Source organism: Acinetobacter gyllenbergii CIP 110306 = MTCC 11365, from assembly GCF_000413855.1.
Taxonomy (GTDB): Bacteria; Pseudomonadota; Gammaproteobacteria; order Pseudomonadales; family Moraxellaceae; genus Acinetobacter; species Acinetobacter gyllenbergii.
The window spans coordinates 1-115,343 of the sequence record NZ_ATGG01000012.1 but is presented as its reverse complement, the minus strand read 5'-3'; the positions used below and the strand labels follow the sequence as shown (position 1 = coordinate 115,343).

The following is a 115,343-nucleotide window of genomic DNA, read 5'->3' as shown; positions in this document are numbered from 1 at the left end:
ATTATTACTTTTACAAAGTGCTGGCTTGATCAAGTTAAAAGCTGACTTCGATCCAGTGAAAGGTACACCTGCTGACATTATCGAAAACAGCAAGAAAATCGTAATCAAGCCGATTCAAATGGCAACAGCAGTTCGTGTTAAAGACGAAGTTGATGCGATTTTATTAGGTAATACGCTTGCGATGGAAGGCGGTTTAAACGTGCTCAAAGATGCGATTTTCTATGAGCCAGTTGATCAAAGCACCAAATTAAACGTAAACGTATTGGCAACTGCTGAATCTCGTAAAGATGATCCTGTGTTGCAAAAAGTTGGCGCGCTTTACCATACTGAAGCTGTGAAGAAATATGTTCAAGAACACTTTGCGGGTACTAAAGTTGACGTAAACAAACCAACAAGCTATCTCACCGAAGCAAATTCGTAATATAATACCCTCAAATAAAACAGGCAAAGTGATTTTGCCTGTTTTTTCTTTTCTGCCATAGTACTGACGAACATGATCCAATTTAAAAACATTTCGAAACACTATCAGTTGAAAGGTCAAACGATCAATGCGTTGGATCAGATCAATCTAGAGATCCCAGACGGTAGTATCTTTGGCATTATCGGCTATAGTGGTGCAGGTAAAAGTACGCTTATCCGTTTGATTAATTTGCTTGAGCGTCCGACTCAGGGACAAGTGATCATTCATCAAAAAGACTTTACCGCAATGGATGCACGGACACTTCGTCAAGAACGTGCAAATATCGGCATGATCTTTCAGCACTTCAATTTACTTCAAACCAAAACAGTGTCTGAAAATATTGAAATGCCACTTAAGCTATTAGGTCATAGCAAAGCTGAACGTGAAAAGCGTCTGGTTGAACTCTTAGATTTTATTGATCTTAAACACAAAAAAGATGCCTACCCTGATGAACTTTCTGGTGGGCAAAAACAACGCGTCGGAATTGCACGCGCGTTGGCAAATCATCCCAAGATCTTACTTTGCGATGAAGCCACCTCAGCACTTGATCCACAAACCACCAAATCGGTTTTGGCTTTATTAAAAAAGATTAACAAAGAACAAAATATCACCATTGTGATGGTAACGCATGAAATGGATGTGATTGAATCCGTATGTGATTATGTCGCAGTGATGGAAGCTGGTCATGTGATTGAAACGGGTCCGACTTTAGATATTTTTAGTCAACCACAACATCCTACCACCAAAACCTTTATTCAAACCGTATTGCAACAGCAGTTGCCGATCAATATTCTGAATAATCTTGAGCACAAACACCATAATAGTATTTATAGCCTGCAGTTTTTGGGTACATCGGCACAAGAAACCGTGATTCAGGCCGCGATTAAGCAGTTTGATATCAGTTTAAATATCCTATTTGCCAACATGACCGAAATTAACGGTACGGTGATTGGACAAATGTTTATTCAACTGCTGGGCGACCCGCTTATGATCCAAGAAACGGTAAAGTTCCTTGAGCTTCAAGGTGTGAAAGTTGAACAGTCTGGAGTGGTTAGCCAATGAGAGATTTAATTGTACAATGGCTGACTCAAGTCACTGCTCCGTTTTGGCATAGCTCGCTTTCAATTGACCAGTTTGTTACAGCGCTGCAAGAAACCTTTCAAATGGTGTTCTTCTCTTTGCTGTTTGGCTGTATTTGGGGCTTAATCCAAGGCATTACCTTAGTGGTTACCCGAACTGGTGGCATCTTACAAAATCGTGCGATTTATTATTTCCTCAACCCAATTGTCAATGCACTGCGTTCCCTACCCTTCATTATCTTACTGATTGCGGTGATTCCACTGACCAAAATGTTAGTTGGAACATCAATTGGGACATGGGCAGCGATTGTACCTTTAACCATTTATGTCGGCCCATATCTAGGTCGCTTAATTGAGACTTCATTACTTGAAGTGAATGAAGGCATTGTTGAATCCGCTCAGGCAATGGGTGCTTCACCTTGGCAAATTATCTTTAAGTTTATTATTCCTGAAGCACGTAGCTCTTTGATTCTGAATTTAACCACAGGTACGATCTCGCTCATTGGTGCAACAGCGATGGCAGGTGCTGTTGGTGCTGGTGGTATTGGTGACTTGGCGATTTCTTATGGTTACCAACGTTTCGACACCAGTGTGGTGATTTTAACCGTCATCGTGTTATTACTGTTGGTCCAAATGGTCCAAATGCTTGGTGATTGGTTAGCTAAATTACGCTAATTTTCATTCTATACTTGATTAAGGAATATATTGAAAACCCAATATATTCCTTTTATTTTTCTCAAAAACTGACCAAATGATATAAAATAATGCTCTATTAAAATAATAGTAAAAAATCCAGCAAGAGCACAATATGGCATCGCTTGAAATACTCACCACCTTTTTAATTACTACATTTATCTTTGCTTATATTCCTGGTCCAGCAATGCTATATACCGCCGCACAAGCTTTAGCAAAAGGGCAAAAATCTGGTTTCATGGCAACTTTAGGACTTTTTATAGGAGGATGTGCCCATATCATAGCCGCCGCAGTTGGGCTCACGACGCTATTTCACTTATTTCCAGTTTTATACACTGTCATTAAAGTCCTTGGTGCATGTTGGTTAATCTGGTTAGGTATTAAACTCATCAAAGACACTCCAACATCCAACACGCTAAACACTGCTCAAGAAGAAATCGCAGGAAAAACACTCAAAGAAAGTATCTTGGTCGAAGTATTAAATCCTAAAACTGCGATTTTTTATCTCGCATTTTTACCTCAATTTATCAATAGCGCTTCAGAATCACCAGTCTGGCTACAATTCATCCTTTTAGGTTTAATCGTTAATACGATTTTTATTTCTGCAGATCTTGTATGCGTTTTTCTGGCTGAATTCGTCATGAGAAAAATGAATAAATCCCAAAGTATCCAAAAAACTATGTCTATATTGGGTGGTTTAATCTTTATTTCTTTGGGCCTATTTCTGGTTTTGGGCCAACACTAAATCAACTTATGCAAAGTAAACTTCATTCGCCGCCTTAAAGGTATTTACATGCAATGGCACTAAATCATCCAGTGCCTGATACCCCCCCGCCAAAACGAACAGCATTGGAATTTTCATTTTCTTGGCCATCTCAAAGACAATTCGATCACGTTCGAATAATAACTCCGTCGTAAACCATTTAGAGCCATATTTATCATGTTGATGGCAGTCCATCCCCGCCTGATAAATCATCAGATCCGCCTCCCAACGGGAGGCATATTGAAAAGCCTCAAAAATCGCTTCACGATATAAATCAAAATTGCCTTGTTTGGGATGAATATAACGGGTCAGACTGCGATCACCAGCCTTACAACCGAAACGAATGCCAAAAATCCCAAAGTTCAGCAAATTAGTCATGCGATTGGTGAAAATCGCAGTCCCATCACCGCCATGCTGATCACAATCCAAAACAAAGATACGTTTTTCTGGATATTGCTTTGCCACTAAGGCCAAGCCATTGAACGTGCAATAGGCCGCACCAGATTCATAACTGGCATGATGAAAGCCTTGGGCAATATTGGCAGCAATACCCTCTTTAAATGCAATCTCCGCACCCACCAATTGCCCCGCCTGTACTGCCAGAATTGCATCGCGAAGCTGTTCATTCCAAGGCTTAAACCCTTGTATGGTCGCAAATGCAGACTGTCCCGATAAAAAAGCTTCAACATACTGTGGATTGTGCAGTTTCTTTAACAGTTCAACATCAATGCTACCAGGATCAACCAGTTCAACCATCTGCTGAGTCCGTAATACCTCAGCGACAGCAGTGAGTTTTTCCATACTATTGGTATGCGTTTGTGCATAATAGCGAGGCGAATAACAGGCTTTTAGCATGGATGTCCTACAAAAATTTGGTCTTGGGCAATCTCCACAAGTTGACTTAATTCGGTGCTATCAGGTCGAAACAGCCCATTATCCACCTGTTGTTTAAAATGATAGCCAAAGGCACGTGCACGATTGTCAGGTGACACGGCCAAGGTGGTTAAGCGTAAAAACCAAAAACCATTCATTGCTGTAATTGGAATTACATAGCCCTTATATTGCTTATTTTTATGCTTAGGCAGCTGTTCGATGTCATAACTGGCTGAAAACAAACTACCCGCAGGTAAGCGCACCCCATTCATCATTAAAGGCACCAGACTGATACAGGAATGATTATCCCCCATATTCAGTTTTTCCATCATGATCGGTTGCTGCTGTGCATCGACAAAAATATTGATTTCCCCCTGCCGTAATAAACGATGATGCGCAATACGTAAGAAGAATTTCTCTGCCATCGGACATGAACCAACTTTAGGTTTTTCTTCTAAGGACTGGCAATCAATCATGCCCAGCACTTGTGCATCCTGTGGTAAAAGAATATCACTCAGCAACTGGCAAATTAGTTTGCTTTCTTCGAGTTGGACCTTTTGATAAATATGTCTGAGTTTGGCTTGAAAATTGACTTCTTGTTGCAAGCTCTGTGCAAAGCTCTCTTCTGGGTTTAAGCGCTGCAAACACTGTTGAACCCCAGTATTAACATCCAGATTGCGCCATGTCTCCAACATCAGTCCATAGGAGGAAGCTTGATTGAGAATATTCCTCAATGCTTTAGTATCGTAATCTTCAAAAATTCGAAAATCCTGTAAGCCGATAGGATCGCGTGTTTGCGAAACAAATTCAGCAATCACACGTGTCGCTTGGGTATAACCACAACCTCGTCGCTCTGTTTGATGGCTAAAATGTTCATTCAACATTTCTGTAAGTTTGGCAGAGAGCGGGGATAAATATTTTTTAAAAATAACGACCACTTCATGGTCGACCATCTCAGACATGATTCCCTCTCTTGTTATTTTGATTTATCAACTTCCATCTATCGCAAATCACTTATACTGCTTATTTAATCTAATCATTCGCATTTATTAATTTAGCTTTAATTAAGTATTTTTATACGACTAAAGATGAATATAAATCATTAACTTATAAACCTTTTATCTCATCTTCATTGAAAATACAGCACTTGTCAACGATAAAGATATCGCCTGAACTTAGCTGTCAAAATATGCCCTAAAAAGTCATTCACCTCCCCATCTAAGCAACATCGATTTTGCACTGGAGCACATTTACATTTACACTAGAAATAGGCACTCAACTGAGTACCCAACTCGCAATAACCACATCAAACAAAGCTTTAGGATTCGGCTATGCATTATAAGATTCATGCCATTGACGTAAAAAATGCCTTAAAAAACTATATTTGGTTATTGGAAGATACACATACACAGGACGTTGTGGCGATCGACCCAACTGAAGCGGGTTTAGTGATTGATTTTTGCCAACAACATCAACTTCAACTGAAGCAAATTTGGTTGACGCACTGGCACAAAGACCATACCGGTGGGGTTGAAGGCTTACTCGCCGATCAAAATATTATGGTCTATGGTCCACGCGATGAACTCAGTAAGATTTCACTGATCTCCAACCCTTTACAAAATGACGATCATTTTCATTTTAACGACCTAAAAGTTGAAATCATTGCGACTCCCGGGCATACCCTTGGTCATATTACCTATTTTATTGAAAAAATAGAGACATTGTTTAGTGGTGATACCTTGTTTGCAATGGGCTGTGGCCGCCTATTTGAAGGTACTGCCGAACAAATGTATCACTCATTAAATCGACTGGCAGCCCTACCCATTCAAACTAAGGTCTACTGTACGCATGAATACACCCTAGCCAATGCAGAATTTGCCCTCACCGTTGAACCTAACAATGTGGCATTACAACAGCGGATGGAACAGGTCAAAGCCCTAAGAGCAGCAGATCAAATCACACTCCCAAGCACCATTGAATTAGAGCTTGAAACCAATCCCTTTTTACGTACCGAAAGTGCTGATGATTTTGCACGTATCCGTAGTTTGAAAGATCAGTTCTAAATAAATGCATTAAATTTAAACGATTCATTTTCCATTTTTCGTTAAAAGTGGAAAATGAAATTATTTTTTACATTTATCATGCTCAATTTAAAAAAAAATCGAGTGTAGTTAATTAAAAAATAAAATTAAATAATCAATAAAAATCAAAATGATAAATAAATATCAGATAAGTTTCTCTCTATAAAAATTACGCTAAATTTACATTAGTTACACGTGGAAAAATAAATCTATGCAATCCCCCTTTAAAAAAATTTAACTGACCCTTATTAATATTTACATGTTCACAAGGAGATCTGTCATGAAAAACAGAGTTGTTAAAGCAAAAAACGTATTGGCTTTCCGTATTTGGTTAGAAAAATTAGGCTATTCAGTTAAAAATCTGACAGATAACCGTGGTTTTACATTCAGCTTTAAAAAAGAATATGGTCTAGTCACCTGTGACTTATCTGGTAATGCTTTAGCAATGCAGCTTGGCGAAGAATTCGAAGATCATTTAAAAGCATAATGACAAATTTTCTGATCGTTCAGGGTTTCAAAGGGATTTGGAATCCTGATTCTAAGAATCAACAAATTTAAATATTTCTCCCTCTATTTAATCCCTCATTTTCTAACCATTTCATACAAAATTTTATTGGAACCAACGCAATTTCCAAGTATCATTATGCCCAGTCGAGGGATGCTGCGACAATTGATCGGCACTAAAGATCAATTTGCCAGGCTCGACGATCGGTTAAACACTCGTTTTAACCAACAACGGCATCCGCGAACAGAATGATCCATACTATTTTTTCTAGGAGATCCTGATGAACGCGGTGAATGCTTCATTTACAGATTATAAAGTTGCTGATATTTCCCTTGCTGACTACGGTCGTAAAGAGATCAAACTTGCTGAAGCAGAAATGCCAGCTTTGATCGGCTTACGTAAGCGTTATGCAGCAGCTAAACCACTTGCTGGCGCAAAAATTTTGGGTTGTATTCACATGACAATCCAAACAGCTGTTCTTATTGAAACATTGGTTGAGCTTGGCGCAGAAGTGCGTTGGACCTCTTGCAATATCTTCTCTACTCAAGACCATGCTGCTGCTGCCATTGCTGCAAGTGGTGTCCCAGTTTTCGCTTGGAAAGGCGAAACTGAAGAAGAATATGTTTGGTGTTTAGAACAACAGATCAATGTGAATGGCCAACCTTGGGATGCCAACATGATCTTGGACGATGGTGGTGACTTAACTGCACTTGTTCATGACAAATACCCTGCACTTTTAGAGCGTATCCACGGCATTACCGAAGAAACCACAACAGGCGTACAACGTCTGTTGGAAATGTGGAAAGACGGTTCCCTTAAAGTTCCTGCAATCAATGTCAACGATTCGATCACTAAATCGAAAAATGACAACAAATACGGTTGCCGCCATTCATTAAACGATGCGATCAAACGTGCGACTGACATGTTACTTTCTGGTCGTCGTGCACTTGTGATCGGTTACGGTGACGTAGGTAAAGGTTCTGCGCAATCTTTACGCCAAGAAGGCATGATCGTACGTGTAACTGAAGTTGATCCAATCTGTGCAATGCAAGCCTGCATGGATGGATACGAAGTTGTTTCTCCATATAAAAATGGCGTACAAACTGGCAAAAAAGAAGACATTAACCAAGACTTATTGGGCAATACTGACCTTGTTGTGACCACAACTGGTAACTACCATGTATGTGATTCTGCAATGTTAGATAGCTTAAAAGCGGGTGCTGTAGTATGTAACATTGGTCACTTCGATACAGAGATCGATACGGCATACTTACGTGGCTACAAGTGGGTTGAAGTGAAGCCACAAGTACACCAAGTGTATCGTTCAGAAGACGAAAACAACTACTTGATCCTTCTTTCTGAAGGTCGTTTAGTGAATCTTGGTAATGCAACAGGCCACCCATCACGCGTGATGGACGGTTCTTTCGCCAACCAAGTCCTAGGTCAAATGCATTTATTCGCTGAAAAATTTGCTGACTTACCTGCTGAGCAAAAACAAGCTGCGATTCGCGTAGAAGTCCTTCCTAAGAAATTAGATGAAGAAGTTGCTGCTGCAATGGTGCTTGGCTTTGGTGGTGTGTTAACACAATTGACTCAAGTACAAGCAGATTACTTAGGCGTTCCTGTTGAAGGGCCGTTCAAATCTGACGCTTATAAATACTAAGAAATTCAGGGCAGACGTTTTACGGACTGCCCTTTTTTCTAAAATTTCCAAGCGATTTTAAAAAGGATTTGAAATGACGAAACGTGTTCCTATTTCTTTTGAATTTTTTCCACCTAAAACAGATGCGGGTGCAGAAAAATTAAAAGGTGTTCATCAAGAATTACAGCTGTTAAATCCAGAGTTTTTCTCAATTACCTACGGTGCAGGTGGTTCAACCCGCGAACGTACATTAGCTGCGATTCATGACTTTAATGGCAAAGGTACGCCTGTTGCGCCTCACCTGTCTTGTATCGGTGATGACAAAGTCCGTATTGCCGAACTTTTAGATTTATATAAATCTCAAGGGATTGATCGTATTGTCGCTTTACGTGGTGACTTACCATCTGGTCAGGTCGGCTTGGGTGAACTCCCTTATGCCCAAGACTTAGTTCGCTTTATCCGCGAGCATTCAGGCGATCATTTCCACATTGAAGTGGCAGCCTATCCTGAAATGCACCCTCAAGCTGACACCTTTGATGGTGATATTCAACGTTTTGTCGAAAAAGTTAATGCGGGTGCCAATGCTGGTATTACTCAGTTTTTCTTCAATCCAGATGCTTATTTCTATTTTATCGAGCGTATTGCCAAAGCTGGCGTGAATATTCCGGTTGCGCCAGGTATTATGCCGATTACCAATGCAAGCAACCTGATCCGCTTTGCGGATGGTACCGGTGCGGAAATTCCACGTTGGATTCGTAAGCAACTGGCTGCATATGGTGATGACAGTGCAAGCATCAAAGCATTCGGTCATGAAGTGATTGTAAAACTTTGCGAACGCTTGATTGCCGGTGGCGCACCAACGCTACATTTTTACTCAATGAACCAAACAGAACCGACTCGACAACTGGTTGTCGATCTTGGTTTAAACTAATTTGTACGAGCACGACCCAAGCATGAATCGTTTTTATATCGAAACCGAATTAAACACTGGCAATACCATTGAATTAACCGAATCGGTATTTCACCATTGGGTCCGTGTACTGCGTGCGAAAGAGCAAGAACAAGCCATCTTTTTCAATGGAAAAGGTGGTGAATACGTTGTCACCCTGACTGAAATCAACAAAAAAAATGCCTTTGTTTCGGTTGATCAGTTTGATCCAACTGATCGTACCGCACCATTCAGTGTGGTATTGGGTCAGGTGATGAGTAAAGGTGATCGCATGGATTATGCGATTCAGAAAGCAACTGAATTGGGCGTAACCAGTATTCAATTACTCACCAGTGAACGTTGCGAAATGCGTTTAAAGTACGATCGTGATCAGAAAAAAATAGACCACTGGCAATCTGTAGCAATCGCCGCTTGTGAACAATGTGGCATGAACCGAGTTCCTCAAGTTTTAGCCCCGATTGCTTTGGCTGACTGGCTCAGCAGTGAGTTGCCGGCATCACGTTTTGTACTTGCACCCAATAAAGACCAAACCAATGTATTGCTCAACAGCAGCCCCGATCTCGCCTTATTGATTGGTCCAGAAGGTGGTTTAAGTGAAGCCGAGATTCACTTGGCTAATCAACATCAATTTAAAAACTGGTGCATTGGTGATCGAGTGTTAAGAACTGAAACCGCTCCTATCGTTGCCTTGTCGATTTTAAATTATCACTTCTCATTGAGCTAAGTACTTGGCATTGCTTTCTGTGGTCTTTAGCGCTAATTTAAAATAAGCTCCATATGTTTACAAAAAGACAAAGACTGTGAATATAGATAAAAAATTAAAAGGATTATTCTTTGTATGTTAGGGGTTCAGGACAAAAATTTGCCACAGTTTATCTATACGGACCAAATTGATTATCCAAATCACGTACGTTTATTCGTTTTAAGCGTGTTTTGTATTTGTCTGTTAGATTATGCCCTATTTGGGATTTTTTACTCTTTTGAATCCAACATTTTCACAACCTGGATGAGCATCACCCTCATTCTTTTGTTTAGCTTTAGCTGTGTTTGTCATTTCTTACTCAAACGCTATTCTTCGGTTCGCTATAGCAATCAAACCAATCTCATTTTTCAACTGATCTGTTTTTTTACAGGCTTACTGATTGGGGTCAACACCATTGTCATCAATCATTACTTGGCGGTCGATATCCCGCATTTGGTTGGGTCACATGTTTTAACCTTAACAGCTTTATTGCTCACAGCCTCTCATATCATCGCACTGACTTTTTTAACTCAACATATTCGCTATTTCTTCTTATTTTTTATCCCAAGTATTGTGCCATTAATCATCTCACAGTTTTTGCATCGAGATCATGATCACACCCTGTTCTATCTGGCCTATTATTCCTCCTTTTTTGCCACGGTACTCTGCGCTCAAGTCACCTATAAAATTCATAAACGCTTGGCCTTGGTGCTGGATAAAAATAAACAACTGATTGATGTGGCCGAGCAGCATAACCAATGGACCGAAGAGCTGTGCCAACAATTACAGCGTGAAGTGAATAAGTCCAAAGATATTGAAGCGCAACTGCAATTCAATAATCACCTGCTGGAACAAAAAGTTCGTGAGCGTACATTCGACTTGACGCAAATGAATGAAAGCTTAGAAGAACATCGTCAGAACTTAAGCTTTGCCCATGAAACTGCAGGCATTCGCCCTTGGGACTGGAATCTTGAAAGCCATACCGTTGGAGTCACCAATGCACATAGTCAAGCAGTCACGCGCAATTCTGAAAACCATTACACCCTACTGCATAAAATCATTCATCCTGATGATATCGAGCGGGTAAAAAACACCTTATATAATCATTTATGTGGCCAAACTAAGCGCTATGAAGAAACCTTCCGAATTAAACGTCATAATGGTGAATGGACTTGGATTCATGATGTTGGTCAGGTGATTTTACGGGATCCCAAAGACGACACCCCTTTGCGAATGGTGGGTATTCACCGCGATATTAATCAAGAAAAGAAAGATCAGGAACGTTTAAAGCTTGCTGCCAGCGTATTTGAGCAAGCATCAGAAGGTATTTTCATTTTAGATGAAAACTTTAACTATGTTGAAGTCAATCCAAAATACGAACAGCTAACTGGGATGGATAAACAGGCTATTATCGATAAGCAGTTATTTGAAATTACTAAGCAAAATAAGCAGCATCATCATAATTTTCATTTATCGATTCTTGATACATTACGTGAAGAACAGGAATATGAAGGTGAATTTCAAGAAACCTATATTTCTGAAAAATCTTGTTTTTTGTGGATTCATATCAATGCTGTGAAAGATGAACAAGAGCGTGTTATCAATTATATTGGGATTGTTTCAGATCAAACTGAACGTAAGCACCAAGAGCAACGTTTATCCTATTTAACCAATTACGATACGCTCACCGATCTACCGAACCGTTTTTATTACCAACAACAATTACATCAATATTTGGTCAATGAAGCTTCGATTCAGCATCTGGCTGTCATCCGTTTAAATATCGACCGCTTCCGTGCCTTGAATGAGATCATTAGCAATAAAGCTGGCAACGAACTCCTCAAACAGGTCGCACAACGCTTACGCATCAGTAATATTGATGCATTACTTGTCGCCCATTTAAGTGCAGATGACTTTGCGATTATTTATGAAATTTCGCCCGTACATCCGCCACTTCATCAGCTCTGTAATAATATTGTTGAAGCTTTTAGCAAACCTTTTTACCTTGCCGATCAAGAATACTTTGTCAGTATTTCAATCGGAGTTGCCATTTATCCAGAACATGGCCGTCAAGTCGATAATTTAAACACCCATGCAGAACAGGCATTGACCGAAGCCAAACGTTTAGGTGGTAATACCATTCGCTACTACTCCAATGAAAGAGCCAATTTTGTAGCCAAATATACAGATCTAGAACTCGACCTAAGAAAAGCTATTCAGAATAACGAATTGGTGGTGTATTACCAGCCTAAAATCAATGCGCATAACCATCAAATTAATGGCTTTGAAGCATTGATCCGTTGGAAACATCCAACCAAGGGCCTGATCATGCCAAGCATTTTCATTCCTTTGGCAGAAAGCACCAGTCTGATTTCGGATATTGGACAATTTGTTTTACATGAAGCCGCCAAACAGCTACAAACATGGCAACAACTTGGTTATAGCAATATCAATATTGCAGTCAATATAGTGGCACAGCAAATTTTACGTGGTCAGTTGCTGCATGATATTGATGCGGTATTAAATAGCTATGCAATTTCGGGTAAAAATCTTGAATTGGAAATTACTGAATCTGCCTTTATTGAAAACACCGACAGCGTCAAAACGGTATTGCATGCCATTAAAGAACGCCAGATTTCAATTGCATTGGATGACTTCGGTACGGGTTATTCATCACTAGCCTACCTCACCGAATATCCAATTGACATTTTGAAAATTGATCGTGCCTTTATCTCAAAAATTGGCAATGCCAAACAGGATGCGATCGTTAATGCCATGATCGCCATGGGCAAGACCATTGGCCTAAAAGTTGTGGCTGAAGGTGTTGAAACCGAGCAGCAATATGAGTATTTAAAACGACAAAATTGCGACATATTACAGGGTTACTTGTTTTCACAACCTCTCACTGCCGCTCATGCGACAGAATATCTGCAAAAACAAAAGCAGCAGTCAACCGCAAGATATTCCATTTAAACGTGAATTTTAACCTTTTTTACGCTGTATTTTTCACTGAATAGCAGCTGTCAATACGTATGCAGTTCAGTGAAAATAAGCTTTTTTGACTGTGCGAAAGCATGAACTAGTGCTATATTCTTGTGCACTTATCTTAATATCGTAATTAGACAGCTAGATGTCTGATTATTATCGGAACAAACGAGACTCAGATGGACGATCAATCTTTAAAACAAGCCGCTTTGTATTACCATGAATTTCCAACCCCAGGAAAAATCAGTGTGACACCTAGCAAGCAGCTCGTTAACCAACGAGATTTAGCGCTTGCCTACTCACCTGGTGTTGCTGCGCCATGTTTGGAAATCGAACGTGACCCTTCTACCGCTGCCAAATATACAGCGCGTGGTAATCTGGTTGCCGTCGTGAGTAATGGTACAGCCGTGCTTGGTTTGGGAAATATTGGCCCGCTCGCGTCTAAACCTGTAATGGAAGGTAAAGGCGTTCTGTTCAAAAAGTTCGCTGGTGTTGATGTCTTTGATATCGAAATTGATGAAAATGATCCAGACAAGATTGTAGATATCGTTGCTGCATTAGAGCCTACGTTTGGTGGTATCAACTTAGAAGATATCAAGGCACCAGAATGTTTCTACATCGAGAAGAAACTTCGCGAACGCATGAAAATTCCTGTATTCCATGATGACCAACATGGAACCAGTATTATTGTCGGTTCAGCATTGCTCAATGCCTTACAACTGGTCAATAAAAAAATTGATGAAATTAAAATTGTAGCGTCTGGCGCTGGTGCAGCTGCACTTTCGTGCTTAGACTTGCTTTGCGCATTAGGCGTGAATAAAGCCAACATCGTTGTTGCCGACTCTCGCGGCCTTCTCACGACATCACGTGAAGGCCTAGATGAATCGAAAAAACGTTATGTACAAGACATTCAAGCAACACAATTGCATGAAGTTATGGCTGGCGCAGACATGTTCCTCGGTCTTTCAGCAGCAGGTATCCTCACCAAAGAAATGGTGAAAGAAATGGCTGAAAATCCAATTATTTTTGCCCTTGCCAACCCTGACCCAGAAATTTTGCCTGAACATGCGCATGAAGTACGTCCAGATGCGATTATGGCAACAGGTCGTTCAGACTATCCAAACCAAGTGAATAACGCGCTTTGCTTCCCTTATATCTTCCGTGGCGCATTGGATGTAGGTGCAACAACCATTAATGAAGAAATGAAAATTGCTTGCGTACATGCAATTGCACGTATGGCACATGTGGAAGCAGATGCTGCCACCTATGGTGAAAAATCAGCTTCATTTGGTCGTGATTATTTAATCCCTCGCCCACTTGATCAACGTTTGATTTTAGAAATTGCACCTGCTGTTGCGAAAGCAGCAATGGACTCTGGTGTTGCTACACGCCCAATTGAAGATTTCTCTGCATATCGTCAACGTCTTTCTGAATTTGTTTATAACTCAGCATTCTTGATGAAGCCAATCTTCTCTCAAGCGAAAACTGATCCAAAGCGTATTGCTTATGCTGAAGGTGAAGATCAACGCGTATTACGTGCCGTTCAAATTGTTGTTGATGAAGGTTTGGCAAAACCAATTCTTGTTGGTCGCACTTCGGTTATTGAAGACAACATCAAAAAGTTGGGTTTACGTTTACAGCATGGCGTGAATATTGAAATCGTCGATCAGGAAAAAAATCCTCAATACGAAGATTTCTCTAAAGAATATCATCAAATCATGCAACGTAAGGGTGTAACGGTTGAATATGCGCAACGCGAAGCACGCCGTCGTTCTACTTTAATCGCAGCGATGCTGGTTAAATTTGGTAAAGCCGATGGTATGTTGTGTGGTACTTATTCAAGCTACGATATTCATTTAGATTTCGTGAAAAATGTGATTGGCCTTAAAGAAGGTCGCAGCACATTCTTTACTTTGAATGCCTTAATGCTTGAAGATCGCAATTTATTTATTGCCGACACCTATGTAAATACCAACCCAACGGCTGCACAACTTGCAGAAATGACCATTTTGGCTGCGGAAGAAGTTCGTCGTTTCGGTATTACACCACGTGTCGCACTACTTTCTCACTCAAGCTTTGGTAGCGACCAGAATGACCCAAGCGCACAAAAAATGCGTGAAGTCTATCGTCTGCTTTCAGAGCAGGCACCTGAGTTAGAAGTTGAAGGTGAAATGCATGGTGATGCAGCATTAGATGAAAATATTCGTCATTTTGCATTCCCAAATTCACGTTTCAAAGGTTCAGCAAACTTGTTGATTATGCCTAACCTAGATTCAGCCAATATTTCATTCAACTTGTTAAAAGCAACTTCTGGTAATAATGTGACCATTGGTCCTATTTTATTGGGTGCTGCAAAACCTGTTCATATTCTTACACCTACAGCAACGACTCGTCGTTTGGTGAATATGACAGCGTTAACGGTTGCCGAAATTCAGCAAAGCCAAAACTAAGTTCACTTAAGCCTCGCTTTTCTTGAAAAGCTTCGCTTAACCCTTGAGAAAACCTCTATTCTGTAGCATGATTGTGTGAAGAATAGAGGTTTTTTCATGCAAGTTTATTTAGTAGGCGGTGCTGTCCGAGATCATTTACTCGGCCATCCCTATCACGAAAAAGATTATGTGGTGGTTGGAGCAACGCCCGAGCAATTACTCGCCGAAGGCTATCAACCCGTGGGAAAAGATTTCCCGGTATTTCTGCATCCAATAACAAAAGAAGAATATGCTCTTGCGCGTACAGAACGTAAATCAGGCGTTGGCTATCATGGTTTCCAGTTTTTCACAGACACAACCGTTAAATTAGAAGAAGATCTGATTCGTCGTGATCTCACCATTAATGCCATGGCCATGAATGAAGCGGGCACAGTATATGATCCTTATGGCGGTCAACGCGATTTAGAGCAGAGAATCCTGCGTCATGTGTCTGATGCATTTACCGAAGATCCATTGCGTGTTCTTCGTGTGGCGCGTTTTGCTGCCCGTTATGCCGCCTATGGCTTTAAAATTGCAGATGAAACGCTGCAATTAATGCAGGATATTGCCCAATCAGGTGAATTAAATGCATTAACACCAGAACGGGTCTGGAAAGAAACCTCCCGTGCTTTACTAGAAGATCACGCGGATGTCTATTTCCAAACCTTAAGAGACTGCAACGCCTTAAAGATTCTATTTCCAGAAATCGATGCACTTTTTGGGGTACCTCAACGTCCAGAATACCATCCAGAAATCGATTGCGGTATTCATACGCTAATGGCACTTAAACAAGCCTGTTTAGCAGGATATGCATTGGACGTCCGTTTTGCGGTATTGGTTCATGATCTTGGTAAAGCGCTCACCCCTGTAGACGAACTACCCCGCCATATCATGCATGAAGAACGTGGCATACAGCCTGTAACCGACATTTGTGATCGTTTAAAAGTACCGACACATTTAAAAAATTTGGCGCTGATCGTCTGCAAAGAGCATTTAAAGTGCCATCAGATCATGAACCTGAAACCAGGGACACTATGGCGGTTATTACAACGTTTAGATGTGCTACGTCGTCCTGAGAAAGTCATTGCCTTTGTACAAGCCTGTGAATGTGATGCCAAAGGTCGCCTAGGTTTGGAACATCGCCCCTATCCACAAGCGCAATATGTTTTAGATGCAATGGAAATCGTACGTAATATACGTGCACAAGATTTACCTGAACATATTACGGGTCCTGAGATTGGTGAAATGCTGATTCAGTATCGAATTGAGGCCTTGGCAAAGTTTAAGGAAACATTCAATAACTGATTAATTTTTAAGTAAATTAAATCTTTTTTGTACAAATTTCCTTATTCGAGGACTAAAAAGATTATTAATCAAGCAAACGATTAATTTTATTTACTATTGTTGTTGACGCATCCGCTTTTCATGCCTAAAATGCGCATCAGATTCTCCAATAGCTCAGTCGGTAGAGCGACGGACTGTTAATCCGCAGGTCCCTGGTTCGAGCCCAGGTTGGAGAGCCAATCTACTATTCTCCCATAGCTCAGTCGGTAGAGCGACGGACTGTTAATCCGCAGGTCCCTGGTTCGAGCCCAGGTGGGAGAGCCAAGATTCTAAAAAGCCCTGATCATTGATCAGGGCTTTTTTTATTGTTGCTAAAACCGCATTTAATAAAAAAGACCTCTAAAAAGTAGAAGTCTTTATATTGAAAAATAGTCTAAATCAAGCAGCGACTTTTGCAGGTACACCACTATGAAAACGGAAGGTATCATCTGGGCTTAAAATCAGATTCTTTTCCACTTCACGGATACGTTCGATTCGCTGTTGAATATCTTCTTCGGGATCTTTGAGTTTCGCTGTTTTTGCAACATCCAATGCCAAGGCTAGATAGTCCTCAAAATGGCGAGATTCCGACTTAAGCAAATAGCGGTAGTACCGCCCCAGCTCATCGTCCACAATCGGTGCCAGCGCATAGAAACGCTCACAAGAGCGTGCTTCTACAAATGCACCAATAATCATGACATCAATCAATGCCTCAGGCTCATAAGTGCGAATTTCTTTACGCAATTCACCTGCATAACGTCCTGCACTCAAGCCCTTCCACTCTTGTCCACGTTTGGTCATGAATTCTAAAACCTGCTCATAATGCAGCATTTCTTCACGTACCAATTGTGCCAATTTCACTTGCAAGTCAGTAAAGAAGCTATAGCGGAACATGAGATTCATGGCCGTTCCAGCTGCTTTCTTTTCACAATTGGCATGGTCTTGCATTAAAGTGTCTAGATTATTCAGCGCTTCATCCAGCCAGGCCTGAGGAGTGCTGCAACCTAAAAAATCAATGACGGGTTGCATCAACTCATCATACTTTATACTACTCATTCAATTATCTCGCAGCAGCCTGAATCGCTGCTTTCATCTCTTTTACTGCTTGAGCCAAACCAACAAATACACTATCTGCAATGATTGAATGACCAATATTGAGTTCATGAATGTGTGGAATCGCAGCAATTGCAGCGACATTGTCCAAATTCAACCCATGCCCTGCATTCACGACCAAACCTTTTGCTGCTGCATATTCGGCACCTTTGATAATACGGGCCAACTCAGCTTGCTGTTGTTCATCCGTTTCTGCATCTGCGTAAGCACCAGTATGGATTTCAATGGTTGGTGCACCACATGCCACTGCTGCATCAATCTGTGCCAAATCAGCATCAATAAATAAAGATACATCACTGCCTATGGCTTTCAGTGCTTCAGTTGCAGCTTTGACCTTTTCAAAGTGACCCACCACATCCAAGCCACCTTCTGTGGTGACTTCTTGACGACGTTCAGGGACAAAACACACGTGTTGGGGTTGAATCTCTTTGGCAAACTCAACCATTTCATCCGTTACAGCCAACTCAAGATTCATACGTGTTTTTAATAATGGGCGCATACGACGCACATCATCATCTTGTATATGGCGGCGATCTTCACGCAAATGTAAAGTAATCCCTTCAGCACCCGCTTCTTCACAAACCAAAGCAGCCTGAACTGGATCAGGGTAAGTTGTACCACGTGCTTGTCTTAATGTCGCAACATGATCAATGTTTACACCTAAGATTGCAGCCATAAAAATATCCTATCGTTTATCCTTCTTTTTGCATCATCAATACATCAAGAAGATCAAGTTTGTGTACTTTGAATCCAAAGTTGACGGCTTTTCAGCGGTCGATCGCCCAACAAAGAGCTAATCATTTGCCGATATAGTTTACCCAATAATTGCAACTGTTCGGGAGAAAAATCCTGTCCCTCTTCATAACATTGCATTGAGCCAATCAACATGCCTGAGAGCGTAGAACGTGAGGCTTGTGCAACTGGTAAGAAACCATCATTCAATTGAAAAAGATAATGCTGGGCAGCATGCACCTCTTGTTGATTTGCATCAACTGAAAAGTCAATTGCGTAACCAAGCTCTTGCAGTAAAGCATGTTCAAATTGTCGTAAAATCTGTCGCAAAAATAATGCTGCTTGCTCATGTGAAGCGAGTTGTTGTAATTGTAATAATATCAATTGATATTGTTCAAAGGTTTGCGGCATGGCCTCTTCTAAAGGACATAAACGCAGCAAAATTTCATTTAAATAAAAACCAGCAAAAAATGCATCCCCGTGAAAAAACACAGGTTGATTTAAAATTTCCAGTTTGGTGAAATTTTTGAGTTCTGATTTGCCTGTGGCTTGTAAACGAATTGGCTGATATTGAGGTGGTGGGGTTTGTCTTAAAATCCCATCCACCCGACCATATTCTTGTGTATATAAATGCACAATATGGCTTTTTTCACGATATTTACGATGATGGATCAAATAGCCATGCAGGACTTCATTACGCATCATAAAGCGAGACTAGTCCTTCTTTTTCTCATCCTTTTCTTCATCATCGCCATCAGGAATAACTGCACCAACCACAGCAGCCGTCCCCTTAACAACACCTTTGGTGGTCTTATAAGCAACTTTAACAGGTACGGTCACAAGCTTATGAACACAGCCTTGCAGCATGAAGATGCATGTTACGATTGCGAGTACACGGATTGTTATTTTCATACCTGTTTCCATTGTCTTAAAACCTGTTAAATATCGCTATAACCCAAGCTTTTTAACGCACGTTCATCATCAGACCAACCACCTTTGACTTTCACCCAAAGTGTCAGCATGATTTTCTGTTCAAACATTTTTTCCATGTCTGCACGTGCATCCATGCCAATGCTTTTTAGCTTCGCACCTTTATCACCAATCACAATGGCTTTTTGACCTTGACGCTCTACGAAAATCGTTGCATCAATATACGTACAAGGTGGCTTTAAACGACCTGTTTTTTCATTTACAGTCGCTTCTTCAGTTTTAAACGATTCAATTTGTACGGTCAAATCATATGGAAGCTCTTCACCCAACTGACGCATAATTTTCTCACGAATGATTTCACTCGCAAGGAAACGTTCAGAACGATCGGTAATCTGATCTAATGAATACAAAGGTGGTTGATATGGCAGATACTTCTCAATGGTATCGCGTAAATGATCGAGATTTGCACCACGCAATGCCGAAACTGGAACAATTTCAGCAAAATTCATCAGCTTCGCACGCTCTCGAATCAGCGGTAAAGCTTCATTTTTATTTTCAAATGTATCTAGCTTATTGATCACGAGGATCACAGGCATATCTGCATTTTTAAGTTTTTCCAAAACCAATTCATCGTTTTGAGTCCACTTTTGTGCATCAACCACAAATAAAACCAAGTTCACATCACGCAATGCTGAGTGCGCAGCACGGTTCATCATCTTATTGATGGCGCGAACTTCTTTTTTATGCATCCCAGGGGTATCTACGAATACCGCCTGTGATTTCTCACGCGAATCAATCCCCACGATCTTGTGACGTGTGGTTTGTGGTTTACGCGAGGTAATGGATAGTTTCTGACCCAAGATATGGTTCATCAAAGTTGACTTACCCACGTTTGGACGGCCAACAATAGCAACAAAACCGCTTTTGAAATCTGAAGGAATTGTACTTCCTTGAGAACTAAAAAATTGATCAACTACATTATTGCCATCTTGCTGTTCAGTTGCTTCTGGCTTATTTTCTTCTGAATGAGACATCAGGTTATTGCTCCAATAATTTTAAAATCTCTGCCGCTGCCGTTTGTTCGGCAAAACGACGACTTGAGCCCTCGCCTATAATTTTTGGCAATCCCGCCACATCACATTCCACTTTGAAATGTTGATTCGGGGCATCACCTTGAATATCTACAACCTCGTAAACTGGGAGAGGTTTTTTACGTGCTTGTAAATACTCTTGCAAACGTGATTTCGGGTCTTTCAGTTGATCTGTCGGTTCGATATGATCAAGATATGGTTCATACCATTTTAGCACAATGCGTTCGAGCAAGTTGAGATCATTACTGTCTAAATAAATAGCACCAATAATGGCTTCAACGGTATCTGCAAGAATAGACTCTCGGTGATGACCACCAGATTTTAACTCGCCTGTGCTTAAAATTAATGACCGACTCAGCTGTAAATCGTTTGCGATTTTTCCCAACGCTTCCTGTCGAACTAAAGTCGCACGCATTCGCGTTAAACGGCCTTCATTTTCCAGTGGATAAGCATTGTATAAATAATTAGCGATGATCATCCCTAATAATGAATCGCCTAGAAATTCTAGGCGTTCATAATTATGTTTATGGCTGACCGAGCGATGGGTCAAAGCCAGTTTTAACAAGTCAAACTGTTTAAACTGGTGACCTATACGCCCTTGCAGCCGTGTATCATTGAGCTTGTTTTGCAGATTTTTGGTCAAAAGTCTTCTCAAAGGTCATAACTAAACTGATATTCAGCATGAAAGGCTTACGTATTTCATACTTCTTTATCACGACAAGGTCATCTTTATAAGTCACTTGCGCGATATCTTTAAAATGTAAATCACGAATCCCGTTCATATCAAAACGTTGATCCATCTGAGTGTTAAACTTACTCGGCGTAATATTTTCAGGGCTATCTTTAAGCAAGCCCTCAATCTGAGTATTAATCAGTTTGTCATCCCAGTATGCTGGCCAAATCGCAACTGCTGCTTTCACAGCAACTGCAAATAAAACCACCCCAAATAAAATTGCAATATACGAAGTCCCTTGTTGAGATTTACGCATCTGTCTATTTCCTATCTATTTTTATTAGTCAATCTTACCATTTCGGTTGAAACTTGGAAGATTTAAACCAGGTTCTTTATGCATCCATACATAAAAAGCTCGCCCAGTTAAATTCGCTTCAGGTACAAAGCCCCAAAAACGACTGTCTGCACTTTGATCACGGTTATCACCCATGGCGAAGTACTGTCCTTTTGGTACAGTCACTTCCCAATCTTGACCATTGCTTTGGATAAATACGTTATTCTCTTTGGCAACAAATGGGACTAATGCTTCAGCACCCCGCAATTGCGCAAATTGGAACTGTTCAGCCAAAGGATTACGTCCTTCTAAGTAACGAATCAAATGCTGATGTTCACCCAAAGTTTCTTTAAAATAAAGTGCTGTCGGCGTATCTTGCTGGTCTTTCTCACGTGAGAATTGTGTTGCTACCTTTGCAATCTGCTTTCCATTGATAATCAATTGACCCGCTTTAAACTGAATGTGGTCGCCAGGTATACCCACTACACGTTTAATATAGCTAATCGTAGGTTGTGGTGGATAACGAAACACAATCACTTCACCACGTTTTGGCTCACCCACATCAATGATTTTAGAATTTACGATTGGTAAACGCACACCATAATCAAACTTATTCACCAGAATAAAATCACCCGTTTCTAAGGTCGGGACCATAGAATCTGACGGAATATTAAATGGCTCATACAAGAAAGAACGCAGTACAAGTACAACCGCTAACACTGGCCAGAAATCATAGGCCCATGTAATGACAAAGTTCTCTTGATTACGCCCACGTGTTGCACGCTGTTTTAATACCAACTTATCCAGTAACCACACCAAAAAGAAAATCAGTGTCGCTGGTACCAGAATCAAGTTAAAATCAAAATCCACAAACCCTCTCTTGCAGTTTCACTGCTCGTCGTTCGACTGGGTAAAACAAACGTTTCCCCAGCCTCATCTTTCTTTATCGATCAACTTTTAATACAGCTAAGAACGCTTCTTGCGGAATCTCGACACTTCCCACTTGCTTCATACGTTTCTTACCTTCTTTTTGTTTCGAAAGAAGTTTCTTCTTACGCGAAACGTCACCACCATAACATTTAGCCAATACGTTCTTACGCATTGCTTTTACAGTAGAACGGGCAATGATTTGCGCACCAATCGCCGCCTGAATCGCAACATCATACATTTGACGTGGAATCAGATCTTTCATCTTTTCAACCAGTGCAATACCACGATGGCGAGCATCTTGACGGTGACAGATCATTGCCAAGGCATCAACCTTTTCGCTATTAATTAAAACATCAACCTTAACCAAAGCTGAACTTTCGAAACGGACGAAGTTGTAATCCAGCGAAGCAAAACCACGTGAACATGATTTTAATTTATCAAAGAAATCCATGACCACTTCAGCCATAGGAATTTCAAAAGTAATTGAGACTTGGTTACCTAAAAACTTCATGTCTTTTTGAATACCGCGACGCTCGATACACAAGGTCATCACATTACCCAAGTATTCTTGTGGCACAAGAATATGACATTCTGCAATCGGTTCGCGTAGATCTTCAACGGTCGAACCATCTGGCATTTTCGACGGGCTGTCGATATAAATGATGTCGCCTTTCTTGGTTAGCGCCTCATAAATTACCGTCGGCGCAGAGCTGATCAGATCAAGATCGTATTCACGTTCTAAACGCTCTTGAACGATTTCCATGTGTAGCATACCCAAGAAGCCACAACGGAAACCAAAACCTAGTGCATCCGAACTTTCAGGTTCAAAGAATAAAGCAGAGTCATTGATCTGCAATTTTTGTAATGCTTCACGGAAGGGTTCAAAGTCACTTGAATCAATCGGGAACAGACCCGCATAAACCTGTGGTTTAACCTTTTTAAAACCCGGTAAAGTCGCAACATCTGGTGTGTTAGACAGTGTAATGGTATCACCGACTGGCGCACCAAAAATATCTTTAATTCCGGCAATCACAAAGCCAACTTCACCCGCTTCAAGGATGTCAGTTTCGGTATGCTTCGGATTAAACACACCCACTGAAGTCACTGGATGGGTTTGGCCTGTTGATTTCACCAGCATCTTATCGCCCTTGCGGATACGACCTTGTTTAATACGAACAAGCGATACAACACCAAGATAGTTATCGAACCATGAGTCGATAATCAGTGCTTGTAAAGGCGCATCACGATCACCTTCCGGGGCCGGAATCACATCAACAAGACGCTCTAAAACCCCTTCAACACCCAAACCGGTTTTCGCTGAACAAGTCGGTGCATCAGTCGCTTCAATCCCGATAATTTCTTCAATTTCGTGAATCACACGCTCAGGCTCAGCTTGAGGTAAATCAATCTTGTTTAAGATTGGCAGAACTTCTAAGCCTTGCTCAATGGCGGTATAACAGTTAGCTACTGACTGTGCTTCTACACCTTGTGCAGCATCAACCACCAACAATGCACCTTCACACGCCGCCAAAGAACGAGAAACCTCATAAGAGAAGTCCACGTGTCCTGGGGTGTCAATGAAGTTTAATTGATATTCTTGACCATTTGGATGCGTGTAATACAACGTTACCGATGCAGCTTTAATGGTAATCCCACGCTCACGCTCAAGCTCCATAGAGTCTAATACTTGAGCTTGCATCTCACGATCTTGTAAACCGCCACACATTTGAATGAAACGGTCAGCCAAAGTCGACTTACCATGGTCAATATGAGCAATAATCGAGAAATTGCGTATATTTTTGATATCTATGGATTTTTTAGCTTGCGCCATGGGTTACCTTAATAATATGTACACAACAATGTACTCAATTAAAAAATTGCTTATTGCTGTGGAAAAAAATGTACGAAAAGTTCGGCACAGTATAAGCACAACAATATTAAAAATATAGTGCTAATAGCATGTGTAGTCTTTAGTGTATTGCTAGGGAGAACAACATGTGTGCTAACTATAAACCAATAGCCAGAAGCCGCGCTCAACTATTAAATTTATATGAGCCGACATTTCTTAATCGCTTAACGCATCTTGTTGAATACATAATTTGAAGAATATACCTGTGTAGATAGCAAACGAAATGCACCACAAGATGAGATAAATATTATGATCAAACTTAACTGTATTCACAATGAGTTGGTTTAAAGGGTCGCTATCGGTCATAAGTGCACAGAGAAACAAAAATACATAAGTAAAAAAACCAATTCTCAGAACATATATAACATTCTTCACAAAGTACATTATTGCGCCAAGCATAATGCTTATGATGCCGAAGAACCACAAGAGTACACTTTCATCCTCATTGGAACCTTCCATCTCCCTCAAGTAAACAAATTCACCACCATACGGCACATAGGTGACAAAACCTTTTGTAAGCGATTCAAAACAAATAGCAAAAATGCCTGAAAAAACGAGAACAAGCGCCAAGTAATGTTTTAATGTTAAATTTTTCATAGCCCTGAGTAGCCCTCTCTGGGTGTCCAATATTTATCTAATATACGCGGCGCGGCAGTACAAGCCGCACAACCATCTGATTTAGAGTAATAATTCCTCATAAAGCTTGTCTGATTGATTCTTGCCAATTTCTTGATCGGTTATAGACTTGTTTAGGGTTTTCCAAATTTGTCTTATCTTCAGACGAGTCCAAAAATGAATCCAGGCTACTCTCCCCCGAGGTATGCAAATAGCTGCACTCTCAATCAAAAGAAACTCATCCGCCTCATTCAAGTCATCAAATAGCGAACCATCTGAAGCGGATATAGGCAACCGTATAGATGTTTATACTGCATAGCATTAGGCCCCAATAGCGCAATATCAAAATAACGACAATCTAAACTGTAAGAAGATCTGCCCCATTTCCACTACAGGTTGAATTTGATGAAATTCTAATTTCTGTAAAAGTCGCTGTGATTTAAGGTTTTGCTGCATGACTTGTGCATCTACATAGCGAATTTTCTGGTCAAACAACAACTCGGTTCGAATCAAATTTAGCATCGCTGTAATCGCCTCAAGCATATAACCATTTCCCCAATAATCTGGATGCAGGTCATAACCGATAATCGCACGATGATCACCCTCCTCCTCAAGAATACGATTAACACCGCAACCACCTATCATTTGACCTGTCTTTAAACGTATCGCATAACGAAAACCAGAGGCTGAATGATAACGATGATGCATTCGATGAATCAGTGCTTCCGCCTGTTCAATCTCAGAAAAAGCATCTAAATCATAAAATTCGAGCACCTGAGCATTTGAAAATATCTCGAGAACGAATGCAGCATCTTCTAAATCTAGACTATTTAAAATCAAACGCTCGGTTTCTAGTCTCTTTAAGGGCTGCATCACATCCACTCTTCATCTCGCCTAAACTTAATCTTATCTATTCAAAATAGGTCACATTGAAATCCATTGGATCTAAGTCTACAGCAATCGGTTGATAAGCTTGAGTAAAGCTTGGTGACATCCGTTTTGGACGACCAGTCTCAATTTCAATACATGCCCATTTGGTATTGCCAACAAATAAAATGCTCTGATCTTTAGGGCGATAAAAAGCATACTGGCGGAATGAATAGAGTGCATTAATATCATCCAACCATGTCCGTAAAATGACGTCCTCACCTTCTAGTGCCGCCTTACGGTATTGCACATGATGTTCAACAGCCACCATGGCATGTTTCAATTCTAGATATTGAGCCAGACCTAAGCCCAATGCCTCGATATGCGCTGAAGCAACATCTTGCATCCACTGGATGTACATGACGTTATTCACATGACCCAATACATCGATATGCTTAGGCTCAACCTGTATTTTTAAATCAAAAATCGTACTCATAATTTTGCGTATTTCATCACGACTAACATTTCACTCGCTACCCTAGTCTAAACACAACTGGATTTCAAAATAAAAACCACCCTAATTCTAGAGTGGTTTTTATTTAAGCGGGATTTAAAAAATTTAAATCTTAAGGCAAACGTAATCCAAGAATTGCACGCTGACCTTGACGAATAATCGTTACACGCGCAACACTATTTTTTGGCAAGGCCGACACTGTTTTTGCAAATTGTTGGCTATTGGTAATCGCTGTACCATTCACTTGTACAATCACATCCCCCGCAACCAGATTTGATAAAGACGCAGTACCGCCACGCTTCACATCTTGAATCAAGATACCACCACGCACATCTAAACGCGCTTGCTCAGGTGCCGTTAGATCACGGATACTCATCCCTAAACCACTGGTTGGGTTATTTTTCTCTGCATCAGCAGCGGTGTCATCTGGTGCGGTACCCAATGTTGCAGAAATTGTACGTGTTTTATCATCACGTAGAATTTCCAGCTGAACGGTTTGATTCGGCGCGATACGATTTAGTGAATAAAGCAAATCACTGGTACGTGAAATTGATGCACCATTAGCCTTCAAAATCACATCACCTGATTTTAAGCCTGCTTTTTCAGCTGGAGACTTCGGTGCGACTTGGGTAATCAACGAACCTTCTGGTTTCGGCAACTTATAAGCTTCTGCCAAGTTACGATCAATATCTTGCATCATAATACCAAGATAAGAACGCGTTACTTTACCCGTGGTCTTCAATTGTTGTACGACATCCATCGCCACATCAATTGGGATCGAGAATGATAAGCCCATATACCCCCCAGTACCACTGAAGATACGTGAGTTCACCCCGACCACCTCACCACGCTGGTTAAACAATGGACCACCTGAGTTACCTGGGTTTAAAGCCGCATCTGTTTGAATAAACGGAACAGACGTCTCGCCACTCATATTCCGTGATTTCGCACTGACAATCCCTGCCGACGCTGAATAGTCAAAACCAAATGGTGAACCAATCGCCAAGACAGGTTCACCCACTCGAAGTTGATCGACATTACCCACTTTTAACTCTGGGAAATTATTGCCATTCACTTTCAGCAAGGCAATATCGGTACGCTCATCACTTCCAACGAGCGTGGCATCCAGTTCTCGGCGATCATTCAGGATAATACTGATACGAGAAGCATTTTCAACCACATGACGGTTCGTGAGCAAGTAGCCATCTTTCCCGATAAAGAAGGCACTACCATAGCCAGTTTTTTCCTGTGGCCCCTGCTGTTGAGGGATGATCACCTGATTACCAAAAAAACGACGTAAAATTTCAGGGACTTGTTGTTGCAATAACTCTTCCTGAGTCATTTTCTTGACAACATTGACACTCACAACAGCAGGGCTGACCTGCTCAACCAGATTTGAAAAATCTACTGGCGATGCAGCATTGACTTGAGATGCTGCTATCGTAAATACCGCAGCATACATTCCTTGTTGTAAATAGCGACTTTTCATGAAGCAAGAACCTACATACTGATGATTAAAATAAAATTCTGGTCTATGTTTTTAGCATAACCTCATCATTCTTTTCGTAAAAATATGTTTATATTTTCAATGCATACAACGATCTAGAATGATGAAATATGAATAAATTATGGAGAGATTCAGCATAATCCATCCGATAGAAATGGTTTTATCTTGGAGAGCTTAACGATAGATTAAAACAATGTACTGAAACGTAATCATTTTCTCATTCATACAGATTAGGCAAAAAATAATCGGCAAATAATCCGCATTCGCTAAAAATTCACTCAATTCTAGGCAGATTAGCCCTTGCCTTTTTGATAAAAAAGCGGTGTCATTAGCGAACGTTTAAAACTGAAGCAGATTGACATGCCTGATTTAAAAACAATTCACCATTTTGATGTGATTATTGTGGGCAGTGGCGGTGCAGGTTTAAGTCTTGCACTCTCTTTACCAAGTCATTACAACATTGCAATTTTAGCCAAGGCAGCGCTGACAGAAGCCAGTACCTTCTATGCGCAAGGCGGTGTTGCTGCAGTATTAGACGAAACAGATTCTATTCAACAACATATTAATGACACTATGATTGCAGGCGGTCATCTTTGTGAATTAGATGCTGTTAAACATACTGTCGAAGGTGGCAAACCTTCAGTAGACTTCCTACTCAAGCAAGGCGTGCAATTTACGCTAGATGATGATGAGCAACTACACCTGACCCGTGAAGGTGGTCACTCACAACGTCGTATCATTCACTCTGCCGATGCAACAGGCAAAGCCATTTCAACCACCTTGGTTGAACGTGCGAAAGAACGACAAAATATTACGATTTTTGAAAATTATATTGCGATAGATCTGATCACCTTACACAAGCTTGGACATCAAGACCAAGCCAATCGATCAATCGGTCTTTATGCTTTAGATGAAACCAACGAGCAGGTTCATACCTTTTTAGCACCTTTCACGGCACTGGCTTGTGGTGGTGCAATGAAAGCTTATCTCTACACATCTAATCCTGATATTGCGACAGGTGATGGAATTGCCATGGCCTATCGGGCAGGTTGTCGTGTCGCCAATATGGAATTTAACCAATTCCATCCAACTTGTTTGTATCATCCAAAAGCGCGTTCTTTCTTAATTACTGAAGCAATGCGTGGTGAAGGTGCTTATTTACGTTTACCGGATGGCGAACGTTTTATGCTGCGTTTTGATGAACGTGCTGAACTGGCACCTCGTGATATTGTGGCACGCACCATCGACCATGAAATCAAACGTTTAGGGATTCGTCATGTCTGGTTAGACATCACCCATAAATCACCCGAATTTATTACCGAACACTTCCCGACCCTATATGCACGTTTGCTTGAGCTTGGTATTGATATCACCAAAGATATGATCCCAGTTGTGCCTGCAGCGCATTACACCTGTGGCGGTGTGGTGGTGGATGAACATAGCCAGACTGATTTAGATGGCTTATATGCCATTGGTGAGACCTCTTATACAGGCCTACACGGCGCTAACCGTATGGCGAGTAATTCATTACTTGAATGTTTCGTTTATGGCATGAGTGCAGCAGAAGATATCGAACAGAAATTTGATGCTGAGTTTCAATTCCCAGATGTTCCAACATGGGATGAAACACAAGTCACCGATGCCGATGAAGATGTCGTCATCTTACAAAACTGGGATGAGCTACGTTCTACCATGTGGAACTATGTGGGTATTGTACGTACCACCAAACGTTTGCAACGTGCCTTACACCGTATTGAAATGCTGAAACGTGAAATTACTGAGTATTATCAAGATTATCGTGTCAGCAAAAACTTGATTGAATTACGTAACCTAGTTCTGGTTTCGGAAATGATTGTACGTTGCGCAATGGAACGTAAGGAATCACGTGGTTTGCATTACACACTGGATTATCCTGAACTCTCAAATGAGATTCGCAAAACGGTGCTCACGCCACCAAACTTTAAAGTAGAACAGCCGTTGGTGAATGAGTAATTCTCAATTTATTCACCAATTATTTTTTAATTATCACTGCCTCATATAGTCAGAATAATTAAATACTATTTTTATGGGCAATACATTACTTTGAAGGATCAAAGTAATCAAAATCCCTTGTTGGACAGAGGGTACATCCTTGTTACCCCTGCCCAACTTGGCGGCATCCATGCCGCCGATCTCGATAGTAAATAACAACTTGAATTCAAATACTAAAAATCAGGCTATTTTCGGACTGGATATTGCTTAAGGCCTATCTCAAATACTGCAAAGCATCTTCAAACACAACATCCGCATTCTGTGTCGCATCCAATCGCTTCATCCGTTCAGGCTCTGCTTGCCACAAGGTCTCATAACCCGCACGAACTTTGGCAAAGAAACTTAATTTCTCTTGCTCAAAACGATCTAAGGCACCACGCTCTCGCGCACGGGTCATGCCCAATTCAATTGGTGCATCTAACCAAAATGTAATATTCGGCATTTTCGCGACAAAAGTTTGATTTAACAGTTGCAACTTCTCCTGACTTAAACCGCGTCCAGAACATTGATATGCAAAGCTGGCATCGGTAAAACGATCGCTCAGTACAATTTTCCCAGCCGCTAATGCGGGTAAAATCACTTGCTGTAAATGCTGTGCACGTGCTGCATAAATCAATAACAGCTCGGTATCATGACTCATTTGCTCTTCATGATTCACCGCCAACAACAGTGAGCGAATCTGCTCAGCCAATGGTGTTCCACCCGGTTCACGGGTCAACACGACTTCTTTACCCTGCTGTTCAAAGTACTGATGAATTTTACGAATCAGCGTAGTCTTACCAACACCTTCCGTACCTTCAAAACTAATAAACATTATTCGCCCTGCTTTTTCTTTGAACGTAGCACAGTTAAATATTCTTGCACTGCACGATTATGGTCTTCTAAAGACGCTGTAAATTTATGCCCACCATTGCCCGTGGCAACAAAATAGATATTTTTAGCATCATCTGGATGCATCGCTGCCTCAATCGCTTTTTTACTTGGTAAAGCAATTGGTGTTGGCGGTAAACCATTGATGGTATAGGTGTTATACGCCGTTGGCGTGCGCAGATCATTACGGGTGATATTGCCTTTATAATTCTCCCCCATACCATAAATCACGGTTGGATCCGTTTGTAAGCGCATCCCCATTTTCAAACGACGGACGAAGACACCTGAAACCTGTTCTAACTCACTATCTAAACTGGTTTCTTTTTCAATAATCGAAGCCATGATCAAGGCTTCATACTTATCTTTGTAAGGTAAATTCGGTGCTTTCTTGGCCCAAGCATCATCCAACGATTTCATTTGACGGCGATACAAATCCGTTAAGATTTTTTTATCCGTTTCGCCTTTGGCAAAGAAATAAGTATCTGGCGCAAATAGACCTTCTGGGTGCGTATATGAAATATTTAATTGCTTTAATAATTCACTGTGCGGAAGATCAAGCAAAGTATTGGTGACATTCGGATCTTTTCTTAGACTCTGAATCAACTGTGAAAAAGTTGTTCCTTCAATCACCAGAATACGGTTCATCTGCGCATTATCTGCATCTGACAACATATCCATCACCTGACGAATACTCATGCCTTCTGTGATTTCATAGACACCCGCTTTCATGGTGTCATGAATCATGAACTTCTGATACAACTTTAAAACTATTGGAAAATTCACTTTATTTTCTTTGGCTAAACGGTCAATAAATCTTGAATAGGTATCGCCAGAAGAAATTACTAAAAGCTGTTTTTTACTGTCTACCTGATAATTTTTAAATAAACTCGACCATACAATGCCAAAGATCACCAAAACAAAAATAACAATGGCGATCAAAAAGGCTTTAAAAAAAGAAAATCTGGATTTCGGTTTAGCTTTTGGCTTTTTCTTACTTTTGCTGGAACTAGGCGGCTTTGGCATATTAATCAATCTGGCTAAGTTTTAAAGTTTCAAATAAATCAAGATAGGGTTGCTGCTCTAAGACCTGATCATTAAATCGAACAACCGCTTTCATTGGATGTAACGCATTGCAAAAAAATAAACTCTGGATATGGCCAATCTCATTCATATCGATACATCGCTGCTCACATTCAATCTGATATTGCTGCATTCTCGACAAGATTTTGGCTCTCATCACACCGTGGACGCCATTATAGCGAAGTTCAGGCGTAATCCACCGATCATTTATACGAATAAAACAATTACTGCTCACGCCTTCAACAATATAGCCTTGTACATCACTAACGAGTGCTTCTAGCCAACCACGCTGATCAGCTTCTTGTTTCAACAAGACCTGTTCTAATCTATTCAGGGTTTTTAAGCCCACTAAATGAGGCATATTCAAACCCAAAGCATGATTTAACATGCCACTTTCAATCCATTCAGGCTGAAAAGCCTGTGTCACTCTTGGGTAATACCACAGGTATACATCAGCCGCATGTAAAGGCAGACTATAGCCCCGATCTCCTTCACCACGGCTAATCACCACTTTTAAAGTGCCATTAAGACTGGAATATTGCTGCTGTAAATGCACAAGCGACTTTTCAATAAAAGATAGATCAGCATCCAGTTGCAAGGACTGGCAAGCCAGTTTTAAACGTGCAAAGTGCAGTTCTTTTAATTCAAAAATTCCGTGAAAAATGCGTGCTGTGGTAAAGCAACCATCACCATAATGGAACGCTCGATCCAATAAAGAGATGGAATCAATTAAATGTCCATTTTTATAACACTGCATCATTCAAATACCTTCCACTTTATAAATCAGCACTAAAACAATAAGCGATTGATTTAAAACAATTATAGCAATTACAGTCCAAAATTAAAAATCACTTGTATATCAACAATTCAGCAAAGTTTATCTATTTTATCTATTTCTATTTTTTTCATAACAAATTCGATTTTAATTATTTTTTTTGCAAAAAAACTGGCGTTATGCTGCCTACATATTCCAAACAGTGATTTAGTTTTTAAGGGGTTTTCCATGCGTTTTTCTCAAGTTAAAGTCGGCGTCATTGCCGCATTACTCTCAGTTTCTTCATTTGCGGCACAAGAATTTTTAAACGTTTCTTATGACCCAACGCGTGAACTGTATACCGATTTCAATAAACAATTTGGTGCGTTCTGGAAACAACGTACTGGTCAGGACATCGACTTTAAACAATCACACGGTGGCTCAGGTAAACAAGCCCGTGCCGTAATTGATGGCTTAAATGCAGATGTCGTTACACTTGCACTTGCAGCAGATATTGATGAGATTGCTGAAAATGCCAAATTACTGCCAGCGGACTGGCAAAAAAAATTACCGAACAACTCTACGCCATATACCTCAACAATTGTATTTCTTGTTCGTAAAGGCAACCCAAAACAAATTAAAGATTGGGGTGATCTGGTTAAGCCAGGTGTAGAAATCATTACACCAAATCCAAAAACATCGGGTGGTGCACGTTGGAACTACTTAGGTGCTTGGGCATGGGCGAAACATCAAAAAGGGGGTAACGACACCAAAGCTCAAGAGTTTGTGCGTCAAATTTATAAACAAACCAAAGTACTGGATTCAGGTGCACGTGGTGCAACTACAACCTTTGCTGAACGTGGTATCGGTGATGTATTGCTGGCTTGGGAAAATGAAGCTTATCTTGCCGTACGCGAGCAACCAGGCAAATTCGAAATCGTCACCCCTTCTCTATCAATTCTCGCAGAACCACCAGTGGCTGTCGTAGAAAAGAATGCTGAGAAAAAAGGCAATTTACAAATCGCTCGTGGTTACTTGAACTACTTGTATTCACCAGCAGGACAAGAGATTGCTGCACGCAACTTCTACCGCCCGCGTAATGCCGCAGTATTAAAGAAATACAGCAATGTGTTTAAACCACTGAAATTGGTGACGATTGACCAAGAATTTGGTGGCTGGACCAAAGTACAAAAAACTCACTTTGATAATGGCGGTGTGTTTGACCAAATCGTCAAGCTCAACAACTCAGCGAAATAATTTACTCAACAGGTAAATAGGGAGAGCGGACATGATTCATACCGTAATTGTTCCAGGTGTAGGTGGTAGCGAAGCGCAGCATTGGCAATCTTGGTTACAACAGCAACTCGTGTCTAGCTCTCGCGTTCAACAGCAACATTGGGATCGTCCTGTGCTCAGTGAATGGATTGCTCAATTTGTTAAAACTGTAGTAGCCGCTCCAGCACCTGTTCAAATCGTGGCACATAGTTTTGGCTGCTTAACCAGTGTAGCAGCACTGGCTGAACACCCAGAACTAAGAGCAAAAGTTAAAAATCTGGTTTTGGTTGCACCCGCCAACCCTGCACGTTTTGGTGAAGCAGGCTTTGCGCGCCATAGCCTAACTGACTATAAACAGTATTTTCAGCAGCTCAAAATCGAAGTACCGACCACATTATTAATTAGTGAAAATGACCCTTGGTTAGGTTATGTCGATGCCTTGCAATTGGCTCAAGCATGGAAATTAACACCGATTAATTTAGGTGCTGTTGGCCATATCAATGTCGCATCTGGATTTGGTCCCTTCCCTGAGATCCTGACCTATTTGCTCCCTGAAAAAAAGATGCAGCCTATCGTCCGAATGAGTCAGGCAAATTTTAATTTGAAATTTGCCTAACCCCAGCTCCCCATATTCTTAGTATTCGCATTATTTATTTGCTTGCTTTAGCAAACATTTCTCTTTGAGGAAATATCATGTCGCAGCGTTCCCGAGTGCTGCCTGGGTTTGGTCTCTCATTAGGCTTCACCCTCGCTTACGTGTCTTTGATTGTGCTTATTCCTTTATCTGCTGTCTTTATCAAATCTTTTGGGATTGGATGGGATGGCTTATGGGAAATCTTAACCTCCGAACGTATTTTAAAGTCCTTACAGCTTAGCTTCAGTGCAGCATTGATTGCGGCTTTAGTAAACGTTATTTTTGGTTTGTTACTGGCTTGGTGTCTTGTCCGTTATAACTTCCCAGGCAAACGTATTGTCGATGCTTTAGTGGACTTGCCATTTGCCCTACCAACGGCTGTTGCAGGTATTGCATTAACGTCGTTATATGCCCCAACAGGCTGGATTGGACAATACCTTTCCCCGCTTGGGATCGAAGTTGCTTATACCCCAATTGGGATCACACTTGCTTTAATCTTTATTGGTCTACCCTTCGTGGTTCGTACCGTGCAGCCTGTACTCAGTGATATTGAAACCGAATTGGAAGAAGCTGCTTCTGCCTTGGGAGCCAATCGCTGGCAGACCATTACCAAAATTATTTTACCAATTTTATTCCCTGCTTTACTGACTGGGTTTGCTTTGGCTTTTGCCCGAGGTGTTGGTGAATATGGTTCAGTCATTTTTATTGCAGGCAACCAGCCTTATAAAACTGAAATCGCGCCACTGATGATCATTTCGCGTTTAGAAGAATATGATTATGCCGGTGCAACCACCATTGCAGTGGTCATGCTCGTCCTCTCTTTCGGTATCTTATTTTTAATTAACTTAGTACAAGCGTGGGCGAGCCGTCGCACAGGGAGGGTTGCACAATGAGTTTAAATACCAATGGCAATGCTTTAGCACTCAAACTACAAACTAGAGATGCAACCCGTGAACCAACTTGGGTACGCTATACCTTGATTGGTATTGCACTGATCTTTTTTCTGAGTTGCTTAATTCTCCCACTGATTTTGGTTTTTGTTGAAGCATTTAAACAAGGTCTGACCGTTTATATTAACGCTTTAACTGATTCAGATACCTTATCAGCAGTCAAACTAACCTTACTCACAGCAGCCATTGCTGTACCCATTAATGTCGTGTTTGGTGTTGCTGCAGCATGGGCGGTTGCAAAATTCCAGTTCCGTGGAAAAGCCATCTTAACCACCATTATTGATATGCCTTTCTCGGTATCACCTGTCATTGCGGGTTTAATGTTGGTGCTAATTTTTGGTACACAAGGCTGGATGGGCAGTTGGTTAATGGACCATGACATCAAAATCTTATATGCCATCCCTGCAATTGTTTTAGCCACCATTTTCATTACCGTTCCTTTCGTTGCACGTGAACTTATTCCGTTAATGGAAGCCCAAGGCACAGAGGAAGAAGAAGCAGCGATTGTATTGGGTGCCTCAGGTTGGCAAACCTTCTGGAAAGTGACACTACCCAATATCAAATGGGGTCTGATTTACGGTGTGATTCTGTGTAATGCCCGTGCAATGGGTGAGTTTGGTGCCGTTTCAGTGGTGTCGGGACATATCCGTGGCCAAACCAATACCTTACCGTTACATGTAGAGATTCTCTATAACGAATATACCTTTAGTGCTGCATTTGCTGTGTCTTCATTACTGGCATTTTTAGCGATCATTACATTGATTTTGAAAACTTGGCTGGAAATCCGCCAAGATCAAGCAAATGAACATCAACCGAATCACTAAGGAATGAACAGATGAGTATTCAAGTTAAAAATATTGAAAAACACTTTGGTGCATTCCATGCGCTCAAAAATATCTCTTTAGACTTTCCTGAAGGTGAATTGGTTGCCCTACTCGGTCCTTCAGGCTGTGGAAAAACAACCTTATTACGTATTATTGCAGGCTTAGAATCTGCAGATGGTGGTCAAGTTTTACTTGAAGGCGAAGATGCAACGGACATCCATGTACGTGAGCGTCAGGTTGGTTTTGTTTTCCAACATTATGCCCTATTCCGCCACATGACTGTTTTTGACAATATTGCCTTTGGTTTACGCGTTCGCCCACGTGCAACACGCCCTTCAGAAGCTGAAATCAAAAAGCGTGTGACTCGCTTGCTCGATTTGGTACAACTCGGCTTTTTGGCTGACCGTTACCCTGCCCAACTCTCTGGTGGTCAGCGCCAACGTATCGCATTGGCCCGTGCACTCGCAGTAGAACCACGTGTTTTACTCTTAGATGAACCATTTGGTGCACTTGATGCCAAAGTGCGTAAGGAATTACGCCGCTGGTTACGTACCTTACATGATGAGTTACATATCACCTCGATCTTTGTCACCCACGATCAAGAAGAAGCACTAGAAGTTGCTGACCAGATTATCGTGATGAACAAAGGTGATGTTGAACAAATCGGCTCACCACGAGAAGTGTACGAAAAACCTGCAACACCGTTTGTTTTTGATTTCCTTGGTCAAGCAAATCGTTTTGAAGGCGAGCATACTGGCGGTATTATCCGTATCGGCGATGATCGTATTCAGCTAGCAACGTTATTAGATGCCCCGCAAGGGAAAGTGATTGCATTTGCACGACCAAATGAATTACATATTCATACCCAACCTCAAGCTAACACCATTGAGGCAACCTTCTTACGTGAAGTATGGATTGCAGGTCGAGTTGTGGCGGAGTTACAAGATCGTAGTGGACGTACTATCGAAATTTTATTAAGTGTAGAAGAGGCGAACTTACATCAATTCAAACCAAATCAAAACGTTTGGATCAGTGCGGCTCAACTTCATTTATTCGCAGATCAAACAACGCAAGTTGCTTAAAATAATATTGATGGGGTAAAACACGCCCCATCCTCTTATGAGGAAAAACTTTTATGAACTTCCAACAACTCAGAATTATTCGGGAAACTGTTCGCCAAAACTTTAATTTAACTGAAGCATCTGCGGCTCTTTATACCTCCCAATCTGGTGTAAGTAAGCATATTAAAGATTTAGAAGATGAATTAGGTGTACAGCTCTTTGTACGCAAAGGAAAACGCTTATTGGGTTTGACTGAACCAGGTCAATCTCTACTTAGCATTGTAGAACGGATGTTAGTTGATGCAGACAATATTAAACGTCTAGCCGATGATTTCAATAAAGTTGATGAAGGTACATTGACCATTGCAACCACGCATACCCAGGCACGTTATGTTCTGCCACCGATTGTGAATCAATTTAAAAAACTATTTCCAAAAGTACATTTGGTATTACAACAAGCCAGCCCTGTAGAAATTGCAGAAATGTTGTTACAAGGCGAAGCAGATATTGGGATTGCAACGGAATCTTTAACCACAGAAGAAAACTTGGCCAGCGTGCCTTATTATGAATGGCATCACAGTATTATTACGCCGAAAGATCACCCATTGGCAAAGCTCGATAAAATCAGCCTAGATGTCTTGGCAGAATATCCTCTGATTACCTATCATGGTGGTTTCACTGGACGTTCAAAAATTGACAAGGCTTTTGAAGACGCGCAATTACATGCGGATATCGTCATGTCAGCACTCGATGCCGACGTAATTAAAACCTATGTTGAACTGAACATGGGCGTCGGAATTGTCAACGATGTCGCTTATGATGCCGAACGTGATTATCGTCTACAACAGATCAAAACAGATATATTTGGCGTAAATACCACTTGGATCGCGGTCCGCAAAGGCCATCTACTCCGTGGTTATGGTTATGAATTTATTTCGCTCTGCTCACCAGAAACAGATATTAAAGCACTCAAAAAAGTGGCTTATCCAGAAGAGTAAACACAAAAAAAATAAAAGGCTCTAAATGAGCCTTTTATTTTGTCTATTCGCAGGCATAAAAAAACGAGCATGGCGCTCGTTTTTTTATGCTGAATGCATGGATTAGAACTTGAAGCTCACACCCACTTTTGCAACTGGCATCCACTCATATCTGCTTTTGTTTTCAATATTGCGTTCTTCTTTCGCAATTTCATCATTCAAGTTAGCGCCACTACCATTACTAGCTGTACCACCATTTACGTTTTGTAAAGATGCTGTTGGATTACCCGTATAGTAAGCACCAACCTCACCAAACACGCCAATATTTTTATAGACTTGCGGTGCAATACCAACACCTACATATGGTGCGATATCATCTTTATAACTCATTTTACCGGCGATATGTACATCAGAAGTTGCATTAAAATCAGTATTGTTCACACTGAAGTTACGGCCTTGACCTACACGGCGATCAAGTTTGTAGTCATTATCTAAATAACCTACACCTGTTGCGACATAGATTGAGTTCACAAAGTTATTTGCATTTGTACCCCAAGGACGAATCTCAGCATTTAAATACGCTGTTTTATTGTCCATATCTAAGTCATATTTAGAGCCATTTACTTTAAGATCATCAGACCAAGAAATGTCACCACCATTATAACCAAGGCTTAAGCTCACGTATGGATTGACTCGATATGAAATTGCACCACCGTAGCCTGTCGTACCGACTTCAGCACGAACTGAAACTGGATCTAAGTATGAAGGGAATGCATAAACTGATTCCTTCACCACTTGCTCATCTGCTGCAAATGCAGTACCTGCAATCGCTGTTAATGCACCTGCAGCTAACATAACACGCAAAGCTTTCATTGAAGTCTCCTCACAAAACGCTTTTATTTAAATAAATATATAATTGTTGCTTGTGAAATAAGCATAAAAGAATGATCGCTAACTTTTTATACAGAAACTGATTACTTTTTGTTATTTTTTGATACAAATTCAAAGGAATTATGTATTTTAAAATTATAGATAAAAAACAACAATCTCCGTTTTTATGACATTTTTATTGCTTAATTTTAAAACAATATATTGTAACTTCATTTTTCAAAGATTCTGAGGGGCTGCTGACACTTTCTCTAGGCTTGCGATAATGGAGATTTTTTAGACGATACAAGGCATGGCTTGTGAAATTTAGACTGATAACGCAACCTATTTATAAAATGGCAACAGACCCTACAAAATTAGTGTAAAATCTTCAAAATTTTTTTGGAAGAAGGAAGATCATGTCTCAGCTTTCTACGATCATTGAGCAAGCATTTGAAGACCGTGCCAACTATAGTGCAGCGGATTGCCCAACAGAAATCCGTCAAGCAGTAGAAGAAGCCTTGACAGGTTTAGATAACGGTACCCTCCGTGTTGCTGAAAAAATTGATGGTGAGTGGGTTGTTCACCAGTGGTTAAAAAAAGCGGTTTTACTTTCATTTAAACTTAATGACAACACACCAATTGAAGCGTGTGATCTTCGTTTCTATGACAAAGTAGCAACTAAATACTCAGGTTGGACTGAAGAACAGTTCAAGGCTGCAGGTGTACGTGTCGTACCGCCTGCTGTTGCTCGCCGTGGTAGTTTCCAAGCTAAAAATGTGGTGTTGATGCCTTCTTATGTCAATATCGGCGCTTATGTCGATGAAGGCACAATGGTAGATACGTGGGCCACTGTCGGTTCATGTGCTCAAATCGGTAAAAATGTTCACTTGTCTGGTGGTGTGGGTATCGGTGGTGTTTTAGAGCCATTACAAGCCAACCCAACCATTATTGAAGACAACTGCTTTATCGGTGCACGTTCTGAAATCGTTGAAGGCGTGATTGTTGAAGAAGGTTCTGTCATTTCAATGGGCGTGTTCATTGGTCAATCAACCAAGATCTTTGATCGTGAGACTGGTGAAGTTCACTACGGTCGCGTACCGGCAGGTTCTGTGGTTGTAGCGGGTAGCCTTCCATCTAAGTGCGGTACTTACAGCCTTTATGCTGCAATCATCGTGAAAAAAGTAGATGCGAAAACTCGTGCTAAAACCAGCTTGAATGATTTATTACGCGCTGACTAATTTGTAATATTTATTGTGGAACTTGATCGTTCCCCATCTCTACGATCAGTCATGGTCGTAGAGATTTTGTTTTTTATGTAGCATGCTGCTTGTGTAGCACCTGTTTGTGGTAACTGTTTATGGCTTCCTTACGTTCTTCTGCAATTCCTGTCTCTGATCCTGCGGCTGGTTTACGCATCACGGAGATTTTTTACTCTTTGCAAGGCGAAGCGAATACCTTTGGTCTACCAACGGTTTTTATTCGTTTAACAGGTTGCCCTTTACGTTGTAGTTATTGTGATACCACCTACTCGTTTGAAGGCGGTGAGCGTTTATCACTTGAACACATTATTGAAACTGCAAGCCAACATAAAACCCCCTATATTTGTGTCACTGGCGGCGAGCCGCTTGCTCAGCCCAACTGCCTGATTTTACTACAGCGCCTATGTGATCTCGGGTTTGAAGTTTCCTTGGAAACGAGTGGTGCCTTGGATGTTTCTAAAGTCGACCCACGTGTTTCTAAAGTACTAGATTTAAAAACACCGACTTCTAAAGAAGATCACCGAAATCTATATAGTAATCTTGACTATTTAACACCGCATGATCAGATTAAATTTGTGATCTGTAATCGTGAGGATTATGAGTGGTCAAGACAACAACTCGAACAATTTCAGTTGCAAAATAAAGTGAGTACAGTATGGTTCTCGCCTGCTTTTGCAATTGAAAAAGGTGCTGTTGGCTTGCCAGCTTTAGCGCGCGATTTAGCGCAGTGGATTTTGGATGACCACCTCCCTGTTCGCTTCCAGCTACAGTTACATAAACTGTTATGGAATGATGAATCTGGCCGTTAAAAAGCTCACAAAGACCGTTCTGCAACATCAAATAGCTTTTCAAATTTATTTTAGGTTGAATCATGGAAAATAATATGCGTTCTCGTGCCATCGTATTATTGTCTGGTGGCTTAGACTCAACAACGTGTCTTGCCTGGGCACAAGCAAACTATGAATGTATTGCTTTAAGTTTTATGTACGGTCAACGTTCAACAACTGAACTTGATGCGGCCAAGGCACTTGCACAACGTGCAGGCGTAGAACACCGCATCATTAATATTGATTTGGGTAACTTAGGTGGTTCTGCACTTACAGATCATAACATTGAAGTTCCAGAACAATTACAAGAAGGCATTCCTGTAACTTATGTTCCAGCACGTAACACAATTTTCTTGTCTTATGCCCTCGCAGCAGCCGAAGTTTTTGACGCGGCTGCCATCGTGATTGGAATCAATGCTGTTGATTATTCAGGGTATCCAGACTGTCGCCCTGAATTTATTGACGCTTTTGCCAATTTGGCTCGTCTGGCAACAAAAGCAGGTGTTGAAGGAAAACCCCTTAAAATTGAAACACCTTTGTTACATTTATCCAAAGCGAATATTATACGCTTAGGCATCGAACATGGCGTAGACTATAGTCAAACGGTATCCTGCTATCAGGCAGATGCTCAAGGACGTGCATGTGGCAAATGCGACAGTTGTCGTTTACGTCAACAAGGTTTTATCGAAGCAGGTATTGCGGATCCTACGCGCTACGCTGAATAACCGATATTAGGGTAAATATTAGGTACATTATATGAAGTTTTCTAAATCAAATCTTATTCTTTCTACAATGATGTCAGCTGCTGCATTATTTGCAACGGCAACTCACGCAGCTGATAATCCATTACAAACTGCGTATAAAAGTACCAATGTAAAAGCAGCATTGGTCAATGTATGTAAAGACCAAACTGCAAAAGGCGGTAAATTAACAGCAGCAGAAGTGAGCAAATTCTGTGGATGTCAAATTGACGCACAAGGTAAAGTAACTGAAGCTCAGAAATGGGAAATCCAAAGCGCAATCAATGCGAAGAAAAGCCCAAGTTCTTTAGCTTTTGTACAACAGCAAAATAAAGACCTACAATCTTGTCTTGGCGCACCACTTGTGAGCAAGTTAGAAAAACTCACTGAAGAAGCAATGAAAGCTGCTCAGCAACAGCAGCAACAAGCGCCGAAAAAATAAGCTTAAATTGCTCAAAACAAAGCCTGCATTCATGCGGGCTTTTTTATTGGGTTTTGTTAAAATCTCTTTTATCTAGAATCGGTTGAATCACACCATGCAAGACCAATGGAAAACCAATGCTGATCAAAGGCGGTCTATCGTCTCTTTTAGTGGCGGAAAAGACAGTTCCCTTGCCTTATATCACGCCATGCAAACAGGCACAGTGATCGGCTTGATTATGATGTTAGAAGAACAAGGGCAACGCTCTCGTTCACATGCAATGCCACTCGATATTATCCGTGCACAAGCAGATGCGATTGGTTTACCTGTGTATATGACATCATCGAGTTGGGCTGATTATGAAGCAAAGTTTATCGCGCTACTCAATCAAGCCAAACAACACGGTGCTGAAGTACTGGTAACTGGTGATCTGGATATGCCTGAGCATGGCTGCTGGCATGATCGTGTGACTCAGCAAGTGGGACTAAAATTAGGTATGCCATTATGGTTACGCCCACATAAAGAAGTGGTAGAAGAGTTTATCAATCTTGGTTTTCGCAGTGTGATCGTCACTGTCAATCTCAAACTTGGTATGAAAATTGAAGATTTAGGTAGAATCCTTACCCTAGACTACATCCAAGAATTAGAAAATCGTGGTGTTGATCCATGTGGTGAAGGTGGTGAATTTCATACCACAGTCATTGATGGGCCAATTTTTAACAAAGCTATTCCTGTACGCCAAGGCGATATTGTTTATCATGAGGAATATGCTTTTTTGCCACTTGAGCTTGAACAACATTAATTTTATCGAAGGATGAACAATGTCTGAGAATATTCAATTACCGAATCATGTTTTCCCAACCACACAAGGGGAAATCAATCTCGCTGAACTCAACAGTGAATGGTTGGTACTTTATTTTTATCCAAAGGATTCAACCCCTGGCTGTACCACTCAGGCAGTTGGCTTTTCTTGCTTAAAAGACCAATTTGATGCTCTAAACTGCCAAATTATTGGCGTCTCACGCGACTCAGTCAAAGCACACCAGAACTTCACTGAAAAACAAGCACTGACGATTGATTTAATCAGCGATAAAGAAGAAGTGTTATGCAAGCATTTCGATGTAATCAAAGAAAAAAATATGTATGGTAAACAAGTGATGGGCATCGAACGCTCAACTTTTATTTTCCATAACCAGCAATTGGTCAAAAGCTATCGCAAAGTCAAAGCGGCAGGACATGCAGAACAAGTGCTTGAAGACCTCAAAGCATTACAAACCGCATAATCATGTTGAGTAACAAAAAAGCGGGTTAAAGACTCGCTTTTTTTATTGAAGCAAATTCCGCTTGGCGTATGATAAATAAATTAAAAGAATTAAATTAAAGACATTTAAAATGAACCATCTCAATGCTTTTTTGCCACTAGCCTTATTATTCTTTCTGGCAGCATGTAACTCCAATGCACCTACGACTTCTCAAGATTCTGCTCCCTTAGTCACCCAAATTGAAAAACCAGCGACCGAAATACGCTGCCAAGACCTACAAAACCCTGCTTATCAACAAGTGCTGCTTGATGCAATTAATGAAATTCGGCAACATCCACGTCAATGTGGTGGACAGTATTTTCCAGCAGTTGCACCACTCAAATGGAACAATCATTTATATCAAAGTGCCTTGGCTCATGCCGAAGATATGGCGCAGTACAGTGTGCTCGGACATGTCAGTAGCACAGGTCAAGATTTTAGAACCCGTCTAAAACAAACACCTTTTAAAGGTCGAGGTGGCGGTGAAAACGTAGCACGTGGACAAAAAAATTTAAATGAGGTAATGACAACATGGCTTGCCAGTCCTGTGCATTGTCATAATTTAATGCATCCCAAATTTACAGACTACGCGCTAGCCTGTACAGTCGATGCTTCAACCAAACAAAAGAGTTATTGGACTCAACAGTTTGGTGTTCGCTAAGAGGAAGAAGCATGCTATCTGGATCAATTACCCCGATTTTTCGTATTTTTGATGTCGAACTGGCTCAAGCATTCTATTTGGACTATTTAGGCTTTCAACTCGATTGGCAACATACTTTTGGGGATAACTTCCCTGTTTATCTACAGATTTCCAAAGGCGATTGTATTATCCATCTATCCGAGCATTTCGGTGATGCCAGTCCGCATAGTGCCATTCGAATTTACTGGGAAAATCTGACACTGCTACAGGCTGAGATTGATACAAAAGACTATAAATTTGCCAAACCTCAAGTAGAGAAAACCGATTGGGAAACTTTAGAACTCAGTATCACAGATCCATTTTCCAATCGAATTATCTTTTGGGAAGATGCTTAACGTTCCCTCAGTATCAAGACTCATCAATATTGGTGCGATCATTGTCCTTAAATTTTTGTTGTAGTTTCAGATACATCGCTGATTTTTGAAATTCACTCAAAAACTGAATTGTCCCCTCAGGAAAAAATTCAGTTTGAATCTCTCCACGATAATAAGCCTCACGCATTGGCGTTGCTGAAATTGAATTCTTCAAACTATCCAGCTCCACCATCTGCCACTCAGGGAATAAACGTAAATAATACGAAGATTCATCCTTGAAATGACCGATTAAACCAACTTTTGTATTTGGCTGAATGACGCCATTGACCAAATCTTTGACTTGTTTAACCCATTTTTCATCATTATAAACATCAATCACATGTACAAAATGAATCCGCTTTTGTTCATCTTCAGAGAAATTTGACAGAATCATCTGCTCGCGTTCAGTCGCCAGAAAAGGATTCTTGATGTTTCGTTCAGATTGAGCTGAGCCCAAAGCCAAGATCACGTTCTGACTTTGCTGTAATGCAATTTCAATAGTTTCTAGATGTGCCAAATGAAAAGGCTGAAAACGTCCAATAAAAACAAGATAGTCAAATGTGTACATAGGCTTAATTTCACTTTTTGTGAACTCATCAGTTGTGTCATTCAGATAAATATGCGACATAATGAGGGCACTTAAAAATCAATCTGGATTAAAGCAAGGATAGTACGATGACACTTAGCTGTATTCAACAACCTCATCAACATTTGCAAGCAAATTTAGAAGATGGCGTACTCACCTTAGCCATTAACCGTTCAGAAGCAAAAAATGCACTCTATGGCGAACTTTACCTTTGGATCGCAAAAGCTCTAGATGAAGCCGATGCAAACAAAGACGTTCGTGTGGTCATTTTCCGTGGTGCAGAACAAGACTTTACTGCGGGTAATGACATGAAAGACTTTATGGGTTTTATTCAAAAACCACATGAAGGCAAAGCGGGTGATCAGCCTCCTTTTGTATTGTTAAAAGCTGCTGCGCGTTTTTCTAAGCCACTCATTATTGCAGTCAAAGGCGTCGCCATCGGTATCGGCGTGACGATCTTATTACATGCTGACATGGTATTTGCAGACAATACTGCCCTGTTCCAGATTCCATTTGTTAGCCTCGGCCTATCTCCAGAAGGCGCAGCAAGTCGTTTATTGGTGAAGCAGGCAGGCTATCAAAAAGCCGCTGAATTGCTCTTCACTGCGAAGAAATTTGATGCAGCAACTGCGGTTAAAGCCAATCTTGTCAATGATGTGGTTGAAGATGTCTACGCCACTGCGCAACAAACAGCTCAACATTTAGCTGCGTTGCCATTGGCTTCGATCAAACAAACTAAAGCTCTGATGAAACAAGACTTGGCTGAAATCATCGCATGTGTTGATGATGAAGCTGAAATCTTTATGCAACGTGTACGTTCTCCTGAAATGATGGAAGCAGTACAAGCCTTTATGCAAAAACGTAAACCTGATTTTTCTCAGTTTAATTGATGCAATAATCGTTGATTAAACCAAGCCACTGAGTTGATACAATTCAGTGGCTTTTTTCTTTTTGGCATTCATCTAGCTATTCCACACCAGACAGACTAAGCTCAGGTCAGAACAAGATAAAGTTACAAACAATTATGAAAGTTGTGATTGCCCCAGATTCCTTTAAAGACAGCCTATCTGCACAGGAGATTGCTCAAGCAATTGCTTCAGGTTGGCAACAGGTCTTTCCTAATGCAGAAATCATTCAATGCCCCATGGCGGATGGTGGCGAAGGCTCTATCGAGGCTGTCTTAGAAGTTTGTTCAGGGGAATGGCGTGAGCAAATGGTACAAGGCCCTCTTGGTGAACCTGTACTGGCTAAATGGGGCTGGTTAGCCACAGAAAAAATTGCCATTATTGAAATGGCACAAGCCAGTGGTATCCAGTTGGTGCAACCTGCTGATCGAGATGCATGTATCAGCAGTACTTTTGGTACAGGTGAACTGATCCTCGCTGCTTTGGATGCGGGTGCAAAGGAAATTGTACTGACTGTCGGCGGCAGCGCAACCAATGATGCAGGCACAGGCTTATTGACGGCATTAGGGGCAACATTTCTAGATGCAAAGCATAATCCCCTAGCCGCTGGCGGCATTGCACTGCGAAACTTAGCTAAAATCAATTTAGATCAGCTTGATCCACGGATTCAACAAACCCAATTTCGATTAGCCGCCGATGTGACCAATCCTTTATGTGGAACCAATGGCGCTTCTCATATTTTTGGGCCACAAAAAGGGGCTTCACCTCAACAAGTGTTAGAGTTAGATCAAGCCCTCTCCCATTTTGCCGATGTCACCACACAATTGCTTGGCGTCGATCAACGTCATGAAGCTGGTGCAGGAGCTGCTGGTGGACTTGGTTTTGCTGCTAGAACATTCTTAAAAGCCGAGTTTCGATCTGGAGTCGAAGTCATTGCGGAATTAAATCAGCTCGCTGCCAAAATCCAAGGTGCAGATTGGGTGATTACAGGTGAAGGCAAGTTTGATGAGCAGACCTTGAATGGTAAAACTCCATTCGGTGTCGCCAAAATAGCACAAGCCGCCAATATCCCTGTCATTGTGATTACAGGAACACTTGGAGAGAATTACCAAGCACTTTACCCACATGGTGTTACTGCTGCCTTCTCTTTAACCTCAGGCCCAACCAGTCTAGAAGAAGCCTGTCAAAATGCGGCAGAGCTGATTCATGCACGGACAACAGATATCGCTCGGTTGATTCAAAGCAGTATGCTTAGAAAAGAATAAAGTTTATTGAATCTCTAAAATCTGGATAAACTCAAAAGCAGGTTCTTCATAGGGATGGCTTGCCTTTAAAGCTTTTGCCACCGCACTGGCCTTTTCTTCAGAGACAATGGTTTCAACGCGCCATTCTTCGAGCTGCTCTAATTCATCTAATTGCCCTAAAAAGGGATTCGCACCTTTTACGGGCTTAAACTGTCCAGTTCCTTTGACTTGCCACGCACAATGTTCGTAATTGCCAATACCACCCGCCCCAGCAGCAAAAATCGCTTGTTTAGTCGATTTCAAATGAGATTCTGGCACGTAATAAATTAGTTTTAGCATCACTTAAACAGCTCAAATCAAATAGATGAGACTCTCATCATAACGCGATAAAAGCTGAAGAATCAAAGTGAAATATTGATCGCTAGGTAACTCACGACAATAAATAGCACTTGAATCAGCACCGTTAGACCAAACCAAAACCAACCTCGATCTTTGGTATGCACTGTTCTTAAATAATTTGCATTTTTCATCATCAGACTTCTCATATTTTGTTCATTGTTAAAATATAAGAAGCAAGAATTGAGCCACTGAAAAATTAATCTTAAACCTTAAAAAGTCTCATTATTTATTATTTATTCTTATAGAAATAATTTTTCAAAAAATGTACGGTACTCGGCGAGATCGTGTCAGATAAACCACATTTTTCGCGATCCCACATCAAATGAGGAAAACAATAACCATAACGTTCTTGTTTATACATTCGATCACAAATGCTCATGATCTTCACCTCGACACTGTAAAAATCTCCCCACAATACATTTCTTTGTGAAATATTATGATCAAGATCATATTCAATTATAATTTTTACAGCTTTTAACTGCTCTAAATTTAAATTATTTTTATCTAAATAAAACATGAGTATTTTTATTAAATCATTCAAAAAATGAATCGAATTTTTGCTTTCTAAACTAGACGTTTGATGAAGTAAATCTAATTCAATTCGAGTCGTATTATACTGTAAACAATCTGAATAAAGGACTCCTATGCCCCAAAACCCATTATAGTCATGGTAGCGATTTGTGATTTTTTCAGCCAATACGTAGACAACATTCTTTAATTTGTTCACTAAATTATTTTCTGCCTACAATCAGACTATTTAGAAAACCTAAGGCTTCTCTAAAGGTTTCATGCCAATGATCATCTGGTTGTTGATCTAAAGGATACCAAAAGAATTTGAAATCTAACCCACCGCCATCCTGACAATGATGGTGCCACGTTTCAGCCAATTCGCAAGTCACCTCACATAAATAGAAATACCAGTTTTGCTGATTAACATTCAGTATGAGATCACCGATAAACTTAGGATTAGGCTGAGCAATCAAGCCTGATTCTTCAAATAACTCACGGATCGCAGCCTGTTCATATTGCTCATCATGTTCAATAGTACCCTTGACCAATTGAGTCCCAGCAAGTGGATGATGAAAAGCCAATATTTCTCGGCCTTGATTTGAATGTCTTAAAATTACAGGGACAACTTTTTTCATAGCACTGCACTTTTAGTCGCTCGAAGTTATATAAATAAAACTTTTAATTTCAAACCAATGATTTAGTCTAATAATCTTCCCGTAATATATTCTTTATCCTGTTCAAAGTTGACCGATTTGTCACAAAACCGCGCTTGTTTAGTCTCATCCGCCACTAACCATTTTAAATATTCTAAAAGTGTAGATCCAGTACAACTAAATTCAGATTCTGGTTGTCCATCATCCCATGGCCAAACATAATCATTCTTTAAAGCAGTCGCCAGATATGCAAACTGATTGCCTTCATTTTCATTTGTTAATGGGAAGAGTTTATTTTCAACTGCACTAATCCACCCTTTAGGTTTATTTATTTCATCTTCATCATCTAAAACTTTTTGATAGTCTGTATAAGCCTCTTTATTCCATGAATATCTGAACATAGATACACTACCCCACAACAAACCACCTGAGCATCTTCCCATTTACAATAAAAACTCTCGGAACTGCCCATGTATCTCTAGATTATAAATTTCAGCAATCTGGTCAAGTTCTTGCTCTGTATAGCCTTGAATATTTTCTGGATAAAAAGGTAAATGCGTATCTTCATGTCGACAGTTTATCAACTCAGAAATAAAATCAACCATATATAAATCTCTAATTCTTTAATTTTACAATCTCTACCTTTTTTACACCATCAAGTGCATTGTTCTCAGCTATTCACGTACTACTCTTATTCGAATACCAAAAATACCTTTGCCATCATCAGCCACAACACCCCATCGATCTACCTAAAAAAAAATGAGTGCTCATATTATCAAACACCTTATTCTTTAATAATAAACATCATAGGACAATTTTAGCTATTGATCATCTTATGATCTTTTAACCTATGTTAAAAAAATATATAAAAGACCAATCAGGATATATAACGCACAGTCAAATATCCCATGATTCGCTCAATTAGATTTTAAAGCGAGTAAATAGAATTTTTAAAACTAGAATGCAAAGCAAGAGTATTTATATGCCCCATAAACCTCTAATGACCCTAATTTTCACTTTTACTGCTTTAACAGAATCAACCTTTCTCTATGCAAATGAGTCCATTCAAACTGATGCAAATTCACACTACTCATCAACACCCTCTAAAAACATGAAACAAATTTATCAAGGTGAACATGGAATCTGGTTTCTCTCCAAATACAGAGGCAGGAAAGGAGGATGTGCTGTCTCTTATAATTCAGGATTAAATCAGCTCACTCTCTTTGGCCCGACAGAAAAAAATACAGGAGCGTTACTTTTTACTGGTCCTCATATACCAATCACCACCAGCAATCAACAACTCGATATTGTCATACGAACAGATCATTCCGTTATGCCAACTGAGGCGACTCTACTTCCTAGCCAAAACAAAGGTATGCTGTTCGTTCCTGTAACTATGGTACAGACGGCTCCCCAGCTGGATGATGTTGGCGCAATGGAAATTCTATTGCAGGGCAAAACAATTTACGCATCCTCCATTAGCGGTGGATTCAGAGCGCGTGATGCCTTAATGAGTTGCATCAAAAGCTAAATATAAAAAGCCATCTGATGATGGCTTTTAAACAGATTTCAGTGCAAAAATAGAACTATAAGATTTAACTTTCTAATTTAGTTAACTGCCTTTTTTCATATAAGGTCAGCGCAAATGCCAAACCACATAGAATCACAAAACCACAGGTCATTGGAATTAAAGTTCCGTTATATAACTGACCAATAATAGAAGCGAGAATCAGCGATAATACCGAAGACGATGCCCCAATAATGGCAGAAGCCATACCCGCAACATGCCCCATGGGTTCCATTGCAATCGCATTGAGATTGCCAAATAAGCTACCAAACAATAAGTACAAAATGCAGGTATACAACATAAACATCCAGAATGAGATGGATACGCCAGACAGCTGAATGATGAGGAACAGCAATGAGATTAGACTTAAACCAAGAAAGCCATAAATACAGATAGGGCGCATACCAAACTTCATGACAATTCTTGAATTAGCAAAGGATGCAATCCCCACCATACCTGCCTGTAAAGCAAAATAAGCACTAAACTCCTGCCCTGTTTTGCCAAATTGCTGCATAAAAATTTGTTGTGAAGTTCCGAGATAGCCAATAAATCCACCAAAACAAAAGCCTGCGCATAACAAATAGCTCATAGTGGTTTTATTGCTCACCACTTCCTTAAAACCATCCTTAAAGGCTTGTACCCGCATTGGCAGACGATTTTCAGGTACCAAGGTCTCTTCCAAGCGCAAAGCCACCCAAGCTCCAACAGCTACCGCATAAACCATATACAACACAAAAATATCGCGCCAGCCAAAGAAATGGATGATCAACTGTCCCAAGCTCGGTGCAACCGCAGGTGCGACCATAAACACCATCATGATCAGTGACATGATCCGCGCCATTTGGGCACCACTGTATTTATCCCGAACGATGGAAATCGAAGCCACATAAGGCCCTGAAACACCAACACCCTGAATAAAACGACCCAGCAAGAACCATTCAAAGCTTTGGGTGGAATAGCACAATAAACTGCCTATAAAGTAGATCACGATGCCAGTGAATAAAATCCGTTTCCGTCCAATTGCATCGGATAAGGGTCCTGCAATCAACTGTCCAATGGTCATGCCAGAGAAAATACTGATGATGACCCATTGCGCCTGATTACTATTTTGTAAAGTAAAAACACGACCAATTTCACCGAGTGCAGGTAAAACAGCATCAATCGAGAAAGAGACGATGGACATGAGTAATGCCATCAGCAATGCAAATTCGTGGAAATGGATTTTTGATTTCATTTTTCTTGTCCATTGATGATTATTTTATACGGAATTAAATAAGCCACCTAACGGTGGCTTATTGCATGGGTTTAATTAACCAATAAATTTACGTGCGTTACGGAACATACGTAACCAAGCACCATCTTCAGCCCAGTCTTCTGGCTTCCAAGAATGTTGTAATGCACGGAAGTTACGCTCTGGATGTGGCATCATCACGGTTGCACGACCATCTTTAGAAGTTAAACCAGTAATCGCTTCAGGCGAACCGTTCGGGTTCAATGGATAGTGCTGAGTTGGATGACCCAAGCTATCCACATAACGCAAGATCACTTGGTTCTCAGCATTTAAAGCTGCAATTTGCTGTTCAGTTGCAACCAGACGACCTTCACCATGCGCAACAGCGATTGGTAAAATTGAACCTTGCATATCTTCAAGTAAGACAGAAACTGATTTTTCTACGCGAACATTCACGGCACGCGCCTCAAATACTTCTGAAGTATTGCGGTGGAAACGGCCCCAATGCTCAGCACCTGGAATCAGTGGTGCAAGTTGCGACATCATTTGACAGCCGTTACATACGCCCAAGCTGAATGTATTTTGACGATGGAAGAACTGTTCAAACTGGTCACGTAATTTGGCATTGAACAAGACTGATTTCGCCCAGCCACCACCAGCACCCATCACGTCACCGTATGAGAAACCACCACACGCCACTAAACCCTCGAAGTCGCTTAAACTGACACGACCTGCAAGGAGGTCACTCATGTGTACGTCGATGGTATTAAAGCCAACTTTGTCAAAAGCAGCTGCCATTTCAACATGACCGTTAACACCCTGCTCACGCAAGATCGCCATATTAGGACGACGTGTATTGATAAACGGCGCTTCAACAGGCTCATTTAAATCATAGGTTGCTTGTGCAATTAAACCTTTGTGGTTTTGATCTGCAATTAAAGCAAACTCTTGATCCGCAGTTTCTACGTTGTCACGTAAGCGTTGAATTTGGTGTGATACTTCTGCCCATGCTTGTTGTAATTCAGCACGTTCTAAAGTCAAACCATTGACAGCCAATTGATCGGTTGTATTGACACGACCCACAACTGCAATTGCATCTTTCAGGCTTGATGCTGCAACTTCAACTTCTAACTGAGCCCAATCCGCTGCTGTGATTTGCAGCACAGCACCAATTTCTTCAGCGAATAAACTTTCAGTGCTTTGATTTTCTAATGCCACACCTAAGCGTGAAGCAAACATCATTTCCGCAACAGTCGCCAATAGGCCGCCATCACCGATATCATGGTAAGCCTTAATCACACCACGATTGTTCCAGTCTTGAATCAAGGCAAAGAATGCTTTGAAGTCATCAAAACTATCGACATCAGGAGTCACTGAACCAATGGCTTTGTACACTTGTGCAAGGATCGAGCCGCCTAGGCGGAATTGACCTTTAGATAGATCAATACGAACCAATACTGAATCAGCTAAATTTTTCAATTCAGGCGTTAATGTTTTACGAACGTCTAACACTGGTGCGAATGCTGTGATCACACCGGTCATTGGCGAAGTCACCGCTTTGTCTTCACCATCGTTCCACGTGGTACGCATTGAAAGTGAATCTTTACCAACTGGAATTGCAATGCCTAATGCAGGACACATTTCCATACCAATCGCTTTCACGCCTTCAAACAAGGCTTGGTCTTCACCTTTTTGACCTGCCGCTGCCATCCAGTTTGCAGAAAGCTTGATGTCACTGATTTGTTCAATGTTGGCACAGGCAATATTGCTAATCGCTTCAGCAACGGCTAAACGAGCCGATGCAGCAGGATTCAATAATGCTACTGGTGGGCGTTCACCCATTGCCATTGCTTCACCTGTGAAGCCTTGCAAGCTAGTGGTGGTTACTGCTGCATCTGCAACAGGCACCTGCCAACGACCCACCATCTGATCACGTGCAACCATACCCGTAATCGAACGGTCACCAATGGTGATCAAGAATGATTTAGATGCGACTGTAGGATTCTTCAATACGCGGAAAATCGCATCTTTTAAATCAACTTTTGCAGCGTCAAAGTCATTGCCTGTACGCTCAATCGTTTCATATGAACGTTGCATACGCGGTGTACCGCCTAAGATCACCTGCATTGGGATATCAACAGGCTTGTTCTCAAACAACGGATCTTCAACCGTTAAGTGACGCGCTTCAGTCGCCTCACCCAATACCGCAAACGGGCAACGCTCACGTGCACAAATTTCTTCAAACTGTTCTAAAGACTCTGGACGAATGGCAAGCACATAACGTTCTTGCGCTTCGTTTGACCAGATTTCCATCGGGCTCATACCTGGCTCTAATGATGGAATTTTACGCAGGTTCAGCACTGCACCCAACTCATGATCATTCACAAGTTCTGGCATAGCATTAGATACACCACCTGCACCCACATCATGTACAGACACGATTGGGTTAAAGTCTTCTAAGCGCCAGCAGGTATCAATCACTTCTTGACAACGGCGTTCCATTTCTGGGTTTTCACGTTGTACCGAAGCAAAATCTAAGCTCTCACCCATGGTACCGCTGTCTACAGAAGACGCTGCGCCACCACCAAGACCGATCAACATTGCAGGACCGCCCAACACAATGAGCAAGTCACCCGGTTGAATTGCATCTTTTTCAACATGGTCAGGACGAATGTTGCCGTAACCACCAGCGATCATGATTGGCTTATGGAAGCCTTTCACTTCACCATTGACATTCTGTTCAAAAGTACGGAAATAACCATTCAATGCTGGACGACCGAATTCGTTATTAAACGCAGCGCCACCCAATGGACCTTCAATCATGATTTGTAATGGCGAAGCCATACGTGAAGGCTTACCGTAGTTATCTTCCCAAGGCTGTTCAAAACCAGGAATATTTAAGTTCGAAACAGTAAAGCCTGTTAAACCCGCTTTTGGTTTACCACCACGACCCGTTGCACCTTCATCACGGATTTCGCCGCCCGAACCTGTTGCAGCCCCAGCAAATGGAGCAATGGCAGTTGGATGGTTGTGTGTTTCAACCTTCATTAAAATATGAGCAGCTTGGCTCTTATATTTATAAACGAAGTGACCATTTTCATCCGCTTTCGGATAAAAACGCATGGTGTCATAACCCACGATCACAGATGCGTTATCTTTATATGCCGATAACACATCGGTCGGAGATTCTTTATAGGTATTTTTAATCATTTGGAACAAGGATAATGGCTGTTTTTCACCATCAATTGTCCATTCAGAACCAAAGATTTTATGACGGCAATGTTCTGAGTTTGCTTGTGCAAACATCATCAATTCGATGTCGTTTGGATTACGGCCCAGCTTGGTAAAAGCTTCGGTAAGGTAATCAATTTCTTGCTCAGATAAAGCAAAGCCAAACTCATTGTTGGCTTTAACTAACGCTTCTTTTCCTTGACCCAAGATATCAATTGAGTTCAATGGCTTCGGCGCAGTTTCTGAGAATAAAGCTTTTGCATCATCAATTTGAGCAAAAACACTCTCTGTCATACGGTCATGTAAAGCCAATTTCACTTCATTTGAGATCTCTTTCACACCTTTCAGTGTAAACAGCAGACCACGCTCTAAACGGTGAATTGGGGTATTACAGTTTTGGAAAATATCGGTTGCTTTAGATGACCACGGCGAGATTGTCCCTACACGCGGTGTGACTAAAATCTGGATTTCATCACTTGCAGCTTGGCGAAGTTCGAAAGATTGACCATCGTTTAAAAGTTGTAATGCCGATTGATGTTGCTGCTCGTTGAGCGCTTGATCAAACAAATAAACCCACTGGCTGTCAAAAGATTGAACAGAACTCATTGACGTTAATCGGTTTAAGAGTTGAGCTTTCTTGAAAGAAGAATGTGCTGATGCACCGGCCACGATAAACATGTTGACTTTGGCTCCACGGGTGGGTCTAACGAACCTACCACAATGTGACTTATGAAAGAGCGCATATTCTACTGTGAAAGGCTCATTTCAGCTAGCTATATCCATCTTAAAAATCAGAGTTTTCTACTGCAAACGACTTAATTTCTTGTAGCTTTATCCATTTTACTTTATTCGTAACAATTCATTTACTTGATCTGAATAAGCTGTATTTCAAATTTGAGGGCTTTTCTCTTCTGTTTTACGATTTCTTTTCAGTAACCCAAATTGTTATATAACCTTGTACAACGGGCTGCCCATCCTCCCTTTTAGCGACTACCTCCACTTGCATATCACCTACTCTCCAATCGTCATTAATCTTTGCTGTCAATTGAATATCCGAATTGGCTTTAGCCACATAATCCACCTGCATTCCTTTTGGTAACCACCTGAGATGCGAGGGAATAGATGCCTCCATGGCAACACCCATCACAAACTCCAAACCATTACAAATCGCAATCACATGCACCGTTCCAATATGATTTTCTACACTGCGACTTTTAGACATCGAGGCTTCACAAAAACCAACTTCTAGCTTTGTAATTACGGGGTTAACTGTGCGAAAGTAAGGCGCAACTCGACTAATAGTTTTCGAAAGTACAGTTAACCCACCTGGGATTTTTCGTAATACCTGATAGGCAATCAATACAGTATTTGATTGAACTTTCGTATGCTTTTTTAATTTATGGCTAAGGTAGTCAATTGAATTTTTCATCTTAGGTCTAAATATATTCAGTAAACCACAAATTAACACATCGATCTGAGTAGCTATATCGCTGCATATCCTGCTGTAATTGTCAGAAGAGATAAGTCAAAACCTTTAAACTCCAATATTTACCTGATTAAGACAACTTATGTCGCCCTACTCTAGTGCTTTAATCTTTTTTTTGGCATGATGAGCCTGAACTCATAGTGAATAAAGATGAATGGAACAAATGCGTTGGGTAGAATTGCTTTCTGCAATTCGTTTAGGTAGCAAAAAAAGTAGTACTGAATTGGCTCGAAGCCCTTTCCATAAAGATTATGACAGAATTATATTTTCCCAAAGTTTTCGCCAGCTAAATAGAAAAACACAGGTTCACCCACTGACTCAACATGATGGGATTCACACCCGTCTAACACACTCGCTTGAAGTTTCTTGTATCGGTCGTTCACTCGGCATGCTCGCCGCAGAAAAAATCAAAGATGAATTACCGATGTGGATTTCACCTGCGGATGTTGGTGCGATTATTCAAGCAGCCTGCTTAGCACATGATATTGGAAACCCTCCTTTTGGCCATGCAGGTGAATATGCCATTCGGGAATGGTTTGATGATGCTTCACATCGCGACTTTCTGGCTAGGCTCACTCCAGAAGAGGCAGCCGATGTACGCCAATTCGAAGGCAATGCTCAAGGACTTCGCCTTTTAAGTCGTATTGATTACCACCCTGATGATGGTGGCATGCGTTTAACCTGTGCCACATTGGGTGCTTATTTAAAATATCCATGGCTCTCAAAAACAATTGAAGAACAAGGCGATACGCCTTCACATCAACGGGCAAAATTTGGCTGTTATCAATCTGAAAAAGAAATTTTAAGACAGTTGGCAGAACAGCTCGGTCTCATTCAACTTGGTAAATACCATTATTGTCGTCATCCGCTGACCTATTTATTAGAAGCGGCTGATGATATTTGTTATGCGCTGATTGATTTAGAAGATGGCATCATTCTCAATATGTTGAACTATGCTGAAGTTGAGCCGATTTTTCTGAATCTGATTGCTGATTATGGTTATCCAGAAGAATTACATTTACCGCATACCACTTGGCAGCAAAAGATTGCAGCTTTACGCGGTCGTGTAATGAAGCGTCTCGTCGATGAAGTCACCACCGCTTTCGCCAAACATCATTATGAAATTTTAACCGGCCAACTTAAAGGTAGCCTATTACAATATTGCTCACCCGATATTGAAGCAGGAATTCAAACTGCAAAGAATCTGGCCAAAGACCGTATTTTTGAGCATCCTCAAAAATCAGGTTTGGAGATTATTGCCCATCAAAGTCTACAAACCATTCTGGATGCCTTTATCCCACTGACCATGCCACATAAAACCTTAAGCTTTAAAGAGCAACGCTTAATGTCTATTTTGCAACATTCAGGGGTAAATCTGCAAAACAACCACTATAATAATATTATGCAAGTTCTCGATATTATTAGTAAGTTCTCTGACCATCAGGCTTATAGTCTGGCGCAAGAGTTGCAAGGCAATAAAATAGGCTTTTTTTAATGAAGCGATTTATTGATGAAGGTAAGACCTGGGATAGTTTTACACATGCTCCTGTTTTAGTGGTATGCCCATTTTGTCAGAGCAACGCTCAGGTCTTTCAGCAAGAATTATCTAATCAGCCTAAAAAAAGCATTGTTTTTAGCTGTTTATCCTGCTGTAAAACTTTTGATCAAGACCAGCAGCAACAAAACAACTTAGGCTATTTTGATGAGATCAACGTAGAAATTAATCAAACCTGCTCTTGTAAGCGTGGAAAATATTACTTTTCTCAATCTTATGCTCAGCCGAGTGTTCTTCCGCCTTTTATAAAGCTGAATTGTACTTTCTGCCAAAAAGAGCAAGTGTATACTTCCCCTTATCCGTTATTCACCTATAAAATTCCGAGAAAATCAGGGTTTGAAATCAATAAAGACCCCTTCTTTGGCTATCGTCTATATCTCACCACAGAAACAAGGCATGGTCTCATTTTCGTGTATAACACAGAACAGTTAAACGATTTGAAAGCTTATATCTCTGCAGAGCTAAGACAGAAAACCTGTACCAATAAAAATAAAGCTTACTTAAGCCGTTTACCTGCTTGGATAAAATCCACACGAAATCGTAAAGAAATTCTAAAAGCCATTTTGCGTTTAGAACAAATGGCATCTACTATTCAACCATTAACAAATAAGTGAAAAGACTCAATGATCGGATGTTTAATTGGCGAAGTGTTTGCCCTAGAAGCCCCAACCGTATTACTCAACGTAAACGGCGTTGGCTATGAAATTGACACACCACTTTCGACATTTTGCCAATTACAAAAAGGACAGAAAGTCACTTTATGGACGCACTTAGTGGTTCGTGAAGATGCTCAGCAACTTTATGGTTTTAGTGATGCACAAGAAAAAACCATTTTCCGTACACTACTCAAAGTGAATGGCGTTGGTCCTAAAATGGCTTTGGGCATCTTATCGACATTAAGTGTTGAGCTACTGATTCACACGATTGAACATGATGATATTAATACGCTGATTAAAGTCCCTGGCGTGGGCAAGAAAACTGCAGAACGCTTAATGATTGAATTACGTGATCGTTTCAAAGCATTAGCGCATTCAACCGGCGGTACCACGAATGCAGCAGTTGCTCAAATTCAATTTATGGCAAATTCACCAGTTGCCGAAGCTGAAGCCGCTTTACAATCGCTGGGTTATAAACCAGCAGAAGCACAAAAAGCAGTGGCAGCAGTCAAAGCAGACTATACTGAATCGGCTGACATTATCCGTGCTGCGCTCAAATCCATGATGAAGTAATAGATATATGCAAGATCGTCTTATTAGCGGAACAGAAAAGCCTGAAGATCATTTTGATCGTGCCATTCGCCCAACCTCATTGGCTGACTATATTGGTCAGCCCGTGGTTCGTGAGCAAATGGAAATCTTCATTGGTGCAGCGCGTGGTCGTGGTGAAGCACTGGATCATACCTTGATCTTTGGTCCACCAGGTTTAGGTAAAACCACATTGGCGAATATTATCGCAAGAGAAATGGGCGGTAATTTAAAATCAACTTCTGGCCCAGTATTGGAACGTGCTGGTGACTTAGCCGCAATGCTCACCAATCTAGAAGAAGGTGATGTGCTGTTTATTGACGAGATTCATCGTCTTTCACCCGTGATTGAAGAGATTCTCTATCCAGCCATGGAAGATTACCAACTGGATATTATGATTGGTGAAGGCCCTGCGGCTCGTTCAATCAAGCTCGATCTGCCAGCCTTCACTTTAGTCGCAGCCACAACACGTGCAGGTTTGCTCACCTCCCCGTTACGTGACCGTTTTGGGATTGTACAGCGTTTAGAGTTCTATTCAGTTGAAGACCTGACCCATATCGTGACCCGTTCAGCGAACCTAATGGATGTGCCGATTACTCATGAAGGTTCAACAGAAATCGCCCGTCGTGCACGTGGGACGCCCCGTATTGCCAATCGATTATTACGTCGTGTCCGTGACTATGCCCAAGTCAAAGGCACTGGTGAAGTGACTCAGGATATGGCGCAACGGGCTTTGGACATGCTCAATGTCGATAAAGCAGGTTTAGATACGCTCGATCGGCGTTATCTCAGTATGTTACTGGAACGCTTTGAGGGTCGACCAACTGGTGTTGAAGCCTTAGCCGCAGCCATGGCGGAAGATAGCGGAACGCTTGAAGACGTAATTGAGCCCTATTTGATTCAACAAGGTTATGTGATGCGTACCGCACGTGGCCGTATTGCAACCAATATGGCATATTTACAATTTGGTATGACACCACCTGAATCATAAATATAGATAAATCATGACTCAAACCCTAGATGAACAACAACTTATAGAAAGAATTAAAGTATCGTATCAAGACGTTATTTCTGATTTACCGCCTATCGAAGAGTTGCCTCGATATGTGATGTTTTCGGAATATCGCCAAGAACAAAGACAATTTTTAGATGCGCTTCTCCAAGCTCATTCTGCATTGTCACTCTCTTGTCAACTTGTCGATTCAACACAACAAGCTGTTTCCCTTTCTAGTGAGCAGCTTGAACAATTCAACATTAGCTCACATTTGGACTGGTCACTCACAAGCCTTGCCTTTGACCATACACACGCTACAATCTTTATTTCATTATGCTTTCAAGACGATCTAAAGCAGATGGTCGAGGAACATCGCCCACCGCGCAAACCTATACTGACTTTTAAAAACTTGGCAATTCTATTGATCAGTTGCTGTATGCTCGGCATTTCACTTTACTTATTTAACCAAGCCCCAGAATGGTTGGTATTTATCATTTTTGCAGTTGGTTTTTTAGGTTTATGTATGCTATACGACCGTGTAAAAGATTACATTCAATACAATAAAGTAAAAGATGATCCTCTAAAAACCTTGATTGTTGCAGGCTATTTTGCTGAACATTTAGAAGATTATGCAACGCAGACTTTAATCTTAGATAAAAACTCAAACGAATAGCTTGCTTGATCTGTTGTGCCATTTGCCCCAAAAATCAATATGCTAAACTGCGACACTATTCAACACCTCGTATCAAGAATGGATTTTTATCATGGCAAATCATTTTGAGTTCAACATTCGCGTTTATATCGAAGATACAGATGCAGGCGGTATCGTTTACCATGCCAATCATATCCGTTTTATGGAGCGTGCTCGTACCGAATGGTTACGTGCAGCAGGTGTTGACCATTATTGGCATCAAAAAGATTACAACTTCGTAGTACATCAAATTGCTGTTAAATATGTACGCCCAATATTAATGGATGATTTAATTACCGTTACAGCACGTGTTATTTCGTGTAAAGCCGCATCTTTTGTGTTGCAACAAAATATTTATCGTGGTGAAATCTTGCTGGCTTCAGGTGAGGTTGTGTTGGCATGTTTAAACAAAGAGTTAATGCCACGTAGACTTCCTGATGAAATTCGTGATCTGATTCAAAAAGAATTAGCACAGGACTAAAATAAACTTTCGGCACAGCAACTTATGGCAACTAACTTAGAATCTTCCCTGCATATTTCTGACCTAATTTTACAAGCAAGTCCTGTTGTACAACTGGTCATGCTGATCCTGCTACTCTCTTCAATTTATAGCTGGTATTTAATTGCCAAATTATATATGGGCTTTAAAAAAGCAGAACAAGAGGATGAGCATTTTCAAAAAATGTTCTGGTCAGGTGCCGAATTAAATACGCTTTACAATAATGCTCAACTGAACTCTAAACGCCGTGGCCTAGAAGATATTTTCTATCAAGGCCTCGGTGAGTTTTTTAAGCTACAAAAACGTAAAGCAGATACCACTCAAACCATCGAGGGAACTGAACGTATCCTGCGTGTAGGCTTAAGCCGTGATCAAGGCGGCTTGGAAGTCGGTTTAGGTGCGCTTGCCAGTATTGGTTCAGTTGCGCCTTATATCGGCCTGTTCGGTACAGTTTGGGGCATCATGAATGCCTTTATCGGTCTTGCTGCTGTTGACCAAGTGACTTTGGCAACTGTTGCACCTGGTATTGCAGAAGCCCTGATTGCAACAGCGATTGGTTTATTTGCAGCAATTCCTGCTGTACTTGCGTTTAACCACTTTACCGCTAAAGGTGAAGCAACTTATTCAGATCGTGCATTATTTGCAGAAGAAATGGTTGCCCTTTTACAGCGTCAAGCGATTGGAACGACACAGGAAGATGCATAATGGCGATTCAACGATCTGGACGTTTTGAACGGATTAAAAAACCACTGAAAAGCGACATGAACGTCGTTCCTTATATCGATGTCATGTTGGTGCTGTTGGTCATTTTCATGGTGACAGCACCCATGATCACCAGTGGTATTAAGGTCGATTTACCTCAAGCAAACAATCATCCAATTGAATCCAAAGATATGCCAGCCATGGTGACCATTGGTAAAGATGGCAATATCTTTTTGCAATATCAAGAGTACAAAGGCAGTGATCCCCTTTCGCTTGAACAACTTGAAACTGTTTTAAGTGAAGCCCAGACGCAAGCTGAACAGGACAATAAACAACTGACTGTATTAGTCAATGGTGATAAATCTCGTCCTTATGGTGAAGTTGTTTCACTGATGGCGAGTCTACAAGAAGCAGGCCTTACTCAAGTTGGCTTACTGACAGAGCCGTTAAAATAAGCTATGAAAAAATTTCAAGAGCCACCTTTTAAACAAAATGCGATTGCACTGGGTTTCACACTCGGTGTCCATGCAATCGCAATTGTTGGCTTACTGTTTTTAGGCTTGAGTAACCCCCCTGAAGAACCTAAAAAACTGACCACTATTTTGGTGAAGCCAGAAGATTTACCCCAGTCTTTACAGCAACCTGAGCAACAAGTCTCTGCTGAACATCAGGCAGAAGAAGTGCAAAGCCCTGTCGTGGATACAACACTTCCTGAAAATATTCCTGTAACCCCTCCGCCACCAACTGCACAACAACTTGCGGCTGAAAAGCAAAAAACTGAACAGGCACAGCAAGCCAAACTTGCTGAGCAAAAACGCAAAGCAGATGAAGCTGCTCGTGCACAGCAAGTTGAAGAACAACGTAAACTTGCAGAAGCTCAAGCACAAAAGCAACGTGCGGACGCTGAAGCGAAACGCCAAGCAGAGGCAAAAGCGAGGACTGAAGCAGATACGAAGCGTAGAGCTGAACAAAATGCAAAAGCAGAGGCTGAAGCTAAGGCGCGCCAAAAAGCGGAGCAAGATGCGAAATTAAGACAGCAAAAAGCTGCCGAAAACGCAAAACTTCAAGCGCAACAGGATGCTAAACGCAAAGCTGAGGCAGATGCTAAGGCGCGTGCTGAAGCTGAGGCAAAACGTAAAGCTGAGACCGACGCGAGAGCAAAAGCCAACGCAGATGCGAAGCGTAAAGCCGAAGCTGATGCCAAGGCACGTGCTGAAGCCGATGCAAAACGTAAAGCTGAGGCCGATGCGAGAGCGAAAGCCAACGCAGATGCGAAGCGTAAAGCCGAAGCTGATGCCAAGGCTAAAGCTGAGGCAGATGCGAAACGCAAAGCGAATGCAGACGCCAAAGCAAAAGCTGATGCAGACGCTAAACGTAAAGCCGATGCTGACGCAAAACGTAAAGCAAATGCAGATGCGAAGGCAAAAGCCGATGCAGACGCCAAACGCAAAGCCGAAGCTGACGCTAAGGCAAAAGCTGAGGCAGATGCAAAACGTAAAGCCGAAGCTGAGGCAGATGCCAAAGCCGCAGCTGCCAAAAAAGCTGAACAAGAAGCGGCTCAGAAAAAGGCCGATGCAAAACGCGTTGCATCAACTGCGAAACGAGATTTTGAACAAAAAATCTATCGTGCGTGGAATATGCCAGCAGGTTCTTCAGGTCAACGTGCCAGCGCACGCGTGACATTAAGCGATAGTGGTTCAGTTTTATCAGTTGTGGTAACAGCAAGTGACCCAGACGTTAAAGCCAGTGTAGAGGCTGCAATTCGGGCTGCTGCACCCTATCCAATGCCAGATGATCCAGTTGCTCGCCGTGAAGCTAGAAGCTTTACTTCAAGTTTTACTGCAAAATAGTAATGAATAGTTAACGTTACAGGCTTTTAATAGCACAAAGCCTGTAACTATGTTAAATAATCAACAGCCACAAAAATACGAATGCAAGTAATTGTAACTATGGATAAGACTCGTAAACACCTACTCTCCTTAGCAGTTTTCGCAGCAATTAGCGCAGTTGTTCCAACAGCAACATTTGCGCAGTTACAGCTTGAAATTGCCAAAGCACCTGAACAAGCGCCGAAAATCGCAATTGTACCGTTTGCTAATGACAGCGCAATCTATCCGATTGTCGAGCGTGATTTAAATCGTTCAGGCCGTTTTACCAGTGCATCTCAAAATTTACCAGCAACCGCAAGCCTTAATCAGGTTCAAGCGGGTGATTGGCAAAATGCAGGTGTGCCTTATGTTGTCGTTGGGCAAATGAAAGCCGTTGATGCCAACACATTTGAAATTCATTACCAACTTTATGATGTACAAAAACAACAATATTTACTCAATGAAGTGCTGACTGTACCTAGCTCACGTATTCGCCAAGCAGGCCACATGATCAGTGATACCATCTATCAGGCATTGACAGGTATTGCAGGTGATTTTAGCGGTCGTATTGCCTATGTACTGCGTAATCAGGCCACGCCTGCTCAGCGCTATACCTTACAGATTGCAGATACAGACGGCGAACAACCTAAAACTGTCCTGACCTCACGAGATCCTATTCTGTCTCCTGCTTGGACACCAGATGCCAAGAAAATTGCATACGTGTCATTTGAAACTAAGCGTCCTGCAATTTATTTACAAGATTTAGCCACAGGCCAGCGTGAAGTTTTAGCCAGCTTCCGTGGATTGAATGGTGCCCCAAGCTTCTCACCAGATGGTAAATCAATGTTGTTCACTGCTTCAATGCATGGCAACCCTGAAGTTTATCAAATGGATTTAAGCACACGCCAAGTTCAACGCATGACCAATGATACTGCGATTGATACTGAAGCACGTTATGCACCCGATGGTAAATCATTTATCTTTACCTCGGACCGTGGCGGTTCACCACAAATTTATCGCTATAGTTTTGATGACAGTTCGGTCAAACGCTTGACCTTCAAAGGTGCATTCAATGCACGTGGAACCTTAAGTGCTGACGGTAAAAAGATTGCGTTAGTCCACCGTCCAAGTGGCAGTAACTACAAAGTTGCAATCCAAGATATCAATACCGGTATCACCAATATTCTCACACCGACCAGTTTAGACGAATCACCAAGCTTCTCACCAAATGGACAGATGGTGGTTTATGCAACGCGTGAAGGCAGCCGTGGTTTATTATCGGTTATGTCTACTGACGGCCGTTTCCGCATGAATTTACCAAGCGAACAAGGTGAAGTTCGTGAACCAGCTTGGGCACCAAAATAAGTTTAATCGATTGGAGAATCATATGAACATTAAATATCTTACGCTTCCGCTGATTGCTGCTACGCTTGTATTCACAGGTTGTGCAAGTCGTAAACCTGCTGCTGATATTACCACTGGTACCAATCCAAATGGCTCAACCACAGTCAGTACAGATGGTTTAAGTGAAGATGCAGCATTAAACGCGCAAAACTTGGCGGGCGCATCTTCAAAAGGCGTCACTGCTGCAAATAAAGCCTTCTTGGCTAAGCGCGTTGTTCACTTCAACTATGACAGCAGCGACTTATCGAATGAAGACTATCAAACCCTTCAAGCACATGCTCAATTCTTAGTTGCCAATGCTAACTCTCGTGTTGCCCTTACAGGTCACACCGATGAGCGTGGTACACGTGAATACAATATGGCACTTGGCGAACGCCGTGCAAAAGCGGTTGAAAGCTTTTTGATTACCAACGGTGTAAACCCACAGCAACTTGAAGCAGTTAGCTACGGTAAAGAATCGCCAGTGAACGCAGGTCATGATGAAGCTGCATGGAAAGAAAACCGCCGTGTAGAGATCAACTACGAAGCCGTTCCACCACTATTAAAATAATCGTGGTTGTGCTTTAAATAAAAATGCTCACTTCATGTGAGCATTTTTATATCATTCATCAAGACGAAGATTGAGGGTCAGACTTGTTTTGCATCGACTCAATCAAATCATGCTTGTTAAACTCTTTGTATTCTGGCTTGGCCTCATACTGTTTCCATGCATCCTGCACATTTTCTTTGGAAATCGTATCTAAGCTAATCGGTTCGCTCGGCGTGGGCGTTGCCTCAAAATTCTTGGTTGTCATATTTAACCTCCAAACATCCTGTTTAGTATCTATGCAACATAGCATGTAATAACGTGCTTGTAATCATAAAAGCAACATAAATAAAGTAAGATAATTTTTATTTTTGCACGATCTCATCTAGAATACCCTCATTCTTTTTTATCAATTTTTGACGCGGCTAAATCGGAGCTATTCAATATGTCAAACCTTAATTTGACCCAATACCTAGAACAACAAAATGGGAATTTGACTCCAGAGTTGGCACAAGTGATCGAAACTATTGCTTCAACATGCCAAACCATTGACCAAGCATTACAAAAAGGTGCTTTAGCTGGTATTTTGGGTAGCGCAGGCAATGAAAATGTGCAAGGTGAAACACAAAAGAAACTCGATGTTATTTCAAATGATTACCTGATTGATGCATTAAAAGCGCATCCTCAAGTCGGCGGTCTAGCTTCAGAAGAGTTAGATGATTTCACCCCTGCTCAGGAAAATGGTAAATATCTGGTTTTATTCGATCCACTCGATGGTTCAAGCAACATCGACATTAATATGTGTGTGGGTACGATTTTCTCTATCCTTCCTGCAAAGAATGCTGTGACTCAATCTGCCGACTTTATGCAAGCAGGTACTGAACAAGTTGCTGCGGGTTATGTGCTTTATGGTCCTTCGACCATGTTAGCGCTTACTGTGGGCGCAGGTGTGGTGTTCTTTACTTTCGATCCAACCACGCAAAGTTTCTTATTAACCACTGAACAAGTACAAGTTGCTGCAGATACACAAGAGTTTGCAATTAACTCATCAAATCAACGTCACTGGGAAAACCCTGTGAAACGTTATATTGATGAGCTTTTAGCGGGTAAAACATCAGTCCGTGAAAAAGATTTTAATATGCGTTGGGTTGCATGTATGGTCGGTGATATTCACCGTATTCTATGCCGTGGTGGTATTTTCCTTTACCCTTACGATTTAAAAGATCCGAAGAAAGCAGGCCGCTTACGTTTGATGTATGAAGCAAACCCAATGAGCATGCTGATTGAACAAGCAGGTGGCGCGTCTACAACAGGTCGTGTTCGTATTATGGATATCCAACCAACAGAACTACACCAACGTGTTCCTGTTATTATTGGCTCTAAAAACGAAGTAGAACGCGTAACAAGCTACCACTAATTACTTTTTATAATCAGGGCATTATAAAGTTATGATGCCCTTTTGGATGTTTATCTTATGGCGGTTATTTTCCTAGAATCCAAAGACAATGCAAAAATCAAACATTTGCGTGGTCTGATCGAGCTCAACAGTGCCCGAAAAAAACATCAGCAAACCGTTCTAGAAGGTACACATCTGTGCTTGGCTTGGTTGCAACAGCAGAAAAAAATATTTTCTTTATTTACCACCGAACAAGCCTTAGAACATCCAGATTTACAAGAGGTGATTGAACTCCATCAAGCCCACATCTTCGTTATCAGTGAAGTCCTGTATAAAGATTTAAGCACATTAGGCACAACCCTTCCATGTCTAGCGATTGTCGACCTGCCCAAAACTGCTGCTACCATTGATTTTAAGGCCGACACTTTAATTCTAGAAAATGTTCAAGATCCTGGAAATGTAGGTACACTCCTCCGCTCTGCAGCCGCTGCAAATATCAAACAGGTGATTTGTACACAAGGTTCAGCTGCACTGTGGTCTCCACGTGTGCTTCGAGCAGGGATGGGTGCTCATTTTAGTCTTCAATGTTTTGAAAACTTCCAGCTCACGGATATTCTTCCAAAATTTCAAATTCCAGTTTTTGTGACCAGTTCACATCGCTCAACCAGCTTATATAGCCAAGATTTAACTCAAGCATGCGTCTGGATTTTAGGCAACGAAGGTCAAGGTGCGAGTGACTATGCACTTGAGCATGCTCAAGCAGTGGCGATCCCTCAACCTGGTGGACAAGAGTCACTTAATGTCGCAATTGCAGGCTCAGTATGCTTTTTTGAAATGGTTCGTCAACGTCAGTAAAAACGTTAAATTATTTTAATTACGATTTTTTTACTGAGAAAATCAATTACACTACTAAAAATAATTGCTTAAGTTGTCAACGCGCCCACCATTTTCAACGTTATATGATTAATGAATTGGAATTAATGGTGGGTATCCATGACAGGATTTTCCATCTCTATGGATTTAGCACCGAAACAGGCTCGAACCGAAAACAGTACTGATCGCAGTACCGTTGAACAACGTCTGCGTTTTTTTATGCAAGACGTTACAGGTCGTGCCTTGGTTATGATGGAAAGCGCAACGCAGGGACAACAAGGCATTGCGATGGATTTAGTGCAAGAAGCTTTCATTTCATTGCACAAATCATATGCAGATAAAAGTACTGAAGAATGGTATCCCCTGTTCTACACCATATTAAATAATAAACTTCAAGACTGGCGACGCAAAGAAGCTCGCCGCGCCAGTCCATTCTCATTATTTAAAAAAATTAGTTTAGATGATGACGAAGAAATTATTGATGTTATCGATGAATCAACCCCTAACCCATTCGAGTTTCTTGATCAAGAAGTCACGATGGAGGAAATTCAAGCGGCGATCAATCAATTACCCGTCCGTCAACAACAAGCATTTATGCTTAGAGCGTGGGAAGGTTTCGATACAATGACCACAGCACAGATTATGGATTGCAGTGAAGGCAGTGTGAAAACACATTACCACCGCGCAATTCAGGGACTCAGAATTGCTTTAGAGCATTTAAACCCGCATACGGGAGGATCATCAAATGAAAAAAGATGAGTTCACTAAACATGTGACATCCAGACTCGACCAACTTGCGAAAGAACAACATCACAACAAAATGATGGTGATGAATCATGTTCTTGATACTGTGCAAAAGAAACCAACCTCTTATTACAGTGTTTGGAAAATGACTGGTTTTGCGTTTGCTGCCGCCCTTATGGGGATTGTGGTTCTGCCTAGCTCGTTACAATTAGCAGATCAACCTCAAAATCAGGTTGTCGTAAATCCAAAACTTTCACCACAAATGGTTGAAGATATGGAAATGTTATTGGTCTTAGGTGAGGATAAAGTTCCACATGGCAGCTAAAAAATTAGCACTTGTTGTGTGTACACTCGGCTTATTACAAACCAGTTTTGCAGGTTCAGAGCGCTTTTGGGTATTCTCTAAACCAAATAAACCGACAACGGAAGAAGCTTGGGATGACTTGTCCCCTGAAGAGCAACGCGTTTTAATTCAACGTTATCAGACCCTGAAGGAAATTCCGACCAATCAGAGTTCGCAATTGCAACAGCGGATGGAGTGGTTCACGCAATTACCTGAAGAAGAAAAGCAAAAAATGCGTGATGTATGGCAAAAAATGAGTATGCAAGAACGGAATACATTACGTAAACGTATGCAAAATGCCAGTACCGAAGAACGTATCAATATCAGAGAAGAGTATCTCACCAAATACGCTGAACACTAATTTTTAAATGATTAGAATAAAAAATAGCGCCTTAAAGGCGCTATTTTTTATTGGTTTAACTTATTTCTTAAAGCGACGATAAGCCAATAATCCAAATAATCCAAATACAGAGTAGAAACCAAAGCTACCTCCGCCTCCGCCCCCATTTGCCGTACGAGTATCATCTGTCGTTGTTGCCGTATTAATCGTTCTCACTATCGCTTCATTTGATTTCATGCCATCTGCATCATAAACCTGATATTTAAAATCAAAGTTAAATGGGTTAAATGCGTTAACTTCCTGTACATAAATATTCCCACCATAACAAGTTTCTTTTTGATCTGGTTCAGGACAAGGCCCTTGGCGGTCTGCTGTAATAGTAAGATCTTTAGTCGGAATTTCGCTCAATCGAATTGGTAGTTCTATACCATCTTTATTCTTCCAGAACTTAGGTTTATTTGGAATCTGTTCTGGCCCTGGTCCACCTTTGCCCGTATCACCATCATCGTTTGCGAAATTCAGTAAATTCAAACTTAACTTTTGCTTTGCCTGATATTTAAAAGTTAAAGAAGTATCCGTTGCGACAGGTGCAATATTCGTAAAAGACGCTTTAAGCAATCCTGAAGAGCTAACTGCAGGGCCAGGTGTTGATGATTTAGAAGTGATGGTATATTTACAAAAAACCTTATCTACATCTGCAGTAGTTTCATCATCTAGTCGGTAAAAGATAATTTGCTGCAACTCATTATCCCAAGTACACACCAAATTCTTTTTATCATCTTCATCAATCTGGACGATATCACCATCAATCAAGCCCGTACCTAAAGGCTCAGCTTTAACATCAAATAAATTAGGATCAAAAAATTGTAGTTTATACTTACCGCCCTCTTCTATATCTTGCGGTAAAGGCAGTTGATAATTTTTGAGATCAATATAAATGGCACGATAATGCAAATTGTCTTTTGTAGACTTTAATAGTCTTTGGTAATCAGCTAGTCTGTATTTATAATACGTCAAGAAATCTGGGTCATTGGGATTTTTCACCAAATTATCAAAAAAGTCAGATTGATCTTGGTAAGCCTGTACTGAATTACTAATTGAAATATTTCTTAAATCTTGTAAATCACCAGCTTTGAATTGCATTAATTCAACTGAACCAATATCACAACGATTACGAGAAGTTGGATCAAAATGTAATGTGCCATCTGTAATACGAGCCAAGCCACGTTGGTCAACATCACTACAGCCAATACCGTCAATATCCAATAAACCTACTTTCTTGGTAGTCTTATCATCAACTTTAACCTCTGTTACATTCGGCTTTGGATAATACATCGGCATAAAAGCCGTGTAAGCAGAAGGCGTTTGCATTGGACTTAACAGTGTTGTAATACTAATATTACTTACATTCAAATTGGTCTTATTATCTTTTAACGACGCTTTTGGTACATCACATACATTATTAACAGGTATGGTTGAATCAGTCTCTTTGAGTACCACCGCATTATAGCTAAGGCCAAAATTAACTTTTTCCTGATCAGCCACATTGCCAAACAAATATCGACAAGCATAACTATTACTATCACCATTATAGGCGATCACATTAAAGAGCAAATTTTTAAGACCCAACTTATCGTAGAGCAGCGTAGTGAACGCCGTATTTTCGACAATAGTATTGCTTTTTAATTCTAATTTGCTTTTATCACTTAAAATGCTTGGACGATTATTGGGATCAGTGCCAACTTTGGTATCTCCAGTAAATTTGATTAAATTACCAGTAGAGCTATTTACAATATTTTTTGCAATTGTATTGGTACTGATATTTGCAGCAACCTCACCACAGAACTCAAACATACTACTTGAATTTTGCGACCCATTTCCGACAAAACTATTCGCGGTCAAAACTGAGTTATTTTGAATGTATCGAGCGTCTGTCATACAGCCCATAGACAATACACTGCCTTTTTCAGCTTTATTGCCCTGTATCAAACTCTTGGTCATCGTCAGTGTCGAAGAAGGGCCTGCCATAAATATTGCCCCTCCTTCCTTGATGGCTTGTGAATCTAAAATTTGGCTGCTTTGCAGTACAACATCCGCACCCGCATAGATGGCACCACCAAAATCCGTGGCTCGACCTCCAGTTAAGATTAGATTGGTTAAACTTAAGTTTTTGGCCCCTCGTGTCGTATTAAAAATACGTGAGTTTTCCGCTTTAATCGTAGTTTTCAACTCAATTTGCGCTGGGTATTGATTTACAGCATCATTGACAAGAACATTCTTTCCTTCCCAATCAACTGGACTTGCACCAAGAATTGATACGTTAACATTTGGATCAAGTTCTTTTTTTAGCGTATAGACGCCTTTTTCAAGCTGAATAAGCTTCTGCCTAGTAGATGAGATATCTGTTACCGCACATCCACCGTAAGCAACGCGTGTTTCAGCTGTTTTTAATGCTTCACGTAATGAACAGGCATTGGCGTTTTCTCCATCCTCATCTGCAAAAGTTGTGACTTTGATCGGTGCATTATTTGTTGCAGCCAACAATGGCATGGTTGCCAACATCATCGTCGCTAAAATTGTTTTCTTATAATGTTTCATCTCATCACATCCCTGATTATGATTTAAAACGACGTAATCCTATTAAGCCGAATAAAGCAAGAATAGCACCAAACCCAAAACTCCCCACATTTACGGTTTTACTTTTAAATGTATCTGGTGGGTCTTGCACAATATTTGTAGGAATCTCAATATAATAGTTCGTTACATTATTAAAGCGTGTAATCGTCGTCATAATACGCAGTTTAAATATATCGGCTCCATGCCAATCACTATAAGGAACATAGGTCACATTACCATCTTGATCAATGGTGGTCTTACCCTTAGATGGTGTTTGATTTTGTACGATGTCTAAGCAACCATATTGCCAAGCTTGCCCATCCGAGCGTTTTCCTAAAAGCTGCTCACAAGTATTTGGATCTAACAACTCTCCATCTAATAAATTGCTAGAAATATTAAATTTGGCAATCTCCTTGAATCGAATATCCATTCCTTCAACTGAGACATTGTTACGATCCACAACCAATTCTATAGAACCAAGGTCACAGAGCTCATCAAAACCTGTACGATCTTTATCACGTTGATCTTTCGCCTCACAATTCCCTAGACTAAAACTGGTCCCATCACTATAAATTCGCCCTTTGTTGACAATCAGGGAATCCGTGAGTTGTTTATATGATGTTAATAAACGCGGCTTAAAGAAACCTAACATTTGGTCTTTGGGAATCGTATATGGGCAAAGTAAACCTTTTGCTGGTGGCGCTGCGCAAACACCTTCATCGTTTGTACCCCCAGCAATTACTGCTTGCTCAGGATCATTTGCATTCCACATAAAGTTTGGCAAGCGGTCACCAGGATTTCGGTTACAGTCCGTTGTCGTCAAATTACTTTGTACAATGGTCGTATCGGTCGAAATACTGCCACAGTTGCTATTGCCATTGGCAATCAGAATACTGTTGGACACATAAGCACTTGGGAATTCCTCAACTTTGGTTTCACCATTTTCAGTAGTTGTTACTTTCCGATTTAACGATTGTAAATACAAGCCAGCAGCATTTTTGATGATGGTATTGTTATTGAGAATCATGCCTTCACGGATATTTGCAACATAGCCACCTTTGTTATGAAAGATGGTACTGCTTCGAATTCCATAGATTCCATCAGCTAATGCACCGCCGACGGTGTCATTATTAAAGCCATTCAAAACATACAGTGAAGCGCCATCTGGACCCGCCACACCCTCATTATCGCGTAGTACAGATTTAGTAATTAAATATCTTGGCATCTCACTAAAAATAATTGCACCTTGATCAGCTTTATTGTTCTGAAAAAGACTATAACTGGCATTAACATATCCAGCTGTTTTTTTATCTCCAGATGGAATACCAACGTTATAAATCGCCCCACCTCGATTTGCTGCCCCACCTGTTAATCTTGAGTAATCAATTGATAAACTTTCACGATTAAGAATCAAGCCACCATTATTTACTTTATGAGAGGCGCCTTGTAAATTTAATTCACTTAACTTAACTTCAAGAAAAGGACTTTCCACATTATTATCGTCAATTACAAAAAGGCGATCCGAACCCACCATTTTGAGTGTCGCATTATTTAAGCCTTTTTTATTGTCATTAAAGCCATCACTACTTGCAGTACGAATTGCCATTGATGCCTTAATTTCCAATGCTTTATTCAGTTGGTAGGTCTGATCTCGCTGTAAAATAATAATACTGCTTATATCTTTATTACCGCATCCACGATAACCATTTTCGAATTCTTTTTGACTTCTGTTATTTATAAATCCTACAGCATTTCGTAACGAGCAACCGGTATAATTCTCATCATCAAGCAGCGTTGTCACTTGAATATCCGCAGAATATGCATGTCCTGTAATCGTAAATAAAGCGCAGGCAAGCGTCCGTTTGAGCATACCGATCTCCTTCTTTTTTCATTTTTCTTCGTCTTACAAACTAGGGGTTTGCAAGCACATTCCTTTGTGCGTACTTTGTCATAGCTCTCGAAATTACTCAAGAAATTTTATGCTATTGGCGATATTCATCAATCAATGCGTAAATTTGCTTAAGCGTTGTATTTGAAAGCTTGGTTTTTTCGCCTTTCAACATTTTTTCAAGTTGAGCTAATGTTTGCAATAAAATGGATGCCTGATGCGGCCCATTCATTAATAAATAATCAACAATCTGTTGATCAAAATGAATCCCTCGTCGGGTCATGACCGACTGTAGTAGCGCTTGTCGATCAATATAGGAACTACCATTTGGCACTTTGACACTAACGGCTTGGGTCAGTCTTGATTGTAAATCTGGTAGTTCCAGCTTTAATTCAATAGGTGCAACACGAGAGGAAAAAACCAACTGCCCTTCATGATTATTGATTAAATGAAAAACGGCTTTTTGCCAGTGCGGAACACCACTAATTGCATCAATATCATCTAACGCGACTAGATCATAAAACTCCAAGGAGGTAATCGCTTCAATCGGAGCATCTAATAATTCTAATAATGAGACTTTAATTGCTGGGCGACCTAATTCCAAATAAGAGTCACAGATTGCAGACAGTAAATGGCTCTTACCAGTGCCCGCCCCACCATAAACATAGAATCGACTCACCAAGCCTGCATGTAATTGTCTTACCGCATCAACCACAGGTCCCCAACCCGGCCCCGAAAAATCACTGATTCGGGCATCGAGTTGAGGTTCTATATCCAGTTGGAGTTGACGCATATGTTTAATGTGTTCCTCAATTACTTTAAGTCATTCGAGTTTGAAGTCTCTGTATCTTGAGAGTTTTTAATATGAATATCAAGTTCTACATGACCTGTTTCAACATTTATATGCTGAGTTTCGCCTTCGACCAACACAACTTCTGTTGGTAAACCATACAGTCGACTTTTTTCATAATTATCACGTGCATGTTTTAACAGTACCACAATGACTGCTGCGACAGGTAAAGCAATCAGCATCCCCAAAAATCCACCGAGTTGTGCCCCAGCGAGTACAGCAAAAACTACCGCAACTGGCGATAAACCAATTTTATCGCCCAATAAGAATGGTTGAAGAATATAGCCTTCGACCATTTGCCCAATCATAAATACAACACCAACCAGAAGGATCTGCGTCCAGTCCAATCCAAATTGAAACAATGTTGCAATCACCGCCGCAATAATGCCGACACCAAAACCCAAATAAGGAATAATACTGGCCAAACCAGCAATCATTCCAATAATCAAGCCAACTTCAAGACCAATCAGTTGTAAGCCCACAGCATAAACGATACCCAATAAAAGCATAACGAGGAATTGGCCTTTTACAAAAGCACCTAATACACTATGGCATTCACGAACGATGGTTAAAGTTGAAGCTTCATAAGGACGCGGAATTAAACGTCTAAAGCTTTGCAGCATTCGCTCCCAATCTAGTAAAAAGTAGAAAGAGATAATTGGAATCAGGATCACAACCCCGCCAATTTGGATAAAATTCAAACCAGATTGAGCAACTCTTAATGCCATGGTTTGAATACTATCTGCACTGTAATTGGTCTGAATATAATCCATTAAAGCTTTAGTGATCTGCTCCGTGTCAATTTCCATTGGCACGACATTAAAAGTATGCGACACCCATGGTAAGAAGGTTGCATTAATCCAGTGAATTCCTGCAGGAATACTATCCCGCGCATACATTAACTGTTTCCAAATCAAAGGCACTAAGAACCACAAAACCATGGTTAAAGTTACGCCAATCCCGATAAATACGATACTGATCGCTAACCAGCGCGGCAATTTAATTTTTACAAGAACATCAACCAGCGGGCTAAATAAATAGGCAATGAAAAAAGCACCGACAAAAGGAATCACAATGGGCTTCAGTAGATAAAGCACCCAAAGCAATAATGCGAGCCCAGCGAGGATAAAGATACGACGTAGTACCTGATCTTGCATAAAATCTAGCCTTTTTTCGTGTAATCGTTATAAATGGAAAAAAAATTTAATTAAAGATAGCATTTTCGAGCATAAATAACATAAGAGTTTCGTATATTCAGGTTATAATCTGCCGCCACTGCGGAGACTTCACTATGAGCAACTCAACTTCTACCCCAAATACTGGTTTAAGCTATAAAGATGCTGGCGTCGACATTGAAGCGGGAGACGCATTGGTCGATCGTATCAAATCTGTCGCTAAACGTACCACTCGTCCTGAAGTAATGGGCGGTCTTGGCGGCTTCGGTGCTTTATGCAAAATTCCAAAAGGTTATGAAGAGCCTGTATTGGTATCAGGAACAGATGGTGTAGGGACTAAATTACGTTTAGCACTCAACCTCAACCGTCATGACACGATTGGTCAAGATCTCGTTGCAATGTGTGTAAACGACTTACTTGTTTGTGGTGCTGAGCCATTATTCTTCCTGGACTACTATGCAACAGGTCATTTAAATGTTGATGTTGCTGCTGATGTCGTAACAGGAATTGGTAAAGGTTGTGAACTTGCTGGTTGTGCATTGGTCGGTGGTGAAACTGCTGAAATGCCGGGCATGTATGAAGGTGAAGATTACGATCTTGCTGGTTTTGCGGTGGGTGTTGTAGAACACAGCAAAATTATTGATGGCACTAAAGTGAAGTCTGGTGACGTACTTCTTGGTGTCGCATCAAGTGGCGCACACTCTAATGGTTACTCATTACTACGTAAAATTTTAGATGTTAAGAATGTAGACTTAACTCAAATCGTTGATGGTCGCCCACTTGCCGATGTGGCAATGGAACCAACACGTATCTACGTAAAACCAGTACTCGAACTTTGCAAACAAGTTGATGTGCATGCAATGGCACACATTACTGGTGGTGGCTTACCGGGTAACTTACCGCGTGTTCTTCCAAATGGCGCACAAGCTGTCATTGACGAGTCAAGCTGGGAATGGTCTGAATTATTCCAGTTGTTACAACGTGAAGGTAACGTAGAACGCTTTGAAATGTATCGTACCTTTAACTGTGGCGTAGGTATGGTGATTGCAGTCGATGCAAGCGAAGCTGACAAAGCTATTGCTGTATTAAATGCGCAAGGCGAAAAAGCGTGGAAAATTGGTTATATCCAAGAAAATGCTGAATCAGTTGAAGGCGCTGACGAAAAAATTCGCGTGATCTTTGCATAATGAGAATTGCTGTCCTTGTCTCAGGCAACGGTAGCAACTTACAGGCCCTGATAGATGCAAATCTGTCAGGGCAAATCATTGGTGTCCTCTCAAATAAATTTGATGCATATGCATTGCAGCGTGCTGAGAACGCCAATATTGCGACCGCTGTTATTTCACATAAAGATTATCCAAATCGCGAAAGCTTCGATGCAGCCATGCATCAACAATTATTAGCATGGCAAGTTGATCTAGTAATCCTTGCTGGTTTTATGCGGATTTTAACCCCGAACTTTGTCAGTCAATGGCAAGGTAAAATGTTAAATATCCACCCTTCTCTGCTGCCTTTTTATAAAGGTGTGAATACACATCAACGTGTATTAAATACTGGAGATCGCTTGCATGGCTGTACAGTTCATTTTGTCACGGCGGAGCTCGATGCAGGACAAAGTATTGCACAATCAGCAATTCAAGTCGGTTTACACGATACCGTAGAAAGCCTAGCACAACGTGTGCATGAACTTGAGCATTTCATCTATCCTCAAGTTGCAGAATGGCTATGTAATGGCCAACTGACTTGGCGGAATGGTCAAGCTTATTTCAACCAGAAGCCCTTAGAACGACCGATTCAATTTGCTCAGTTTTAAAAATAAAAAACACATCTTCGGATGTGTTTTTTATTAGCTCAAACCACCAAGCTTTTGATTTTCTCAACCGTTTCCACTGGATGTTCCAAGGGGAACATATGTCCACCATCCACGACAGAAAAAGGAATACCTAATTTCTTTTTCGCCACTTGCGGGAACTTTTCTTTTAAGAAAACACTGTCTTGTCCCACAACCAAATGTACAGGTACAGAAGGTTTCGGCATTGGTAACCACCACATGGATGGCGTAGTTCTAAACATGGCCACTTCATCATCCTTAGGAATGGTGAGTGTTACACCGCCATTTTGATGATCATCCGTCAAAGCATGTGCAATATAGGCTTGGAAGCAATCTGGATCAAAGTGCTGATAAAAACCTCTCGAACCTAACAACTCCGCAGCTTGCTCCCGCGAATCCCAATGATCACGACGACGTACCGACAAACCTGCTGGGGTGATTTTATCCACTAATTTAGGTTTAAAGATTTTGGCAAGATGAAAAATAAAAGACGACTTACCAATAATTAAAGGTGGATCGAGCATAATGACTTGTGAAAATAGCTCTGGGCGGCGATAAGCCGCCATCAGTGTCAAGACCGAGCCTAATGAGTGCCCTACACCAATCACTGTACGCCCTTGTGCTTGCTGCACAATGCTATCAATAATTTGGTCAACCAAATGCGTCCAGCCATGGGTAATTGGATAACGTTTGTCATTTCCAATCTCAGCAACATAGATAATATCGTATTGATCTTTTAACTGATCAAACAGCTTTTGATAAACTTTAGACGGAACACCATTGGCATGGGCAAAATGAATCAAAGGTTTCATAAGCTTGTCTTTTATTTTCACTGATTGATCAATTATCCTGCTCTACAGATGTATTGCAAATTAAAAGGATAACTGTCCAGTTATTTTTCGAATAAAAAAGGCTGTGATATACACAGCCCCATTAAAATCAACGTAGTGCTTTGATCAAAGCATAGATATTATTGTATTTTCGCGTTCTGCTGAGTCTCAAGTTGAGCCGCAAGCGAACTACTGATCCCCTCACCAATTTTAGCACCCATACGCCCTAAGATTGACTCTAATGGGTTACGCTGAACCGTGTAGTCCACTTTTTGCTCGACTTTTAGATCACGCATCAATGTGGTCAAACTACCGCTACGGTCAGCAACACCTAAAGCAATCGCCTGCTCACCAGTCCAGAACAAACCTGAGAACACCGCAGGATCATTGCTTTTCAAGCGCTTGCCACGTCCTTCTTTCACAGCATTAATAAAGTGAGTATGTACATTATCCAATACTGATTGCACGTGTTGCTTTTGTGCAGGATCAAGTGGCTTGGTCATACTCAAAATATCTTTATTACTGCCTGAAGTCAGGGTACGGTCTTCAATGCCTAGCTTCTGTGCTAGTCCACTTAAACCATAATTTGGCATAATCACACCAATCGAACCGACTAAGCTCGATGGATTAACAATGATTTCATCTGCTGCAGAAGCAATATAGTACGCACCCGATGCTCCCATATCTCCAATGACAGCATAGACTTTTTTATCGGGGTACTGTTTTTTCAGGTAACGGATTTCTTGCCAGATTTCATCTGACTGTACTGGTGAACCACCTGGTGAGTTGATATTCAATGCAACGGCTTTACTGCCGCTGGCTTCGAATGCACGTTTCAGCGCTTTATTGGTATCTTCACTATTCACTGTAGACTGACCTGCAGATGAATCAATGGTTCCCACGATATCGACCACAGCTAAGTGATTGCTGCTGATACTGGTGGTCGCTTTATCTGATGACGAGGTACAACTTTTGGTCATTGCCAACAGTACGATCAGCAAATACGCAAAGCCTAGACATTTAAAAAAGATGCCCCAACGACGACTCCGACGTTGCTCTTCCACAGAAGCAAGAACAGCTTTTTCTAAAATTTGCCATTCTTTGCCTGTCACATTATTACTATTTGTAGATTCATTTTGTGGTTTTGGTGGCCAATCGGACATAAGATTCCAATCCAATAGATTTTAAAAAGTGACTTTATTATATACGCGGATTTACGCAAAACTGTTTAAATAACTTGTTTTAACTTATAATTATTTTTTGCTTTATACTTCCCTTTGTAATTTTTCTAATTTTGAATACATGACTCAGCCCAAATCAAACAGTTCAAGTTATCGTCTTATCAGACTTGTTAGTCGTCAGCCACTCCGATTAGGGCGGTTCTTTGCACGCTTGGTTGCGGCCTTAGTCAATACATTTTCGCTTTCTAAGCTTTCAAAAATTATCAGCTTGAATATACAAATTGCTTTTCCAGACATGGAACAACAACAAAGACAAAAACTCACTAAGCAGGCAATACAAAACGAACTGACCTCTTATTTCGAGTTTTTAAGCATTTGGGGCTCAACAAATAAAAAAAATATTCAAAGAATCCACAACATTCATGGCGAACATTATTTCCATGAAGCTGTCGCAGAAAAGAAAGGCTTAGTTTTAGTCATCCCTCATTTTGGTACATGGGAAGTCATGAACTCATGGTTATCAAAATACACTCAAATGACAATCCTCTATAAACCAGTTAAAAATCCAGATGCTGACCAGTTTGTCCGTGATGCACGTAGTCGCGAACAAGCCCATTTAGTTCCTACAGATGAAAGTGGGGTTCGACAGATTTTTAAGGCCTTGAAACAAGGTGGAACTACAGCGATTTTACCTGACCACACCCCTGATCACGGTGGGGACATGATCAACTATTTTGGTATTCCGCTTGCCTCCAGTAGCCTCAGTGCCAAACTGATTCAAAAAACCAAGGCAAAGGCCCTCCTCATCTATACAAAAAGAAATGATCAAGATGGTTTTGATATGTATGTCGAACCGATCAATCCTCAAATCTATGAAGGTAATGCCGAAGATGGCACTTTAATTATTCATCAAACTTTAGAACAACTGATTCGACGTTACCCAGAACATTATCACTGGAGCTACAAACGTTTTCGTGCTAATCCCGCGTTAAAGAAAATCTATGATATTGATGAAAATGAAGCGCTGGCAAAAGTGGCTGAAGTACGTCTCCAAACTCAACAACAAGAGAACACTTAGGCTATTCTCGTTGTAACCATTTTCGTTGCTGTCTTTGTTGCTTCAATTCAGCAACACCATTATTAAATACAAAACTGAGACTCCCTGTCTGTGCAGTATTGAGTAAAGGGATATCTAAAGCATGCAGACGGCTTTGTAATTCTTGACTTGGGTGACCATAACGATTTTCAAAACCTGCCGAAACGATTGCTAATTTAGGATTTAATGCAGCTAAAAAATCATAAGCAGAGCTGTGCTTACTGCCATGATGCCCTAAAACCAAAACATCTACTTTTAAATTAGGATATTGTTGTAATAGCTTATATTCAGTTTCCCATCCTGCATCTCCCATAATCAAAAAGTATTGATAAGGTTGTGCATTCAGAAATTGCAGATAGACCACACAAGACTGTTCATTTTGCTGATGTGTTGCAACAGCCAAACCCTCCTGATCGGGTGATAAAATTTCTATTTTTAGATTTGAATATGACCAAGTCTGGCCTTGTTGACACAATGAGAAATTATTTTTAAATGGCATTTTTTCATTATGCTGATTGGACTGTACTTGAGTAATTGCAAAAGCATTTTGGATTGCTGCAAATGCGCCACTATGATCTTGATCCAGATGAGACAAAATCACATGATCCAATGCCCGTATCCCTTGCTGCCTTAAAAAAGGAATGACGACGCGCTCCCCTAAGCTAAACTTAGTTTCATCATATGACCCACCTGTATCAATCATTAAGCTCAGTTGCGGATGCTGTAAAAATATTGCCTGTCCTTGTCCGACATCAAGAATAGTCAATACAGTTGACTGGACTTTAATCCCGAGAAAAATTGGTAAAAAACATACCAACGACCATAGCTTAGGGACAATACCTCTCGGCAGAAATAGAATCACGATAGCAACAATAAAACTCAGCAGCATCCAAGGTGTATAACTGACGCCATATAACTCAGGTGAAATATGTTGTAGGCCATCGAGTAGCCATAACAAAATAGCCAGTAATCCATCACTCAGTTGAAAGAGCAGTTGTCCTAGTGCAGGAATCCATAACCAAATACATGCTGCGATAATCCCTAAAGGCACCACTACGCCACTAAGCAATGGAATGGCTATCAGATTACTGACCGGTGCAAGCCATGAAATTTGCTGAAAGAAAATAAGCACCAAAGGCAGTAATGCAATAAATATTTTCCATTGTGACTCAATCAGAAGTTTTGCAGCTAGAAGTAGTTTTTGAGTCGTTGTGATGACTTGTTCTTGAGGTGTATCTCTAATGGTTTGATAGATGCGTATCAGAATAAAGCACGCTCCATAGGACAACCAGAATGCAGCAGACAAAATACTGAATGGATCAAAAATCAGTAATAAGCTTGCGCTATAAACCAATAGTGCGAATGGCTGAATCGACTGCCTAAACCATAGAAAAATACTGGCAATAATCACGGTTAATAAAGTTCTCAGCGCAGGAATTTCAAAACCGACAAAGGCCACATATAACAGTACACTGAATCCAAAAGGCAACAGTACTAAAACCTGTCGTGGTTGCCATAAATATAATTTTGGTACATAACGCTGTACCATGCACGTCAACACCCATGTCAGCATCAGTGCAAAAACCAAAACATGTGGACCCGATATTGCCAATAAATGTGAAATTCCCAATTGTTGGAATTGTTGCTTTAACCGATTTGATAACAAGCTTTCATCACCTGTCAGCAAAGCCAATAACAAACCGTTGTGCTCTAGCCTACTCGCTTGCAGCATTTTACGGAATGACAACCGCAGCATCTCAACATTGAGCAAAAATTTTTCTTGTAGTGTTTGCTGCTGCTTAAGATGCGGTTGATAACCGAGACGATAGATTTCATCACGACTTAATGGCTGAATCTGTGTCACCGAAAATGCCGACATAACATTTTGCTGCAAAAACCATTTTTCCTGATCAAAAGCACCTGCAACAGCATAACTATGTGCAGGTTTGATATTGCCATAGATCCGATAATAATGGCCTAGTGCTAAAGTCTGGTCCGGAATCGCGGGTTGTTTTGCTGTATTCAGATAAAGTAACCAATCGACGGGGTGAGCATGTCGATTCAATACTTCTGCAATTTGTTTCTGCCCCTCTGCCGAAAGCTGATCTATTTTCTTGATATAAACAATGGCTTCAAAGGCTTGTACTTCCAGCTCTTTTAATTTTAATCGTTTTTCTAAAGCTGAATCTGCATAATTAAAACCCATACAGAATACGGCCCAACTCGTACTAATCAAAAGTAAAAACGTATAGGCAGCGGATTCAGAATATAACGTTCTTTTATATAAACCAAAACCGAATATCACGCTCGCTAACGCTAGCCAAATCCACCCAGTCTGTGCAGCAAAGCTAACATCGTGCCCCATCAGGGCAATACCAGCAATCCAGCTGATTAACACAATTTTCAACATTTTCTAAAATTAAGTTTTAATTATTCTAAAGATAAAATTAAAGCCCTTTTTCAGGGCTTTAACAAGAGATTAAATTAAAATATTTATCACTTACTCATAGCGTAATGCTTCAGCAGGTTGAACTTTTGCAGCTCTCAATGCTGGATAGATTGTTGCAAGCAAGCTCAACAATAATGAGACACTCACTACCAGCAATACATCTTGCCAACGTAAATATGACGGCAGGTAATGGACAAAATAAGCATCTAATAAATTTAAGCCAAACGTGTTATTGATCCAAGAGACAATGTCACCAATACTTAAAGAGAGAATAATGCCTAAAACAGTCCCTAAACCCGTTCCAATCACCCCAATAATCGTACCCTGTACCATAAAAATTTGAGTAATCAATAACGGTGATGCCCCTAAGGTACGTAATATTGCGATATCTGATTTTTTATCAGTCACCAGCATCATCAGGGAGGAAATAATATTAAAAGTTGCCACGATAATAATGAGTAGAAGTAATAACCCCACCATATTTTTTGCCATTTGAATGGCACTGAATAAATTGCCTTGGGTATAAGTCCAATTAGAAGCATAAAAATTACTTGGTAATTGTTTGATAATGCTTTCAGAAATTTCAGGTGCAGCAAAAATATCATCAAGCTTTAAGCGAATGCCTTGTGCACCATCTGGTAAGCGCAATAAGGTAGCTGCATCATTCAAGGCAATATAAGCAACCATCGAATCGACTTGAGTCCCTATTTTAAATATACCGACCACTTCAAAACGTTTAAAGCGAGGTACAACACCTGCTGATGAATTGCTCGCTTCTGGCAAGACTAGCGTTACAGGATCATTCAATTTCAGTCCTAAGCTGTCGGCTAGATCTTGACCTAAAACAATTCCATATTTCCCTTTTTGTAGTGACTCTAAATGCCCTTCTTTCATGTAATTATGAACAATAGACACTTTCTTTTCATATTCCGGCTCTATCCCAGAAATCATAATCCCTGTTACTTGACCATGTGCCGTTAACATCCCTTGCAACTGGGTATAAGGTGCAACAGCAAGCACATGGGGTTGTTTAGCAATATCTGTCGCCAAACCTTCCCAATTGGTCATAATTTGACTGGATGCTATGGTCGCTTGTGGCACAATGCCTAAAATACGGTTTTTCAATTCCCGATCAAAACCATTGATCACGGATAACACCGTAATCAGTACCGCCACACCTAAAGTCAAACCAATCATGGTCATCAAAGAAATGAATGACACCAAACGGCTTTTTTTTCTGGCTTGTGTATATTTTAGCCCAATAAAAAATGAAATGGGTTTAAACATGCTCACCCACCCAGATACCATCCTGCATATGCAAAATTGAATCAGCTGACTGCGCCAATTGCTCATCATGTGTCACGATTAACATCGCCATGTTGAGTTCTTTTTTCAGATCAGTAAGCAATTCAAAAATACTGAGCGCTGTTTTACGGTCCAAATTTCCAGTCGGTTCGTCTGCCAACACCACCGCAGGTTTCGTGACCAAAGCACGTGCCAAAGCCACACGTTGGCGCTCACCACCCGATAATTCACCTGGTTTATGATCCATACGGTGAGATAGCCCAACGCGATCCAACAAATATTCGGCTTGCTTCTTCACATCCTTAAAGTTGCTTTCTCTACGCAACATTAACGGCATCGCCACATTTTCCAAGGCAGAAAATTCAGGGAGTAAATGATGGAATTGATAAACGAAACCAAGGTATTGATTACGTTTGTAGCCACGCTCTGCTTCACCTAAATTATCAAAGCGTTGACCTTGTAAAAACACCTGTCCTTGTGAAGGTTGCTCCAAGCCACCTAACACATGCAATAAGGTACTCTTACCTGAACCACTTGAACCCACAATTGAAACGAACTCGCCCGCGTTGACTTGAAGGGATAAGCCTTTGATCACTTCAACTTTACTTTTGCCATCATCGAAATGCTTAAAGATATTTTTTGATTCTAGAACGATCTTACTCATAACGTAATGCCTCAGCTGGTTGCGTTTTCGCTGCACGAATAGCGGGGTAAATTGTTGCTAAAAAACTGATAGACAAAGATGCGGTCACAACAATGAGGACATCTTGCCAACGTAAATAAGAGGGTAAATAGCCAATAACATAACCACTGAATAAATTCAGTCCAAAAGTATGATTTAACCAGCCGACCAAATCACTTATCGTTAATGCAAAACCACTCCCTAAAATAACGCCGATCACTGTACCCACGACACCAATAATTGTGCCTTGTACAATAAAAACGGAGGTGATAAATGCGGGTGAAGCCCCCAAAGTACGTAGAATCGCAATATCAGCCTTTTTATCGGTGACCACCATGACCAATGACGATACGATATTAAATGCAGCCACTACAATAATCAGAAACAGGAGCAAACCGACAAGATTCTTTTCCATTTTCACTGCACTGAATAAACTCCCATGCGTTTCCTTCCAGCTTGTGGCATAAAAATTATCAGGTAATTGCTTAACAATCTGATTAACCACATCGGGAGCAGCAAAAATATCGTCCACTTTAAGACGTACACCCTGTGCACCATCTGGTAATCGCAATAAGGTAGAGGCATCATTCAAGGCGATATAACCGACCATTGAATCCACTTCTGCACCCACACTAAAAATACCAACAATTTTAAAACGTTTAAAACGTGGCACGACACCTGCAGGTGATGGTGTGGCTTCGGGCAGCACTAAGGTAACACTATCATTTAAGCCAAGGCCCAGTGCATCGGTCATGTCCTTGCCCAAGACAATCCCAAACTCACCTTTCTTCAATGCATTTAAATCACCTGAGACCATGTGGTTCTGGATAATCGAAACCTTCTTTTCATATTCAGGCTCAATCCCCGTCACCATAATGCCAGCCACTTGACCCTGCCCACTTAGCATGCCTTGTAGTTGAGTAAAAGGTGCAGCCCCGGTCACATGTGGGTGATTCTCAACTCTTTTTACAAGCTCAGGCCAATCTGTTAGAATTTGAGTAGAAGAAACAGTGGCTTGTGGAACCATTCCAAGGACACGATTTTTTAATTCGCGATCGAAACCATTCATGACAGATAATACTGTAATGAGCACAGCGACACCAAGCGTCAAGCCGATCATGGAAACCAAAGCGACAAAAGAAATAAAATGATTACTCCGCTGAGCACGAGTGTATCTCAACCCTATATACAGCGAAATTGGCTTAAACATACCATCTAGTCCGAGGTGATTTATTATGGAAAATTCACAACATCATCTTGTTGACGACAACACTGAACGTCGAGTGATGTCTCGTATTGATGCCGTGTTGAGAATCAACTATCAAATCATTCCAGATGATGTTGCGCTGAATGACCCATATGATTCCCATTTCGTATTACCGCGCTATTTTCTACTACTTGCAGAATTAGATCAATTTGATCATGCGTTTCGCTACGAATTAGAACAATTAAATGAAAAAGATCAACAAATTGCTCGCATCTTATCCCTTTTTAACCAAAAATTGAATCTGATTACAGGCTCTTTTTACGACAATATCGTGCAATCATTACTGCCCGTACCCGAGCAAGTCAATTTTTCTGAGAATGGTTTAAGTTTCTTTAGTTCTCAAGATATTAACGAAGGTACTTATATCCATATCACCCTCAGTCATCCTGAAAACTTTTTCCATATTGCAGCAACAGCGCAAGTGGCGCACAGTACTGCGGAAGAACAAGGTAAATTCCGAATTGGCGCCTATTTCATTACTCTTAACCCACAGGATCGCGCTAAATTGGCTGCCAGTATTCGACAAACGCAACCCGCAGAAGCCAGTTAAAAACTAAGGATCAGTTATATTTTTAAACGGCGATATGCGCGTAGGTCTCTAAAGAAATAAAGGACTAACCCGATTAAAATAATGCTCGCCCCAATAAAAACCTGAGCAGATAATTGTTCATGGTTCAAGTATGCTCCGATCAAAATCGCCAGCATCGGTGTCATCACCGTGGTCAGAGACAAGGTGGTGGCTTTCAAGTTCTGCACTAATTTGAAGTAACAAAACATCGCAATCAGCGAAGCCATAACGACAGTATATATCAGCGCCAATAACGATTTAACAGAAGGAAAATGCGTAGGTGCATATTGCCAAATCCAAGGCAACAATAACATCGCCAATAGTGTTGAAACTAGAATTGAACCCGTTGCCTGCGCCATAACAGGTAAGTCTGCGTTAATCTTTTTCACTAAGAAAATGGATAATGAATATGAAAAAACACTCACCAGCATTAAAATAATACCAATTGGCTGTACATGTTGCTGACTGCCACTTAAGCAAATCATCGCAAGTCCAACAATCGATGTTGCCATACCCAACCACTGTAATCCTGCCAGTTTCTGTTGAAAGCCAAAACGCCCAATCAATCCCGCCATAATCGGCGCTAAGCCAAACATCAAGGCAATCAAACCTGAACTCAAATATGCCGTTGCGGCATAAGTAAAGATCTGCGAACCAATCAGACTTAAAGAACCGGCAGCATAACTCAATAACGCAACTTTATGGGTCGGAAATTTCACCTTTAACAGCCATAACACACTAACCGACAATGGTAAGGCAATAAAAAAACGTATCACCAATGCCCACATCGGATGGATATCAGAAACACTCCATACAATCGCCAAAGGTGTAGTTGCCCAAATGAAGACCAACAGACCATAAGTCAGCATTAAATTGATACGTGATGGCATGGCAAACTCAAGAAGCTGTTTTACGTTTTTGTTTTAAAATGGTCTGATCCAGTGAACTGGAAAACTCTCGCTTATCTCGTTCTGAAATTGGTGGCGGGCCACCCGTTTGAACCCCTGCGCCGCGTAAGGTATCCATAAAATCACGCAAATGCAGACGTGCTTTCACATTGGCAGTCGTATAAATTTCACCACGTGGATGAATGGCAATACCACCTTTCTCAATCACTTGTGCTGCAAGCGGAATATCCTGCGTAATGACAATGTCATTCTCTTGCATGCGATCTACGATTTCCTGATCAGCCTGGTCCGCCCCACTCATCACTTGAATGGATTTAATCCTTAGTGATGGGGTAATACCAACATTCTGATTGGCAACAAAAGTAACTTCGAGTTGATAACGATCAGATGCTCTCAGAATCACTTCACGCAAAATTTTAGGCAAAGCATCAGCATCTACCCACAATTTAAATGGCAGCACGTTGGCAAAAGCTCTTGAGAATAAAAAACACAGTGTAACAGATTACGGTAAAAGTAGAGTGAAGATCATGCATGTGATTAGGCTGATTGTTGCTATGTCTCGTGCTTGAACAGCATATTGATATTTCACGCTAAAAAATAAATTAATTTGTACTGAATTACAGATTCAGACTTGAAATATGACAGTTACCCTCGATTTAATAGAGTAAGTTCAATCTTTTTAGCATTACGCTTTATGAAAAATCAAAACAGTCCAGAAACCATTAAAATTCAAGATCAAAATTTCGGTAATCATGTCGAGCATTGGAACTTATTGACCGATACGCCCGAAACAGATGTTCCCAAATGGTTAGGATTGGCACTTGATGCACCCGTAATGCCAATGGGACTATGCCAAGATGAACATGAGATGGATCAATCATTTTGGTTGATTCAAGGCCCAAGTGGTCAAGCCGTTTCGATCAACCAGATTATTGCCGTTGAAGACCAAAAACCACGTGCATTAAAAACAGCATTTCCAAGTTTTGAAAGTCCTTATAAATATGATGCGCAAATCGAACGAATTATTAGCTGTAATTCTTCGACTCAGGCGGTATTACGTTTAAACTTAAATAAAAATACCATTATTTATGCTTTCGATAATTTATTCAGCGTAAATAGCTGTCAATATGACAAGAATCAAACCTATCAAGTTCAATTTAATGCTTGGGCATATGAATTGGAAACGGTATCTGACGATGAGAAAATCATTGTTGACGACCCTGCTTCAATTAAACATCACCGTGCATTAAATGCAATTTTGGCAGAACATAATGGAATTGCACCAGAAAACTTACAAGAACTGATTAATGACTGGCAACCAAAAACACCAGAAGATCAAGAACCTGTCACTGTCGACTTTTCTAAAATGGTGGCTTACTTATTCGGTGAAACGCTTGGTCAAGAAGATGAAGCATGGTTCCAAGGTAATATCGTCGGTAAAACATCAATGCAGTTTATGCAGGATGAATATACCCTTTATGATGTCACGCTGGTATTAGAAGATGATTTACCAGCAATCTTAATTCGTATTGCCACCAAAAATGAATTGTATAAAAACTTTAACATTGGCCAATATATTCGTGGCAACCTATGGATTCAGGCCAATATTTATGCTAAAACTGCAGTTAAGTGACAAAAAATCACATAAATGGCATTTTTAGGCGTTCTAATGAAAATTATACCAGAACAAACGACCACCAGTCTGATTCATTCGAGTGATCAAGGTCTTAAACTTGATGTTGGTGCTTTTTGCTTTTTTTTACTTGGTATGTTTTTAGCAGCACTCATGTTTCATCGAATTGGCTTTTTTTAACTTTTTGACCACTACCCTATTCACATATAAAAGCCCTCAATGTTGAGGGCTTTTATTTTATCGACACCTTATGGCTTAACCATGACGCTTCGCAAACTCATCCATGAAGTTCACCAATGCTTGCACACCTTCCAACGGTACAGCATTATAAATACTCGCACGCATTCCGCCCACTGAACGGTGGCCTGCCAAGTTCAATAAGTGATGTTGTTCAGCTTCTTGTAAGAAGGTCTTTTCAAGTGCCTCATCCGCTAATGTAAAAGGTACATTCATCATTGAACGGTTTGGAATGGCAATTGGGTTATTATAGAAATCGCTAGAATCAATATAACCATACAGTAGTTTGGCTTTCTCTTGGTTCACTTTATAGATCGCATCTACCCCACCCTGCTCAAGCAACCATTCAAACACAAGACCAGATAAATACCATGCGTAGGTTGCAGGTGTATTCACCATTGAACCATTTTTAGCTTGATCCGCATATTTTAAGATACTTGGAATTTCAGGTTTCGCTTGATCTAATAAATCATCACGAATAATGACAATCGTTAAACCCGCTGGGCCAATATTCTTTTGCGCACCCGCATAAATCAATCCAAATTTGCTGACGTCCAATGGCGCAGACAAAATACTAGATGAATAATCACAAACCAACGGCGCATTCACCTCTGGAATCGCAGCAAATTGCAAACCACCAATGGTCTCGTTATCCGCATAATGCACATAAGCAGCATCGTTTGAAAGGTTCCATGCACTTTGCTCAGTAATCGCATGTTTACCATCAATGAGCGTACCTGCTTCAACGATATTGATATCGCCGTAACGTTTCGCTTCTTTGAGTGCTTTCTCAGACCAAATACCCGTATGGATATAATCTGCCTTATTATTCTTGCCAAGCAGATTTAATGGAATTGCTGAAAATTGTAGGGATGCGCCACCTTGTAAAAACAAGACTTTATAGTTTTCAGGAATATTCATGAGCTTACGTAAATCAGCTTCAGCCTTCTCTGCCACAGCAACATAGTCATTGCTACGATGACTCATTTCCATGATCGATAGACCTTTGCCCTGCCAATTCAACAATTCTTGTTGAGCTTTTTCTAAAACGGCAGTAGGTAATGCAGCAGGACCAGCGCAGAAATTATAAGCACGCATGAGTTTTTCCCTTGTTAAAGTGGAACAAATTGGAATGGGAATTTAACCATAGATTGGCGAAGCTTGCAGCAGCTTATCGCGTAAATATTTCAATTTAACCAAGAAAATGATATTAATTTTTCAATCCTATTGGATGTATAAATGATCTTTTAGGCCAAGGTTCAATAGTCGATTAAAACAGCTCATTTTCATCTTTTTTTCAAAGATTTATTTAGATTAAAAACTCTACTTTTTACAATTTCACTACACCAAAAGTGGAGATATAACTATTTAATTAAAAACATATTATTTTAATTTTACAAAAAGAATTTAGACTTAGTCAGGATATTATTAAATTGCGACATAACCAAATGTTGAAACGACATGATCGACCGAGTTTTAAGGTCCAGCACTTTCCTAAAATGTTAAGCTTGAGTATAGGCTTAATCAGCTGCGCCCTATTTTCTACGGCTGTATTTGCACAAACATTGAGTTATAGCGAAGCTGAACAATATGTTGTGGAAAATGCCTATTCGACACAAGCCCAACAAGCCTTGCAACAGGCCTCACAACTTGAAATGGAAGCTGTAAAACATCTCGGCTTACCCCGCATTGATTTAAATGCCCGTGCCTATTCATTTCATAGTGAAACCAGCGTACCCCTAGAATCGAGTAAACGTCGACTGGAAAACTCACTCACTCGTGGGTTTGATGATAAATTATCACAATGGGGCAACGTGCTTCCGCCAGAAATAATTGATCAAGTCAGTCAAGGTTTTGATCAGACGGTTAATGAAGGGTTAAACCAGGTTCCCAATAATTTAGATGTTACGGTCAAAGATCATGATGTCCGCACCTCCATCTCAATGGTCATGCCGCTCTATACTGGCGGTAAAATTAGCAGTGCGAAGCAAATTGCAACGATTCAAGCGCAACGCTCAAACATCAGTGAAAAGCAACAACAAGATTCACAACGTTTTGAAATGATCCAATCCTATTTTAATGTGCAATTGCAACAACAGTTACTCAATGCCAGCCTGTTTAATTTAAATGCAATGCAAGAACACTATAACAACGCGCTCAAATTAGAGAAACAAGGCTTTATTAATAAAGGCCAGCGCATGCAATTTGAAGTGGCGCGGAATAATGCAGAACGTACCTATCAAAATGCCCAGTCAAATCTACAGGCGAGCCAGTTTAGTCTCAAAAACCTATTACAAAGTAAAGAAGCCCTAAACCTCACTACTCCCCTGTTTGTAAATACCAGCCAAAATCACTCACTGGACAAACTACTTGCAAATTATGATCAAAATTCAAGTTTGATTAAAAAGCTACAAATGGATACCCAACTTGCCAACGAAAATATCAAAGTACAACAATCTGCGAAAAAACCAAGTTTGTTTGCCTTTGGTGAATATGGGTTGGACAATAAAGAGAACTGGATTATCGGTGTGATGGCCAAATACAATTTATTCTCTGGCATTGATAACAATAAAAATATCCGTGCTGCCGAACTGAAAAAATATGCTGCTGAATTAATGACAGAGCGCACCAAGCAAGAAGTCGAAAATGTGCTGTACAAATCTTATAGCGAATTAAATGCATCTCAAACCAGCCATCAACTGTTAACCCAAAACACCAAAGCCGCACAAGAGAACTTACGTATCCAACAGCTTTCATTTAAAGAAGGTATGGGTACGGCGACTCAAGTGATTGATGCACAAAATGCTTTCAGCGCATTAAGAAGTGAGATGGCGATAAATTCATATAAATACATCTTATCTTTAGCGACTTTATTACAAAGCTATGGTTCGATTGATGAGTTCAAGCTTTATGTTAATCAACCACGTACTGACTATATCCGCTAATTGGAGAAATTTATGAGCCAAGATCAATCATCATCCAATTCAGAACGCGATACAGATCAAGTGGGTAACGCCGCTGAAACTCAAGACACCAACACCCGGACTGAGCAAATTGCACCTGTAGAAAAAGTGGATCCACTCAAACCTGATACCACCTCAAATCAGCAACCACCACCTGCTGAGCCACCGAAAAAAGGCAAGGCAAAAATTATCGGCTTCATTATTTTAATCCTGCTTTTGGGTCTGATTGCATTTGGTTTATGGAAAGCCTATCAACCCCAAGCGATTGAGTTACAAGGTCGAGTTGAATCAGAAACAGTGCATATCAGCACCAAAGTTCCAAGCCGTATAGAAGAGTTCTATGTGTCTGAAGGTCAAACTGTTAAAAAAGGCCAAGCATTGGTTCGTTTTGTCAGTCCTGAATTAGAAGCGAAAAAAGAACAAGCACAAGCGGCATTACAAAGTGCGACCGCTTTTCATTCAACGGTATATCGTGGTGCTCAACAAGAGAATATCGATACCCTATATGCCAATTGGCAAGCGATGAAAACCCAAGCAGAATTAGCAGCGACAACTTATAAGCGTGGTGAAACTTTATTTCAACAAGGTGTAATCTCGCGTCAACGCCGTGATGAAATGCTGGCAGCACAAACCTCTGCCCGTGAAACTGCCGAAGCATCTTATCAACAATATGCCCGTGCCAAACGTGGAAGTACTGAACAACAAAAATCAACTGCCGATGCACAAGTTGCGATGGCTCAAGCCGCAGTAAAAGAAGCCAATGCCCTGACTGAAGAAACCAAACTGTATTCACCAACAGACGGAACCGTATCTAAAACTTACGGTAAGCCCACCGAACTTGTCGCAACGGGTGTTCCTGTAGTCAGCATTATCGAAGATCATGATTTGTGGATCAGCTTGAATGTTCGCGAAGACATGTATAGTTCAGTTTATAAAACTAAAACTTTAGAAGGCTTTATTCCTGCGCTGAACCAGAAAGCAACCTTTAAAGTCAAAAATATTGATGCTGAAGGTGACTTTGCAACCATCAAAACTACACGTCAGACAGGCGGCTATGATATTCGCAGTTTTAAGTTCCACTTGGTTCCAGAGCAAAGCATTCCAGACTTAAAAGTTGGTATGAGTGTCTTGTTTAAAATTGAAGAGGCAAAATAAGCGATGTTTGCAGTGATGCTGCGGGAATTGCACTATTTAAAACGCCATAAAGTTGATTTTTTTATGGCGGTTATTGCCCCGTTACTGGTGATTCTGTTGTTTGGCAGCATGTTTTCAGCGGGTAAAGCTGAACATTTACCCATTGTGGTGATTGATCAAGATCAAAGTGAAATGAGTCGTAAGGTGATTCATGCGCTCAGCATTAATCACACCTTAAAGGTTAAAACCATTACGGCTAGCCAAGATGAAGCCGAACGACTCATCAATAAAACCGAAGCGTGGGGATTCGTGATGATCCCTGAAGGGGCTGAGCAACGTCTGGTCAAAGCCCAAGATGCGCAGATCAGCATTGCCTATAACCAGTCTTTTTTTAGTATCGGGAATACCATTTCCTCTGCCATGCTGATCAGTACCTTAAATGGTCTGGCTGATTATATGGGGCAAAGTTATTTAGCCAATACTATTCCCTATTTAGACATGCCCACACCACATATTAAAATCTCAACGCTTTATAATCCAAGTATGAGTTATGAACTATTTCTGGAACCGTTTATGGTACCAGCAGTCTTACATTTACTCCTATGTTGCTGTGTGGCTTTTGCCATTGGTCAGGAATTTAAGCGCAAGACCGTTGGCGAATGGGTGAACTCAAAACAAATTGTCTCCAGCCTACTGGGTAAAATCCTGCTCTATGTCTTTATTTTCTGTGCTTGGACTTGGTGCTGGATGTTCTGGCTCGCACATATACGTGGTTACTTTATCGCGGGTTCACTGACGCTCATTCTGGTTGCACAGTTTTTGCTGTATTTTGCCTATGCCGTGATTAGCAGTACAGTGGTGTTAGCTACTCAGAATTTACCCAAAACCTTTGGTTTTATCGCACTTTATGGCGGATCTTCACCGAGCTTCTCAGGCATTACCCTACCCTTGAATAATGCCCCTGCATTTACTCAATTCTGGTCAATGATTATTCCCTATACCCCTTATGCCAAATTACAAACTGAGCAATGGATAATTGGCAGTGATCTGTATGTTTCACTGCTTCCATTAGGGATACTACTGATCTTTGCAGGCTTATTTTTTATGCTAAGTGTCCGTCTGTTAAAGAAAAATTCTCAGGAGCTCTGCTCATGAAATCATTTTTCGGCTATTACCTACAGACATTTAAAAACATCTTTGCCAATAGCTCGGTATTTACCACCCTCATTGCGGCAATCTTGCTCTATAGTTTTTTCTATCCTACTGCCTATAAAGCACAATCTGCAGAAGATATCCCGATTGTGATTGTGGATGAAGAACAAAGCATTTTAACTTCAAAAATCATTAGCCAAGCATCGAATAGCCCGCATATTAAGATTACCACCGTGACAGATAGCTTTCTCGAAGCACAACGGATGGTGAAAAACCAGCAAGCTGAAGGTATTTTGCTACTTCCTGAAAATCTCACCAATAGCTTAAAACGTGGCGAGATGGGGGGAATTGGTCTATATCTCAGTACCGCTTATTTCATTCGAACCAAAGAAGTTGGTGTAGGCTTAGCAGGCTCAATTGAATATACCTTAAAAGAGCATTTGGAAAAATTTGGCAATGCTTCTGCTTTTGAACCAGAACTTTCAATTCATCAAATTCCTTTGTTTAATACCCTGTCGGGTTATGGCAGTTATATCTTCCCTGCTGTGGCCAGTTTGATTATTCATCAGACTATTTTGCTTGGCCTTGCCATGCTGACTGCCAGTTATCGTGAACAAGGCTGGGTGGCAAAACCTGTCGAGTTCTGGGCCACTTTTGCAGCGATCTTTACCACGGGTTGTTTAGGCTGCCTGTATTTATTTGGCTTTACCTTCTGGTTATATGAGTATCCACATGGCGGCAATTTCTGGGGCATGCTGCTTGCCGTACCGATTTATGTCAGCTGCGTGATTGGATTAGGGATGCTGGTCGGTTCACTGGTCGATATGCCAGAACGAGTGGGTCATTTGATTGTGGTGACGTCCGTCCCCCTATTTTTGCTGACAGGCACTGCGTGGCCACATGAAGCCATGCCACATTGGATGCAATACTTTGCATGGACACTACCTTCAACCCATGGTGTACAAATGTTTGTTCAGCTCAATCAGATGGGCGTACCAACTGCCATTGTGGTACCAAAACTGATTTATCTTGCAACTGTTGCTGCAATATTATTGGCGATTTCTTATTATCGCTTGGTTATAATGGAACCAATAAAAAAGGAAGCTGAATAGCTTCCTTTCTATCATCAGATACCAAATTGCTTTTTGACGACGTTTCCTAATTTTTCTTTAGCTGAGTTTTCTAAAACTGTGCCATGTGCTGCAACTAAATGCTGAAAATCCAATTGTAGTAACCGATCAAAATCATTTTTTAAGCTAGTAGATTTTGGTGTGACTCTTTTCAACCAAGACCCACCAATAAATAAGCCCAACCGAAATCCCATGAGGTAAATAATAATTTTGCTTAGAAAACTAAAATATTTCCAATCACTCCAGTATTGAATACTATCCGTAGTGATCAAAAGCTTTTTATCCTCCATATATAAAATAGCTTCAGGGCAAGTTGCCTGTTCAAAAATAAAAAATTCAGCATTTTTAATTGGTGGAACGACATCTGTTTGAATGGTCTTTGTCGGAAATAAACCAGAGTAGTTCACATGGTGTGATTGACTCCAAAATGTTACCTGATAGCGATCAATATAAAACTGATCATCTAAGCCATGAAAGTCACCTAAGCGAATGACATGTTTAACCGCCCCTAAAGCTTCCAATTTTTCTAATTCTGTTTCAGACATCCGAACTGCATTAATTAGAGTCAGCTCATTGTTTTGTTTGATAATAACCATATTACGATTCATAGAGAGACCAAATCCAAGCTTGATACTGCCTCTTAGTAAGTAAATATTTTCAAAAATTTCAACCATAGGATCATGCGGATAGATCGGCGCATATTTTTTTGACATTGTTATTTTCTCACTTATTTTAATATCAATATATTTTATACTTTTAGAACAAAATCATTAGATTGACCAATATGAAAAAATTAAAGTTAATTTTGCAATAAATATAAAAAAACCCAAAGAGAACTTTGGGTTTTTTAAACATTATTGTTTACGCTTCAGGTGTATCATCTTTCGGCTCAGCAGCGACTTGTTCAGAAGTGATTGCTTCAGCTTCAGTATTTTCTACATCATCAATCGCATCTAACTCTTCGTCATCCTCTACTGCTTCAATAGATACCACACCAACTAAGGTTTCAGCATCACTCAAGCGGATCAAACGAACACCTTGCGCATTACGACCGGTGGTTGCTACTTCGGCAGCACGTGTACGTACCAAAGTACCACCATCAGAAATCAACATGAGTTCTTTGCTTTCATCAATTGATACTGCGCCGACAAGCTCACCATTACGCTCACTGGTCTTAATCGCGATTACCCCCTTACCGCCACGCTTCTTGGTTGGGAAGTCATCAACTGGGGTGCGTTTACCATAACCATTGGCACATGCACATAGCACTTCACCCGTTTCAGGCACAACGACGAGTGAAACAATGCGGCTGACTAAGTTTGAATCTGATGAATCATCATTGTCATCACTATCATCATTTTCAACATCGGCATCTTCAGCTTCAATGGTATTGCTAGCGAAGCTGACACGCATACCACGTACACCTTTGGCAGTACGCCCCATGGCACGAACATCAGTTTCAGCAAAACGAATTGCCTTACCTTCATTCGAGAACAACATGATCTGCTGGTTACCATCGGTAATCGCAACACCAATCAAGGTATCTTCTTCATTCAGCTCAATTGCACGTAAACCGTTTGAACGAACATTACTAAATTGTGCAAGTTCAACACGTTTGACCGTACCTGACGCAGTTGCCATAAACACATAGTGATTTTCAGGGAATTCCGTCAATGGCAAGATCGCAGTCACAGTCTCATTCGCATCCAGTGGAAGCAAATTAATAATTGGACGACCTTTTGCGCCACGCGAAGCCTGCGGAACTTCAAATACGCGTAAGCGGTAAACTTTACCCACATTTGTAAAGCACAGTACCGTTGCATGGTTTGACGCCACAATTAAATGTTGGATGATGTCATCATCTTTCATTGCTGTTGCAGACTTACCACGACCACCACGACGTTGCGCTTGATAATCAGACAGTGGCTGAGTTTTCGCATAACCTGTTTGAGATACAGTCAATACAACTTGCTCTTCAGGAATCAAGTCTTCACGGCAGAAATCAACACCAGACTCGACAATCTCAGTACGACGACCATCACCATATTGTTGCAAGATCAACGCAAGCTCTTCACGAATCACATTCATCAGTAGGTTAAAATCACTCAGAATTGCAGTTAATTCGGCAATTTGACCTAAGATTTCAGTATATTCTGCGTGTAACTTGTCTTGTTCCAAGCCTGTTAAGCGGTGTAAACGCAACTCTAAGATCGCGCCAACTTGAGTCGGTGACAAACGATAGATATCACCCGACAAGCCAAATGGACGTGTTGGGTCTTCACCTTCAATCTCATCTGGGCGAACAGAGATAGCGCCTGCTTTTTCAAGCAATGCAACCACACCACCACCGGCCCACTCACCTGCTTGTAAACGCTCGCGCGCTTCAGCTGGGTTAGCCGAAGTTTTGATGGTTTCAATAATGGCATCAATATTGGCTAAGGCAACCGTCAAACCTTCCAAGATATGACCACGCTCGCGTGCTTTACGCAATTCGTACATGGTACGACGTGTCACAACTTCTTGGCGGTGACGAATAAATGCCGCAATAATCTCTCTCAGATTCATCAACTTTGGCTGACCATTGTCGAGACAGACCATGTTGATGCTGAACGAGTTTTGTAATTGTGTATGCAAGAATAAATTATTCACCGCAACTTCAGCGTTTTCACCACGCTTCAAGTCGATGGCAATACGCATACCGTCTTTATCAGACTCGTCACGAAGTTCAGAAATCCCTTCAAGTTTCTTTTCTTTGACTAACTCGGCAATACGCTCAATGGTTTTTGCCTTATTGACCTGATAAGGAATTTCAGTAAAGACGATCGTGGTACGACCTGTTTTCTGGTCTTCTTCGAAATGATATTTACCACGAATATGCAAACGGCCTTTACCGGTACGGTAAGCATCTACGATGCCTGATTTACCGTAAATAATACCGCCTGTAGGGAAATCTGGGCCAGTAATGTGCTCCATCAAACCTTCTACAGAGATATTCGGGTTATTGGCATAGGCCAAACATGCATTGACCACTTCGGTCATGTTGTGTGGCGCCATATTGGTCGCCATACCCACCGCAATACCTGTCGTACCGTTAATCAGTAGATTTGGAATACGCGTTGGCATTACTTGAGGAATACGCTCAGAACCGTCGTAGTTATCTTCCCAATCAACCGTATCTTTTTCTAGATCAGCCAAAATTTCATGGGTGAGTTTTTGCATACGAACTTCGGTATAACGCATTGCTGCCGCGCTATCCCCATCGACCGAACCGAAGTTACCCTGACCATCAACCAACATGTAACGCAAGCTGAAGTCCTGCGCCATACGAACAATTGTTTCGTATACTGCACTGTCACCATGAGGGTGATATTTACCGATCACGTCCCCGACAACACGAGCAGACTTTTTGTACGCTTTGTTATAATCATTGCCCAATTCGTGCATCGCATATAATACGCGACGATGAACAGGTTTTAGACCGTCTCTAACATCTGGCAATGCACGAGATACAATTACGCTCATCGCGTAATCTAGATATGAATGCTTGAGTTCGTCCTCAATGGCAATCGGTCTGATTTCCGATACGCTCATGCATACTCCTTGTTTACAGGTAGAGAGTTGTACCTGTTTTTATGTCTTCAATCTTGCAAAATTTTAGCTCAAGGGCTTGAACTAAAAATAAAAAATACAGCGAAAAATTATAGCACAAAGCACAAATCAACTGTGAGTTTAAGCATCTAAAAATAGCATTTTTTTACAATAAAAAAATTATATAAATGAATAACTTAAAATTATCAAATATCATATCCACCAATAAAAATGGATTCGTAGACTTTTTAAGCAAAAGTTCATCAAATGATTCAATAAAACTGTTGAATCAAATAAGATTTAGCTGGTTGTTTCAGCGCGATAATGCATATTAAGTTTTAGCCTACAGATCACCAAATCCAAGCCTTATTTAAACCTTTTATGTATGGAATTCTGTCGCTGACTTATAAAATAGCAAAACGCAACCAAAAGCTTGTTTAATAAAAACCATCTGAAAATGAATGATATGCCAATCGGCGTAAACAAGCCCTCTTTAGCTCCTCCCCAGACTCCCACGACAAATAGCTCTTATTTTTGATTCTAGTGCTATTTAAGTACCGCCTGGGGATCCAGAATGTATTTGTCCGGATAACCTAAATACGACGCACATTATGCTCAACACGATCTTTATTAACCCAGATCAGTAAAAATAGCCATACCCCACCATTGATGGCTAAAACAACAAAATAAACTGTGATTACAATTACCCAAGCGTTTAAGGCATAAAAAAACGCCCCTTTCGGAGCGTTCTTCAACTTTTATTCAGAGCGAATTAAAGTTTAGATACCAATTCAGGTACTACAGTGTTCAAATCGCCTACTAACCAGTAGTCAGCAACACTGTTGATTGGCGCTTCTTCGTCTTTGTTGATTGCAACAATAACTTTAGAATCTTTCATACCTGCCAAGTGTTGAATCGCACCAGAGATACCAATCGCCATATAAAGATCTGGCGCAACGATTTTACCAGTTTGACCAACTTGGAAGTCGTTTGGTACAAAGCCAGCATCTACCGCAGCACGTGAAGCACCTTGAGCAGCACCAAGCTTGTCAGCCAATGGATCAAGTACTTTGTGATAGTTTTCACCAGAACCGACACCACGACCACCAGAAACAACGATACGTGCAGCAGTTAACTCTGGACGATCTAGTTTCACGATTTCTTCACTTACAAACTTAGAAATACCCGCATCTTTCGCTTCAGCAACCGCTTCAACTGCAGCAGAACCGCCTTCAGCAGCAACTGCATCAAAGGCTGTACCACGAACTGTACCCACGATAATTGCTTCGTCAGATTGAACAGTTGCGATTGCATTACCTGCGTAGATTGGACGCTTGAACGTGTTTGCAGATTCAACAGCGATGATGTCTGAGATCATGCTTACGTCAAGAAGCGCAGCAACGCGAGGAAGAACGTTCTTACCTGTTGTTGTAGAAGCAGCCAATACGTATTTGTATCCGCCTTTCGCGATGTCAGCAACTAAGCCAGCAACGTTTTCAGCCAATTGGTTTGCATAAGCTGCATTGTCAGCAAGTAATACTTTGCTCACGCCAGCAACTTTAGCAGCAGCGTCAGCAACTGCTTGAGCGCCAGAACCAGCAACTAATACAGTAATATCACCACCGATTTTTTGAGCTGCCGCAACAACGTTTAAAGTTGCACCGTTAAGTGTCTGGTTGTTGTGATCAGCGATAACTAAAATACTCATGATTTTATCCTTCTGTATTAGATCACTTTCGCTTCGTTTTTCAATTTTTCAACAAGCTCGTCTACAGACTTCACTTGTACGCCAGCTTTACGTTCAGCAGGAGCTTCAACTTTAATTGTTTTAAGCTTAGTGCCTGTTGCAACGCCATAATCAGCAGGTGACTTGGTATCAAGCGGTTTTTTACGCGCTTTCATGATGTTTGGAAGAGCAGCATAACGTGGCTCATTCAAACGTAAGTCAGTCGTGATGATTGCAGGAAGTGCAAGCTCAACAGTTTGTAAACCACCGTCAACTTCACGAGTTACTTGAACTTTACCACCGTCAACTTTAACTTCAGATGCGAAAGTACCTTGACCTGCACCAAGTAAAGCACCAAGCATTTGACCTACTTGGTTAGAGTCGTCATCAATTGCTTGTTTACCAAGAAGAATAAGTTCTGGTTTTTCAGCATCAACAACGCCTTTCAAGATTTTAGCAACTTCTAGAGCGCCAACTTCATCAGCCGTTTCAACTAAAATACCACGGTCAGCACCTAAAGCCATTGCAGAACGAATTTGTTCTTGAGCGTCTTTAGAACCCACTGAAACAACAACGATTTCAGAAACTGTTCCTTTTTCTTTTAAGCGAACCGCTTCTTCCACTGCGATTTCACAGAATGGGTTGATTGACATCTTAACGTTGGTAAGGTCAACCCCACTATTGTCCGGCTTAACACGAACTTTTACGTTGGCATCAACCACACGTTTTACAGCGACAAGAGCCTTCATGTAATCCTCGGCTGTTCTAAGCAAGTAAATGTAATGAAGAGCATTCTAACTCTTCGATTGAAACTTTTTAGGTGCCCTATCTTGCAATGTATTTGGCATTTCGGTCAAGTCACAATTTCCGCTATGGCAATAAAAAAGATGAAACGCTCAGTTCACATATTGAAAATAATTATCGGTGCTACAAATTTAGCTTATAAATATGATGAATATTAAACTTTGATTTTTTTAATATTTTATAAAATTCAACGATCTAAAACAGGCATTTTAATTTAACTAAGGATGATCTGTAACTGATCGTTTCTAGCAAAATTACAAGTGTTTTGGATTTTGCAAAAACGTGGCAATTAAGTAAGAACAGCAATTAAACGAATACCAGAAATAAACAGGAAAAGTAGTCGACTATTAAACGCTCAATTTTGCAACATAATATATCAAGAATTAGCTTTTTTGCGCACGCGGATGGGTTTGATCATACACTTTAGCCAGTTGTTCGAAGTCAACATGGGTATAAATCTGGGTAGTCGACAAATTACTGTGCCCCAACATCTCTTGTACAGAACGTAAATCCCCACTGGCAGACAGCATATGACTGGCAAAACAATGGCGTAATAAATGAGGATGTAAATCGACATTCACACCTGCACGTTGTGCTTGTAACTTGACCCGATTTTCAATTTGACGTGGTGTTAAGACATTACCACGTTGTGAGATAAAAACCGATGAATCCGCATTAAAGCCACCTAGCCAAATTCGATAGATTTTCAACCATTCAACCAAACTGTCTTTGGCCTTTAAACCAAAAGGAACAATACGTGTTTTATTGCCCTTCCCTGTAATCCGTAACAGTTGCCGATTAAAGTCGACATCTTTAATCGTCAATCCTTGTAATTCTGCCAAACGAAGACCACTGGAATAAAGCAATTCGAGCATGGCTTTATCACGTAACCATAATTGTTGTTCGATCGGTTTCTCTGGTGCTGCTTGGTCTAAAATTTGGTGAACGGTTTCAATATCAATCATCCCTGGTAAAGGTCGCGGTTGGCGTTTTAATCGAAAATCTTCAGATGGATTCTGTTCTAAATACTGACCTTGTTCTGCCCATTTCATAAATTGGCGAATTGACGTTAAATGACGCTGTAAGCTACTGCTACTCAGTTGATCTCGCTCAACCCTTGCCGCCAGATATTCCCGCAAATCAGAAGCTTCAACATCTTGCAGTTGCAATTGCTTGTATTCACAAAACTTAAAGAAATCGGTTAAATCACGCTGATAGGCTGCAATGGTATGTTCAGACTGATTTTGAATGATCCGTTCTTTTAACCACATGGACAGCAGTTTTTCAGGGCTTTCCAAGTTGCTCTCCAGTGTTATGCCGATACCAACAACGATAGTCTAACAAATTTTACTTCTCTTTATCATTAAACAAATATCGAAGAATCTCTTGCTCTGTACTACAATCATTTTCAAGTTTTAAATGGTGCTTGACCGATGACAGCCATGCTTATTCCTTATCTCATTGCAATTACTTTGCTCACGCTTACTCCGGGTTTAGATACCACGCTGATTATTCGTACTGCTACCTTGGAGGGCAAAGCCAAAGCCTTTCAGGCGGCTTTGGGGATTAATCTTGGCTGTATTGTATGGGGAATTATTGTGGCCTGTGGTTTAGGTGCGTTGCTGATGACTTCGGATCTGGCCTTCAATGCCTTGAAATGGATGGGTGCAATTTACCTGACATGGTTAGGACTCAATCTCCTTTTAAAACCCCGTAGCCAACTTGCGAATGTAAATGATTCAGCAGTAACAACACAAAACTGGTTTATTAAAGGTTTTTGGGGCAATTTACTCAATCCCAAAGTCGGTATTTTTTATATTTCCTTTTTGCCACAGTTTATTCCACAGTCTTCGTCTCCAATTATATGGACTATGGGACTGGTGATGATTCATGTCGTGATCGGCTTGATCTGGTCAATTTTTCTGATCGCTGCAATGCAGTCCATTTCTGCTTATTTAAAACAACCTAAATTTATTCGCTACATGGATCGCATCACAGGCAGTATTTTTATTTTGTTTGCATTGAAACTGGCTTTCAGCAAACGATAAACAATAAAAAGCGTGCTGATCGCAGCACGCTCAATATCCGTTTCATTCCTGCTTTAAATTTTTTAAATAACCATTAATTTGTATGGCAACCTCATCAGCACATTTCTCTGCCAGTTGATGATCACCATCTTCTACAATATAGAGTTTGGCTTTTTGCAAGATCTGATTTAAATATTGTCCAACCTCAATCGGACTAATCGGATCTTGATTACCCCAGATCAATAAAGTATCCACCTCTATATCTGGTAAATGTTGCTCATAGTCGACTTTCGTTGTCATAAACCAATCAGGATATTCAATATATTCCTGCTGATAAAACTGCCGCCAGTCTTGAACTTGAAATCGGTCAAAATTAATTCCACCCGAAGTTGCAATCAACACTAAACCTTTCACCAAATCTGATTTCTGTAATGCTGATGCAATCGCAAAGATTCCACCCATGGATTGGGCAATCAGAATAGAAGGCTGTTGAATCTGTGCAAGCACATAATTGCTCAGATCATCAAAACTGTGAATATCAGGGTTTGTTGCCACCCCATGAAAACCAGGATAAGCAATCACTTGCTTTGTATAATGATGAGGAAGCTGTGCAATCAGAGGATTCCAAAATTGTGTATTGCCTGATGCGCCAGCAAGAAAGACGATGTTCATCTCATTTGTCTTCTATCAATTGTGCAAGCAAAGGCTCAACCATTTCCTTGGCTCTTAACTGCTGTAACCATACAGCAGGAATATCCTCATACCCAAAAGCAAGTCCTGCCAATCCACCAGCCACACATGCTGTTGTATCCGTATCACGCCCCAAAGAAATTGCTTTTTTTATCACGGCTTGGTAGCTGGACTCTTGTAAGGCTAAATAAGCTGATTTGAGGCAATCCACAACATAACCGCTTCCCGTTCCTCCCTCTAAATCATCAGGGCGGATGAAAAATTCTAATTGCTCCAATTCATCTGGTCGATTTCCATAATACCCTCTTAAGATAGTCACAGCATGTGACCACGCGGCATTAATCGTCATCCCTTTTAAAATATATCTCGCCCATAAACAATATAAAGCACAACATACTTTTGAGCGTAGATGCGCATGGGTAATATGAGATTGTAAATAGGCAGCTAAAATTAATGCCTCGTCTGTCCCTTGATGCCACAACGCTAATGGTAGAACTCTCATCAATGCCCCATTGCCATTAGCATGTTCATCATCAATCGCGACTTGCATAATTGGCGTGCCTTGTAAATATTGTCGAATGGCTGTTGCTGTCTGCACCCCCACATCAAATACATGATAATCAGGAGCCATATATCCAAACTGATACCAATTCGCAATGCGATTCATTAAATCAACTGGATCTAACTTTTGACAATGAAGTAAAGATGCCAATAAACACAAAGCTTGTGCACCATCATCGGACCAGGTGCCAATTGGAATATCAGGATAGGTTCGACTAAAATTTTTAGGCGGAATCATATCGATATCAACAATATGAGGGAGTTGTTCAGGTAAGTTAAATTCATAAGGCACACCAACCGCATCACCGATTAATAAACCATAAATAGCACCACGAATCTTATTTTTCATTTTTCTCACATTTTATTATTGTAAAAATAAAAGGTAAAAAGCCTAACCTCAGACTTTTTACCTAAAATCAGTCTAATTTAGCCTTGGAAGTATCTTAAATCCAAACGGGCATCATAAACATGTGTGGTTGGACCAGTCATCCACACCACATCACCTTCACGCCAAGCAATATGTAACTTACCACCTGCAAGCTGCACTTCAACTTCATTGGCAAGTAGACCACGGCGCATACCACTTACCGCTGCGGCACAAGCCCCTGTACCACAGGCTAAAGTCTCACCGACACCACGCTCAAACACACGTAAACGGATATGCTTTTCATCCAGAATTTGCATAAATCCAGCATTCACACGTGCAGGAAAACGTGCATGTGATTCCACTTGTGGACCAATACGCTCAACATCCGCAGTCAATACATCAGGAACAATGGTGACCGCATGCGGATTACCCATGTTCACCACATCAATATTAATGTTCTGGTTATCTGCAAGCTCTAATGCGTATAAACCTTCAATATCTTCATGCTCTTGGGTCACAAATGGGATTTCTTCTGGCAGAAATTTTGGTGGTCCCATGTTGACGCGCACCCAACCATTTGCACCCAATTCAGGTTCAACAATCCCTGCTTTGGTTTGCACACGAATTTTAGTTTTGGTCGTGAGTTGACGCTCATGTACAAAGCGCGCAAAACAACGCACCCCATTACCACATTGTTCGACTTCAGAACCATCGGCATTAAAAATTCGATATTTAAAATCGACATCTGGCAAATCAGGCGGTTCAACAATCAATAGCTGATCAAAACCCACGCCAAAATGACGATCAGCCAAACGTTGAATCGTGACTGTATCTAAATAAGCACGCTGGGTCACAAGGTCAACGACCATAAAATCATTGCCAAGACCATGCATTTTGGTAAATTCTAAATACATCTTAATTTACTCCTCAGGCAACAAACGCTCTTTTTCCCAGAGTGATTCTATGGTTTCACGTTCACGAATTAAATAGGCTTGATCACCACTGACCATAACTTCAGCAGCACGACCACGGGTATTGTAGTTCGAGCTCATCACAAAACCGTATGCACCCGCACCTAATACCGCCAACACATCATTTTCCTGAAGTGCTAAATCACGCTCTTTACCCAAGAAATCGCCTGTTTCACAGATGGCACCGACCAAATCCCAAGTTTTAACTGCAACATCAGGATTTGGATTGACCGACTGAATATCCATCCACGCTTCATATAAAGCAGGACGAATTAAATCATTCATCGCCGCATCAATAATGGCAAAGTTACGATGGTTTGTTGGTTTCAATAAATCAACTTTTGTTAATAATGCGCCTGCATTGGCAGAAATACTACGCCCAGGTTCCATATAGACTTTGAGACCCAACTTTTCTAAAGCTGGACGCATCGCATTGGCATATTCTGCAATACTTGGCGGGGTTTCATCTTTATAACGAACCCCCAAACCACCACCGATATCAATATGTTTGAGGTTGATCCCCAAACTTTTCAATTGCTCAATCATCAAAATGACACGATCAAGTGCATCTACAAAAGGCTTGGTCTCGGTCAACTGTGAACCGATATGACAATCAATCCCAACAATCTCAAGATTTGCTAACGATGCTGCATATTGATAGGTTTCATTCACCGCATCACTTGGAATACCAAACTTGTTTTCTTTCAACCCTGTTGAGATATAAGGATGGGTTTTGGCATCTACATCTGGATTTACACGTAAAGAAATCGGTGCTTTTTTACCAAGTTTTGCTGCAACTTTCTGAATCCGATCTAACTCAGCATGTGATTCCACATTAAAGCAAGCAATCCCAACATTTAAGGCTTTTTCGATATCGGCTTCAGATTTACCTAAACCAGAAAATACGATTTTCGAAGGCTCACCACCCGCCGCCAAAACACGTGCTAATTCTCCACCGGTCACGATATCAAAACCCGCACCGACTTTTGCCAATACACGCAGAACAGCGATATTTGAGTTTGACTTCACCGCAAAACAGATTTGATGATCAATAAAATCAAAAGCACGGTGCATATCCAAATAATGCTTTTCAAAAGTTGCTTTTGAATACACATATAAAGGCGTGCCATATTGCTGTGCGAGCTGATCCAGTGAACATTGCTCAGCGTGCAATACTCCATTAATGCGGGTGAAACTCATGAAGATGTCCTTATTTACAAACTTAAGGTGAGATGGTCTGTGATTGAGTCGTTGACGATGTTGCTTGGCGTTCTACCTCTGCTTGATCTGCTTTTGCATCAGATGAAGCCTTAGCCTGAGGTGCTTCATTTTTATAAAGCAGATATTTAGCGCGCTTATCCTGATTTTGATCAGATGGTAATTGCAATGCACCTGACTGACCACATGCAGTTAAAATAACGCTGCTCAGCAATACACTGATAGAACAAATGACTTTAAGCATCTGTGCACCTAACTTTTACAATTCGGAGCAGTATAGCGTGATCATTAGATTGGCTAAAGTCTAAACTTGAATGAATCAAACAATAACCATAAAAAAACACCGACTTTGAGGTCGGCGTTTTGTGTTAAATCGGATAAAGAATTACTTTTTCTTATAGAAGAAATAACCAATTGCCAAAATAACAAACCAGATCGGGCTAACTTTGAGTGATTCCAACGTGGTTTCATCCAAGGCAAGGAAGTAGATTGTTGCAAGGAAGAATAAAATCACCACCCAACAGGTAAACACACCGCCAGGCAGTTTAAATGTTGATTGCGCATGCAGTTCAGGACGATTTTTGCGGTAGTTGATATAACTCCACATAATAATGATCCATACGCAGATGAACAGAATCGTTGATAGTGTTGTTGCAAGCGTGAATGCAGTTACTTCATCGTTAGTACCCGTTTGTAATTTATAAACGAACTGAACAAACGCACCAATGAAGATACAGATTGATGAGAAAATCAAAGCTTTTGCAGGAACTGCAGACTTTGATAATTTACCAAATAGCTTTGGTGCTTGCTCATCCGTTGATAAACCAAATAACATACGGCTAGTTGAGAATACACCGCTGTTCATTGATGACATCACTGACGATAATACCACCAAGTTCATGATAATCGCGGCAGAAGCAATACCTGCTTGTGAGAAGATATTTACGAATGGACTCACTTTAGGATTGATTTGATCCCAAGGGGTTACACACATCACCACGAACAATGCCAATACATAGAAAATAATGATACGGATTGGAATCGAGTTAATCGCTTTCGGTAAGTTACGTTTCGGATCTTGCGTTTCTGCAGCCGTAGTCCCGACCAACTCCACACCAACAAAGGCGAAAATCGCAATCTGGAAGCCTGCCAAGAATCCATCAAGACCTTTCGGGAACATGCCACCATGTGTCCAAAGGTTCGAAACACTTGCAACCGTACCAGAAGCATTGGTAAATCCAGTAAAGATCATCCATAGACCAACAGCAATCAAGACAATAATTGCGGTGATCTTCACCATTGCAAACCAGAACTCCATTTCACCGAACAGTTTTACGGTGACCAGGTTCAAACCCAGTACAAACAGGATCGCCACAGTACTAATCAGTAGACCACCTAAAGGTGTAAATGACTCGCCACCATTAAAGAATTCCAGATAGTAAATAATGGCTGATAAATCTGCGATACCAATGGTGACCCAACAGAGCCAGTAGGTCCAACCAACAAAATAACCAGCCCAAGGACCAATTAAATCCGTCGATAAATCGATAAAAGATTTGTAGTTAAGGTTGGATAGTAACAGTTCCCCTAATGCACGCATTACGAAGAACACCATCAAACCAATGGTCATATAAATAAACAGAATAGATGGCCCAGCCAAACTAATGGTTTTACCAGACCCCATGAACAACCCTGTTCCGATTGCACCGCCAATCGCAATCAACTGTAGATGTCGATTAGATAGACTACGGTGAAGTCCGCTTTGCTCAGCAGCCTCACTCAGATTTTGATTCGACATTTTACAAAAACTCTCCAGTGTTTTTAGTTCATTAGCTAAGATCAGCTCTCAATAACGATTCGTACCATTTTCGATATCTTTTCTCGTTATCTATAGATTGGCTGAATTCAGCTAAGCAATTTTTTACCTGTATTTTTCAAGTTAAATACAATTGAATTCGATCATACGCACAAGGCCAAAACAATACAATGAACTTATGAGGGCAACTCATCAGTCATAAAAAGGTACTTCAAAATTAAAGAGTGGCGATTTAAGCCACTCTTTTTCTACTCGAGAAAATATTGATTTATAATTCAATCATTAGAAGTTTGCTTCTGTTTATTTTTGAGACGCTCCTCCCAAAAAGTTGCATTGCGGATACCCAATTTAATTGGATCAAATGTAAACTCCTTAACTCCTGCTTTTTGTTGCTCTTCATAGTCACGTAAAGCCTTAATGGTCGGTTTCCATACAAAATAGGTCACGATAATACCGATGATATTAATCCATGCCATCAAACCGACCCCAATATCACCAATCCCCCAAATATAACCCGTTGCGCTGAGTACACCATAAGCCACGGAAATCATAATGAAGCATTTGGTGATAAATAAAAGAGATGGCGTTTTGGTGATATAGCTCAGATAAGTGATATTTGTTTCAGCAATATAGTAATAGGCCACAATCGTGGTAAAGGCGAAGAAGAATACCGCCAAGGCAACAAAGATTTGACCAAAACCACCAAATACGGTGCTGACTGCCATTTGTGTAAATGCAGGTGAACCAATTTCAGTGGTAGCTGCTACATTTTGCACGATAAATTGCCCAGCTTCTAAAGTCCCCTGTACGTTATACATGCCCGTAATCAAAATCATAAAGGCTGTTGCAGAACATACAAATAGCGTATCGACATAAATGGAGAAAGCTTGCACAAAACCTTGCTGTGCTGGATGCTGAACTTCTGCGGCTGCAGCGGCATGCGGTCCAGTACCTTGTCCTGCTTCATTGGAGTAAACACCACGTTTTACCCCCCAACCAATTGCAGCGCCAATCCCTGCCATTGGCGAAAATGCATCTTCAAAGATGAGTTTGATCACGCCAGGTAATTCTTGGATATTCATCGCCACAATAATCACGGCCATCAAGATATAACCCAAGGCCATAAATGGAACAACTAGCTCTGCGAAGCGGGCAATACGTTTAATTCCACCAAAAATAATGATTGCCAATAAAGAGACAATCACAATCAACGCTAATAGTTTATACGTCCCAACATTGCCAAACACGATGGCGCCCTGACCAGTAATTTGGGTAAACGCATTACCCACCGCATTCGCTTGAATGCCAGGCAGGAATAAACCACAGGAGACAATTGCAGCAATTGCAAAGAGAATCCCTAACCAGCGCTGGCCTAAACCACGATCAAAATAAAATGCAGGCCCACCACGATATTCACCTTGGTATTCGACCTTATAAATTTGGCCGAGAGTGGATTCGACATACGCGGTACTTGCACCCAAAAATGCAACCAACCACATCCAAAATACAGCGCCTGGACCACCAAACCCAATTGCCGCCGCCACTCCCGCAATATTACCGACCCCGACACGTCCAGATAAGGACACTGACAGCGCTTGGAATGAGGAAATCCCTTGCGCGGAGGATGAACCATTAATTAACAGCTTTGCCATTTCCTTAATTTGGCGAACCTGCACAAACCGAGTTAAAATAGAAAAAAATAAACCAGCGCCTAGGCATAAATAGATCAGCGCTGGACTCCAGATAATTCCATTTACCCAATTTACAATTTCTGCTGCACTCATAGACATCAACCTTTATTATATATTTTGAAAAAATAGCCACTGCTAAATTTCCATTCGTCTGAGCATGAGCAATATCTATGCCATTCGATCAAAACCTCATGACAACAAATAAGCGAACACACCAACACCATCCATGGAAAAAGTGAATTGAACAAAAAAAGCGATTGCTAAAAACACACTGTCTACACCTTGTAAAAGTTGTATATCATGTTATTTTTCTGAGCACTTCCCTTTAACCAATCTGCGACGAAATCATGCCGTCTTCGTTTTGTTATTCCTTAAAGAACGATCAGCATTGTTAGAAATTTTCGTCCTGATTCTTTTTTATCTAATTTTAAGAAACTTTTCAATTTTATCTTATGGCAAAAATTAAAACCGTTTACCGATGTGAACAATGTGGTGCAGACCATCCTAAATGGACGGGTCAATGTACTGAATGTGGCGAATGGAATAGCCTGCTTGAGGTTCGAATTGAGCCAGCAGTAACACATCGCGGCCAAGCTAAAATAGGCGGCTATGCGGGGCAAGCAGCCAGTATTACTACGCTCAATCAAGTCACAGTCTCCAATGAAACCCGCGTTCCGACAGGAATTAGCGAATTTGATCGCGTGCTCGGTGGCGGTCTAGTCATTGGTTCGGTGGTGCTGATTGGCGGTGATCCCGGGATTGGTAAATCTACCATTCTGTTGCAAACCGCCACCCATATGGCCAGTAAAAAAAGTACTGCCCTTTATGTCACAGGTGAGGAATCACTTTCGCAAGTGGCTTTACGTGCCCAGCGTTTGGATCTACCGACAGACTCGCTCAAGGTGATGGCTGAAACCTGCGTCGAGCGTATCTGTGAAGTACTGGCACAAGAGCGTCCTGTCGTCGCAATCCTCGACTCGATTCAAACCCTCTATACCGAAACATTACAATCTGCCCCTGGGGGTGTTTCACAGATCCGTGAATCCGCAGCTTTGCTAACCCGTTTCGCCAAGAATAGCGGTACTGCTTTATTCATTGTCGGCCATGTGACCAAAGAAGGTTCACTTGCTGGTCCTCGTGTTCTAGAACATATGGTCGATTGTGTACTGTATTTTGAAGGCCAATCAGATTCACGTTATCGCATGATTCGTGCAGTAAAGAACCGTTTTGGTGCAGTCAATGAACTCGGTGTGTTTGGCATGACCGATAAAGGTTTGCGTGAGGTTGCCAATCCATCGGCGATTTTTCTGAGTCGTTATGATGAAGCGATTCCGGGTTCTATTGTAATGATTAGCCGTGAAGGGACACGCCCACTACTCGTTGAAGTACAGGCATTGGTTGATGATGCACATGGACAACCCCGTCGTGTGGCACTCGGTTTGGAACAAAACCGTTTGAATATGTTATTAGCAGTGATGCATAGACATGGTGGCGTACAAACCTCAGGACAAGATGTCTATGTCAATGTGGTTGGCGGTTTAAAAATTACAGAAACAGGTTCTGACCTAGCGGTACTACTGGCATGTGCTTCTAGTTTAAGAGGAAAAGCCTTGCCACAGCAATTGGCTGTGTTTGGTGAAGTCGGACTCTCGGGCGAAATTCGCCCTGTACCGAATGGTCAAGAACGACTGAAAGAAGCAGCAAAACATGGCTTTAAGTATGTGATCTTACCTCGAGGCAATGCACCACAGAAGTCAATTGATGGCGTACAAATCATTGCCGTGGCACGCTTACATGAAGCCCTGACCGAAGCTATGCAGTTGAGTGATGAGTTAGGCTAATGGCTTGACATAAAAAAACATACTTTTGTTATTGAAATTCCATCGAAATACATGCATAAATACATTTACAAATTGGATTTAAATAGGAATTTTCGATGCAAGTACACCAGCGTGGCTTGATGGCAGCTCTTTTAATGGCAACTTTGGTTGCTGCACCACTTGCGGAAGCAAAGCGTGCAGGTGGCGGTAAAAGCCACGGCATGAGCAGATCTAGTTCATCTAGCCAATCTTACCAACCATCACGCCAAGCAACTCCAGCACCTCAACAACAAACTGCGCCACAAAAATCTGGCCCAGGTGTTGGTACAATGGTTGCTGCGGGTGTCGCAGGTGCTGCAGTAGGTGCTGTTGCAGCGAATGCGTTGGCAGATGATAAACAACAGAACCCAACTGCAACTGAGCAACAAGCAACTCAACAAGCGCAACAACAGGAAGAAAAAGGTGGTATCCCTAGCTGGCTTTGGGTGCTTCTTGCTGCTGCGATCGCCTTCTTTGTGTTCCGCAAATTAGGCGCAAAAAAAAAATTAGCAGCCAATAACCCATACGCTCCAAACAATGGCGGCCAAAATAATTTTGGTCGTCAAACCCCACCTCAACCGACTGCTCGCCAGACTGGCGACAACACCAATATTTTTGGTCAGTCAGTTGGTGGTGGTGCGCCAACACAAGCACCGTTTGGTGGCGCGTCAATGAGTAGTGGCAACCAGTTACCAGATGGCACTGAACCTGCTGCATTCTTGCGTATCGCGCGTCAACGCTTTAACCACATCCAGTCAGTGAACAGCGCAAGCAATATCGAAGAAATTCGCCGTTACTTAACACCTGAGCTCTATAGCTCAATGTACAGCGACATTATGTCGAACCAAGACCAAGACGTTGCTGAATTTAGCAACCTCAATGCAATGGTTGTGGAAAGTTCGACTGAAAATGGTCAATACATCGTGAGCGTGCGCTTTACTGGTACTGTCAGTGAAGACTTGAATAGCTTACCGCAACCCTTTGCTGAAATCTGGCATTTTGTGAAGCCAGCTGGCTCACAGCAAGACTGGGTTGTTGCTGGTATTCAACAAGCTTAATCTGTTTTTATTGATGTCAAAAGAGCTGTTTCGACAGCTCTTTTTTTATTAGCTGAATATGATAGACACAAGAAATCAAAGCTAAAAAAAGCCACTCTCTATATCGGAGAATGGCGGAGTGTAAATAGAACAACGTTTTATGCTTATTATTACCGTGAAAACACAACCTAGCACGATCAGTCTATTGATACTAACGGATATAATTATAGAAAAACCATTCCTCTTTTGGGGAATAAACCCAATTTTATTAAGATCATTTATCCTAAGCGAGCACCTTATCTAGCCATTCAGCCATTCAGCCATTCAGCCATTCAGCCATTCAGCCATTCAGCCATTCAGCCATTCAGCCATTCAGCCATTCAGCCATTCAGCCATT

General features: G+C 41.0%; 115 protein-coding genes, 2 tRNA genes and 1 pseudogene (1 of these 118 running past the window's edge). 62 read left to right on the top strand and 56 right to left on the bottom strand.

All coding sequences use genetic code 11. The features are described 5' to 3' along the window. The 4 genes from F957_RS12510 to F957_RS12525 all read left to right on the top strand — a co-directional run. Positions 1-421 carry the end of a MetQ/NlpA family ABC transporter substrate-binding protein gene (locus F957_RS12510; protein ID WP_016540938.1) on the top strand. The gene continues 455 nt to the left of window position 1, outside the view, so 421 of the gene's 876 nt are visible here — the last part of the coding sequence; its start codon lies beyond the left edge, outside the window; its stop codon occupies positions 419-421. A 72-nt stretch (positions 422-493) separates the two neighbouring features. After that, positions 494-1,522 (top strand): methionine ABC transporter ATP-binding protein, encoded by a 1,029-nt coding sequence (locus tag F957_RS12515; protein ID WP_016540937.1) that lies wholly within the window; start codon positions 494-496, stop codon positions 1,520-1,522. Continuing rightward, on the top strand, positions 1,519-2,214 hold the full coding sequence (locus F957_RS12520; protein WP_004654491.1) for a methionine ABC transporter permease: 696 nt from the start codon (positions 1,519-1,521) through the stop codon (positions 2,212-2,214). Before F957_RS12515 ends, F957_RS12520 begins: the two co-directional genes overlap by 4 nt. Positions 2,215-2,347: 133 nt before the next feature. Next, positions 2,348-2,977, top strand: coding sequence for a LysE family translocator (locus F957_RS12525; RefSeq protein ID WP_016540936.1), 630 nt, complete (start codon positions 2,348-2,350; stop codon positions 2,975-2,977). A gap of 6 nt (positions 2,978-2,983) precedes the next feature. Here F957_RS12525 and F957_RS12530 read toward each other — a convergent pair whose 3' ends face one another. Then, positions 2,984-3,850: an arginase family protein gene (locus F957_RS12530; RefSeq protein WP_016540935.1), complete on the bottom strand. Its 867-nt coding sequence runs from the start codon at positions 3,848-3,850 to the stop codon at positions 2,984-2,986. Then, the gene (locus F957_RS12535) at positions 3,844-4,830 is read right to left on the bottom strand and encodes a hypothetical protein (protein WP_016540934.1); all 987 of its coding nucleotides are present in this window, start codon (positions 4,828-4,830) and stop codon (positions 3,844-3,846) included. Before F957_RS12535 ends, F957_RS12530 begins: the two co-directional genes overlap by 7 nt. Positions 4,831-5,199: 369 nt before the next feature. Between F957_RS12535 and gloB the strand changes: the two genes are divergently transcribed. From gloB to F957_RS12585, 10 genes are all read left to right on the top strand, one after another. Continuing rightward, a complete protein-coding gene (gene gloB / locus F957_RS12540) occupies positions 5,200-5,931 on the top strand; it encodes a hydroxyacylglutathione hydrolase (RefSeq protein ID WP_016540933.1) in 732 nt (243 codons plus the stop codon). 298 nt (positions 5,932-6,229) lie between these two features. Beyond that, positions 6,230-6,436 (top strand): hypothetical protein, encoded by a 207-nt coding sequence (locus F957_RS12545; RefSeq protein WP_004654498.1) that lies wholly within the window; start codon positions 6,230-6,232, stop codon positions 6,434-6,436. A 298-nt stretch (positions 6,437-6,734) separates the two neighbouring features. Next, positions 6,735-8,117 (top strand): adenosylhomocysteinase, encoded by a 1,383-nt coding sequence (gene ahcY / locus F957_RS12550; RefSeq protein ID WP_016540932.1) that lies wholly within the window; start codon positions 6,735-6,737, stop codon positions 8,115-8,117. A 73-nt stretch (positions 8,118-8,190) separates the two neighbouring features. Then, the gene (metF, locus tag F957_RS12555; protein WP_016540931.1) at positions 8,191-9,027 is read left to right on the top strand and encodes a methylenetetrahydrofolate reductase [NAD(P)H]; all 837 of its coding nucleotides are present in this window, start codon (positions 8,191-8,193) and stop codon (positions 9,025-9,027) included. 22 nt (positions 9,028-9,049) lie between these two features. Next, a complete protein-coding gene (locus F957_RS12560) occupies positions 9,050-9,769 on the top strand; it encodes a 16S rRNA (uracil(1498)-N(3))-methyltransferase (protein WP_016540930.1) in 720 nt (239 codons plus the stop codon). 114 nt (positions 9,770-9,883) lie between these two features. After that, positions 9,884-12,760, top strand: a complete 2,877-nt coding sequence (locus F957_RS12565) for a bifunctional diguanylate cyclase/phosphodiesterase (protein WP_016540929.1) — start codon at positions 9,884-9,886, stop codon at positions 12,758-12,760. A gap of 191 nt (positions 12,761-12,951) precedes the next feature. Then, the gene (locus tag F957_RS12570) at positions 12,952-15,222 is read left to right on the top strand and encodes an NADP-dependent malic enzyme (RefSeq protein WP_016540928.1); all 2,271 of its coding nucleotides are present in this window, start codon (positions 12,952-12,954) and stop codon (positions 15,220-15,222) included. 96 nt (positions 15,223-15,318) lie between these two features. Beyond that, positions 15,319-16,545, top strand: a complete 1,227-nt coding sequence (locus F957_RS12575) for a multifunctional CCA addition/repair protein (protein ID WP_016540927.1) — start codon at positions 15,319-15,321, stop codon at positions 16,543-16,545. A 142-nt stretch (positions 16,546-16,687) separates the two neighbouring features. Continuing rightward, positions 16,688-16,763, top strand: a tRNA-Asn gene (locus F957_RS12580). Between the two features lie 9 nt (positions 16,764-16,772). Then, positions 16,773-16,848, top strand: a tRNA-Asn gene (locus F957_RS12585). Positions 16,849-16,962: 114 nt separating this feature from the next. On the opposite strand, the gene F957_RS12590 is transcribed toward F957_RS12585, so the two are convergent. The 9 genes from F957_RS12590 to lepA all read right to left on the bottom strand — a co-directional run bounded on the left by F957_RS12590 (position 16,963) and on the right by lepA (position 24,197). After that, on the bottom strand, positions 16,963-17,619 hold the full coding sequence (locus F957_RS12590; RefSeq protein ID WP_016660283.1) for a MiaE family protein: 657 nt from the start codon (positions 17,617-17,619) through the stop codon (positions 16,963-16,965). Positions 17,620-17,623: 4 nt separating this feature from the next. Beyond that, on the bottom strand, positions 17,624-18,352 hold the full coding sequence (pdxJ, locus tag F957_RS12595) for a pyridoxine 5'-phosphate synthase (protein WP_016540925.1): 729 nt from the start codon (positions 18,350-18,352) through the stop codon (positions 17,624-17,626). A gap of 53 nt (positions 18,353-18,405) precedes the next feature. Then, positions 18,406-19,113 (bottom strand): DNA repair protein RecO, encoded by a 708-nt coding sequence (gene recO, locus F957_RS12600; RefSeq protein WP_016540924.1) that lies wholly within the window; start codon positions 19,111-19,113, stop codon positions 18,406-18,408. Between the two features lie 9 nt (positions 19,114-19,122). After that, on the bottom strand, positions 19,123-19,320 hold the full coding sequence (locus F957_RS12605; RefSeq protein WP_032812483.1) for an NF038104 family lipoprotein: 198 nt from the start codon (positions 19,318-19,320) through the stop codon (positions 19,123-19,125). Between the two features lie 26 nt (positions 19,321-19,346). Next, the gene (gene era / locus F957_RS12610) at positions 19,347-20,372 is read right to left on the bottom strand and encodes a GTPase Era (RefSeq protein ID WP_016540922.1); all 1,026 of its coding nucleotides are present in this window, start codon (positions 20,370-20,372) and stop codon (positions 19,347-19,349) included. A gap of 4 nt (positions 20,373-20,376) precedes the next feature. Next, positions 20,377-21,072, bottom strand: a complete 696-nt coding sequence (gene rnc, locus F957_RS12615) for a ribonuclease III (RefSeq protein WP_016540921.1) — start codon at positions 21,070-21,072, stop codon at positions 20,377-20,379. Next, the gene (locus F957_RS12620) at positions 21,041-21,418 is read right to left on the bottom strand and encodes a DUF4845 domain-containing protein (protein WP_016540920.1); all 378 of its coding nucleotides are present in this window, start codon (positions 21,416-21,418) and stop codon (positions 21,041-21,043) included. The genes rnc and F957_RS12620 overlap by 32 nt, the downstream gene beginning before the upstream one ends. Before the next feature lie 24 nt (positions 21,419-21,442). Then, positions 21,443-22,306 carry a signal peptidase I gene (gene lepB / locus F957_RS12625; protein WP_016540919.1) on the bottom strand — a complete coding sequence of 288 codons (864 nt, stop codon included), beginning with the start codon at positions 22,304-22,306 and terminating at the stop codon, positions 21,443-21,445. Between the two features lie 73 nt (positions 22,307-22,379). Beyond that, on the bottom strand, positions 22,380-24,197 hold the full coding sequence (lepA, locus tag F957_RS12630) for a translation elongation factor 4 (RefSeq protein WP_016540918.1): 1,818 nt from the start codon (positions 24,195-24,197) through the stop codon (positions 22,380-22,382). 164 nt (positions 24,198-24,361) lie between these two features. Here lepA and F957_RS21865 point away from each other — a divergent pair. After that, positions 24,362-24,430: pseudogene (locus tag F957_RS21865) on the top strand (SOS response-associated peptidase); the annotation flags it as partial. 1 nt (position 24,431) lies between these two features. Here the strand turns inward: F957_RS21865 and F957_RS12635 are convergent. The 4 genes from F957_RS12635 to F957_RS12650 all read right to left on the bottom strand — a co-directional run bounded on the left by F957_RS12635 (position 24,432) and on the right by F957_RS12650 (position 27,760). Further along, positions 24,432-24,872: a hypothetical protein gene (locus F957_RS12635; RefSeq protein ID WP_016660282.1), complete on the bottom strand. Its 441-nt coding sequence runs from the start codon at positions 24,870-24,872 to the stop codon at positions 24,432-24,434. A gap of 360 nt (positions 24,873-25,232) precedes the next feature. Continuing rightward, entirely contained in the window at positions 25,233-25,763 is a 531-nt protein-coding gene (locus F957_RS12640) for a GNAT family N-acetyltransferase (protein ID WP_016660281.1), read from the bottom strand. Between the two features lie 37 nt (positions 25,764-25,800). Next, positions 25,801-26,253: an acyl-CoA thioesterase gene (locus F957_RS12645; RefSeq protein WP_016540916.1), complete on the bottom strand. Its 453-nt coding sequence runs from the start codon at positions 26,251-26,253 to the stop codon at positions 25,801-25,803. Positions 26,254-26,383: 130 nt separating this feature from the next. After that, a complete protein-coding gene (locus F957_RS12650; protein WP_016540915.1) occupies positions 26,384-27,760 on the bottom strand; it encodes a Do family serine endopeptidase in 1,377 nt (458 codons plus the stop codon). Between the two features lie 372 nt (positions 27,761-28,132). On the opposite strand from F957_RS12650, the gene nadB reads away from it, so the two are divergent. Continuing rightward, on the top strand, positions 28,133-29,770 hold the full coding sequence (gene nadB / locus F957_RS12655; protein WP_171068278.1) for an L-aspartate oxidase: 1,638 nt from the start codon (positions 28,133-28,135) through the stop codon (positions 29,768-29,770). 253 nt (positions 29,771-30,023) lie between these two features. On the opposite strand, the gene tmk is transcribed toward nadB, so the two are convergent. Genes tmk through pabC form a run of 3 tightly spaced genes read right to left on the bottom strand, consistent with a single transcriptional unit; the run spans position 30,024 to position 32,516 of the window. Continuing rightward, positions 30,024-30,623 (bottom strand): dTMP kinase, encoded by a 600-nt coding sequence (gene tmk, locus F957_RS12660; protein WP_016540913.1) that lies wholly within the window; start codon positions 30,621-30,623, stop codon positions 30,024-30,026. Further along, positions 30,623-31,702, bottom strand: coding sequence for an endolytic transglycosylase MltG (gene mltG / locus F957_RS12665; RefSeq protein ID WP_016540912.1), 1,080 nt, complete (start codon positions 31,700-31,702; stop codon positions 30,623-30,625). The genes tmk and mltG overlap by 1 nt, the downstream gene beginning before the upstream one ends. 1 nt (position 31,703) lies before the next feature. Continuing rightward, positions 31,704-32,516: an aminodeoxychorismate lyase gene (gene pabC / locus F957_RS12670; protein ID WP_032860642.1), complete on the bottom strand. Its 813-nt coding sequence runs from the start codon at positions 32,514-32,516 to the stop codon at positions 31,704-31,706. Positions 32,517-32,762: 246 nt separating this feature from the next. Between pabC and F957_RS12675 the strand changes: the two genes are divergently transcribed. The 6 genes from F957_RS12675 to F957_RS12700 all read left to right on the top strand — a co-directional run bounded on the left by F957_RS12675 (position 32,763) and on the right by F957_RS12700 (position 38,255). Then, the gene (locus tag F957_RS12675) at positions 32,763-33,770 is read left to right on the top strand and encodes a sulfate ABC transporter substrate-binding protein (protein WP_016540910.1); all 1,008 of its coding nucleotides are present in this window, start codon (positions 32,763-32,765) and stop codon (positions 33,768-33,770) included. Between the two features lie 31 nt (positions 33,771-33,801). Further along, positions 33,802-34,404 carry an RBBP9/YdeN family alpha/beta hydrolase gene (locus F957_RS12680; RefSeq protein WP_016540909.1) on the top strand — a complete coding sequence of 201 codons (603 nt, stop codon included), beginning with the start codon at positions 33,802-33,804 and terminating at the stop codon, positions 34,402-34,404. A 77-nt stretch (positions 34,405-34,481) separates the two neighbouring features. Next, a complete protein-coding gene (gene cysT, locus F957_RS12685) occupies positions 34,482-35,315 on the top strand; it encodes a sulfate ABC transporter permease subunit CysT (protein WP_005274145.1) in 834 nt (277 codons plus the stop codon). Then, positions 35,312-36,196: a sulfate ABC transporter permease subunit CysW gene (cysW, locus tag F957_RS12690; RefSeq protein ID WP_016540907.1), complete on the top strand. Its 885-nt coding sequence runs from the start codon at positions 35,312-35,314 to the stop codon at positions 36,194-36,196. Before cysT ends, cysW begins: the two co-directional genes overlap by 4 nt. 11 nt (positions 36,197-36,207) lie before the next feature. Continuing rightward, positions 36,208-37,278 (top strand): sulfate/molybdate ABC transporter ATP-binding protein, encoded by a 1,071-nt coding sequence (locus tag F957_RS12695; protein WP_016540906.1) that lies wholly within the window; start codon positions 36,208-36,210, stop codon positions 37,276-37,278. 53 nt (positions 37,279-37,331) lie between these two features. Then, a complete protein-coding gene (locus F957_RS12700; RefSeq protein WP_016540905.1) occupies positions 37,332-38,255 on the top strand; it encodes a CysB family HTH-type transcriptional regulator in 924 nt (307 codons plus the stop codon). 102 nt (positions 38,256-38,357) lie between these two features. Here the strand turns inward: F957_RS12700 and carO are convergent, their stop codons facing one another. Continuing rightward, positions 38,358-39,107 (bottom strand): ornithine uptake porin CarO, encoded by a 750-nt coding sequence (carO, locus tag F957_RS12705; RefSeq protein ID WP_016540904.1) that lies wholly within the window; start codon positions 39,105-39,107, stop codon positions 38,358-38,360. A gap of 413 nt (positions 39,108-39,520) precedes the next feature. On the opposite strand from carO, the gene dapD reads away from it, so the two are divergent. From dapD to F957_RS12745, 8 genes are all read left to right on the top strand, one after another. Further along, positions 39,521-40,342, top strand: coding sequence for a 2,3,4,5-tetrahydropyridine-2,6-dicarboxylate N-succinyltransferase (gene dapD, locus F957_RS12710; RefSeq protein WP_005195842.1), 822 nt, complete (start codon positions 39,521-39,523; stop codon positions 40,340-40,342). Positions 40,343-40,461: 119 nt separating this feature from the next. After that, the gene (gene queE / locus F957_RS12715; protein WP_016540903.1) at positions 40,462-41,172 is read left to right on the top strand and encodes a 7-carboxy-7-deazaguanine synthase QueE; all 711 of its coding nucleotides are present in this window, start codon (positions 40,462-40,464) and stop codon (positions 41,170-41,172) included. Positions 41,173-41,246: 74 nt separating this feature from the next. Next, on the top strand, positions 41,247-41,915 hold the full coding sequence (queC, locus tag F957_RS12720) for a 7-cyano-7-deazaguanine synthase QueC (RefSeq protein ID WP_212749791.1): 669 nt from the start codon (positions 41,247-41,249) through the stop codon (positions 41,913-41,915). 31 nt (positions 41,916-41,946) lie between these two features. After that, positions 41,947-42,372 carry a hypothetical protein gene (locus F957_RS12725; protein WP_016540902.1) on the top strand — a complete coding sequence of 142 codons (426 nt, stop codon included), beginning with the start codon at positions 41,947-41,949 and terminating at the stop codon, positions 42,370-42,372. 94 nt (positions 42,373-42,466) lie between these two features. Further along, the gene (locus tag F957_RS12730) at positions 42,467-43,153 is read left to right on the top strand and encodes a Dph6-related ATP pyrophosphatase (protein WP_016540901.1); all 687 of its coding nucleotides are present in this window, start codon (positions 42,467-42,469) and stop codon (positions 43,151-43,153) included. A 19-nt stretch (positions 43,154-43,172) separates the two neighbouring features. Next, the gene (locus tag F957_RS12735; protein WP_016540900.1) at positions 43,173-43,634 is read left to right on the top strand and encodes a peroxiredoxin; all 462 of its coding nucleotides are present in this window, start codon (positions 43,173-43,175) and stop codon (positions 43,632-43,634) included. Between the two features lie 109 nt (positions 43,635-43,743). Further along, positions 43,744-44,313 carry a CAP domain-containing protein gene (locus F957_RS12740; protein WP_016540899.1) on the top strand — a complete coding sequence of 190 codons (570 nt, stop codon included), beginning with the start codon at positions 43,744-43,746 and terminating at the stop codon, positions 44,311-44,313. An 11-nt stretch (positions 44,314-44,324) separates the two neighbouring features. Beyond that, the gene (locus tag F957_RS12745; RefSeq protein ID WP_016540898.1) at positions 44,325-44,687 is read left to right on the top strand and encodes a glyoxalase superfamily protein; all 363 of its coding nucleotides are present in this window, start codon (positions 44,325-44,327) and stop codon (positions 44,685-44,687) included. A gap of 13 nt (positions 44,688-44,700) precedes the next feature. On the opposite strand, the gene F957_RS12750 is transcribed toward F957_RS12745, so the two are convergent. Next, a complete protein-coding gene (locus F957_RS12750; protein WP_171068277.1) occupies positions 44,701-45,273 on the bottom strand; it encodes a nicotinate-nicotinamide nucleotide adenylyltransferase in 573 nt (190 codons plus the stop codon). A 107-nt stretch (positions 45,274-45,380) separates the two neighbouring features. Here F957_RS12750 and F957_RS12755 point away from each other — a divergent pair, with 107 nt between their 5' ends. Both F957_RS12755 and F957_RS12760 read left to right on the top strand, forming a co-directional pair. Then, positions 45,381-46,181: an enoyl-CoA hydratase-related protein gene (locus F957_RS12755; RefSeq protein ID WP_016540896.1), complete on the top strand. Its 801-nt coding sequence runs from the start codon at positions 45,381-45,383 to the stop codon at positions 46,179-46,181. A gap of 134 nt (positions 46,182-46,315) precedes the next feature. Further along, positions 46,316-47,461, top strand: a complete 1,146-nt coding sequence (locus F957_RS12760; protein WP_016540895.1) for a glycerate kinase — start codon at positions 46,316-46,318, stop codon at positions 47,459-47,461. 3 nt (positions 47,462-47,464) lie between these two features. Here F957_RS12760 and F957_RS12765 read toward each other — a convergent pair whose 3' ends face one another. The 6 genes from F957_RS12765 to F957_RS21860 all read right to left on the bottom strand — a co-directional run bounded on the left by F957_RS12765 (position 47,465) and on the right by F957_RS21860 (position 49,607). Further along, entirely contained in the window at positions 47,465-47,779 is a 315-nt protein-coding gene (locus F957_RS12765) for a YqfO family protein (protein ID WP_016540894.1), read from the bottom strand. A gap of 62 nt (positions 47,780-47,841) precedes the next feature. Continuing rightward, positions 47,842-47,973, bottom strand: a complete 132-nt coding sequence (locus F957_RS22050) for a KGW motif small protein (RefSeq protein WP_016540893.1) — start codon at positions 47,971-47,973, stop codon at positions 47,842-47,844. Between the two features lie 95 nt (positions 47,974-48,068). Then, positions 48,069-48,536 carry a hypothetical protein gene (locus F957_RS12770; RefSeq protein WP_235716423.1) on the bottom strand — a complete coding sequence of 156 codons (468 nt, stop codon included), beginning with the start codon at positions 48,534-48,536 and terminating at the stop codon, positions 48,069-48,071. A gap of 34 nt (positions 48,537-48,570) precedes the next feature. Then, entirely contained in the window at positions 48,571-48,984 is a 414-nt protein-coding gene (locus F957_RS12775) for an NUDIX hydrolase (protein WP_016540891.1), read from the bottom strand. Between the two features lie 62 nt (positions 48,985-49,046). Next, a complete protein-coding gene (locus F957_RS21775; protein WP_016660279.1) occupies positions 49,047-49,421 on the bottom strand; it encodes a hypothetical protein in 375 nt (124 codons plus the stop codon). Positions 49,422-49,445: 24 nt separating this feature from the next. After that, complete coding sequence (locus F957_RS21860) at positions 49,446-49,607, bottom strand: hypothetical protein (protein WP_016540889.1); 162 nt, start codon at positions 49,605-49,607, stop codon at positions 49,446-49,448. A 377-nt stretch (positions 49,608-49,984) separates the two neighbouring features. Here F957_RS21860 and F957_RS12785 point away from each other — a divergent pair, with 377 nt between their 5' ends. After that, positions 49,985-50,533, top strand: coding sequence for a hypothetical protein (locus tag F957_RS12785; RefSeq protein WP_016540888.1), 549 nt, complete (start codon positions 49,985-49,987; stop codon positions 50,531-50,533). Between the two features lie 64 nt (positions 50,534-50,597). Here the strand turns inward: F957_RS12785 and F957_RS12790 are convergent, their stop codons facing one another. From F957_RS12790 to F957_RS12800, 3 genes are all read right to left on the bottom strand, one after another. Next, positions 50,598-51,803: a multidrug effflux MFS transporter gene (locus tag F957_RS12790; protein WP_016540887.1), complete on the bottom strand. Its 1,206-nt coding sequence runs from the start codon at positions 51,801-51,803 to the stop codon at positions 50,598-50,600. Positions 51,804-51,878: 75 nt separating this feature from the next. After that, positions 51,879-55,709: a phosphoribosylformylglycinamidine synthase gene (purL, locus tag F957_RS12795; RefSeq protein WP_016540886.1), complete on the bottom strand. Its 3,831-nt coding sequence runs from the start codon at positions 55,707-55,709 to the stop codon at positions 51,879-51,881. 238 nt (positions 55,710-55,947) lie between these two features. Continuing rightward, complete coding sequence (locus F957_RS12800) at positions 55,948-56,460, bottom strand: hotdog fold domain-containing protein (protein ID WP_016540885.1); 513 nt, start codon at positions 56,458-56,460, stop codon at positions 55,948-55,950. 211 nt (positions 56,461-56,671) lie between these two features. Between F957_RS12800 and F957_RS12805 the strand changes: the two genes are divergently transcribed. From F957_RS12805 to pal, 11 genes are all read left to right on the top strand, one after another. After that, complete coding sequence (locus F957_RS12805; protein WP_016540884.1) at positions 56,672-58,012, top strand: deoxyguanosinetriphosphate triphosphohydrolase; 1,341 nt, start codon at positions 56,672-56,674, stop codon at positions 58,010-58,012. Further along, the gene (locus F957_RS12810) at positions 58,012-58,686 is read left to right on the top strand and encodes a hypothetical protein (RefSeq protein WP_016540883.1); all 675 of its coding nucleotides are present in this window, start codon (positions 58,012-58,014) and stop codon (positions 58,684-58,686) included. The genes F957_RS12805 and F957_RS12810 overlap by 1 nt, the downstream gene beginning before the upstream one ends. A gap of 9 nt (positions 58,687-58,695) precedes the next feature. Next, a complete protein-coding gene (ruvA, locus tag F957_RS12815) occupies positions 58,696-59,301 on the top strand; it encodes a Holliday junction branch migration protein RuvA (protein ID WP_005274094.1) in 606 nt (201 codons plus the stop codon). Positions 59,302-59,308: 7 nt separating this feature from the next. After that, positions 59,309-60,307, top strand: coding sequence for a Holliday junction branch migration DNA helicase RuvB (ruvB, locus tag F957_RS12820; protein WP_008941766.1), 999 nt, complete (start codon positions 59,309-59,311; stop codon positions 60,305-60,307). A 13-nt stretch (positions 60,308-60,320) separates the two neighbouring features. Next, positions 60,321-60,983 (top strand): hypothetical protein, encoded by a 663-nt coding sequence (locus tag F957_RS12825; protein WP_016540882.1) that lies wholly within the window; start codon positions 60,321-60,323, stop codon positions 60,981-60,983. A 91-nt stretch (positions 60,984-61,074) separates the two neighbouring features. Further along, positions 61,075-61,482, top strand: a complete 408-nt coding sequence (gene ybgC / locus F957_RS12830) for a tol-pal system-associated acyl-CoA thioesterase (RefSeq protein WP_004654599.1) — start codon at positions 61,075-61,077, stop codon at positions 61,480-61,482. A 24-nt stretch (positions 61,483-61,506) separates the two neighbouring features. After that, a complete protein-coding gene (tolQ, locus tag F957_RS12835; RefSeq protein ID WP_016540881.1) occupies positions 61,507-62,205 on the top strand; it encodes a protein TolQ in 699 nt (232 codons plus the stop codon). Next, positions 62,205-62,657, top strand: a complete 453-nt coding sequence (gene tolR / locus F957_RS12840) for a protein TolR (protein WP_016540880.1) — start codon at positions 62,205-62,207, stop codon at positions 62,655-62,657. Before tolQ ends, tolR begins: the two co-directional genes overlap by 1 nt. Positions 62,658-62,660: 3 nt before the next feature. Continuing rightward, complete coding sequence (tolA, locus tag F957_RS12845) at positions 62,661-64,052, top strand: cell envelope integrity protein TolA (protein ID WP_016540879.1); 1,392 nt, start codon at positions 62,661-62,663, stop codon at positions 64,050-64,052. Between the two features lie 99 nt (positions 64,053-64,151). Continuing rightward, complete coding sequence (gene tolB, locus F957_RS12850) at positions 64,152-65,435, top strand: Tol-Pal system beta propeller repeat protein TolB (protein ID WP_016540878.1); 1,284 nt, start codon at positions 64,152-64,154, stop codon at positions 65,433-65,435. 22 nt (positions 65,436-65,457) lie between these two features. Continuing rightward, complete coding sequence (pal, locus tag F957_RS12855; protein ID WP_016540877.1) at positions 65,458-66,024, top strand: peptidoglycan-associated lipoprotein Pal; 567 nt, start codon at positions 65,458-65,460, stop codon at positions 66,022-66,024. A 58-nt stretch (positions 66,025-66,082) separates the two neighbouring features. Here the strand turns inward: pal and F957_RS12860 are convergent, their stop codons facing one another. Then, positions 66,083-66,268 carry an NF038105 family protein gene (locus tag F957_RS12860; protein ID WP_016540876.1) on the bottom strand — a complete coding sequence of 62 codons (186 nt, stop codon included), beginning with the start codon at positions 66,266-66,268 and terminating at the stop codon, positions 66,083-66,085. Positions 66,269-66,445: 177 nt separating this feature from the next. Here F957_RS12860 and F957_RS12865 point away from each other — a divergent pair, with 177 nt between their 5' ends. From F957_RS12865 to F957_RS12885, 5 genes are all read left to right on the top strand, one after another. Beyond that, on the top strand, positions 66,446-67,417 hold the full coding sequence (locus F957_RS12865; RefSeq protein WP_016540875.1) for a class 1 fructose-bisphosphatase: 972 nt from the start codon (positions 66,446-66,448) through the stop codon (positions 67,415-67,417). A gap of 57 nt (positions 67,418-67,474) precedes the next feature. Next, complete coding sequence (locus F957_RS12870; protein WP_004805656.1) at positions 67,475-68,251, top strand: TrmH family RNA methyltransferase; 777 nt, start codon at positions 67,475-67,477, stop codon at positions 68,249-68,251. Between the two features lie 159 nt (positions 68,252-68,410). Next, positions 68,411-69,028: an RNA polymerase sigma factor gene (locus F957_RS12875; protein ID WP_016540874.1), complete on the top strand. Its 618-nt coding sequence runs from the start codon at positions 68,411-68,413 to the stop codon at positions 69,026-69,028. Beyond that, positions 69,015-69,338, top strand: coding sequence for a hypothetical protein (locus F957_RS12880; RefSeq protein WP_004654617.1), 324 nt, complete (start codon positions 69,015-69,017; stop codon positions 69,336-69,338). Before F957_RS12875 ends, F957_RS12880 begins: the two co-directional genes overlap by 14 nt. After that, complete coding sequence (locus F957_RS12885) at positions 69,328-69,717, top strand: DUF3106 domain-containing protein (RefSeq protein WP_016540873.1); 390 nt, start codon at positions 69,328-69,330, stop codon at positions 69,715-69,717. Before F957_RS12880 ends, F957_RS12885 begins: the two co-directional genes overlap by 11 nt. 60 nt (positions 69,718-69,777) lie before the next feature. On the opposite strand, the gene F957_RS12890 is transcribed toward F957_RS12885, so the two are convergent. From F957_RS12890 to cxpE, 4 genes are all read right to left on the bottom strand, one after another. Further along, positions 69,778-72,294: a CSLREA domain-containing protein gene (locus tag F957_RS12890; protein WP_016540872.1), complete on the bottom strand. Its 2,517-nt coding sequence runs from the start codon at positions 72,292-72,294 to the stop codon at positions 69,778-69,780. Between the two features lie 16 nt (positions 72,295-72,310). After that, positions 72,311-74,182, bottom strand: a complete 1,872-nt coding sequence (rbtA, locus tag F957_RS12895) for a rhombotarget A (protein WP_016540871.1) — start codon at positions 74,180-74,182, stop codon at positions 72,311-72,313. Between the two features lie 112 nt (positions 74,183-74,294). Next, on the bottom strand, positions 74,295-74,993 hold the full coding sequence (locus F957_RS12900) for a DnaA regulatory inactivator Hda (RefSeq protein WP_016540870.1): 699 nt from the start codon (positions 74,991-74,993) through the stop codon (positions 74,295-74,297). A gap of 20 nt (positions 74,994-75,013) precedes the next feature. Beyond that, the gene (gene cxpE, locus F957_RS12905) at positions 75,014-76,207 is read right to left on the bottom strand and encodes a chloramphenicol efflux transporter CxpE (RefSeq protein ID WP_016540869.1); all 1,194 of its coding nucleotides are present in this window, start codon (positions 76,205-76,207) and stop codon (positions 75,014-75,016) included. 134 nt (positions 76,208-76,341) lie between these two features. Between cxpE and purM the strand changes: the two genes are divergently transcribed. Both purM and purN read left to right on the top strand, forming a co-directional pair. Then, positions 76,342-77,412, top strand: coding sequence for a phosphoribosylformylglycinamidine cyclo-ligase (purM, locus tag F957_RS12910; protein WP_016540868.1), 1,071 nt, complete (start codon positions 76,342-76,344; stop codon positions 77,410-77,412). After that, complete coding sequence (purN, locus tag F957_RS12915) at positions 77,409-78,038, top strand: phosphoribosylglycinamide formyltransferase (protein WP_171068274.1); 630 nt, start codon at positions 77,409-77,411, stop codon at positions 78,036-78,038. The genes purM and purN overlap by 4 nt, the downstream gene beginning before the upstream one ends. A 38-nt stretch (positions 78,039-78,076) precedes the next feature. Here purN and F957_RS12920 read toward each other — a convergent pair whose 3' ends face one another. Both F957_RS12920 and sppA read right to left on the bottom strand, forming a co-directional pair. Further along, positions 78,077-78,868, bottom strand: a complete 792-nt coding sequence (locus F957_RS12920; RefSeq protein WP_016660277.1) for an alpha/beta fold hydrolase — start codon at positions 78,866-78,868, stop codon at positions 78,077-78,079. A gap of 158 nt (positions 78,869-79,026) precedes the next feature. After that, entirely contained in the window at positions 79,027-80,049 is a 1,023-nt protein-coding gene (gene sppA / locus F957_RS12925; protein ID WP_016540865.1) for a signal peptide peptidase SppA, read from the bottom strand. A 139-nt stretch (positions 80,050-80,188) separates the two neighbouring features. Between sppA and F957_RS12930 the strand changes: the two genes are divergently transcribed. After that, complete coding sequence (locus tag F957_RS12930; protein ID WP_016660276.1) at positions 80,189-81,145, top strand: lysophospholipid acyltransferase family protein; 957 nt, start codon at positions 80,189-80,191, stop codon at positions 81,143-81,145. A 1-nt stretch (position 81,146) separates the two neighbouring features. On the opposite strand, the gene F957_RS12935 is transcribed toward F957_RS12930, so the two are convergent. The 4 genes from F957_RS12935 to F957_RS12950 form a co-directional block, all read right to left on the bottom strand. Continuing rightward, entirely contained in the window at positions 81,147-83,573 is a 2,427-nt protein-coding gene (locus F957_RS12935) for a DNA internalization-related competence protein ComEC/Rec2 (protein ID WP_016540863.1), read from the bottom strand. Positions 83,574-83,663: 90 nt separating this feature from the next. Continuing rightward, positions 83,664-84,899, bottom strand: a complete 1,236-nt coding sequence (locus F957_RS12940; protein ID WP_016540862.1) for a lipoprotein-releasing ABC transporter permease subunit — start codon at positions 84,897-84,899, stop codon at positions 83,664-83,666. Continuing rightward, entirely contained in the window at positions 84,892-85,581 is a 690-nt protein-coding gene (gene lolD, locus F957_RS12945) for a lipoprotein-releasing ABC transporter ATP-binding protein LolD (RefSeq protein ID WP_016540861.1), read from the bottom strand. The genes F957_RS12940 and lolD overlap by 8 nt, the downstream gene beginning before the upstream one ends. After that, positions 85,574-86,809 carry a lipoprotein-releasing ABC transporter permease subunit gene (locus tag F957_RS12950; RefSeq protein WP_016660275.1) on the bottom strand — a complete coding sequence of 412 codons (1,236 nt, stop codon included), beginning with the start codon at positions 86,807-86,809 and terminating at the stop codon, positions 85,574-85,576. Before F957_RS12950 ends, lolD begins: the two co-directional genes overlap by 8 nt. 25 nt (positions 86,810-86,834) lie before the next feature. Here F957_RS12950 and F957_RS12955 point away from each other — a divergent pair, with 25 nt between their 5' ends. Beyond that, entirely contained in the window at positions 86,835-87,416 is a 582-nt protein-coding gene (locus F957_RS12955) for a PilZ domain-containing protein (protein ID WP_016540859.1), read from the top strand. 14 nt (positions 87,417-87,430) lie between these two features. Here F957_RS12955 and F957_RS12960 read toward each other — a convergent pair whose 3' ends face one another. Together F957_RS12960 and F957_RS12965 are read right to left on the bottom strand one after the other, a co-directional pair. Further along, positions 87,431-88,324, bottom strand: a complete 894-nt coding sequence (locus F957_RS12960) for a DMT family transporter (protein WP_016540858.1) — start codon at positions 88,322-88,324, stop codon at positions 87,431-87,433. Positions 88,325-88,331: 7 nt separating this feature from the next. Then, a complete protein-coding gene (locus tag F957_RS12965) occupies positions 88,332-88,802 on the bottom strand; it encodes a YaiI/YqxD family protein (protein WP_016540857.1) in 471 nt (156 codons plus the stop codon). 234 nt (positions 88,803-89,036) lie between these two features. Here F957_RS12965 and F957_RS12970 point away from each other — a divergent pair, with 234 nt between their 5' ends. Both F957_RS12970 and F957_RS21615 read left to right on the top strand, forming a co-directional pair. Then, complete coding sequence (locus tag F957_RS12970; RefSeq protein ID WP_016540856.1) at positions 89,037-89,975, top strand: hypothetical protein; 939 nt, start codon at positions 89,037-89,039, stop codon at positions 89,973-89,975. Positions 89,976-90,011: 36 nt separating this feature from the next. Beyond that, positions 90,012-90,155 carry a hypothetical protein gene (locus tag F957_RS21615; RefSeq protein WP_004654651.1) on the top strand — a complete coding sequence of 48 codons (144 nt, stop codon included), beginning with the start codon at positions 90,012-90,014 and terminating at the stop codon, positions 90,153-90,155. 75 nt (positions 90,156-90,230) lie between these two features. Here F957_RS21615 and serC read toward each other — a convergent pair whose 3' ends face one another. Next, positions 90,231-91,310 (bottom strand): 3-phosphoserine/phosphohydroxythreonine transaminase, encoded by a 1,080-nt coding sequence (gene serC, locus F957_RS12975; protein ID WP_016540855.1) that lies wholly within the window; start codon positions 91,308-91,310, stop codon positions 90,231-90,233. 350 nt (positions 91,311-91,660) lie between these two features. Here serC and F957_RS12980 point away from each other — a divergent pair, with 350 nt between their 5' ends. From F957_RS12980 to F957_RS12995, 4 genes are read left to right on the top strand one after another with little or no spacing between them, the layout of a single operon-like run. Continuing rightward, positions 91,661-93,157 carry a TolC family protein gene (locus F957_RS12980; RefSeq protein WP_016660274.1) on the top strand — a complete coding sequence of 499 codons (1,497 nt, stop codon included), beginning with the start codon at positions 91,661-91,663 and terminating at the stop codon, positions 93,155-93,157. Between the two features lie 12 nt (positions 93,158-93,169). After that, positions 93,170-94,330, top strand: coding sequence for an HlyD family secretion protein (locus F957_RS12985; RefSeq protein ID WP_016540853.1), 1,161 nt, complete (start codon positions 93,170-93,172; stop codon positions 94,328-94,330). 3 nt (positions 94,331-94,333) lie between these two features. After that, entirely contained in the window at positions 94,334-95,464 is a 1,131-nt protein-coding gene (locus tag F957_RS12990) for an ABC transporter permease (RefSeq protein ID WP_016540852.1), read from the top strand. Then, positions 95,461-96,573: an ABC transporter permease gene (locus F957_RS12995; protein ID WP_016540851.1), complete on the top strand. Its 1,113-nt coding sequence runs from the start codon at positions 95,461-95,463 to the stop codon at positions 96,571-96,573. Before F957_RS12990 ends, F957_RS12995 begins: the two co-directional genes overlap by 4 nt. A gap of 14 nt (positions 96,574-96,587) precedes the next feature. On the opposite strand, the gene F957_RS13000 is transcribed toward F957_RS12995, so the two are convergent. The 6 genes from F957_RS13000 to xerA form a co-directional block, all read right to left on the bottom strand. Next, on the bottom strand, positions 96,588-97,304 hold the full coding sequence (locus F957_RS13000; protein ID WP_016540850.1) for a hypothetical protein: 717 nt from the start codon (positions 97,302-97,304) through the stop codon (positions 96,588-96,590). A 148-nt stretch (positions 97,305-97,452) separates the two neighbouring features. After that, positions 97,453-100,182, bottom strand: coding sequence for a DNA gyrase subunit A (gene gyrA / locus F957_RS13005; protein ID WP_016540849.1), 2,730 nt, complete (start codon positions 100,180-100,182; stop codon positions 97,453-97,455). 590 nt (positions 100,183-100,772) lie between these two features. Continuing rightward, entirely contained in the window at positions 100,773-100,934 is a 162-nt protein-coding gene (locus F957_RS21495; protein WP_016540848.1) for a hypothetical protein, read from the bottom strand. A gap of 17 nt (positions 100,935-100,951) precedes the next feature. Next, positions 100,952-101,887: an FAD-binding protein gene (locus tag F957_RS13010; RefSeq protein ID WP_016540847.1), complete on the bottom strand. Its 936-nt coding sequence runs from the start codon at positions 101,885-101,887 to the stop codon at positions 100,952-100,954. Positions 101,888-101,904: 17 nt separating this feature from the next. Beyond that, positions 101,905-102,654, bottom strand: a complete 750-nt coding sequence (locus F957_RS13015; protein WP_004654672.1) for an electron transfer flavoprotein subunit beta/FixA family protein — start codon at positions 102,652-102,654, stop codon at positions 101,905-101,907. Between the two features lie 438 nt (positions 102,655-103,092). Next, positions 103,093-103,980, bottom strand: coding sequence for a site-specific tyrosine recombinase/integron integrase (gene xerA, locus F957_RS13020; RefSeq protein ID WP_171068273.1), 888 nt, complete (start codon positions 103,978-103,980; stop codon positions 103,093-103,095). Positions 103,981-104,142: 162 nt separating this feature from the next. Between xerA and F957_RS13025 the strand changes: the two genes are divergently transcribed. Further along, the gene (locus tag F957_RS13025; RefSeq protein WP_016540845.1) at positions 104,143-104,757 is read left to right on the top strand and encodes a LysE family translocator; all 615 of its coding nucleotides are present in this window, start codon (positions 104,143-104,145) and stop codon (positions 104,755-104,757) included. 42 nt (positions 104,758-104,799) lie between these two features. On the opposite strand, the gene F957_RS13030 is transcribed toward F957_RS13025, so the two are convergent. The 7 genes from F957_RS13030 to F957_RS13060 all read right to left on the bottom strand — a co-directional run bounded on the left by F957_RS13030 (position 104,800) and on the right by F957_RS13060 (position 112,143). Continuing rightward, on the bottom strand, positions 104,800-105,408 hold the full coding sequence (locus F957_RS13030) for an alpha/beta fold hydrolase (RefSeq protein WP_016540844.1): 609 nt from the start codon (positions 105,406-105,408) through the stop codon (positions 104,800-104,802). A 1-nt stretch (position 105,409) separates the two neighbouring features. Then, complete coding sequence (locus F957_RS13035) at positions 105,410-106,336, bottom strand: ADP-ribosylglycohydrolase family protein (RefSeq protein ID WP_016540843.1); 927 nt, start codon at positions 106,334-106,336, stop codon at positions 105,410-105,412. 77 nt (positions 106,337-106,413) lie between these two features. Continuing rightward, positions 106,414-107,268, bottom strand: a complete 855-nt coding sequence (gene dapF, locus F957_RS13040; RefSeq protein ID WP_016540842.1) for a diaminopimelate epimerase — start codon at positions 107,266-107,268, stop codon at positions 106,414-106,416. A gap of 6 nt (positions 107,269-107,274) precedes the next feature. Further along, entirely contained in the window at positions 107,275-108,525 is a 1,251-nt protein-coding gene (gene lysA, locus F957_RS13045) for a diaminopimelate decarboxylase (protein WP_016540841.1), read from the bottom strand. A 22-nt stretch (positions 108,526-108,547) separates the two neighbouring features. Then, positions 108,548-108,787, bottom strand: a complete 240-nt coding sequence (lptM, locus tag F957_RS13050) for an LPS translocon maturation chaperone LptM (RefSeq protein WP_004654681.1) — start codon at positions 108,785-108,787, stop codon at positions 108,548-108,550. A 141-nt stretch (positions 108,788-108,928) separates the two neighbouring features. Continuing rightward, complete coding sequence (locus F957_RS13055; RefSeq protein ID WP_004654682.1) at positions 108,929-110,341, bottom strand: amino acid permease; 1,413 nt, start codon at positions 110,339-110,341, stop codon at positions 108,929-108,931. Positions 110,342-110,634: 293 nt separating this feature from the next. Then, the gene (locus F957_RS13060; protein WP_016540840.1) at positions 110,635-112,143 is read right to left on the bottom strand and encodes an alanine/glycine:cation symporter family protein; all 1,509 of its coding nucleotides are present in this window, start codon (positions 112,141-112,143) and stop codon (positions 110,635-110,637) included. A 359-nt stretch (positions 112,144-112,502) separates the two neighbouring features. Between F957_RS13060 and radA the strand changes: the two genes are divergently transcribed. Together radA and F957_RS13070 are read left to right on the top strand one after the other, a co-directional pair. Continuing rightward, positions 112,503-113,891, top strand: coding sequence for a DNA repair protein RadA (gene radA / locus F957_RS13065; protein WP_004654686.1), 1,389 nt, complete (start codon positions 112,503-112,505; stop codon positions 113,889-113,891). A gap of 95 nt (positions 113,892-113,986) precedes the next feature. After that, positions 113,987-114,967 carry a Tim44 domain-containing protein gene (locus F957_RS13070; RefSeq protein WP_016540839.1) on the top strand — a complete coding sequence of 327 codons (981 nt, stop codon included), beginning with the start codon at positions 113,987-113,989 and terminating at the stop codon, positions 114,965-114,967. The last annotated feature ends 376 nt before the right edge of the window (positions 114,968-115,343 follow it).

What these genes read in the sequence shown, in the direction of transcription:
- F957_RS12515 (WP_016540937.1), top strand. Translation starts at nt 494, where the DNA reads ATGATCCAATTTAAAAACATTTCGAAACACTATCAGTTGAAAGGTCAA.
- F957_RS12520 (WP_004654491.1), top strand. Translation starts at nt 1,519, where the DNA reads ATGAGAGATTTAATTGTACAATGGCTGACTCAAGTCACTGCTCCGTTT.
- F957_RS12525 (WP_016540936.1), top strand. Translation starts at nt 2,348, where the DNA reads ATGGCATCGCTTGAAATACTCACCACCTTTTTAATTACTACATTTATC.
- F957_RS12530 (WP_016540935.1), bottom strand. Translation starts at nt 3,850, where the DNA reads ATGCTAAAAGCCTGTTATTCGCCTCGCTATTATGCACAAACGCATACC.
- F957_RS12535 (WP_016540934.1), bottom strand. Translation starts at nt 4,830, where the DNA reads ATGTCTGAGATGGTCGACCATGAAGTGGTCGTTATTTTTAAAAAATAT.
- gloB (WP_016540933.1), top strand. Translation starts at nt 5,200, where the DNA reads ATGCATTATAAGATTCATGCCATTGACGTAAAAAATGCCTTAAAAAAC.
- F957_RS12545 (WP_004654498.1), top strand. Translation starts at nt 6,230, where the DNA reads ATGAAAAACAGAGTTGTTAAAGCAAAAAACGTATTGGCTTTCCGTATT.
- ahcY (WP_016540932.1), top strand. Translation starts at nt 6,735, where the DNA reads ATGAACGCGGTGAATGCTTCATTTACAGATTATAAAGTTGCTGATATT.
- metF (WP_016540931.1), top strand. Translation starts at nt 8,191, where the DNA reads ATGACGAAACGTGTTCCTATTTCTTTTGAATTTTTTCCACCTAAAACA.
- F957_RS12560 (WP_016540930.1), top strand. Translation starts at nt 9,050, where the DNA reads ATGAATCGTTTTTATATCGAAACCGAATTAAACACTGGCAATACCATT.
- F957_RS12565 (WP_016540929.1), top strand. Translation starts at nt 9,884, where the DNA reads ATGTTAGGGGTTCAGGACAAAAATTTGCCACAGTTTATCTATACGGAC.
- F957_RS12570 (WP_016540928.1), top strand. Translation starts at nt 12,952, where the DNA reads ATGGACGATCAATCTTTAAAACAAGCCGCTTTGTATTACCATGAATTT.
- F957_RS12575 (WP_016540927.1), top strand. Translation starts at nt 15,319, where the DNA reads ATGCAAGTTTATTTAGTAGGCGGTGCTGTCCGAGATCATTTACTCGGC.
- F957_RS12590 (WP_016660283.1), bottom strand. Translation starts at nt 17,619, where the DNA reads ATGAGTAGTATAAAGTATGATGAGTTGATGCAACCCGTCATTGATTTT.
- pdxJ (WP_016540925.1), bottom strand. Translation starts at nt 18,352, where the DNA reads ATGGCTGCAATCTTAGGTGTAAACATTGATCATGTTGCGACATTAAGA.
- recO (WP_016540924.1), bottom strand. Translation starts at nt 19,113, where the DNA reads ATGATGCGTAATGAAGTCCTGCATGGCTATTTGATCCATCATCGTAAA.
- F957_RS12605 (WP_032812483.1), bottom strand. Translation starts at nt 19,320, where the DNA reads ATGAAAATAACAATCCGTGTACTCGCAATCGTAACATGCATCTTCATG.
- era (WP_016540922.1), bottom strand. Translation starts at nt 20,372, where the DNA reads ATGTCTCATTCAGAAGAAAATAAGCCAGAAGCAACTGAACAGCAAGAT.
- F957_RS12620 (WP_016540920.1), bottom strand. Translation starts at nt 21,418, where the DNA reads ATGCGTAAATCTCAACAAGGGACTTCGTATATTGCAATTTTATTTGGG.
- lepA (WP_016540918.1), bottom strand. Translation starts at nt 24,197, where the DNA reads ATGGCGCAAGCTAAAAAATCCATAGATATCAAAAATATACGCAATTTC.
- F957_RS12635 (WP_016660282.1), bottom strand. Translation starts at nt 24,872, where the DNA reads ATGAAAAATTTAACATTAAAACATTACTTGGCGCTTGTTCTCGTTTTT.
- F957_RS12640 (WP_016660281.1), bottom strand. Translation starts at nt 25,763, where the DNA reads ATGCAGCCCTTAAAGAGACTAGAAACCGAGCGTTTGATTTTAAATAGT.
- F957_RS12645 (WP_016540916.1), bottom strand. Translation starts at nt 26,253, where the DNA reads ATGAGTACGATTTTTGATTTAAAAATACAGGTTGAGCCTAAGCATATC.
- F957_RS12650 (WP_016540915.1), bottom strand. Translation starts at nt 27,760, where the DNA reads ATGAAAAGTCGCTATTTACAACAAGGAATGTATGCTGCGGTATTTACG.
- tmk (WP_016540913.1), bottom strand. Translation starts at nt 30,623, where the DNA reads ATGTTTATTAGTTTTGAAGGTACGGAAGGTGTTGGTAAGACTACGCTG.
- mltG (WP_016540912.1), bottom strand. Translation starts at nt 31,702, where the DNA reads ATGCCAAAGCCGCCTAGTTCCAGCAAAAGTAAGAAAAAGCCAAAAGCT.
- pabC (WP_032860642.1), bottom strand. Translation starts at nt 32,516, where the DNA reads ATGCAGTGTTATAAAAATGGACATTTAATTGATTCCATCTCTTTATTG.
- F957_RS12675 (WP_016540910.1), top strand. Translation starts at nt 32,763, where the DNA reads ATGCGTTTTTCTCAAGTTAAAGTCGGCGTCATTGCCGCATTACTCTCA.
- F957_RS12680 (WP_016540909.1), top strand. Translation starts at nt 33,802, where the DNA reads ATGATTCATACCGTAATTGTTCCAGGTGTAGGTGGTAGCGAAGCGCAG.
- cysT (WP_005274145.1), top strand. Translation starts at nt 34,482, where the DNA reads ATGTCGCAGCGTTCCCGAGTGCTGCCTGGGTTTGGTCTCTCATTAGGC.
- cysW (WP_016540907.1), top strand. Translation starts at nt 35,312, where the DNA reads ATGAGTTTAAATACCAATGGCAATGCTTTAGCACTCAAACTACAAACT.
- F957_RS12695 (WP_016540906.1), top strand. Translation starts at nt 36,208, where the DNA reads ATGAGTATTCAAGTTAAAAATATTGAAAAACACTTTGGTGCATTCCAT.
- F957_RS12700 (WP_016540905.1), top strand. Translation starts at nt 37,332, where the DNA reads ATGAACTTCCAACAACTCAGAATTATTCGGGAAACTGTTCGCCAAAAC.
- carO (WP_016540904.1), bottom strand. Translation starts at nt 39,107, where the DNA reads ATGAAAGCTTTGCGTGTTATGTTAGCTGCAGGTGCATTAACAGCGATT.
- dapD (WP_005195842.1), top strand. Translation starts at nt 39,521, where the DNA reads ATGTCTCAGCTTTCTACGATCATTGAGCAAGCATTTGAAGACCGTGCC.
- queE (WP_016540903.1), top strand. Translation starts at nt 40,462, where the DNA reads ATGGCTTCCTTACGTTCTTCTGCAATTCCTGTCTCTGATCCTGCGGCT.
- queC (WP_212749791.1), top strand. Translation starts at nt 41,247, where the DNA reads ATGCGTTCTCGTGCCATCGTATTATTGTCTGGTGGCTTAGACTCAACA.
- F957_RS12725 (WP_016540902.1), top strand. Translation starts at nt 41,947, where the DNA reads ATGAAGTTTTCTAAATCAAATCTTATTCTTTCTACAATGATGTCAGCT.
- F957_RS12730 (WP_016540901.1), top strand. Translation starts at nt 42,467, where the DNA reads ATGCAAGACCAATGGAAAACCAATGCTGATCAAAGGCGGTCTATCGTC.
- F957_RS12735 (WP_016540900.1), top strand. Translation starts at nt 43,173, where the DNA reads ATGTCTGAGAATATTCAATTACCGAATCATGTTTTCCCAACCACACAA.
- F957_RS12740 (WP_016540899.1), top strand. Translation starts at nt 43,744, where the DNA reads ATGAACCATCTCAATGCTTTTTTGCCACTAGCCTTATTATTCTTTCTG.
- F957_RS12745 (WP_016540898.1), top strand. Translation starts at nt 44,325, where the DNA reads ATGCTATCTGGATCAATTACCCCGATTTTTCGTATTTTTGATGTCGAA.
- F957_RS12750 (WP_171068277.1), bottom strand. Translation starts at nt 45,273, where the DNA reads ATGTACACATTTGACTATCTTGTTTTTATTGGACGTTTTCAGCCTTTT.
- F957_RS12755 (WP_016540896.1), top strand. Translation starts at nt 45,381, where the DNA reads ATGACACTTAGCTGTATTCAACAACCTCATCAACATTTGCAAGCAAAT.
- F957_RS12760 (WP_016540895.1), top strand. Translation starts at nt 46,316, where the DNA reads ATGAAAGTTGTGATTGCCCCAGATTCCTTTAAAGACAGCCTATCTGCA.
- F957_RS12765 (WP_016540894.1), bottom strand. Translation starts at nt 47,779, where the DNA reads ATGCTAAAACTAATTTATTACGTGCCAGAATCTCATTTGAAATCGACT.
- F957_RS22050 (WP_016540893.1), bottom strand. Translation starts at nt 47,973, where the DNA reads ATGATGAAAAATGCAAATTATTTAAGAACAGTGCATACCAAAGATCGA.
- F957_RS12775 (WP_016540891.1), bottom strand. Translation starts at nt 48,984, where the DNA reads ATGAAAAAAGTTGTCCCTGTAATTTTAAGACATTCAAATCAAGGCCGA.
- F957_RS21860 (WP_016540889.1), bottom strand. Translation starts at nt 49,607, where the DNA reads ATGGTTGATTTTATTTCTGAGTTGATAAACTGTCGACATGAAGATACG.
- F957_RS12785 (WP_016540888.1), top strand. Translation starts at nt 49,985, where the DNA reads ATGCCCCATAAACCTCTAATGACCCTAATTTTCACTTTTACTGCTTTA.
- F957_RS12790 (WP_016540887.1), bottom strand. Translation starts at nt 51,803, where the DNA reads ATGAAATCAAAAATCCATTTCCACGAATTTGCATTGCTGATGGCATTA.
- purL (WP_016540886.1), bottom strand. Translation starts at nt 55,709, where the DNA reads ATGTTTATCGTGGCCGGTGCATCAGCACATTCTTCTTTCAAGAAAGCT.
- F957_RS12800 (WP_016540885.1), bottom strand. Translation starts at nt 56,460, where the DNA reads ATGAAAAATTCAATTGACTACCTTAGCCATAAATTAAAAAAGCATACG.
- F957_RS12805 (WP_016540884.1), top strand. Translation starts at nt 56,672, where the DNA reads ATGGAACAAATGCGTTGGGTAGAATTGCTTTCTGCAATTCGTTTAGGT.
- F957_RS12810 (WP_016540883.1), top strand. Translation starts at nt 58,012, where the DNA reads ATGAAGCGATTTATTGATGAAGGTAAGACCTGGGATAGTTTTACACAT.
- ruvA (WP_005274094.1), top strand. Translation starts at nt 58,696, where the DNA reads ATGATCGGATGTTTAATTGGCGAAGTGTTTGCCCTAGAAGCCCCAACC.
- ruvB (WP_008941766.1), top strand. Translation starts at nt 59,309, where the DNA reads ATGCAAGATCGTCTTATTAGCGGAACAGAAAAGCCTGAAGATCATTTT.
- F957_RS12825 (WP_016540882.1), top strand. Translation starts at nt 60,321, where the DNA reads ATGACTCAAACCCTAGATGAACAACAACTTATAGAAAGAATTAAAGTA.
- ybgC (WP_004654599.1), top strand. Translation starts at nt 61,075, where the DNA reads ATGGCAAATCATTTTGAGTTCAACATTCGCGTTTATATCGAAGATACA.
- tolQ (WP_016540881.1), top strand. Translation starts at nt 61,507, where the DNA reads ATGGCAACTAACTTAGAATCTTCCCTGCATATTTCTGACCTAATTTTA.
- tolR (WP_016540880.1), top strand. Translation starts at nt 62,205, where the DNA reads ATGGCGATTCAACGATCTGGACGTTTTGAACGGATTAAAAAACCACTG.
- tolA (WP_016540879.1), top strand. Translation starts at nt 62,661, where the DNA reads ATGAAAAAATTTCAAGAGCCACCTTTTAAACAAAATGCGATTGCACTG.
- tolB (WP_016540878.1), top strand. Translation starts at nt 64,152, where the DNA reads ATGGATAAGACTCGTAAACACCTACTCTCCTTAGCAGTTTTCGCAGCA.
- pal (WP_016540877.1), top strand. Translation starts at nt 65,458, where the DNA reads ATGAACATTAAATATCTTACGCTTCCGCTGATTGCTGCTACGCTTGTA.
- F957_RS12860 (WP_016540876.1), bottom strand. Translation starts at nt 66,268, where the DNA reads ATGACAACCAAGAATTTTGAGGCAACGCCCACGCCGAGCGAACCGATT.
- F957_RS12865 (WP_016540875.1), top strand. Translation starts at nt 66,446, where the DNA reads ATGTCAAACCTTAATTTGACCCAATACCTAGAACAACAAAATGGGAAT.
- F957_RS12870 (WP_004805656.1), top strand. Translation starts at nt 67,475, where the DNA reads ATGGCGGTTATTTTCCTAGAATCCAAAGACAATGCAAAAATCAAACAT.
- F957_RS12875 (WP_016540874.1), top strand. Translation starts at nt 68,411, where the DNA reads ATGGATTTAGCACCGAAACAGGCTCGAACCGAAAACAGTACTGATCGC.
- F957_RS12880 (WP_004654617.1), top strand. Translation starts at nt 69,015, where the DNA reads ATGAAAAAAGATGAGTTCACTAAACATGTGACATCCAGACTCGACCAA.
- F957_RS12885 (WP_016540873.1), top strand. Translation starts at nt 69,328, where the DNA reads ATGGCAGCTAAAAAATTAGCACTTGTTGTGTGTACACTCGGCTTATTA.
- F957_RS12890 (WP_016540872.1), bottom strand. Translation starts at nt 72,294, where the DNA reads ATGAAACATTATAAGAAAACAATTTTAGCGACGATGATGTTGGCAACC.
- rbtA (WP_016540871.1), bottom strand. Translation starts at nt 74,182, where the DNA reads ATGCTCAAACGGACGCTTGCCTGCGCTTTATTTACGATTACAGGACAT.
- F957_RS12900 (WP_016540870.1), bottom strand. Translation starts at nt 74,993, where the DNA reads ATGCGTCAACTCCAACTGGATATAGAACCTCAACTCGATGCCCGAATC.
- cxpE (WP_016540869.1), bottom strand. Translation starts at nt 76,207, where the DNA reads ATGCAAGATCAGGTACTACGTCGTATCTTTATCCTCGCTGGGCTCGCA.
- purM (WP_016540868.1), top strand. Translation starts at nt 76,342, where the DNA reads ATGAGCAACTCAACTTCTACCCCAAATACTGGTTTAAGCTATAAAGAT.
- F957_RS12920 (WP_016660277.1), bottom strand. Translation starts at nt 78,868, where the DNA reads ATGAAACCTTTGATTCATTTTGCCCATGCCAATGGTGTTCCGTCTAAA.
- sppA (WP_016540865.1), bottom strand. Translation starts at nt 80,049, where the DNA reads ATGTCCGATTGGCCACCAAAACCACAAAATGAATCTACAAATAGTAAT.
- F957_RS12930 (WP_016660276.1), top strand. Translation starts at nt 80,189, where the DNA reads ATGACTCAGCCCAAATCAAACAGTTCAAGTTATCGTCTTATCAGACTT.
- F957_RS12935 (WP_016540863.1), bottom strand. Translation starts at nt 83,573, where the DNA reads ATGTTGAAAATTGTGTTAATCAGCTGGATTGCTGGTATTGCCCTGATG.
- F957_RS12940 (WP_016540862.1), bottom strand. Translation starts at nt 84,899, where the DNA reads ATGTTTAAACCCATTTCATTTTTTATTGGGCTAAAATATACACAAGCC.
- lolD (WP_016540861.1), bottom strand. Translation starts at nt 85,581, where the DNA reads ATGAGTAAGATCGTTCTAGAATCAAAAAATATCTTTAAGCATTTCGAT.
- F957_RS12950 (WP_016660275.1), bottom strand. Translation starts at nt 86,809, where the DNA reads ATGTTTAAGCCAATTTCGCTGTATATAGGGTTGAGATACACTCGTGCT.
- F957_RS12955 (WP_016540859.1), top strand. Translation starts at nt 86,835, where the DNA reads ATGGAAAATTCACAACATCATCTTGTTGACGACAACACTGAACGTCGA.
- F957_RS12960 (WP_016540858.1), bottom strand. Translation starts at nt 88,324, where the DNA reads ATGCCATCACGTATCAATTTAATGCTGACTTATGGTCTGTTGGTCTTC.
- F957_RS12970 (WP_016540856.1), top strand. Translation starts at nt 89,037, where the DNA reads ATGAAAAATCAAAACAGTCCAGAAACCATTAAAATTCAAGATCAAAAT.
- F957_RS21615 (WP_004654651.1), top strand. Translation starts at nt 90,012, where the DNA reads ATGAAAATTATACCAGAACAAACGACCACCAGTCTGATTCATTCGAGT.
- serC (WP_016540855.1), bottom strand. Translation starts at nt 91,310, where the DNA reads ATGCGTGCTTATAATTTCTGCGCTGGTCCTGCTGCATTACCTACTGCC.
- F957_RS12980 (WP_016660274.1), top strand. Translation starts at nt 91,661, where the DNA reads ATGTTGAAACGACATGATCGACCGAGTTTTAAGGTCCAGCACTTTCCT.
- F957_RS12985 (WP_016540853.1), top strand. Translation starts at nt 93,170, where the DNA reads ATGAGCCAAGATCAATCATCATCCAATTCAGAACGCGATACAGATCAA.
- F957_RS12990 (WP_016540852.1), top strand. Translation starts at nt 94,334, where the DNA reads ATGTTTGCAGTGATGCTGCGGGAATTGCACTATTTAAAACGCCATAAA.
- F957_RS12995 (WP_016540851.1), top strand. Translation starts at nt 95,461, where the DNA reads ATGAAATCATTTTTCGGCTATTACCTACAGACATTTAAAAACATCTTT.
- F957_RS13000 (WP_016540850.1), bottom strand. Translation starts at nt 97,304, where the DNA reads ATGTCAAAAAAATATGCGCCGATCTATCCGCATGATCCTATGGTTGAA.
- gyrA (WP_016540849.1), bottom strand. Translation starts at nt 100,182, where the DNA reads ATGAGCGTATCGGAAATCAGACCGATTGCCATTGAGGACGAACTCAAG.
- F957_RS13010 (WP_016540847.1), bottom strand. Translation starts at nt 101,887, where the DNA reads ATGAGTATTTTAGTTATCGCTGATCACAACAACCAGACACTTAACGGT.
- F957_RS13015 (WP_004654672.1), bottom strand. Translation starts at nt 102,654, where the DNA reads ATGAAGGCTCTTGTCGCTGTAAAACGTGTGGTTGATGCCAACGTAAAA.
- xerA (WP_171068273.1), bottom strand. Translation starts at nt 103,980, where the DNA reads ATGTGGTTAAAAGAACGGATCATTCAAAATCAGTCTGAACATACCATT.
- F957_RS13025 (WP_016540845.1), top strand. Translation starts at nt 104,143, where the DNA reads ATGACAGCCATGCTTATTCCTTATCTCATTGCAATTACTTTGCTCACG.
- F957_RS13030 (WP_016540844.1), bottom strand. Translation starts at nt 105,408, where the DNA reads ATGAACATCGTCTTTCTTGCTGGCGCATCAGGCAATACACAATTTTGG.
- F957_RS13035 (WP_016540843.1), bottom strand. Translation starts at nt 106,336, where the DNA reads ATGAAAAATAAGATTCGTGGTGCTATTTATGGTTTATTAATCGGTGAT.
- dapF (WP_016540842.1), bottom strand. Translation starts at nt 107,268, where the DNA reads ATGTATTTAGAATTTACCAAAATGCATGGTCTTGGCAATGATTTTATG.
- lysA (WP_016540841.1), bottom strand. Translation starts at nt 108,525, where the DNA reads ATGAGTTTCACCCGCATTAATGGAGTATTGCACGCTGAGCAATGTTCA.
- lptM (WP_004654681.1), bottom strand. Translation starts at nt 108,787, where the DNA reads ATGCTTAAAGTCATTTGTTCTATCAGTGTATTGCTGAGCAGCGTTATT.
- F957_RS13055 (WP_004654682.1), bottom strand. Translation starts at nt 110,341, where the DNA reads ATGTCGAATCAAAATCTGAGTGAGGCTGCTGAGCAAAGCGGACTTCAC.
- F957_RS13060 (WP_016540840.1), bottom strand. Translation starts at nt 112,143, where the DNA reads ATGAGTGCAGCAGAAATTGTAAATTGGGTAAATGGAATTATCTGGAGT.
- radA (WP_004654686.1), top strand. Translation starts at nt 112,503, where the DNA reads ATGGCAAAAATTAAAACCGTTTACCGATGTGAACAATGTGGTGCAGAC.
- F957_RS13070 (WP_016540839.1), top strand. Translation starts at nt 113,987, where the DNA reads ATGCAAGTACACCAGCGTGGCTTGATGGCAGCTCTTTTAATGGCAACT.